This is a genomic window from Desulfocurvus thunnarius (genome assembly GCF_055390965.1).
In genome coordinates this window covers 1,861,409-1,975,493 of sequence record NZ_AP042411.1, presented here as the reverse complement: position 1 = coordinate 1,975,493, position 114,085 = coordinate 1,861,409, and the positions used below count along the sequence as shown (strand labels likewise).

Below are 114,085 nucleotides of genomic sequence, written 5' to 3'. Positions count from 1 at the left end.
GGCCATGGTGCCTCCTTGATTGCGTCGCGGCCCCGGCTACTGGACGTAGGCGCCGAGCCAGGGCGTCGTCTTGAGCAGGATTTCGACCCTGCGGTTCTGGGCCCGGCCCGCCTCGGTGGCGTTGTCGGCGATGGGCCAAGCCGGGCCGTAGCCCGCCACGGAGAAGCGCTCCGGCGGCAACCCGTGGGACAGAAAATACTCCAACACCGACAAGGCCCGCTCGCCGGACAGGACGTAGTTGGCCTCGCCGTCGCCGCCCACGTCGTCGGTGTAGCCCGCCACGTTCACCGGCGCGGGCATGAACAGCAGCACCTCGACCACCGGCGCGAGCAGCCTGCGCGCCGTCTCGGTAAGCTGCGAGCCGCCCGGAGGGAACAGCAGCGCGTCGGTAAGCACCAGGGCCACGCCCTCGGGCCGGGCCAGCACTTGCAGGTTCTGCTCCAAAGTGCTGCGGCTGATCTCCGGGGGCAATTCGTCGTCGGGAAAGAGCAGGTCCTTGATGCGCTTTTGCTTCTCCAGCACTTCCCAGGGCTTGTCCAGAGCCTCGATGACCAGCTTGACCCGCTGGGGGATGCGGCCCGCGCTGCGGTTCGTCAGAAATCCGACATCATCCGCGAAGAAGGTGATCCGCGTCAGCACGCTGCGGTCCATGGACGACATACTGAGCAGCAGCACGAAAAACGTCAACAACAGGGTCACCAGGTCGCCGAAGGTGACCAGCCAGCCGTCTCCGGCGGGAGCGGGGCTGGATTTGCGCTTGCGGGCCATGGCCTAGGGCCCCCCGGGCGCGGCGGGCGCGGCGGGTGCCCCGCGATTCTCGAAGCGGAAGATGAAGTCCTTGTACTCGAAAACCCCGTCGGACCCGGGCTGGCGCAACAGGCCCATGTGGTCCTGCCACTGGACGTTGCGCTTGTCCATGATGATGTCCACCCGGCGGTTCTTGCGCCGCCCTTCGGCGGTAAGGTTCGTGTTGCGGGGATGGAAGCGCCCGAAGGCCTCCACGCGCAGCAGCTCCGGGTCCATGCCCGCCGCGGTCAAAAAGCGGTAGACCGTCATCACCCGCAGGAAGGACAGCCGCCAGGACATGTCCATGGTCTGGCCCAGGTCCTCCACGCGGAAGGACTCCTCCTCCTCGTCGCGCAGGGTCGAGGAGTGCCCGGCCAGCAGCAGCGGCACGCGCACCTGAAGGAACACCGGCAGGGCCGCCTCCAGAATCTGCCGCCCCCGGGGCCGCAGCGTCGCGCCTCCGGGCTCGAAAAGCACGTCGTCGGGGATGGAGAAGACCTGCACGAACTTGCTGGAGGCGAAATCCAGGTCGTCCCCGATGTCCTCCCAGACCATCTCGCGCAGGGGTTCGAGGTCGTTGATGCTGTCCATCTCCATGGGCCCGGGCTCCACGGAGGTCCGCCGGTCGCGCTGGGAGAGCACGTCGTGCCCCTGGCGGCCCACGCCGAAGGTGCCGATGATCGACCCCAGGACCACGAGCTTGCGCCGCTCGTCGAGCACCGCCATGCTCACCAGAAGGACGAAGAAGGTCAGCATGAGGGTCATCATGTCCGAAAAAGTGATCAGCCAGCCGGGCTGCCCCTGGGGTTTTTCCTGCTTCTCCTTGCGGGCCATGGGTCGCTCCGGGGTTAGACCGGCTCCTGCTTGCGCGTCTTGGGCGGCAGGAAGCTGGACAGCTTCTCCTCGATGATGCGCGGGTTCTCGCCCTTGGAGATGGACAGGATGCCCAGCAGGATCATCTCCTTGAGCAGCACCTCCTCCTTGCTCCTGGCCTTGAGCTTGCCCGCCATGGGGTTGAAGACCAGGTTGGCCAGCAGCGCGCCGTAGAACGTGGTGATCAGCGCCACGGCCATGGCCGGGCCGATGGTCGAGGGGTCGCTCATGGTCTGGAGCATCTGCACCAGGCCGATGACGGTGCCGATCATACCCATGGCCGGGGCGTAGGTGCCCAGGGTGATCAGCAGTTCGGCGCCGACTTCGTGGCGCTCCTCCAGGTATTGGATCTCGGTTTCAAGGACCTCCTGGATGGTCTGGGGCTCCAGGCCGTCCACGGTGAGCTGCAGGCCCTTGCGCAGATAGAAATCGTTGATCTCCTTGATGATCGGCTCCAGGGACAGGATGCCCTCGCGCCGGGCGCGGTTGGCGTAGTCCATGAACTTCTCGATGATCTCGGCGGGGCTCTCCAGGGAGGAGAAGAACGTGTGCCGGGTCACGGCGATGACCGTGAGCATCTTGGGCAGGGGGAAGGTGACCATGGTGGCGCCGATGGTGCCGCCGAAGACGATGAGCATGGACGGCACGTCGATGAAGATGAGCGGCGTGCCGCCGGTGATGATGGCCGCGGCCACCAGGCCGAAGGAGATGACCAGCCCGATTACGGTTGCGAGATCCATGAAGCCCTCTGGCCTGCCCGGCCCCTTGCGGTTTGCCTACTTTCGCGGTCGCGCGCCGAAAATGCGCGTGCCCACCCGGACCACCGTGGCCCCCTCCAGGATCGCCTGGCGGAAATCGTCCGTCATGCCCATGGACAAGATGGGCAGACTGCGGCCCAGGCGCCGCTCCAGGCCGTCGCGCAGGGCGCGCAGCCGGGCGAACAGCGGCCGCCGGGCCTCGGGGTCCAGATCAAAGGGCGGGAGGGCCATGAGCCCGGTCAGGCGCATGGTCTCCAGGCCGGCCAGCGCATCGGCCAGCCCGGGAAGTTCGGCTTCGGCAACACCTGCTTTCTGACTCTCCCGCGCCAGATTGACCTCTATGAGCACGTCCTGTACCGGGGCGCAGACTGCCGCGATGCGGTCATGCAATGTCCGGGCCAGCTTTTCGGAATCGATGGTGTGCACCAGCACGAACCGCCCCGGGAGGAACTTGGCCTTGTTGCTTTGCAGCCCGCCGGTGAAATGCCAGCGCAGGCCCAGATCGGCCAGTTCGTCCTGCTTGGCCAGGGCCTCCTGCACGTAATTCTCGCCGAAATCGCGCTGCCCGGCCAGGGCCGCCGCGCGCACGGCCGCCGCCGGGTGCCACTTGGACACCGCCACCAGGGTCACGTCCTCGGGGCGCCGCCCCGACTCGCGCGCCGCCGCGCCGATCTCCTCGCGCAGTTCACCCAGCCGCCGGGCGATGCCCGCTTGCATGTCGTCGTCGTACATTGTCGTTTCCTTGCGTCGGTCCTGGTGAGGCATCATCCCGACATCTCTCTTATCGCCCGAACTTCACCAGGGAATATCCGTAAACCCGCCATGAATTACCGGACTGCCTTTGTGAGGGTAATTATTATCCCTCTGGGCCGGTAATTATTATTCCAGTAATACACGCGGTTATATAATTTTTTTGCCTAGGAATTACCCTCCTTTTGCCCTTTCTTGATTAGAGCGCGCCCCGTCATGGTGCTCCGGCTTTTCATTCGCCACCGGGGCGCCCGGCAAACCAGCGGGCCCCTTTGGTCTTCCCGGAAACAAAAATCTCCTCGCGCAGCTTGAGAGTGCCCAAGAGTCCCTGGATATACTTGGGCGACTGTGCGGGCAGCACCTGCTGCAACTCGGCAAGCGTTGTCCCCCGGTCACGGCAGGCGCGCACATGCTTGAGCACCAGGGCAAGGTTCGTCTCCCGGTCCAGGCCGACCCGCCGCGTGTGTGCCCCCGGGCGCCCTTGCAGGATATAGTACTTCCTGGCCAGGATGAAACGCTTGCCCACACGCTCGACCACTCCCTTGCGGACCAGCCGGGCCGCAGCATCCCGAAAACCGGGAGGCATTTCCACATCCCTGCTGATATAATGCAAGGCCGCCATTTCCGTAGCCCCGAACTGCGCCGCATCGCGCTCGCCGACCTGTTCCAGAAACCGAAGCAGCGCTTCATCGACCACGGCGCCATAAAGCGAAAGCGCCACATGCTCTCCGTCCGTCCGCGAATAATCCGGCGGCAGCTTGCCGTCACGGATGGAGGAACGCCACATGCGGTCGATCCCCTGGCCGGAGCGCTCCACCAAGTCGCTCTTCTCCAGCGCTTCGGCAATCCGCCTGTTCCGCCACGACGATTTGAACATCAGGGTTTCCACCGTCAGGCCCTGGGGCAAGCCGCCGGGGCTGTCGATGTCGATCCGGTGGGGATACTGGCGCACGAACACCGATTCCGTCCTCTGGTAATCGCGGTGGCAAACGGCATTGAGCAGCCCTTCGCGGAAGACCTCTTCCCTGAAGGCCGGAATATCCCGGCGCACCAGCCCGACCTGGAAGGCCTGGGTTTCCACACGCAGGCGGACGGTCTCCCACAGCCGGTCCATGAACAACAGCAGGCCTTCGCGGAAGGCAATCCGCTGCTGATGATCTATGGACGCCTCCGAGGAGCGATATTCAAAAATCACTTCCGCATCGGGGAGAAGACGGGACAGGCTCCGGCTCTTGCCCAGCAGGACCAGCGCCGCATTGGTCACCCCGCCATCGACCAGCAGCTCCGCGCTTTCCAGAAGCTGTTCCATGGGCCACGAAGCCACCTCCGCGTCGGAGTCGTCGCCGACCCACAGCTCCCGGAACCGCTGAACCGCCTGCGGGTCGAGGTCATCGAGACCGGCTTCGGGGCAAATTCGGGCGGAGTAGTCACCGTCCGTCTCACGGAAAATGTCCCGCAGCCGCTCCGGCCCCATACCCACCAAGCTGCTCCCCCGGCGGCACCAGAACGCACTGTCGTAGCTCCTGACACTCCCGGCGGGACGCCCAGGGATGGACAAGACAAGGACGCGCCGTCCCTGCGGATCGCATTCCTCCCGAACCTGCACCTCAAACCGCAGCGCGTTGTAAATGGCGTTGCGCAGTTCGTCGAGGTCGCCAAAGGCGCGGGTGCCGACAATCTGGCGCGGCAGTCGGTCGGTGACGCCCAGGACAAGATGCCCCCCGCCCTCGTTGGCCAAGGCCACGCAGTACTTGAAAAGCTGATGCTTCTCGAAGCCGCGCTTGGCCTCCTTGAACTCGATCCGCTCAGATTCCCGGCAATCCAGCATCCGGGCCAGGGCAGGGCTGATTTCCGTCATGCGCTCTCCACTCCGGGGCCTCGTTCCCCTACTCCCCCAGCCCCAGGCCGCGCAGGAAGTGCGGGTCCTCGGTCCAGTCGCGGCGGACCTTGACCCACAACTCCAGGTGGACCTTGCCGCCCACCAGGGCCTTGAGTTCCTGGCGCGCGGCCTGGCCCACGGCCTTGAGGGTCAGCCCGCCCTTGCCGATGACCATGGCCTTGTGGCTGTCGCGCCCGACCCAGATCAGCCCGCCGATGCGCGTCAGGCCGTCGATCTCCTCCCACTGCTCGATTTCCACGGCCACGGAGTACGGCAGCTCCTGGCGCAGGGCCAGGAACAACTGCTCGCGGATGGCCTCGGCGGCCAGGAAACGCAGCGGCAGGGTGGAGAGCTGGTCTTCGGGGAACAGGGCCTCGCCCTCGGGCAGCACGGCGCGCACGGCGTCCAGCAGCTCGGGCACGCCCTGGCCCGCGGCGGCGGACACCGGAAACAGCTCCGCCCGGGGCCACAGCTCGCCCAGGGCCCGCAGCACGGGCAAAAGCGCCGCCTTGTCGCGTACCAGATCGGTCTTGTTCACGGCCACGAACAGCGGCTGGGCCAGGCGGCGCACGCCCTCCACCAGGGGCGCCAGTTCCTTGTCCAGCAGGGCCGGTTTCCTGGCGTACAGGTCCGCATCGGCCAGAACCACCACCGCGTCGGCCCGCTCCACGGCCTGCCAGGCCGCGAGGTTCAAAAAGCGGTTCATGCGGCCCTTCATGCGGTGCACGCCCGGGGTGTCGAGAAAGACGATCTGGGCCCGGGGCTCGGTGAGGATGCCGGTGATCTGGTTGCGCGTGGTCTGGGGCTTGGGGGTGACGATGGCCACCTTCTGCCCGAGCACGGTGTTCAGCAGGGTGGACTTGCCCGCGTTGGGCGGCCCGAGCAGGGCCACCGTTCCGAACCGGAAGGGGGTTTCGCTTGTGGTCATGGCTGGTTGCAGCTCCCTGGGGGCGGCCCGGCGCGCCCCCGCGCGGGGGCCGGGCCCGGGCCGGTTGACTCCGCGCGGCGATGATATACCCTATACACTTGCGCGCGGGATTGCGAAAGTCCATCAAATCATCTGGAAATGCAAGGCTTGCCTTGAGTCAGGCCTTCGGCTATCGGAACCCACATCTATGAGCAAAAGCCTGATCATCGTCGAGTCCCCGGCCAAGGTGAAGACCATCAAGAAGTTCCTGGGGCGCAATTACGCCGTGGAGGCCTCCGTGGGCCACGTGCGCGACCTGCCGCCCAAGGCCCTCGGCGTGGACGAGGACACCTTCGAGCCCGAGTACCGCATCATCGGCGGCAAGGAAAAGGTCGTGGAGCGGCTGACCAGCGCCGCCGCCAAGGCCGACAACGTCTACCTCGCGCCGGACCCCGACCGCGAGGGCGAGGCCATCGCCTGGCACGTGGCCGAGCTCATCAAGGACAAGAGCAAGGCCATAAGCCGCATCCAGTTCAACGAGATCACCGCCCGGGCCGTGCGCGAGGCCCTGGAGCACCCCCGCGAGCTGAACAAGGACCTGTTCAACTCCCAGCAGGCCCGGCGCGTGCTGGACCGGCTGGTGGGCTACAAGGTCTCGCCGCTGCTGTGGAAGAAGGTCAAGAGCGGCATCTCCGCCGGGCGCGTGCAATCCGTGGCCCTCAAGCTCATCGTGGACCGCGAGAAGGAGCGCCTGGCCTTCGTGCCCGAGGAATACTGGGTGCTGCGCGCCACCCTGGCCGGGCCCGAGCCGCCCGCCTTCGTGGCCGATCTGGCCAAGGTCGGCGGAAAGAAGGCCGAGGTCGGCAACGCCGAGGCCGCCCAGGCCGTGGAGGACGAAGCCCGCAAGGGGCCCTTCACGGTGGCCGAGGTCGCCCAGAAGGAGCGCACCCGCCAGCCCGCCCCGCCCTACATCACCTCCACCCTGCAACAGGACGCCAACCGCCGCCTGGGCTACTCGGCCAAGAAGACCATGGGCGCGGCCCAGCGCCTGTACGAAGGCGTGGAACTTGGCGGCGACCGGGGCCTGACGGCGCTCATCACCTACATGCGCACCGACTCGGTGCGCATCGCCGACGACGCCCGCGACGCGGCCCGCGAGTTCATCGTCGAGCGCTTCGGCGCCGAATTCTACCCGCCCAAGGCCCGGCATTTCAAAACCAAGGCCTCGGCTCAGGACGCCCACGAGGCCATCCGCCCCGTGGATGTGGCCATCACCCCCGAGGACGTGCAGGCCGCCCTGCCCGCCGAGCAGTTCCAGCTCTACAAGCTCATCTGGCGGCGCTTCGTGGCCTCGCAGATGGCCGCCGCCCGCTTCTGGGACACCACGGTGGACATCGCCGCCGGGCAGACCCTGTGGCGCGCCAAGGGCGAGCGGATGCTCTTTCCGGGCTTCCTCAAGGTGCTGGGCGGGCAGGACGACGAGCAGGGCCCGGACAACGAGCTGCCGCGCCTGGAGGCCGGGCAGGAGCTGACCCTGGCCGATTTCTCCAAGGAACAGAAGTTCACCCAGCCCCCGCCGCGCTACAACGAGGCCTCCCTGGTGCGCGAGCTGGAGGAGCGCGGCATCGGCCGCCCCTCGACCTACGCGGCGATCATCTCGACCATCCTGGGCCGCGAGTACGTGGAGCAGGTCAACAAGCGCTTCGCGCCGACGGACCTGGGCGTGGTGGTCAGCGACCTGCTGAGCGAGCATTTCCCCCAGCTCATGGACGTGGGCTTCACGGCGGGCATGGAAGAGGGCCTGGACAAGGTGGCCGACGGCCAGCAGGACTGGATCGGCCTGCTCAAGGACTTCACCGCCGACTTCTACCCCGCCCTGGATCAGGCCCGCAAGGACATGCGCCGGGTCAAGGCCGGGCTGGACACGGGCGTGACCTGCGAGATCTGCGGCAAACCCATGGTCATCAAGTTCGGCCGCGCGGGCACCTTCCTGGCCTGCACGGGCTACCCCGACTGCCGCAACACCAAGAACTTCACGCGCAACGAGGAAGGGCGCATCGAGATCGTGGAGGCCGCGCGGGTGGAGCCCGAGAAGGTCGGGCGCGCCTGCCCCGACTGCGGCGGCGATCTGGTGATCAAAAGCGCGCGCACGGGCAGCCGCTTCATCGCCTGCAACAACTACCCCGACTGCACCTACGCCGAGCCGTTCTCCACGGGCGTGCCCTGCCCGCAGTGCGGCAAGGGCGAGCTGGTGGAGAAGTCCTCGCGCCGGGGCAAGCTGTTCTTCTCGTGCAGCCGCTACCCCGAGTGCGACTACGCCCTGTGGAACAAGCCGGTGCAGATACCCTGCCCGGCATGCGGGTCGCCCATTCTCGAAGAGAAGACCACCAAGGCCCGCGGGCGGCACCTGGGTTGCCCCAACAAGGCCTGCCGCCACACCCAGGACCTGGACGAATAGCCCGCACCGGCGGGGGGCCCAGCACGCATGTCCAAGAAGTGGATCACGGCCAAGCTGCCCGAGTTCGTACGCGACGTGCTGCGCGATTTCTGCCTCGTCAGCCGCGAGCTGGAGTCGGGCTTCCGCCTGCTGGACCGCAGCGGCCACGTGGACTTCGTCCTGCTCTCCCACCTGCTGGGCCAGGAGATGAACAAGGGCCTTTTGTGGCACCTCAAGGACACCGCGCACGTGCTCTTCAAGCACGACGACCGCCCCGGGGCCCGGCGCCTGGGCCAGTTCCTGGACTGGAGCGTGGGCTACATCTTCCACGACGCCATGAAGCTGCGCGAGGACGCCTACCAGCAGCAGAACTACGCGCCCTGGTTCCGCAAGCTGCGCGACCAGGACCGCAACGGGCGCGGCGCGGGCATCGGCGACGACCTCTTCGGCGTGCTCGACCAGACCAACGAGAGCATCCAGCGCGAGGTCAACCGCATCCGTTTCCTGCTGTCCATCTGCCGACGGCTGTTTTGCGAATACCTGCCCCTGCACGCGGACAACGAACTGCTGGCGCGCTTCCTCTTCGCCCAGAACGACCTGGTGCGCGAGGTGTTCGGCGAGGGCTACGCCCGCCTCGTGGGCCGCATCTACGGCCCCCGACCCCAGCGCATGTACGTGCTGGCCGCGCGCAGCCTGCGCCGGGGCGGCTGGGCCGACGAGGCCGCCCGTGCCCTGGACCAGGCCGAAGCCCTGGCGCAGGACTGCATTGAGGTCCGTGAGGAACGCCAGCTCCTGGCCCCCCGGCCCCAGTAGCCGCCCCGCGCGGCGGCCCCGTTCTCCCGCCTTGCCCCCGGGAGCGTTCTGAGAGATGATGGCGTGGCGAGTGCCCCCGCTCCCCGCGCCCGCCCCCCCATGCCCCACGAGGAGGAACCGCCCCCATGCCCTTTTTGCATTTCAACCGCTGGAAAACGCAGTACTCCCTCCAGAATCTGGACAACCCCGAGCTGTACCGCGAGAATTTCCCCTACACCAAGATCGGTCGCGTCAACTTCGACGACAGCTTCCTGGTGCCGCGCCCGGCGGACCCGATGTTCATCACCGACACCACCTTCCGCGACGGCCAGCAGGCCCGCCCGCCCTACACCGTGAAGCAGATCGAAACCATCTTCGACATGCTCCACCGCCTGGGCGGCACCTCGGGGCTCATCCGCCAGAGCGAGTTCTTCCTTTATTCCGAGAAGGACCGCCGCGCCGTGGAACGCTGCATGGAGAAGGGCTACAAGTTCCCCGAGATCACCGGCTGGATCCGCGCCAACGCGGCGGACCTGAAGCTCGTGAAGGACATGGGCCTCAAGGAGACCGGGATGCTGACCTCGGTCTCGGACTACCACGTCTACCTGAAGCTCAAGAAGGACCGCCGCCAGGCCATGGAGGACTATCTGAAGATCGTCTCCACGGCCCTGGAGTGGGGCATCACCCCGCGCTGCCATTTCGAGGACGTGACCCGCGCCGACATCTACGGCTTCTGCATCCCCTTCGCGCGCAAGCTCATGGAGCTGTCCGAGGAAAGCGGCCTGCCGGTGAAGATCCGCCTGTGCGACACCCTGGGCTTCGGCGTGCCCTACCCCGGGGCGGCCCTGCCGCGCTCGGTGGCCAAGATCGTGCGCGCCTTCACCGACGAGGCCGGGGTGCCCGGGCCGTGGCTGGAATGGCACGGGCACAACGACTTCCACAAGGTGCTCGTCAACGCCTCCACGGCCTGGCTCTACGGCTGCTCCGGGGCCAACGGCACCCTGCTCGGCTTCGGCGAGCGCACGGGCAACGCGCCCATCGAGGCGCTGGTCATCGAATACATCTCGCTCACCGGCGAGGACGACGCGGCCCACCCCGAGGTCATCGCCGAAATCGCCGACTACTTCGCCCGCGAGCTGGACTACCGCATCCCGGACAACTACCCCTTCGTGGGCCGCGACTTCAACGCCACCAGCGCGGGCATCCACGTGGACGGGCTGATCAAGAACGAGGAAATCTACAACATCTTCGACACCGGGCGCATCCTGGGCCGCCCGGTGCCCATCATCATCACCGACAAGTCCGGCCGCGCGGGCGTGGCCTACTGGATCAACCAGAGCATGCAACTGCGCGGGGCCGACGCCATCGACAAGCGCCACCCCGCCGTGGGCAAGATCGCCGAGCGCATCAACGAGGCCTACGAAAAGGGCCGCACCACGTCCTTCTCCAACAAGGAGATGAAGATGCTGGTCAAGCGCTACCTGCCCGAGCTGTTCGTGTCCGAGTTCGACCACCTGAAGAAGGTCGCCCACCAACTGGCCGCCAAGATCATCACCAAGCTCTCCCAGGACTGCGAGATCAGGAGCCTGGACTCGGGCAAGGTCGAGCGCTGCATGGACGACTTCCTGGGCGACTACTCCTTCATCCAGTACATCTACCTCATCGACACCACGGGGCATCTGGTGGCCAGCTCCGTCTGCCATCCCGAGGACGAACCCAAGTACAAGACCTTCGACCACCAGACGGACTTCTCGACCCGCGACTGGTTCGTCGAGCCCATGCGCACGGGCAAGATGCACGTCACGGACTTCTACAAGTCGCACTTCACCGGCAAGTTGTGCCTGACCGTGGCCACCCCGGTGGACGACGAGGACCTGAACATCAAGGGCGTGCTCGGCGCGGACATCCGCTTCGAGGAACTGCTCAAGCGCCAGGACGACCTGGAGCTGGACGCCGAGGACGAGGACACCCTGCCGCCCCTGCCTCCGGACGACGACGGGGACGACGAATAGGGCCGGGCAGTCGGCCACCCTGCACCCGGGGCCGGTCGTCGCGACCGGCCCCGGCCGTTTTTCCCCCTCCACCGCCCTCTTCCCCTGGGCGGAATCTTCCGTTACCATACCGCTATGCGCGCCATCCGAGCCCGGGAGATCATCGTCCACCCCCGCCGTCCGCCCGTGGACGACGGGGCCGTGGTTTTCGACGCCGGGCGGGTGGTGGCCTCGGGCGCGGCGCACGACGTGCTGCGCGACTTTTCCGGGCCTGTGGAGGACCTGGGGCCCGTCACCGTGACCCCCGGGCTCATCAACGCCCACGTGCATCTGGAGCTGTCCCACGTGGCCGGGGGCACCGCGCGCGGCCAGGGCTTCACCGCCTGGCTGCGCAGCCTCATCGGCAACTCCCTGGGCAAACTCTCGCAACTGGCCCTGGACAAGGCCATCGCCCAGATGCGCGCCTGCGGCACCGTGGCCGTCATCGATGTCACCTCGCGCAACACGGCCCTGGTGGCCGAGGCGCTGGAAGCCGCGGACATCGGCGGGCTGCTGGCCGTGGAGTTCTTCGGCTTCGCCGACGCCGGAGCCCTGCGCTGGCCCGTGGACCTGGACGCCCTGTCCGCCACGGCCCGCGAACACGTGGCCGCAGCCGGGCACGCCCTGTACTCCACCCACCCCGAGACCCTGCGCGCGGCCAAGGCCTGGTGCGTCCGCCACGGGCGACCCTTCGTCATGCACCTGGCCGAGCATCCCGACGAAACCGAGCAACTGCTCACCGGCAAGGGCGAATTCGCCCGGCTGCTGCGCAAGGCGGGCGTGCTGCCCGAGGACTGGGCCGCCCCCGGCTGCCGCCCCGTGGCCTATGCCGACCGCCTGGGCCTGCTGGACAAGCAGACCATGGCCGTACATTGCGTGCAGCTCGACCAGGGCGACATCGCCACCCTGGCCGCCCGGGGCTGCGCGGTCTGCCTGTGCCCGCGCAGCAACGAGTACATCGCCGTGGGCCGCGCGCCCTGGCGGGCGCTGGACGAGGCCGGGGTGCCGCTGTGCCTGGGCACCGACGGCCTGTCGTCCAACCAGGACCTCAGCCTGTGGAACGAGGCCGCCGCCCTGCTGCGCGCGCCCGGCGGGCCGGGATTTTTCCAGGTTCTGGAGTGGATGACCCTGAACCCCGCGCGGCTGTTGGGCGCCGAGCACCTGTACGGAACACTTGAACCCGGCGCGGTTGCAGGGTACAGCATAGTTCCGGACGGAGCGATCCGTGCGGCGTAAACGGGGGGCCGGAGGCCTTTCCGACTCAAGACGCGCGAGCCGCCCGCCAGAGGCGGCATTTTTTTGGCCGTTGCCCGGGCACTCCGGGCAGGCCGCGCCCGGCACCGGGCCCCACGCCGCCCGCCCCGCGCCCGCCCCGGGCGCCCCACCTTCCAGCAGCGAGGACTGCCCATGCACTGGACCCACAAGGACTTGCTGGATGTCTGCGACCTCTCCACGGGAGACGTGGAGCGGATATTCGAGACGGCGGACTCCTTCATGGAGATCAACCGCCGCCCGGTGAAGAAGGTCCCGACCCTCAAGGGCAGAAGCGTGGTGCTCTTCTTCGCCGAGCCCAGCACGCGCACCAAGACCAGCTTCGACGTGGCCGCCAAGCGCCTCTCGGCGGACAGCTTTTCCCTGGCCAAGTCCGGCTCCAGCCTGAGCAAGGGCGAAAGCCTCAAGGACACGGCCTGGACCCTGCAGGCCATGAACCCCGACGCCATCGTCCTGCGCGACTCGCGCTCGGGCGCGGCGCGCTTCATCGCCGAGCGGCTGGACTGCTCGGTCATCAACGCGGGCGACGGCTGGCACGCCCACCCCACCCAGGCCCTGCTCGACGCCTTCACCCTGCGCCGGGCCTGGGGCGGCGAGTTCTCCGGGCGCACGGTGACCATCCTGGGCGACATCGCCCACAGCCGCGTGGCCCGCTCCAACGTCAACCTGCTGACCCGCCTGGGGGCCGAGGTCCGCGTCTGCGGCCCGCGCACGCTGCTGCCCCCGCGCCTGGACACCTGGCCGGTGACCGTCTGCCACGACCTGGAAAGCGGCGTGGACGGCGCCGACGCCGTGATGTGCCTGCGGCTGCAACTGGAGCGCCAGCAGGACGGCCTGCTGCCCAGCCTGCGCGAATACGCGCGCACCTGGGGCCTGTCGCGCCGCACCCTGCGCAAGGCCAAGGGCGGGGCCAAGGTGCTGCACCCCGGGCCCATCAACCGCGGCGTGGAAATCGCCTCGGACCTGGCCGACGACGCCGACAGCCTGATCCTGGATCAGGTCGCCTCGGGCGTGGCCGTGCGCATGGCCCTGTTGTTCCTGTTCCTGACCCGCAAAGATTGAGGGAGGCCCCCGTGTCCAATCCCGAATTCGTCGTCAAGGGCGCCCGCTGGCGGGGCGAGAGCGTGGACGTGCTTGTGGCCGAAGGCCGCATCCTGGAGCTGCGGCCCACGGGCAACTTCATGTACCCCGGCGCCCAGAAGATTCCCGCCGGGGGCGCGCTGCTGCTGCCCGCCTTCACCGACTGCCACGTGCACCTGCGCGAGCCCGGCTTCGAATACAAGGAAGACATCGCCTCCGGCCTGGGCGCCGCGGCCCAGGGCGGGTTCGCCAACATCATGTGCATGGCCAACACCCGCCCGGTGAACGACGAGGCCGCCGTGACGGAGATGATGCTCGACAAGGCGCGCCGGGCGTGGAAGAACGGCCCGCGCCTGTTCCCCGTGGCCGCCCTGACGCGCGGCCTTGCCGGGGCCGAGCTGGCCGAGCTGGCCGAGCTGCGCCGCGCGGGCTGCGTGGCGGCCTCCAACGACGGGCTGCCCGTGCGCAGCGCCGAAATGTTCCGCCGCGCCGTGGAATACGCCGCCGACGCGGGCATGATCGTCATCGACCACTGCGAGGACCCGGACATGGCCCCCGGCGCGGGGATCAACGAGGGCGAGGTCAGCTCGCGCCTGGGCCTCAAGGGCCAGCCCGCGGCCGCCGAGGCCATGCAGGTCGCCCGCGACATCCTGCTGGCCGAATACCTGGGCCTGCCCATCCACATCGCCCACGTCTCCTGCCGTCAGGCCGTGGAACTGCTGGCCTGGGCCAAGGGCCGGGGCGTGCCCGTCACCGCCGAAACCTGCCCGCACTACCTGCTGCTCACCGACGAGGCCGTGGAACACTACGACACCGCCGCCAAGGTCAGCCCGCCCCTGCGGACCATGGACGACGTGCTGGCCGTGCGCCAGGCCCTGCGCGAGGGCGTCATCGACATCCTGGTCACCGACCACGCGCCCCACGCGGCCCACGAAAAGGAAGTGCCCTTCGCCGAGGCGCCCAACGGCATCTCCGGGCTCGACACCGCCCTGCCCCTGACCATGCGCATGATCGACGAAGGCATCCTGGACATGGACACCGCCCTGCGCGCGTGGTGCCACCGCCCGGCGGAGATTTTCGGCCTGCCCGCCTGCGCCTTCGCGCGCGACGACCCGGCGGACTTCGTGCTCTACGACCCCGGCGCGCCCTGGGAGCTGACCCCCGCGCGCATGAACTCCAAGGGCAAGAACACGCCCTTCATGGGCCAGACCCTGCCCGGGCGCGTCAACGCCCTGTTCGTGGACGGGGTGCGAATCGTTTGACGGACGGCCATCCCTGTCATTATAGTGCACCTCCCCCGAAAAGACGCCGCCAAACCGGAGACGAGCATGAGCGACCCCTATAAAGACGCCATATCCATCTGCAAAACCATCATGCGCAACGGCTACGACGCCTACGTGGTCAACGCCAGGATGCAGCGGCTGGTGCAGGACAAGGACGGACGCATCGAACTGGACATCGCCACGGACATCGACTTCAAGGGGCTCGACCGCCTCTTCCCGACCATCGAACGCTCGGACTCGGCCCTGGCCTTCGCCAAACTGCACGAAGACGGCATCCTCTACCGCTTCTACCCCACGGACATCGAGGACGGCTCGCACCCCGAGGAATGCGTGGCCCGCGTCACGCCCCGGCTGCTGCAAAAGCTCCAGGAGCAGGGCGAGGTTTCGCCCAGCATGGCCTGCCCCTACATCCCCGAAACCGACGCCCACACCCAGGGCTTCGAGGACCTGGACGGCGGCGAGGTGAAATTCTCGGGCATCCCCGACGAAACCCTCAAGCGCGACTACCTGCGCGCCGTGCGCGCCATGCGCTTTGCCGCCAACTACCACCTGCCCATCGAGAACAACACCTGGATGGCCATCCTGCGCGGCGCGCGCCGCGTGCTCGACTACGTGTCCGTGTCGGACATCATGGACGAATGGCGCAAGGTCGAGGCCGAAAACATGGCCGACTTCGTGCGCCTGCTCTCCGATTCCATGATCCTGCACGGGCTGGTGCCCGAGGTGGCCGCCCTGTCGCGCGTCAGCCAGCGCCGCAGCGACACCGAATGGGAAACCGTCTTCGAGCGCACCCTGGCCGTCATGCGCCACTACCCCGAAGAGCTGCCCTTCGACTGGCTGGGCACCCTGTCCTGCCTGTTCCACGACGTGGGCAAGCTCTACACCGCCGAATACTTCGACGGCGAGTGGACCTTTTACCAGCACCACCGCGTGGGCGCCAAGGTCACGCGCAAGATACTGAACCGGCTGCGCTTCTCCCCCGGCGACATCGACCTCATCTGCCACCTGGTGCGCCACCACAGGCGCTTCAGCTACATGCTGACCGACCGGGGCATCCGCCGCTTCAAGGCCCTGGACGAATACCCCCGGCTCATGGAAATCGAACGGGCCAAGGTCAAGGCGCGCGGCGGCAACTACACGGAATTCAACCATAACATGAAAATGCTGGAGCGCACGGACACCCCCGAGGAAATGCTCGAACCGCTGCTGAACGGCAACGAGATCATGGACTTCGCCGGGCTCCAGCCCGGCCCGGCGGTGGGCGTCATCCGCGAGGCCCTGCTCAAGGCCCAGGTGGCCGGGGAGGTGACCTCCATCCCCGACGCCGTGGAATTCGTCATCCGCTACCAGGAGCGCGAGGCCCTGGCCTAGCACGACTCCGCGCGGGCCCGGTCCGCCGCCCCGGAGGCCCTGGCGGCTTCCGGGGCGGCGCGCGCCCCGGGCCCGGGAAACACCATGGTGAACCTCATCGAACTGACCCTGGCCGAACTGGGGGCCCTGCTCGCGGACCTCGGCCAGCCCGCCTACCGGGCCGAGCAGGTCTGGCAATGGCTGTGGCAGAAGCGCTGCCGCGACGTGGCCGAGATGACCAACCTCTCCAAGGAGCTGCGCACCGCCCTGGCCGACCGCGCAACGATCTCCTGGCCCGAGGTGGCCGAGGTCCAGGTCAGCGCCGACACCACGGTCAAACTGCTGCTGCGTCTGGCCGACGGCGCCCTGGTGGAGACCGTGCTCATCCCCGAGCGCACCCACGTGACCCAGTGCCTGTCGTCCCAGGTGGGCTGCCCCATGGCCTGCACCTTCTGCTCCACCGGGCAGATGGGCCTTGTGCGCAACATGACCATGGGCGAAATTTTGGCCCAGATTCTCGTGGCCCAGCAGTATCTGGCCGACCAGGGGCAGGATCCGGACGAACTGAAGAACCTCGTGTTCATGGGCATGGGCGAGCCCCTGCTGAACCTGGACGAACTGATGAAGAGCCTCGCCGCCCTGGGCCACGACAAGGGCCTCAACTTTTCCCCGCGCAGGATCACCGTGTCCACGTGCGGCGTGCCCAAGGGACTGGAGGTGCTCGGAGACAGCGGCCTGGCCATGCTCGCCGTCTCGTTGCATGCGCCGACCCAGGAACTGCGCGCGCGCCTCATGCCCCGAGCCGCGGCCCTGGCGCCCCTGGACGAACTCATGGCCGCCCTGGACCGCTACCCCCTGCGGCCCCGCCAGCGCATCACCTACGAGTACATCATGCTGCGCGGCGTCAACGATCAGCCCGAGCACGCGCGCCAGCTCGTGCGCCTGCTGGGCCAGCGCAAGGCCAAGGTCAACCTCATCGCCTTCAACGCGTCACCGGGGGCGCGGTACGACAGCCCGGAGCGCATGGACATCCTGGCCTTCGAAAAGATGCTGCACATCAAGGGCCTGACCGCGACCATCCGCGGCAGCAAGGGCCAGGACATCGCCGCCGCCTGCGGCCAGCTCAAGGCGGAACACGACCGCCGCACAACCCGTTGCGACAAGGACAACGCACAATGACCAGACCGGATTTCTCCCCTGATTTCAAAAAAATGAACGGGCTCGTGCCCGCCATCGCCCAGGACGCCGACACCGGCGAAGTGCTCATGCTGGCCTACATGAACCAGCAGGCCTGGGACCAGACCCTGGCCACCGGCGAGGCGCACTACTGGTCGCGCAGCCGCCAGGAACTGTGGCACAAGGGCGGCACCAGCGGCCACGTCCAGAAGGTCAAGGCCATCCGCCTGGACTGCGACGACGACACCGTGGTCCTGCTCATCGAACAGGTCGGCGGGGCGGCATGCCACAAGGGCTACCGTTCCTGCTTCTTTCGTGAACTGCGCGACGGTGACGTGAACACCTGCTCGCCCCTGGTCTTCGACCCCAAGGAGGTCTACAAATAATGGCCGCTCCCCAGAACAACGGCACCCTGATCAAATTCGGCATCCCCAAAGGCTCCCTGCAGGACGCCACCATCGCCCTGCTCGCCCGCGCGGGCTGGAAGATCAGCCAGCACCACCGCAACTACTTCCCCGAGATCAACGACCCCGAGCTGCGCTGCTCCATGTGCCGCGCCCAGGAGATGTCGCGCTACGTGGCCAGCGGCACCCTGGACCTGGGCCTGACCGGCAAGGACTGGGTCCTGGAAAACAATTCCGACGTGGTCGTCGTCTCCGACCTGATCTACTCCAAGGTCTCCAACCGCCCGGCGCGCTGGGTGCTGGCCGTGGCCGGCGACTCGCCCTACAAGCGCCCCGAGGACCTGGCGGGCAAGAAAATCGCCACCGAGTTGTGCAACTTCACCCGCAGCTACTTCGCCAGCGCGGGCATCCCCGTGGAGGTCGAATACTCCTGGGGCGCCACCGAGGCCAAGGTCGTCGAAGGGCTGGCCGACGCCATCGTCGAGGTCACCGAGACCGGCACGACCATCAAGGCCCACGGCCTGCGCATCATCGCCGAGCTGATGCAGACCAACACCCAGCTCATCGCCAACAAGGCCGCCTGGAACGACCCGGCCAAGCGCAGGAAGATCGAGCAGATCGACATGCTGCTGCACGGCGCCCTGGACGCCGAGTCCCTGGTGGGCCTGAAGATGAACGTGCCCAAGGACCGCATGAACGATATCCTCGACCACCTGCCCGCCGCCAACTCGCCCACCGTGGCCAACCTCATGGACGACGCCTGGCTGTCCGTGGAAATCGTCGTGGCCTCCTCCACCGTGCGCGACCTGATCCCCGCCCTGCGCGAAAAAGGCGCCGAGGCCATCATCGAATACGCCCTGAACAAGGTCATCTAAGGCGCACGGCCCGGGCGGGAAACCGGGAGAGGGGGGCTCGGAAGGAAGACCGGGAGAGGGGGGAGCGGGGGCCTTTTTCCAGCGCCAAAAGCCCCCCGCTCCCCCCTCTCCCGGACCCACTCCCCCCTCACCCCCAAAATGCGCTCTCGGGGGAAAGGGTCGGGCTGCTCCGGGCGACGGAAACACCACCGCCGGGCGCCCCGGGCAAACCGCCCGGAAGAATCCGCAGCAGCACCAAGCCGCCCACAACATCCGGGCCGGATTCCCTTGCGGGAGTCCGGCCCGGAGTTTTTCTCCGGCCTCGATCCGGGCGTCCCCATCCCCCGCCCTGCCCCGCCCCGGTCGGCTGCGGCGGCGAAGCGCCGCAGCCGATCGGGGCGGCGTGCGGGGTGCAGGGGCCGTTGGCCCCTGCCGGGGGTCCAGGGGGCGGCGCCCCCTGGCGGGCTCTCCTCGGGAAGGGGGCAGCGCCCCGGCGGGCCCTCCGCCCTCCGCCGAACCTTGGGCCTTGCGGGCGGGGGCGGGGGGCCGTATAGTCGCCGGGTCATGGATCTTTTCCGCGCGGATTTACACATCCACTCGCGGTTTTCGCGGGCCACGAGCAAGGCGCTTTCGCTGCGTCTGCTGGCCGCCTGGGCGCGCATCAAGGGCCTAGACGTGCTGGCCACGGGCGATTTCACGCATCCGGGCTGGCGGGCGGAGATCGGCGAGCAGCTTGCGCCCGACGATTCGGGCCTTCTGACGCTCAAGGACACCCGGCGGCTGGAGCGCGAAGTGCCGTTTCTGGACGGCTACCCCCTGCGCGGCCAGACGCGCTTCATGCTCGGCACGGAAATCAGCTCCATCTACAAGCGCGGCGGCAAGACGCGCAAGGTCCACAACCTGGTCTTCATGCCCACGCTGGACATGGCCGACGCCTTCACGCGCAAGCTGGCGCAGGTCGGCAACCTGGAAAGCGACGGGCGGCCGATCCTGGGCCTGGACTCGCACGACCTGCTGGAAATGGTGCTGGAGATGGGCCCGCAGGCGTTCCTGGTGCCCGCGCACATCTGGACGCCGTGGTTCTCGCTGTTCGGCTCCAAGAGCGGCTTCGACACGGTGGAGGAGTGCTACGGCGACCTGGCGGGCGAGATTTTCGCCATGGAGACGGGCCTGTCGTCGGACCCGGAAATGAACTGGATGTGGTCGGCCCTGGACCGCTACCGGATGATTTCCAACTCCGACGCGCATTCGGGGGAGAAGCTGGCCCGCGAGGCCAGCCTGTTCAGCGGCGAGGAGTCCTACGAAGGCATCTACCGGGCCCTGCGCGGCGAGGCGCTGGGCCACAAATTCCTGGGGACGTTGGAGTTTTTCCCGGAGGAAGGCAAATACCACCTGGACGGGCACCGGGCCTGCGGGGTGGTCATGGAGCCGCGCGAGACGGCCTCGCGCGGGGGCGTGTGCCCGGTGTGCGGCAAGCCGCTGACCGTGGGCGTGCTGCACCGGGTCACGGAGCTGGCCGACCGCGAGACGCCGATGCGCCCGCCGGACGCGCCGGGGTTCACGTCGCTGGTGCCCCTGGCGGAGGTGCTGGGCGAGGTGCTGGGCGCCGGGCCGGGCACCAAAAAGGTCCAGGCCTTCTACGGGCGGCTCATCGCGCGCTTCGGCTCCGAACTGGCGGTGTTGCAGGACGTGCCGGTGGAGGAACTGGCCCGCGTGTCCGCGCCGCTGGGCGAGGGCATCGGGCGCATGCGCCGGGGGCAGGTGTTCAAGCGCCCGGGGTTCGACGGCGAATACGGCGTCATCAGCGTGTTCTCGCCCCAGGAACAGGCCGAGCTGAAGCACGGCAAGGCGCTGTTCAAGCTGCCGGGGACGCGCGGCCCGGCGCCGCGCCCGGTGCCCAAGGCTCCGGCGGGGCCCGTGGCGGCAGCGGCCTCCGGCCCCGAGGAGACGGCTGCCGCCGCCCCCGCGCCCGCGGCGCCGCTGCCCCCGCTATCGCTGCTGCTGCGGGCCACGGCCCCGGGGCCGGATTACAACCCCGCCCAGCTCCGGGCCATGGAGGCCGGGCCCGGGCCGGTGCTGGTGCTTGCCGGGCCGGGCACGGGCAAGACGGCCACGCTCATGGGCCGCATCCGCCGCCTGCTGGACGGCGGAGAGACCCCGCGCCACATTCTGGCCCTGACCTTCACGCGCCGCGCGGCGGGCGAGCTGTCGCGCCGCCTGCTGGAGCTTCGCGGCGAGTCCCAGGCCCTGCCGCGCGCCGACACCATGCACGCCCTGGCCTACGAATGCTGGACGCAGAGCTACGGCGAGGCGCCGGTGGTGCTCACCGAAGACGGCGCCCGGCGCGTGTTCGCCGAAGCCAACCCGCAGCTCGACGCGCGCGAGATGCGCACCCTGTGGCGGCGGCTGAACCTGGACCGCGAGCGCATGACCGAGCCCGGGCCGGACCTGGCCGCGGCCGCCCACGCCTACGCCAAGACCAAGGAATCCTGGAACCTCGCGGACTACACGGACCTGCTGCATTTCTGGCTCGAACAGATCGAGGCCGACATCTGGCCCAACCCGTACACCCACGTGCTGGTGGACGAAGTGCAGGACCTTTCGGCGCTGCAACTGGCGCTGGTCAAGGCCCTGGCCTGCACCGGGGGCAAGGGCGTGTTCGCCATCGGCGACCCCAACCAGGGCATCTACGGCTTCCGCGGCGCGGCGGGCGACGCCCTGGAGCGCATGCGCGGCTGGTGGCCGGACCTGGAAGTCGTCGGCCTGGAGGACAACTACCGCTCGGCCCAGGCCGTGCTCGACGCCGCCGGAGCCCTGACGCCCGGCGCTCCGCGCCTGACGGCCCGCAACGACCGCCCCGCCGAGGTCCGCCTGTTCAGCGCACCCACGGCCACCCGCGAGGCGAGCTGGATCGGCGAGCACATCCGCACCCTGCTCGGTGCCACCAGCCACTCCCTGGCCGACGGCGGCGAGGCGGGCGCAGATCTCTCGCCCGGCGACATCGCCGTGCTGGTACGCGTCAAGGCCCTGGTTCCGGTGCTCAAATCGACCCTGACCCGCCTGGGGCTGCCCTGCTCGGTGCCCGAGGCCGAAGCCTTCTGGGTCGAGCCGCGCGTGGCGGCCATTCTCGACGCCGCCGGGCACACCTTCGGCATCATCCCGCCCGGCGCGGGCACCGTGGACGACGCCACCGGCTCCGCCAAGGCCGACGCGCGCCTGGAACTGCCCGAGCGCGTGCTCGTGCGCGGGCCCATGGCCCTGCAAGCCTACCTCCAGGGCAACGCGCCCTTCGACCGCATGTTCTGGCAGAGCCCGGAGTTCCTGCAACTCAAGCGCTCCTTCGCCGAACTCGGCGGCTGGCAGGCGCTGCTGAACTGGGTCCACCTGCAAAGCGAGCTGGACATGGTCCGCGACCGGGCCGAAAAGGTCCAGATCATGACCCTGCACGCGGCCAAGGGCCTGGAGTTCGAGGCCGTGTTCCTGCCCGCCCTGGAAGACGGGCTGCTGCCCCTTGCGGGCACCGGCTTCCTGCTGGGGCAGACCGAAACCAGCCTCGACGACGCCCAGCTCGCCGAGGAGCGCCGCCTGCTCTACGTGGGCCTGACCCGCGCCAAATCGCGGCTCTACCTGAGCCACAGCGCAGCCCGCACCTTGCACGGCCGCGAGCTGCGCCTGCCGCCCTCGCGCTTCCTGGCCGAACTGCCCCCGGACGCCCTGGCCCGCACCCGCCTCGTAGGCCGCACCGTGCAGCAGGCGCACCAGTTGGGGCTGCTGGGCGAGTAGGCGCGGCGCGCATGCGGTAAAGAAATGCCGGGAGAGGGGGGAGCAGGGGGGCTTTTCCAGCGCCAAAGCCCCCCTGCTCCCCCCTCTCCCGGACCCTCTCCCCCTCATCCCCCAAATGCGCTCTCGTGGGGAGCGGCCGGACCGGCACGGCCATGCGCAAGCGCGGGTGCGGGTGCGGTTCCCAAGTGGTTTGGGCACGGACTGTCCGACGCGAGGCTCCGGCCCTGTGCCAGGAAGGGGCCGAAGTGCCTGCGTATGGTGGGGCCGGAGGTCGTCCGGCCCTGAACGAGTGGAGGACGGGCCGGGTTGGGGCAGGGGCCGTTTTTTTTGGGGGATGATTTTGGAGGAAAGCGTGTGGGATGAAGGGCAAAGGCAAGCGTTCCGGCAGGCCGGGGAGCGGCTGACGCGGGCCGGGCGGCCCTGGGCCGCGCCGTCCTTCGTCGTGCCGGGCACGGCGGGGGAGAACTGCCGCTTCCTGGCCGGGCTGGCCCCGGAGGTCGGACTGCTGTTTTTCGAGGCCCGGGCCTGCATGGAGTACGGCACGCGGGACCTGCCCCCGGAGCTGGCGGAGCTGGACCTGCGGTACCACGTGCACCTGCCCCTGGACCTGCCCTGGGAGCGCGGGGTCGCGGCGGTGTGGGCCGTGATCCGCGCGCTGGTGGACAAGGCCGCGTTCCTGAAGCCCTGGGGCTACGTGCTGCACCCGCCGGACACGGCACGGGAGCTGGAAGCCCTGGCCAGCTTGTGGGCCGGGCATGGCCTGGACCCGGCGGCCCTGCTGCTGGAAAACGTGCGCGGCAACGATCTGGGCGCGCTGCTCGCGCCCTCGGCGGCCCTGGGCCTGTCCCTGTGCCTGGACTTGGGCCACCTCATGGCTTACAACCAGCCTATGCCCACCCTGGCGCGCGACTGGGCACGGGTGCGCATGCTGCACCTCTGCGCGCCGGGCCCGGGCGGGCGGCACAGGCCGCTGGACGGGCTGGACGACGCAGGGCGCGCGCTGCTCGCGCGGCTTGTGGCCGAAGCCGGGCCAGACGCGGTGCTGATGCTCGAAATCTTCGACGCGCCCGGGCTGTTCGCCTCGGCGGCGCTGCTGGCGGACTGGATGAAGCAATGGAACGCGGCCCCCTGACCCTGATCCTCGGCGGCGAAAAATCGGGCAAGTCGGACTACGCCCTGCGGCTTTTGGCGCGCGCGCCGGGGCCGGGGCTGTTCGTGGCCACGGGCCGCGCCCTGGACGCGGGCTTCCGCGCGCAGATCCAGGCTCACCGCGCCGGGCGCGGGCCGGAAATCCCCGTGCGCGAGGTCGGCACCGACCTGCCCGAGGCCCTGGCCCAGGCCGCCGGGCGCTGCGGCGCCGTGCTGGTGGACAGCCTGGACTTCTGGCTCTTCGCCTGCCGCGCCGCAGGGGACGAACCCGCGCGCGTGGCCGCCCTGCTGGCCGCCCTGGACGCCATGGGGCCCACGGAGGTCATCGTGGTGTCCTGCGAAATCGGCCTGGGGCCCGTGGCGCCCACGGCCGGGGTCCGGGCCTTCGTGCGCGCCCTGGGGGCCCTGAACCGACAACTGGCGCAGCGCAGCGCCCGGGCCGTGCTCGTGGTGGCCGGGCGCGCCCTGACCCTGCCCGAGGACTAGAGGACTAGACGTGGCCTACTTCCGCACCCTGCCCAGGATCGAAGACCTGCTGGCCCTGTTCAAAAAACAGGACCGCTGGCTCATCGCCATCAACGCCGACCCCGACGCCCTGGCCTCGGCCATGGCCCTCAAGCGGATCATGGTCCACCGCGTGCAGGACGTGGGCATCGCCCACGTCAACGAAATCTCCCGGCCCGACAACCTGGAAATGATCGCCAGCCTGCGCATCCCCACCCGGCGCATGAACCCCAACTACACGGCCCAGTTCGACCGCTTCGCCCTGGTGGACTCCCAGCCCCATCATCATGAGGACTTCCGGAAGCTGCGCTTCTCCATCGTCATCGACCACCACCCCCGCCACGACGAACACCCCGTGGAGGCCGATTTCGTCCACATCCAGCCCGACTACGGCTCCAACTCGACCCTGCTTACGGAATACCTCTACAACCTGGACATCCGGCCCGGAAAATTCCTGGCCACGGCCCTGCAATACGGCATCAAGACCGACACCTCCTCCTTCGAGCGCGCCTTCTGCGAGGCCGACCTGCGGGCCTTCCAGTACCTGAACAAATTCGCGGACTCCCTGCTGCTGCGCAAGATCTACCGCTCGGAGTTCCAGCTCGAATGGCTGCGCTATTTCTGCCAGGCCTATTTCAAGATGCGCGTCATGGGCGACGGGCTGTTCGCCTTCCTGGACCACGTGGAGAGCCCGGACATCCTGGTCCTGCTGGCGGACCTGTTCCTGCGCGTGCAGGGCCGCTCGTGGACGGCCATCTCGGGCATCGTGGACGACAAGGCCGTGGTCATCTTCCGCGGCGACGGCCTGCGCCGCGACATGGGCAAATTCGCCCAGCGCTGCTTTGCCGACGTGGGGTCCGCCGGAGGCCGCGTCAACGCCGCGCGGGCCGAGATTCCCGTTTCCGCCGCCCAGGACGAACCCTCGGTGGAGGCCTTCGTCTGGAAGCGCCTGCACACCAAGCGCAAGCGCCCCGCAAAGGCCGCCCCGGCACCCGCCCCGACCCCGGCGCCCGACGCCCCCGCCCGGAACCAGTAACCCGCCCTGGAGCCCCCATGTCCCTCAAGGAACGCCTTGGGCTGGAGCAGGACCCCGTCTTCCTCGTGGACGGGCACGCCTTCCTCTACCGCTTCTTCTACGCCAACCCGGGCATCTCGCGCGCCGACGGCTTCCCCACCAACGCGGTGTTCATGTTCGTGCGCATGCTCTTCGGGCTGCTGCGCACCGAATCCGTGCGCTACGCGGGGTTCTTTTTCGACGGCAAGGGCCCGACCTTCCGCCACGAGCTGTTCACGGCCTACAAGGCCCAGCGTCCGCCCATGCCCGACGACCTGCGCGTGCAGGTGGACCACGTGCTGCGCGCCATCGGCCTCATGGGCTTCAAGACCATCACCAGCCAGGGCGTGGAGGCCGACGACTGCATCGCCGCCCTGGCCGCGCGCCTGGGTGCCCGGCGCCCCGTGGTCATCGTCGGGGCCGACAAGGACCTGCGCCAGTGCCTGACCCCGCGCGTGGTCATGTGGGACCCCGGGGCCAGGAAGGACAGCGTGCTGACCCTGGAGGCCTTCCAGGCCGACACGGGCCTGACCCCGGCCCAGTGGCCCGACTTCCAGGCGCTCATCGGCGACAGCGCCGACAACATCCCCGGCGTGCCCAAGGTCGGGCCCAAGACGGCGCTGCGCCTGATGCAGGACCACCCGACCCTGGAGGCCCTGCGCGAGGCCGTGACCTCGGGCGCGGGCGAGTTCACCCCCGCCCTGCGCCAGCGTCTGGCCGAGCACATGGACGAGGCCTTCCTCTACCGCAAGCTGACCACCCTGGACACCACGGCCTGCCCGGAGCTGGACCTGGACGACCTGGCCTGCGCCGCGCCCGACGCCACGGGCATGGCCGATTTCCTGGCCGAGTTCGAGCTGCGCTCCCTGGGCCGCGAGCTGCCCGCCGTGCTGGCCCTGGCGGCCAAGGCCGCGCCCGGGGCGTCCGGGGCGCCGGGCGCCCCCAAAGCCAGGGCCAAGGCCGCACCCGAAGCGGGCCAGCAACAGGGCACCCTGTTCGACATGGCCCCGGCCCGGCCCCAGGCCGAGGCCGACATCCAGGAGGCCAACGCCCCCACGGCCCTGCCCGACGCCGCCGGGCAGGTGGCCGGGCTGTTGCCCGAGCCCGGCGCCGCCCCGGGCGACGACACCTTCCTGGTCGGCCTGGGCGGCGAGGAACTGCGCACCCCCGGGCCCGTGGCGGCCCTGGCCGCGCACCTGACCCCGGCCCGCGCCGTGGCCACGCCCGACGTAAAGGCCCTGCTGACCCGCGACCCGGCCTGGGCAGCCCTGCCCGAAGACCGCTGGTTCGACCTCGGGCTGGCCGCCTACCTGCTTTCCCCCGAGGACCGCAACTACTCCTGGGAGCGTCTGACCGGGCGCCTGGCTCCGGAGCTGCTGCCCGCGCCCGCAGCCGGGCAGGCCTGCACCGCCGCCGCCCTGGCCCGGGCCCTGGAGGGCCGCCTCGCCGCCGCCGGGCTCGACGCGCTCATGCGCGACGTGGAAACCCCGCTCATCGGCGTGCTGGCGCGCATGGAGCGCCGGGGCGTGCTGGTGGACAAGGCGGCCCTGGCGGCCTTCCTGGCCGAGGTCAGCACCGAGCTGGACGCCCTGGAGGCGCGCATCAAGGAGCGCGCGGGCGTGGATTTCAACCTGCGCTCCAGCCAGCAGATGGCCGATGTGCTCTTCACCCGCCTGGGCCTCAAGCCGCGCGGCAAGACCCCCGGCGGCCTGCCCTCCACCTCCTTCGACGTGCTCGAAAAGCTGCGCCACGAGCATCCCGTGGTGGCCGACATCCAGGCCTGGCGCAAGCTGGAGAAGATGCGCTCCACCTACCTGGAGCCCCTGCCCAGGGCCGCCGGGCCCGACGGGCGCATCCGCACCACCTTCAACCAGTTGGCCACGGCCACGGGCCGCCTGTCCAGTTCCAGCCCCAATTTGCAGAACATCCCCATCCGGGGCGACATGGGCCGCAGGATGCGCGCCTGCTTCGTGGCCCCGGCCGGGCGCCTGCTGGTGGCGGCGGACTATTCGCAGGTCGAACTGCGCGTGCTGGCCCACCTGTCCCAGGAGCCCGCCCTGCTGGAGGCCTTCCGCCACGGCCAGGACATCCACGCCCGCACGGCGGCCATCCTCTTCGACACCGAGCCCGCCCGCGTGACCCCCGACCAGCGCCGCAACGCCAAGACCATCAACTTCGGGCTGATCTACGGCATGGGCCCGCAAAAGCTCTCGGGCGAGCTGGAAATCCCCCTCTCCGAGGCCAAGGCCTTCATCGAGCGCTACTTCGAGCGCCTGCCCGGCCTGCGCGACTTCTATCAGGCCGTGGAGGACGACGCCCGCAACCACGGCTTCGTGACCACCATGGCCGGGCGCCGCCGCCTGCTGCCGCACATCGACACCCAGAACCAGCAGGACCGTGCCCTGGCCCGGCGTCAGGCCATCAACACCCGCGTCCAGGGCTCGGCGGCGGACATCATCAAGCTCGCCATGCTCGCCGTGGACCGTGACCCCGAACTGGCCGCCCTGGACGCGCGCCTGTTGCTCCAGGTCCACGACGAGCTGCTCCTGGAATGCCCCGAGGCCAATGCCGCCGCCGCAGGCCGGCGCATGGCGGACATCATGAGCGGCGTCATGCCCCTGGACGTGCCCCTGGCAGTGGACTGGGGCCAGGGCCCCACCTGGGCCGAGGCCCACTAGCAACCGGGGGGCCGCCCCCCCGCCCCCGGCAGGGCCGAAGGCTCCCGGCGTCCGTCGCGTTTCCTGCGATGAAGCCGCAGGTGCGGTTTTCCGCGCGCGCCCGCCCCGCGGAGAAAACCGCGGGGCCGCCCGTTGACAGCCTCCCCGCGCGGTATTAGTTCCCTCCTCAACTGTTGATTGGTAAACAAACGGAGGGCCCATGGACCATCACGCGCGCAGAATGACCTCGGGGGGCTATCGCATCGGCATGATGAGCCGCCTGCAAGGGGCGTTGCTGGAACGGCGCCTGCGCAGCTATGGCGTGGCCGCCGGGCAGTTGCCCTACCTCATGGAAGCCCTGTGCAAACCGGGGCAGACCCAGGACGAGATGGCCGCCCGCGTGGGCGTGAGCCGCGCGGCCACGGCCCGGGCCCTGCGCACCCTGGAGCAGGACGGGCTGGTCACCCGCGCCGAAAACCCCGACAACCGCCGCCAGAAGCTCGTCTCCCCCACCGAACGCGCCCGGGCACTGGAAGTGCCCCTGCGCGCCGTGCTCGACGGGCACAACCAGATGCTGTTCAAGGATTTCTCCCCGCAGGAGCGGACCCTGGCCCTGGGCCTCATGGACCGCATCGTGCAGAACCTCAAGACCTCTCTGGACAACTGGGACAATTCGTGAAGACTCCCCTCGCCCCGGACCAGCGCGCGGGGCTGTTCACCATAACGGTCACGCAGTTCGTGCTGGTGTTCATGCTTTCGTCGGTGGCCGTGGCCGTGCCCGCCCTGGGCCGCGAGTTCGGCGCCAAGGCCTCGGAGCTGGGCCTTGTGGAATCGGGCTACATCGCCGCCGTGTCCATGCTGCTGTTCCCCGTCACCCGGCTGGCCGACATGGTCGGACGCGGCGCGGTGTTCCTCTCCGGCATCGTCGTGTTCACCGTGGTCAGCCTGCTCCTGCCGCTGACCACGAGCATCGGCGCCTTCATCGTCCTGCGCGTGTTCCAGGGCGCGGGCGGGGCCATGATGGTCACCACCGGACTGGTCATCCTGGCCGAGCTGTTCCCGGCCCAGGGCCGGGGCCGGGCCCTGGGCATCTCCTCGGCGGGCGTCTACCTGGGCATGTCCGGCGGGCCCATGATCGGCGGGCTGATCACCACCCACCTGGGCTGGCGCTGGATCTTCTACATCTGCGCCGTGCCCTGCGTGGCCTGCGCCGTGCTGGCCCTGCGCCATCTGCCCGTGCGCCCCAAGGTCACGCGCGGGCTGCGCTTCGACTGGGGCGGCGCCGTGCTCATGGGCCTGGGCATGATGCTGCTGACCCAGGGCGGCACGCACTTCGACACCGCCTTGGGCAAAACCATGCTCGGCGCGGCCCTGCTGGCCCTGGCGGCCTTCGTGGTCTGGGAGGCCCGGGCCGACGCGCCCCTGCTCGACCTGCGCCTGTTCGCGGGCAACAAGCCCTTCGCCTTCGCCAGCGCCGTGCAGTTCATCAACTACGCCGCCGTGTTCGGCATCACCTTCCTCATGAGCCTGTATCTGCAGATCGCGCGCGGCATGACCGCCGGGGACGCGGGCCTCGTGCTCATGGCCCAGCCGCTGACCCAGGCCGTACTCTCGCCCCTGTCCGGCACCGTGGTCGACCGCGTGCCCCCGCACCGCGTGGCCACCATGGGCATGGGCCTCGGCAGCCTGGCCATGGCCATGGCCGCCCTGCTGGGGCCCGGCTCGCCCCTGCCCGTGGTCGTCGGCATCCTGCTCCTGTGCGGCGCGGGCATGGCCATCTTCGCCACGGCCAACGTCAGCGTCATCATGGGCAGCGTCGCGCCCACGCATTACGGCGTGGCCTCGGCCATGACCGCCGCCATGCGCACCACGGGCATGACCTTCTGCCTCGTGGTGGCCAGCATCGCCCTGTCCGTCGCCCTGGGGCCGCACCCGGCCACGGCGGAAAACGCCCCGCAATTCCTGGGCGCCATGCGCGTCGTGCTTCTGGGCTTCGCCGCTCTGGGCGCCGTGGGCACGGTGCTCAGCCTGTATGCGCCCATGCGCCGCCCCGACGCGCCCTGACGGACCCGGGCGCCCCGGGGAGCGCGAGGGAGATTGAAGGTTTGCGGGATACGCGGTACACCTTCCCCGCAACCCGTGCGCAACCCCGAACCCGCCGCAAAGGACCGCCGCCCATGACGCCCAAGACGCGACTGCTGACCCCCGGGCCCACGCCCCTGCCCGAAACCGTGCGCCTGACCCTGGCCATGGACATGGTCCACCACCGCAAGCCCGGCTTCACGGCCCTGCTCGGCGAAGTCCAGGCCGACCTGCGCTGGCTCTTCGGCACGGCCCAGCCCGTCATCGCCATGGGCTGCTCGGGCACCGGGGCCATGACCGCCGCCGTGGGCAATCTCTTCGCCCCCGGCGAGCAGGTGCTGGTCGTCGAGGGCGGCAAGTTCGGCGAGCGCTGGACGGAAATCGCCGGGGCCCACGGCCTGGACGCGGTGATCCTCTCCGTGCCCTGGGGCCGGGCGGTGACCGTGGAGCACATCCAAAAGGCCCTGGCCCAGCACCCGGACATCAAGGGCATCCTGGTCCAGGCCTCGGAAACCTCCACCGGCGTGCTGCACCCCGTGCGCGAGCTGGCCGCCTTCACCCGCGAGCGCGACCTGATGCTCGTGGTCGACGGCATCTCCGCCGTGGGCATCTCGCCCTGCCCCATGGACGAATGGGGCATCGACTGCCTGCTCACGGGCTCGCAAAAGGGCCTGATGCTGCCCCCGGGGCTGGCCTTCGTGGCCCTGTCGGCCCGGGCCTGGGAGCGCGTGGAGCGCGTGAACCCGCGCCACTACTATTTCAACCTGCGCGGCGAGCGCGACAAGATCACCGGCTCCAGCCAGACCCTGTTCACCCCGCCCATCAACCTGCTCATGGGCCTGCACACCTGCCTGGGCATGTTCCGCGAAACGACCCTGGAGGGCGTGTTCCGCCACCAGTGGGCGCTGACGCGGATGGCCCGCGCCGGGGCCGATGGCCTGGGCCTGGAACTGCTGGCCAAGGACCACTACACCTGGGGCCTGACCAGCATCCTGCTGCCCGCCGGAGTGGACGGCGCACGCCTGCTCCAGGCCGCCGCCGAGCGCTACGGGGTGGTCATGGCCGGGGGCCAGGGGCAGCTCAAGGGCCGCATGGTCCGCATGGGCCACATGGGCCACGTGGATTTCGGCGACGTGCTGGCCGGGCTGGCGGCCCTTGCGGGCTCCCTGGCCCTCACGGGCGGGCACAGCGGCTCGCGCGACTTCCTGGAGCGGGCCATGGCCGCCTACGAGCAGGCCCTCGTGGACGGGCCGCCCGCCTGCTAGGCCACCCGCACGGCAATGGACAGCGCCAACAAGACACAGGAGGAAAAGGCCATGAGCAACGAACAGCCTGACGGCCGGCGCCCCGACCACGGCGACGGGCCGAGCAACGAGCAGCAACGCGCGGCCGAGCGCGCGGCCGACGCCGCCGCCGCCCACACCCCCCTGCCCGAGGTGACCTTCTCCACCTTCGTCATGTCCCTGGCGTCGTCGGCGCTGGTGCACCTGGGCGAGGTGCCCGAGCCGGAATCGGGCCGGACCATGGCCAACCTGCCGGTGGCCAAGCACACCATCGACATCCTGGCCATGCTCCAGGAAAAAACCGGCAACTGCCTTGCGCCCGACGAGCGCAGGCTGCTGGAAGGCCTGCTCTACGAACTGCGCATGCAATACGTCATGAAGATGAAGTGAGGCTCTGGCGATGACGATCTTCAAGGCCGGTCTGGTAGGCGTCACCGGCTACACCGGCATGGAACTGGCGCGCCTGCTGTGCGGCCACGGCGGCCTGGAACTGGTGCGCGCCACCTCGCGCTCCGACGCCGGGCGGACCCTGGCCCAGCTCTTTCCCGGGCTGGCGGGGCTGCCCGTGGGCGGGCTCACGGTCAGCGAGCCCGACGTGGACGACCTGGCCCGGGCCTGCGAGCTGGTGTTCCTGGCCGTGCCCCATGGCACGGCCATGGACATGGCCGCCGCCCTGGTCGAACGCGGGGTGCGCGTGGTGGACCTGTCCGCCGACTTCCGCATCAAGGACCCGGCGACCTACGCCCAGTGGTACGGCCTGGAGCACCGCCACCCCGGGCTCATCGCCGACGCCGTGTTCGGCCTGCCCGAGCTGTACGCCCCGGCCATCCGCACGGCCCGGCTGGTGGCCAACCCCGGCTGCTACCCGACCTCGGCCATCCTCGGCCTGCACCCGGCCCTGAGCCGGGGGCTGATGGAGCCCGACGGGCTGGTCATCGACTCCAAGTCGGGCGCCACCGGCGCCGGACGCAAGGCCGCCACGGGCTCGCTGTTCTGCGAGGTGTCCGACACCTTCCGGGCCTACAACCTCGGCCGCCACCGCCATACCCCCGAAATCGAGCAGGAGCTGTCGCGCGTGGCGGGCCGGGACATTCTCGTGTCCTTCAACACGCATCTTCTGCCCATCAACCGGGGCATCCTGTCCACCTGCTACGCGCGCCTGGCCCGCCCGGCGAGCCTGGCCGAGGTCCATGCCGCCTACGAGGCGGCCTACGCCGACGCGCCGTGGGTGCGCGTGCTGCCCCAGGGCGCCCTGCCCGAGACCAAAAACGTGCGCGGCACCATGTTCTGCGACATCGGTCTGGTGGTGGACCCGCGCACCGACCGGCTCATCGTGGTTTCGTGCATCGACAACCTCTGCCGGGGCGCCTCGGGTCAGGCCCTGGCCAACGCCAACCTCATGCTCGGCCTGGACGTGGCCGAAGGCCTGCGTCTGGCGCCGCTGGTGCCCTGACCCCTCCGCCCGGGCAAGCCCCGCGCAAACCGCCCAAGGCCGCCGGAACCCCTGGTTTCGGCGGCCTTGCGCGTTCGCCCGCCCCCAAAAAGCAAACCCCTTGCCCTTGCAAGCAAAATCATGGCATAGTGGCGATACTGTGGACTGCCGCCACAGCGTTCATCGTCACCTCAACCTCGTTTTGCACCGGAAAAAGCATGACTGACGCTTTTCAGACCGCTTCCGAGGCCGTCTTCGTGGCCCGGCAGCCCATCTTCAGCCCCAAGATGAGCGTCTGGGGCTATGAACTGCTCTTTCGCGCCACGGGCGACGCGCGCTCGGCCCAGGTGGCCGATGCGGACATGGCCACGGCCAAGGTCATCGCCGACGGCTTCCTGCTGGCGGCCCAGGGCCTGCTCCCCGGCCAGCGGACCCTGGTCAACTTCCCGCGCACGCTGCTGCTGGAACAGTTCGCCTTCGCCCTGCCTGCGGACATCGCCGTGGTGGAAATACTGGAGGACGTGACCCCCGACGAGGCCGTGCTGGCCGCCGTGCGCGAGATCAAGGCCGCGGGCTACACCCTGGCCATGGACGACTTCACCGGCGAGGCCGCCCTGGAACCCTTCCTGCCCCTGGTGGACATCATCAAGGTGGACGTGCTGGGCGTTCTCGGCCCCGACGGCCTGGAAGGCGCCCAGCGCCTGCGCGACGTGGTCGGGCGCCTGAAGCCCTACGGCTGCCGCCTGCTGGCCGAAAAGGTCGAGGACAACGCCGTGTTCTCCCTGTGCCGCGAGCTGGGCTTCACCCTGTTCCAGGGCTATTTCTTCGCCCGGCCCGAAATCATCCCCGGGCGCAAGATCGCCTCGGGCGAACTGACCAAGCTCCAGCTCCTCCAGGAGCTGGGCACGCCGGATTTCGACGTGAAGCGCCTGGCGGACATCATCCAGCGCGACCCCTCCCTGACCTACCGGCTGTTCCGCTACATCAACTCCGCCGGCATGGGCGTGCGCCAGAAGGTCGAGTCCGTGACCCGGGCCATCGCCCTGCTGGGCCAGCGCCAGCTCGCCCAGTGGCTGCGGGTGGTGATCATGTCCGACCTGGCTCCCGGCAACAAGGGCCGCGAGGTGACCTTCCTGTCGGTCCACCGGGGGCGCTTCCTGGAGCTCATGGCCGAAAACTGTCCGGCCGCCTATTCCCCGGAAACGCATTTCCTCATCGGCCTGTTCTCCCTGCTGGACGCCATGCTCGGCATGCCCATGGAACAGATCCTGGCAACCCTGCCCCTGGACGACGACATCAAGGCCGCCCTGGCCGACAAGGGCAACGCCAAGTACCGCTTCTGCATCGACCTGGCCCGGGCCTACGAGCGCCAGGACTGGCCCGTGGTGGACACGATGCTGGCCGTGCCGGGGCTGCCCCCGGAACAGGCCGACGTGCTCTACACCCAGGCCATGGAATGGACCCAGGCCATCCTGACCCCCCACGCCCAGGAACAGGACGGCTAGCGCCACCCGGCCCCGGCCGACCCTCCCACCCACCTCCGGCACGGCCCCGGGCGATCAGCCCGGGGCCGTGTGCGGCGGCCCGCCCCCCGACCCATGCCCCGCCCCGGAGCACCCTTTCTCCGGGCCGCCCCTCTGTGCGCGCGAAATAGCACAAGCTGAAATATGATAACACTTTCCTCTTGACCTTCTTCTTTTAGTTCTACTATCCACATCTTTGTTTCCGAATCATACACCTGAATTTCCCGTTTCAATATTCAGCGGGCGCTTGAATCGCATACCGTTTTCCGGTGTCACCGGGAGCGGCAACGGTGCAAGGGCGCTCGTGCCGCCCGCGCTTTTGCCGTTAACGGGGGCGGAAAACCCGGCACCAGGAGGCTGGCCAATGCGTAGCACGTTATCCATTTCCTTCCGCGTTCCATGCCTGTTCCCCGGAGTGTGCGCGGCACTCCTGCTTCTGGCGGCGGCTCCGGCTTTTGCTGCGGAAAACACCATCCGCCTCGACGAAATGGTCGTGAACGCCACGCGCATCATCGCCCCGACCATGCAAAGCGGCGACACCGTGTTCACCGGCACGCAGATCACTGCGGACGGCATCGGAATGCAGGGCGCCAAGGCCCAGACCAGCATCTACAACGCCCTGCAGATCCTGCCCGGGGTCAGCGTGGAGAGCGTGGACAGCCTGGGCCTGAGCCCCGAGCAGACCTCCATGCGCATGCGCGGCATCCGGGGCTCCATGGGCGCCATGAGCGTGGAGGGCGTGTCCAACTGGGGCGGCAACCCCATGGGCCCGCGCGAGTATCTCTACGACACGGAAAACTTCGAGAGCGTGACCCTCTACAAGGGCGCCGTGCCCACCGACATCGGCACCGGCGTGGGTGCGCGCGGCGGGGCCATCGAGCTGCGGCCCAAATGGCCCAAGGAGGAGCCCGGCCTGGAGTTCGAACAGGGCGTCGGCTCCAACGCCTACACCCGCACCTTCCTGCGCCTGGACAGCGGCCAGGTGACCGACTCGGGCACGGCGCTGTCCGGCTCCTTCTCCTACACCGAGGCCGACAAGTGGAAAGGCCCGGGCCAGAGCGGCCCGCGCACCAACGTGAACATGATGCTGCGCCAGCCCACCACGGGCAGCGACGACATCAAGATATTCTTCAACTCCAACTACGTCGAAAGCGACATGTACCGCTCCCTGAGCTATGCAGAGACAGAGTCGCTCTCGGACTATTACGACAAGGACTTCAACGACGAACGGACTGGAAATGCGGCAGACGACATCTACTACTATAAAAACAACCGTGGCATCTACGGCAACAACGACCTCATGGCCATCATCACCGCGAGCGTCGACGATACCTGGGGCTTCCGGTTCAAGCCGTTCTATTCCAAGGAGAACACGACCATCTACGAGGGTAATTCTGCCAACAACCGCCTGCAGCAGCGCAACCGCGACACCGAGCGCTTCGGCATGACCTCGGAGATGGAAAACCACTTCGGCGAGGTGACCACCGTCCTCGGCTACCTGTACGAGGCCGTGGACATGCGCATCGTCACCAAGAACTACAACCCGAGCACCGAGCAGTTCCTGGGCTACGGCATCTACACCACGAACCTGGACAAGGGTCACCTGCACACCCCGTTCCTGAAGGTCGGCGGCGACCACGGCGCCTTCAAGTGGCAGACGGGGCTCAAGTACTTCTACTACATCGACCCCGCCACCCGGGGCTACGTTTCGGCCACCGGCTCGCCCAACACCCTGGTCCACAAGCCGGACTTCGACCGCGAAACCAAGGAATACGACGCCCTGTTGCCGTCCCTGGCCCTGTCCTACGCCGTGAACGACACGGTGGAGCCCTTCCTCAGCTACGGGCGGACCCAGATCCGCCCCTACTCCTACGTGCCGCTGATCAACCTCTACAGCCAGAAAAATGCGGACTTCGTGGCCGCGGGCGTGACCCTGGACGACCTGTTCGAGACCCGCGACATGGAGACCACCGATACCGTGGAACTGGGCACGCGCCTGAGCCTGGGCCCGGCCGAGATCACCCCGTCGGTCTTCTTCTCCAAAAGCGACAACCTGCTGGTCACCGTCCACGACAGCCGCATCGGCACCTCGGGTGTGGACTACCAGCAGAACGCGGGCGAAGCCACGGGCTACGGCGCCGAGATCGAGGCCAACTTCCACCTGAGCGAGAACTTCACCTGGTTCCTGAGCCCGTCGTACACCGTGCTGACCTACGACGACGACCTGACCTACCAGGGCACGACCCTGGACAGCAAAGGCAACCAGGTGGTGGACACCCCGCGCTGGATGGCCAAGACCGGCTTCATCTTCCGCCACGGCGGGTTTGAAATCTCGCCCATGCTGCGCCTGATGGGCGAGCGTTACGGCGACCTGGAGCACGAGGAGAAGGTGGACGGCCACGCCGTGGTGGACCTCAGCGCCTCCTACACCTTCGACCAGGTGGACTGGGCCAAGCGCGTGCGCCTGAGCCTGGACCTCTACAACCTGCTGGACGCCGAGTACGTCTCGACCATCGATTCCAGCGACGACACCCGCGCCGGAAGCACCAGCTACCTGGTGGGCGGCCCATTCACGGCCCTGCTGCGCCTGGGCGTGGAATTCTAGGCACCCGGGTCCGCCGCTTTCGCCGCTTCCGCTGTCGGCACGGCACACACACCCCGCCCCCTCCGGCCCCGGCCGGAGGGGGCCTTTCTGTCCCGCGCGCCGCACGCCGCTTCCGGTGGAGCGTTTCTTGCTTCGCACCCCGGGCGGGAAATTTTTTCCCTCGACCCACAGCCATCGGGAGGAAGCATGCGCATCGACGAAAGCACCCGGAGCCCCTGGACGACGGCGGCCGCCGCCCGGGAACAGGAACCCCAGGACTACGCCGCCGCCGCCGGGCAGGCCGCCGAGACCGCCGACACCTGGACCGGAGACGAAGCCTTTTCGGCCTCGCGCGCCGCCGCACGGCTGGCCGAAGAAGCCGCCGCGTCGGCCCTGGCCGCCACGGTGGACCCGGCCCCGGTGGGCGGCTTGAGCTGGCTCGCCGAGCAGGGCGCGGCGCTCTTCGAGCAGGGCCGCCCCGTGCTGGGCATGAAGGACGGTCTGCCCATCGTGGCCGCAACCGAGGAGGAGCACGCCCAGGGCGTGGCCTACCTCAAGGAGCAGTTCGCCAAACGCGGGCAGGACACCGAAAACATCGAATGGATCACCATCCGCGTCCCCGTGTCCGACGGGGCCATGGGCCCGCAGGTGGGCTGGTTCCAGACCACGGCGGCCATGCTGGACACGAGCAACCTCAAGGTCCTCGGCCCGACCGAGCTGCCGGAAAACATCGCCAGCGCCCTGCGCTCCCTGGGCCGGAACTGATCCGGCCTCCCCTTGGCGCCGAGCCCCTCGCAGGCCACGAAAAAGGGGACCGCCCACAGGCGGTCCCCTTCTTTGCGCGCCGGGGCTCCGGCGCTAGCCCTTGCAGTTGGCCTTGAGGGCCTCGGCCATGTCCGTGGCTTCCCAGGTGAACTCGGGACGCTCGCGGCCGAAGTGGCCGTAGCACGCCGTGGACTTGTAGATGGGCCGACGCAGGTCGAGCTTCTTTTCGATGTAGTAGGGCCGCAGGTCGAAGGTCTGCTGCACGGCGTCGGTCAGGGCCTCGTCGCTGATCTGGCTGGTGCCGAGGCTGGACACGAGCACGGAAACCGGCTCGGCCACGCCGATGACGTAGGCGATCTGGACCTGGCACTTGGGGGCCAGCCCGGAGGCGACCACGTTCTTGGCGATGTAGCGGCCCATGTAGGCGCCGGAGCGGTCGACCTTGGACGGGTCCTTGCCGGAGAAGGCGCCGCCGCCGTGGGCGCCCATGCCGCCGTAGGTGTCCTGGATGATCTTGCGCCCGGTCAGGCCGCAGTCGCCCATGGGGCCGCCGATGACGAAGCGCCCGGTGGTGTTGATGAAGATGCGGGTCTTCTTGCGGTCCACGAACTCGCCGGGCAGGGTCTTGTAGATGACCTCCTCGCGGATGGCGTCCACCAGGTCCTGATAGGCGATGTTCTCGTCGTGCTGGGCGGCGATGACCACGGTGTCGATGAACTTGGGCTGGCCGTCCTCGTAGGTGAAGCTGACCTCGGTCTTGCCGTCGGGCCGCAGGAAGTCGAGGATGCCTTCCTTGCGCACGTAGGTCAGGCGGCGCGAGAGCTTGTGGGCCCAGAAGATCGGCGCGGGCATGAGGGTCGGGGTCTCGTCGCAGGCAAAGCCGAACATCATGCCCTGGTCGCCCGCGCCCTGCTCCTCGGGGGCCTTGCGGTCCACGCCCTGGGCGATGTCCGGCGACTGCTTGTCGATGGTGGACATGACGGCGCAGGTGTCGGCGTCGAAGCCCATGGCCGAACTGGTGTAGCCGATCTCGCGGATGGTTTCGCGCACGATGGCGGGCAGGTCGGCGTAGCCCTTGGTGGTGATCTCGCCGGCGATCATGGCCAGCCCGGTGGTGACCAGGGTCTCGCAGGCCACGCGGGACTCGGGGTCCTGGGCCAGCAGCGCGTCGAGCACGGCGTCGGAAATCTGGTCGGCGACCTTGTCGGGGTGGCCCTCGGTCACGGATTCGGACGTGAAGTGGAAACGGCCTTTGTTGCTGATCATGCGGTCTTTCCTCCTGAGTCGTTTCCCCGCCGGGTCGTGCCGCCGGGGGTGTGTTGCGGTTCTCCGGCGCGGGCGGAGCCCGGCCGGGCGGGGGTTACGGGTGCAGCAGCTCGTTGTCGATGAGCCGGGCGCGGCCCAGGCGCACGGCCACGGCGGCCAGGGCCGGGCCCTCCAGGGTCGCCACGGGCTGCACGTTTTCGGGGTCCACTATCTCGATATAGTCCACCTCGCCCGCGGGCACGTGCTCGGCGTAGTGCGCGGCGATGGCGGCCTTGAGGGCGGCGGCGTCGCGCTGCCCGGCCCGGGCCAGGGCCCCGGCGTGCAGCAGCCCGGCGTGCAGCTCCGGAGCCTGGGCCCGCTCGGCGGGGCCGAGGTAGACGTTGCGCGAACTGAGCGCCAGGCCGTCGGCCTCGCGCACGATGGGGCGGCCCTCGATGCGGCAGGGCAGGTGCAGGTCGCGGGCCATGCGCTTGAGCACGGCCAGTTGCTGCCAGTCCTTCCGGCCGAAGACCGCCACGTGGGGCAGGGCCAGGTGCAGCAGGATGCTGACCACCGTGGCCACGCCCCGGAAATGCACCGGGCGGCTCGCGCCGCACAGGTGGCGCGCCAGGGGCGGCACCTCGACCCAGGTGCAGTGGTCCGGCGCATAGATCGCCCCGGGATCGGGCATGAACACCGCCCGGGCCCCGCAGGCCTCGGCCAGGGCCACGTCGCGTTCGGGGTCGCGCGGGTAGGCTTCCAGGTCCTCCCCGGGGCCGAACTGGGTGGGGTTCACGAACACGCTGACGTACACCGTGTCGGCATTGGCCGCCGCCCAGCGGATGAGGCTGGCGTGGCCCTCGTGCAAAAAGCCCATGGTCGGCACCAGGGCCGTGACCCGACCCCGAGCGCGCTCGGCCAGGGCCTGGTCCTGGAACAGTTTCGGATCGCTGATGATCTCCATAAACCCTTGCATCCTCCCGGGCACGGCCCGAAAAAAAAGCCCCTCCGCAAGGGGGAGGGGCTGATGCGTTGCGCGTCACTCTCATGGTCCCTTGCGGGCCTGGCGTTAGCACCTTGCTCTCCGCTGACGGAGCAGGTTGCCGGGCGGTCGACGGGCCAGATCCCTCGCGCCTCTCTGCATGATATGTCAGGTGCGGGCGCCTTAGCTCCCGCGTGAACACAAGGTGTATCAAAACCCCGGGCCCGAGGCAAGCACTTTGTGAAAAACGCGGGGAACTCCACGCCGGAGGCTGCCTGCCCGGTGTATCCCACACGCCCGGCAGCGCCTGCGGCCCCGGGTCAGGCCGAGCCGCGCAGCAGCCCGGGGCCCAGCTCGGGGGCCGCGCCCGCCCGGGTTTCCGTGCGGGTCTGGGCGTGGGTCGAAGCGGCAGGGGTGCCCTCCTCGCTCGGCGCGGGCACCACGGGCGCGGCCTCGACCACGTCCAGCAGGGCCGAGCGCTCCAGGTTGGCGACCTCGACGCGGGCGGACGGGCCCAGGTCCTCCAATGCGGCGGGGTGGACCAGCCGCGAGTCCAGCCCCGGGGCGCGGATGGCCCCGGCCTCAGTCGCAAGCGCCGGGGCCAAGCCGTCGTCCACCCCGCCCAGCAGGGCGTCCACGCCTTCGGGGTCGCGGGCCAGGGCCGCCAGGAAGGCCGGACGGTCCAGGGTCCAGGCGCCGTCCGCGCCGTCGCGGGCGATGCCCACGGTCGCCAGCTCCGCGGCCCGGGCATCCAGGGGCCCGGCGGTGCGGGCCGCCAGCCCGGATTCCAGCAGGTCGGCGTGGTCGTCCAGGAAAGATTCGAGATCGTTGGCGGCGTCCAGCAGGGTACGCACCCCGGCGGCGCGTTCCAGCCCGGCGCTGCCCGAGGCCAGGGCCCCGCCGCCGGACTCCACGGCCCGGGCCGCGCGCTCCAGGCCCGTCAGCCGCAGGTCCATCCCGGCCTGGACAAGGGCCCCGAGACGGTCCCGCCGGGCGCGGCGTTCAGCGCCCTGGTAGCGCCACAGGGTCCGCGCGCGGAAGGCGTCGAACTCCAGGGCCAGGACCGTCCGGTCCAGGCCCTGGGCGTTCAGCCCACCCGGGGTGCCCAGGGAGCCGTTCGTCGAGGTGTCGAGTGCGATGCCGGTCATGAGTCCGCCACGCTGTGCTTGCGCCGGAGCGCGTTCAGGGCCAGGGCGGGTCGTAGTGCACGCGGGTCAGGCACAGGCCCCGGGCCGGAGCCGTAGCAAAGGCCACGGCCCGCTCGCGCCCGGCGATGATGGCCGCCACGTCGTCCGGGGCGAACCGCTCCTGCCCGACGGCCACCAGCAGCCCGATCATGTTGCGCACCATCTGCTTCAAAAAGCCGTCGGCGCAAAAGCGCCAGTCCGTTTCGCCCGGAAAGGCTCCCGGTGCGCGAAGCACGGAGGCCACGGTGCGCTCGGTGCTCTTCACGGGGGTGCCCGTGTTCTGGAAGCAGCGGAAGTCGCGCTGGCCGATCATGTGCCGCGCGGCGGCGTCCATGGCCGCCTCGTCCAGGGGCCCCGTGGCCCAGACGAAGTTGCGCCGTTGTGGAATATGGTATCGGCCTTCGGGCCATAAACTGTAGGTGTAGGTCTTGCCCAGGGCGCTGAAGCGGGCGTGGAAGCCCTCGTCCACCACCTCGGCGGCCAGCACGGACACGTCGGCGGGCAACCGCGCGCCCAGGGCCCGGACCCAGGACACCCCCGCGCGGGACTCGGGCACGTCGCAATGGGCCACCTGCCCCAGGGCGTGGACCCCCGAATCCGTGCGCCCGGCGCCATGCACGCGCACGGGCCGGGCGCAAATGTCGCACAGGGCCTGTTCCAGAACCTGCTGCACCGTGCGCTGGGAGCGGCCCTGCTGGATCTGCCAGCCGCAAAAGGCCGTGCCGTCGTAGGCCAGGGTCAGCTTGAGGCGAGGCACCGCTCCGCTCCGGCCTACTGGAAGGGAATCTGCAACCGCGTGAGCTGCTCGGCCAGCCGCGCGGCCTTCTCGGCGTTGACGAAGGTCAGGATCTCGCCCGCCTGACGCCCGCGCAGACCGGCGAGAATCTTCACCGCCTGGGCCTCGTCCATGGTTTCCAGCACCGTGGCGGCCTGCTTGGCCTTCATGTTGGCGAACACGTCTATGAGGTGGCGATCCTTCTTGTCCTTCACGGCCTGGGCCTCGTCGAGCATCTGCTGCATCTGGGCCCGGCGTTCTTCCAGGGCGGCCATGTCCTGGGCGATCTTCTGCTCCAGGGCCTTGAGTTCGCGCTCGCGGCGGTCCAGTTCCTCCTGGCGACGGGCCAGGCCCTGGCGGTCGCCCCCTTCACCCGCTGCGGCGTCGGCAGCCGGAGCGGCCTGGGGGGCCGCGGCCGGAGCGGGGGTGGGAGCCTGGGGCTGGGCAGGGGTCGGCGCCGGGGTCTGGGCCTGCGCCTGGGCCACGGCGACAACGGCCCCGCCGCCCCGGGCGGGCGCCATGATCTGCAACCCCAGCACGCCGAGCAGCACCAGCTTGACCAGCGCCAGGGCCATAAGCAGCTTGAGCAGCCTACACGGCTTCATGGCCGTAACGAAGCGTCGCCATCTCATCGGTTTCCCTCTGTTCCTTCTGGTTCTCGCGGGTGCGGAACTCGCGCTCCTTGCCCGCGCGCAGCCGTTCCAGGAGCTTCTTTTCCCGGGCGCGGGCCACGAGGTCCTGCCGGGCCTGGGTCAACTCGCGGCCGCGCTGCATGAGCACGCGCTCAGCCAGGGCCAGATCCTCTTCCAGGCGCACCCGGTAGCGCCGCCACAGCCACAGGTCGTTCTCGGTGACCTGCTCCCCCTCATACAACGAGGCCATATGCCGTTCCAGCCCGTGGCGCAAGTCGCCCACCGCCGCCTGCTGGGCGCGGTGAGCCGCCAGGGCCCGGGCCACGGCCATGCGCGCCTGGTCTTCCTGCTGGCGGCGGTAGTCGAGCACGCGCTCAAGGGAGAAACGAAAGCCTTTGGCCACACTGCCTCCGCTGAACAGGGGGTTGCGCCAAGATTCCGGCACGGGCCGGGCCCGCCCCGCAGGGGAAGCAAGAACCGGGCCGGACCCCGCCCCGTCCCGCCGGGCCACTCCCTCCGCCTAGCGCTCCCCGCCGGACCGACGCTCCGTTCCGGGCGTACCCTCCATGTCCGCCAGCAGAATGTTCATGGCGTTGACCGAGATGATGATCTCGCGCAGGGACTGGACCAGGGAAATCATGAGCAGGACCATGCTCAGGCCGAAGAGCGCGTGCCCGGTCACGGTCCAGCCGCTGAACAGGGTGAACATGCACAGCACGCAGGTGAACAGGCTGAACACGCCGAAGCCCTGCATGCTGCGGATGAGATAGAGCCGGGTGCGCAGGGCGTCGATCTGGCGGCGGTGCGAGTCGCCGCCCTCGGTGCAGTAGCGGTCGTGCAGCTCGCGGATGCGCGTGGTGATGGTCAGAAAGCGGTTCGTGTAGGCCAAGAGCAGCAGCGAGATGGCCGGGAACAGCAGGGCCGGAGTGGTCACGGTGATGTCCAGCAAGGGGATGTCTCCTGGGGCGGGGCAAAGGCCCCCGGCGCGGCGCAGTGCCTCGCCGGGGGCCTGGATGAATCCCGCCCGTGCCCGGTTGCGCCGGGCGGCGGTTAAAGGATGGGCAGGTAGCGCTTGATCTCGAACTCGGAGACGTGGGTCCGGTAGGCGTCCCACTCCTTGAGCTTGTTCTCCACGAGGTTGGCGTGGACGTGCTCGCCCAGGCATTCCTTCATCAGCGCCGAGCCCTTGAGGGCCATGGCCGCCTCGTACAGCGACCCGGGCAGGGCCTCGATACCGTGGGTGTCGAAGTCCTTTTCGGTGAAGGCGAAGATGTTCTTCTCCACGGCGGGGGTCAGCTCGTAGCCCTCCTCGATGCCCTTGAGCCCGGCGGCGAGCATCACGGCGAAGCACAGGTACGGGTTGGCCGCCGGGTCGGGGCAGCGCAGTTCGATGCGCGTGGCGGCTTCCTTGCCCGGCTTGTACATGGGCACGCGGATCAGCGCCGAGCGGTTGCGCTGGGCCCAGGCAATGTACACCGGAGCCTCGTAGCCGGGCACGAGGCGCTTGTAGGAGTTGACCCACTGGTTGGTGACGCAGACGAACTCCCGGGCATGGCGCAACAGGCCCGCGATGTACGACTTGCACTCCGCCGAAAGGGTGTGCGGGTCCTTGGGGTCGAAGAAGGCGTTGCGCCCGTTCTTGAACAATGACTGATGCACGTGCATGCCCGAGCCGTTCTGGCCGAAGACGGGCTTGGGCATGAAGGTCGCGTAGGCGCCGTGCTTGCGGGCGATTTCCTTGACCACGACCTTATAGGTGGTCGCCACGTCGGCCATGGCCAGCCCCTCGGCGTAGCGCAGGTCGATCTCGTGCTGCGAGGGGGCGACCTCGTGGTGCGAGTACTCCACCTGGATGCCCATGCGCTCCAGGGCGAAGATGATGTCGCGGCGGATGTCGTTGCCCAGGTCCAGAGGCGGGGCGTCAAAATAGCCGCCCGCGTCCAGGGCCTGGGGGCACTGGGAGTTGGCGAAGACGAAAAACTCCAACTCCGGGCCCACATAGTAGGTGTAGCCCTTCTCGGCGGCCTTGGCGAGCATGCGCTTGAGCACGTAGCGCGAGTCACCCTCATAGGGCGTGAGGTCGGGGTTCTTCACGTCGCAGAACATGCGCGCCACGGGCCGCTCCGAGGGCCGCCACGACACGAGCTGGAAGGTCGTCGGGTCGGGGATGGCCACCATGTCCGACTCCTCAATGCGCGTGAAGCCGAGGATGGAGGAGCCGTCGAAGCCCATGCCCTCCTCGAAGGAGGCCTCAAGCTCGTTGGGCGTGATCTGGAAGGATTTGAGAGTTCCCAGGATGTCGATGAACCAGAACTGGATGAAGCTCACATTGTGGTCGCGGACGGCCTTGAGCACGTCGTCCGCATTCTTGCAATTGAAAACGGGCGATGCTTCCATGATCCTTATTCCTCCGTGCTGATGGTGGACAAAGATGGCATCCGGCGCCGGGGGCGCGGCCAGCACCTTTAAAAGCGGTGCCAGCCGGGCGATACACCGGCGCGGCGGCGAGTTGCCGTGCCCCGGGGCGCGGCCCGGGCCGGGCGGGCTCCACAAAAACGCACACGCGCCCGCCTGGAACGCAGGGGACTTTGCAAAATTGTGAAACAGACTCTGGCAGAGGGTCCGGCCCCCGCATTGCCAACCCTACCCCCCGGGCGCGGCCGCTGTAAAGCGCCCGCGAAGCCGCGCCAGCCGCGCGCCCCCACGCCCTACGGCCGCACCCCGGTGACCACGAACAACGGATCCGATTCCAGCACCTCGGCGATGCGCGGGTCGTCCTGCGGGCGCGGCCAGTTGCGCCAGGACGCCGTGCGGCAGCCTCCGAAGCCCGCCGCCCGCATGCGCTCCAGCACGAGCCCCATGCGCTCGAAGTCGTGCAATTCGGCCCACAGGGCCGTGACCTTCCCGGGCAGGAAATGATTGGAAAACGCCACCGCCAGCGCCCCTCCGGGCCGCAGCACGCGCAGCGCCCCGGCCAGCACGGCTTCCGGAGCCGCCAGAGACTCGAACCCCAGGCGGCACAGCACCAGATCGAAGCTTTCGTCGGGCAGGGGCAGGCGCGGGTCCGCGTTCAGGTCGTGCTCCACGTGCCGGGCCGGACGCGCGCCGACTTCCAGGTCCGCCCGGCCCAGGCCCAGTCTCGTAACATGGACACCCCGGGCGTCCACATCCGGCGGCAGGCAGGCCGTGACGCCCGCCATAATATCCAGCACCCGGCAGCCCGGCGCGGCCAGGGCGGCGTACGCTCCCTCCAGGTGCCCGCGCGCCGTGGCGTCGAGATGCACCTCCGACCGGGGCCCGGCGGAGAACGCCGCGTCGTCCCCCGCGTCCGCGCGCTCCAGCGCATAGGGCGGGTCGAAGGCCGTGGGGCGACCTCCGGCCCGGGCCTGCATCCCCGGCCCGTCCTGGCAAATCTCCTCCACCCAGTCGGGCAGTCGCCCGCGCACGGCCCCCCGGCGCGGATACACGCGCTCCACCCGCGCGGCCACCTCCAGCTCCGCCCCGGCCAGGGGGTGGTTGAAGTCCACCGTCATGGCCGAACCCGCCACCTCCAGCACCCGGAAGGCCGGGCGCGCGTCGGCGCTGCGGATGCCCGGGTGCGCCGAAAGCAGCGAGTAGGGGTAGAACCGCCCCGCCTGCGGCTCCACCAGCCGCCCGCGCAGCCGCAGGCGCTTGAACAGGTCGCGCGGGATGGCCGCCACCTTGCGTGGACGCAGCCCCGGCACCAGCTTGCCCGGAGGAAAGCGCGCGCTCCAGGTGGCCCCGGCCCCGACGCCCGCCAGGGCCTCCGCCAGCCCCGGGGGCAGGATGTCGCGCTGGAGCGCCACCTTGCGCGCCAGGAAATGCTCCTCATGATCGGCCTCGGCGCTCGTCCAGCGCACGGTGAAGCGGACCTCGGCCAGATGGGCCGGGGTCAGCACGGGAGCGGGGTCGGTCATGCGTTCATTCTCCTTATCGTTCGGGTTGCGGCCCGCCCGGGGCGCGTATCGGCTCCGCTGGCAGGCCATGGGCGGCGGACAACCACCCAAAGCGCCGGGGCCGGGCCCACCATAGCCGCTGCCCACCCGGACGCACAAGGCCCGCGCGGCCCGCGGGGTTTGCCAACCGCCCGGCGATGGGCTAGATTGCGCCCCATCGCTCCCCGCGCGGTTCCCCGGCCCCCGGCGCTCTCGGCTTTCCCGGCTCCCCGGGCACCGCGCCTCTTCCGGTCGGCCCCGGCCGCCCCCTGCGGGCTCCGGACCGCGCCACCCGACGCAGCACCCCGGCCCCGGCCGGAACAAGGAGGACGCCTTGAGGATTCTCATCGTTGGTTCCGGCGGCCGCGAGCACGCCCTGGCCTGGAAGCTGGCCCAAAGCCCGCTGGTCACCCGGCTCTTTGTGGCCCCCGGCAACGGCGGCACCGCCCGCGTGGCCGAAAACGTGCCCATCGGCGACGCCGACCTGCCCGCCCTGGTGGCCTTCGCCCGGCACAAGCAGATCGACCTCGTGGTCGCCGGGCCGGAGTTGCCCCTGGTCCTCGGCCTGGCCGACACCCTGGCCCAGGAGGGCATCCCCTGCTTCGGGCCCAACGCCTTCGCCGCCCAGCTCGAAGGCTCCAAGGCCTTCGCCAAAACCGTCATGCGCGCCTCGGGCGTGCCTACCGCCGACTTCATGGTCTTCGACGAGTACGATCAGGCCCGGGCCCATATCCTTGAGCGGCCCATGCCCTGCGTGGTCAAGGCCGACGGGCTGGCTGCGGGCAAGGGCGTCGTGGTCTGCAAAACCCGCGAACAGGCCCTGGAAACCCTCGACGAGATGATGATCCGCGAGGTCTTCGGCGCCGCGGGCGAACGCGTGGTCGTCGAAGACGCCCTCACGGGCGAGGAGGCCTCTTTCCTGGCCTTTTGCGACGGCACCTCCTTCGCCCTCATGCCCTCCTCGCAGGACCACAAGGCCGCCCTCGACGGCGACCAGGGCCCCAACACCGGCGGCATGGGCGCCTACAGCCCCGCCCCCGTGCTGCCCGAAGCCGACTGGGAGCCCATGGCCGAACTGGTCATTCGGCCCATCCTCGACCATCTGGCCGCCTCGGGCCACCCCTTCAAGGGCATCCTCTACGCCGGGCTCATGTTCACCCCCGACGGCCCGCGCGTGCTCGAATACAACGTGCGCTTCGGCGACCCCGAATGCCAGCCGCTGCTCATGCGCCTGGACAGCGACCTGCTGGACATCATGCTCGCCTGCACCCGGGGCACCCTGGCCGAAACCCCCGTGCGCTGGAAGCCGCAAAGCGCCCTGTGCGTGGTCATGGCCGCCGGGGGCTACCCCAAAAGCTACCCCAAGGGCATGGAAATCACCGGCATCGACCGCGCCGAGGCCGAAACGGGCGTCACCGTCTTCCACGCGGGCACCCGCGCCGAAGACGGGCGCACCCTGTGCTCCGGCGGCCGCGTGCTCGGCGTCACCGCCCTGGGCGACACCCTGGCCCAGGCCCGAGACGCGGCCTACCGGGGCGTGGAGCTGATCCACTTCGACCCCTGCCACTACCGCCGCGACATCGGCGACAAGGGGCTGGGGCACAAGTAGGACGGGGGAGGGGAGGAACCCTTTTTCTCCTCAAGAAAAAGGGTTCCTCCCCTCCCCCGGACCCCCTCCCCTCTTCCGAAAAAGACCTTTTTCCTTGGGGCTGGAGGTGTTTTTCCGGGGGGGGCGGAAACTCCTGAGGGCGGGAGAGCCTTGCGCGGGGGCCGCGCAGGCATGGCAGTGGAAAAATTCTGAAGCGTGAGGAGAAGAATATGACCCGTGTCGCCATCTTCATGGGCAGCATTTCCGACGAACCCATGATCCGGCCTTGCGCCGACGTGCTGGACAGCCTGGGCATCGACTACGAATTCACCGTCACCAGCGCGCACCGCACCCCCGAGCGCACCGCCGCCCTGGTTGCCGAGCTGGAAGCCGGGGGCTGCCAGGTCTTCATCTGCGCGGCGGGCATGGCCGCCCACCTGGCCGGGGCCGTGGCCGCCAAAACCGTGCGGCCCGTGCTGGGTATCCCCGTCACCGCCTCGGCCCTGGGCGGCATGGACGCCCTGCTGGCCACCGTCATGATGCCCCCCGGCTTCCCCGTGGGCACCGTGGCCCTGGACAAGGCCGGGGCCCGCAACGCCGCATGGCTCGCCGCCCAGATCCTCGCCCTGGCGGACAAGGACCTGGAAGCCAGGCTGTACGCCGCCCGCGAGGGCTTTAAAGCCTCCGTGGACAAGGCGGCTGCCGAACTGGCGGCCAAAAAGTAAGGGCACAGGGGTCAGCCGACAGGGCGAAAAAACCCGCCCGGGCGCAGGAAAGCTGCGCCCGGGCGGGTTCTTTTGGCATCCATGGATGCCGGACGGGGCCAGAGGCCCCTCAGGCGCCGGGCAACTCGCGCTCCACGGCCAGGAAACGTGCCACGGCCTCGCTGGCCGGACCCTCATGGGGGCAGCTCACGCTGACCCCGGCCCCGCGCAGGGCCAGGGCCGCCTTGGGGCCCACGTTGCCTCCCAGCACCGCCCGCGCCCCGGCCTCGATGAGCATCCGGGCCACAAGCTGGCCGCTGCCCTGGCTCAGATCGCGGTGCGGGTTGGCCTCGGCGCGCACGAACGCGCCGCCCGCGTCGAAGAACAGAAAATAGTCCGCCCGGCCGATAACCGGCTCCACAAGGCTCCCGGGCGCCGCTCCGGCGGCGGCCACGACGATCAGTTCCGCCATGGGTTCCTCCCTGCCGCCCCGGGGCGGCGCTGGCTGTGGCGAACCGTACGCGCCCCGGGCCCCGGTGGCCCGGGCACGCGCGCGGCCACGTGCCGCTCGCCCCGAGCATACCCGAAGCGTGCGGCCAGGGCCAGCCCGCGCCCCGTGTTCCCCTGGGTCAGTCGTCGCTCCGTTCGTCGAGCACGCGCTTGGTCTTGCCGAAGGAGCGCGGCAGGGAGCCGAAATCCACGATCTCCACACTGGCCCGGGCCATGAGCTGGTGGTGCAGGGCCTCGGCCACGGCTTTGGCCAGCCCGGCGTCGTCCCCGCCCTGGGCCCCGCGCCCGCGCTCAATCCTGATGCGCATGGAATCACGCCCGCCTGTGCGCGTCAGCAGAATCTGGTACTCGCTGCCCGCCTCGGGGAACTTTTCCAGCACGGCGGCGATCTGCCCGGGGTAGATGTTCACGCCCCGGAAGATGATCATGTCGTCCGAGCGGCCCAGGATCTTGTCGTGGCGCGGCATGGTCGCCCCACAGGCGCACTGCCCGGGGATGAGCCGCGTCAGGTCGTGGGTCCGGTAGCGGATGAGCGGCGCGCCCTCCTTACACAGGGTGGTCACCACCATCTCCCCGGTCTGCCCCGGGGCCACGGGTTGCAGGGTCGCCGGGTCCAGAATCTCCAGGATGTACAGGTCCGCCCAGTAGTGGATGCCTTCATGGGCCGTGCATTCGAGCCCCGCGCCCGGGCCGTACAGCTCGGTCATGCCCGAAATGTCGAAGCTGTGTTCCAGCCCCAGCAGGGCCTCGAAACGCGCACGCATTTTGGGCGTATGCGCCTCGGAGCCGAAGATGCATTTCCGAAGCCCGAGCTTGTCGCGCAGGCCGTGCTTTTCGACCTCCTCGCCCAGCAGCAGGGCCATGGACGCCGTGGAGCACAGGCAGGTGGCGCCCATGTCCGTCAGCAATTGCATCTGGATTTCCAGGTTGCCCGGGCCCACGGGCAGGGCCGTGGCCCCGAAGTGCTCGCAACCGAGCTGGAAGCCCGCCCCGGCGGTCCACAGCCCGTAGCCCACGGCGATCTGCACCCGGTCCAGCGGGGTCAGTTCGGCCATCTCGAAGCAGCGGGCCATCATGGTTTTCCACGTATCCACATCGTGCTGGGTGTAGACCATGACCTTGCGCTTGCCCGTGGTGCCGCTGGAGGCGTGAATGCGCACCAACTGCTCTTCGGGCACGCAGCGCAGGGGCATGGGGTAGCCCGCGCGCAGGTCGTCCACGTCGGTAAAGGGCAGGCGGGTCAGGTCGTCCAGGGTGCGCACGTCCCCCGGGGCCAGGCCCGCAGCGTCGAACTTGGCGCGGTAGGCCGGGCTGTTGGCGTAGGCATGCTCCACGGTCCACCTCAGGCCTTTGAGCTGGATCTCGCGGAACTCTTCCTCGGACAGGCGGGGGATGAAACGGGGTTCGCGCTGCATGGGGCGTTCTCCTGGGCTGCGGGCCGGGGCGTCCGGCTTGTGGCCGGGCGGGAAATCCAGTACCCACATGGATTGACGAAGCGGGAAAGACCATGCCCGAAAACCCGGGCGCATTCAACAGCAAGGCAGCGCGCATGGATGAGACCCTTGTCTTCCGCATCCTGGCCACGGTGCTCGGCCTGATCCTCGGCAGCTTCTACAATGTCTGCATCCACCGGGGGCTCACAGGCGAGTCCATCGCCAATCCGCCGCGCTCCAAGTGCCCCAAGTGCGGGCATTTCCTGTCCTGGTGGGAGAACATCCCCCTGCTGTCGTGGCTCCTGCTGCGCGGGCGCTGCCGCAGTTGCCGCAAGCCCATTTCCGCGCGCTATCCGCTGGTGGAGGCCCTGTCGGGCGCCCTGGCCCTGGCCCTGGCCGTGAAGTTCGGCCCGGGCATGAAATTCGCCGTGTATCTGGCCTTCTCCGGGCTGCTTACGGTCCTGGCGTTCATCGATCTGGCGAGCTTCATGCTGCCCCTGTGGCCGATGATCATCGGCGCGGTGCTGGCCGTGATCTGCGCGCCGCTGTTCCTGGACATTCCGCTCATGGACGCCCTGCTGGCGGCGGGCCTGGGCGCGGGCACGTTCTGGCTGGTGCGCTGGGGCTACCGCAGGCTGCGCGGCATCGAAGGCCTGGGCGAGGGCGACATCTGGCTCATGCTGCTGCTCGGCCCGCTCACGGGCGTGCGCCACCTGCCCTTCGTGATCCTGGCCAGCGGCATTTCGCTCATCGCCTTCAACCTGCCCATGCTCCTTGGCGGCGACAAGGGCGGCGAGGGCCACCCCATGCGCACGCCCATTCCCTACGGACCCTTCCTGTGCCTGGGGGCCATGCTGGCCATTCTCGTTGGCGACGAGGTGCTGGGCTGGTACCTGGGCGTGCTGCGCTGAGCCGACCGGCACAGCGATTCCATTCGTGCCGCAACATTCCTGGAGGACGACGATGAGGCATCCGGCCCTGCTGGCCTGCGCAATGATCGCCACCCTGCTGCTCGCCGCCTGCGGCAAGCAGCACGTCGACACCGGCCCCGACCTGGGCTCCCGTCCCGGGCCCTCGGGCGCGCCGTCCGGCGCGCCGGGCCCGGCGCCCAAGGGCACCTTCAAGCCCTACACCATCGCCGGGCGGACCTACTATCCCCTGTCCACGGCCGACGGCTACCGCGAAACGGGCCTGGCCTCATGGTACGGCCCGACCTTCCACGGCAAGAAGACCGCCAACGGAGAGGTTTACGACATGCACGCCATGACGGCGGCGCACAAGATTTTGCCCATGAACACCTACGTGCGCATCACCCGGCAGGACAACGGCCGCCAGGTGACGCTGCGCGTCAACGACCGCGGGCCCTTCGTGGGCGACCGCATCGTGGACCTCTCGCGCGCCGGGGCCGAGCAGCTCGACATGCTCGGCCCCGGAACGGCGCGGGTGACGCTGGAGGTGGTGGGCGTGGCAGGGCAGACGGGCCCGAGTCTGGCCCAGGCCCTGGAGGCCGAGGTCTTCTACGTGCAGGTGGGCTCGTTTCGCGTGCGCGAAAACGCCGACCGGCTGCTCAGGCAGTTGCGGGCGGGCGGCTACCCCAAGAGCAGGGTGCAGCAGGCCGAAATTGCCGGGGCCACGTACTGGCGGGTGCAGGCGGGCGCGTTCCAGGGCATGGCCCGCGCCACGCGGGCCCATGCCGAGTTGACCCCGCGCTTCCCGTCGAGCTTCCTTATTGCGGATTGAGCTCGGCGCGGAACTTGCGCGACAGCCGGAAGACCACGACCTTGCGCGGCGGCAGGGTGATGGACTGGTTGGTCTGCGGGTTGCGGCCCTTGCGGGCGCGCTTGTCGTAGGCCTCGAACTTGCCGAACCCGCTGACGAGCAGCGCATGGTCCTTTTTCACGGACTGCTTCATGATCTCCAGCAGGGATTCGACCTGGGCCTTGACCTCGGCCCGGTTGCGGTCGGACTTTTCGTAGATGCTGTCGACAATGTCGGCCTTGGTGAGCGTCTTGCCCATGGGGGACCTCCTGATGCGTTGCCCGGTTGCGGTGGGCCACGTGCCCGGCGGGCGACGCCAATCCTCTTGGCGCCGTCGGGGCTCCGTCAAAAAGCCCGCCGCCAGCCCCCTTCCGGGCGGCACCTCCGCCCCGCGCACCTCGCGCGGGCCGGATGGCGGGCCGTGTCCATGAATTATTATCTAAGCTTTCTTTTTTTATCAAGGAATTAAAAATGGACGTGCCTTTTCGCGCAAGCCGCCCCCCCGAGGGCGCCGCAAGGCCCGCCACGCCTGGAATCAGGGCCTTCGCGCACCCCGAGCCGCCCCGGCAGCGCGCGCGTATCCATCCGGTGTTCCTGCCCTTCCTCGGATGCCCGGGCCGCTGCGTCTACTGCGCCCAGCCCGCCGCCACGGGCACGGCCCCGGCCACCCTGGCCGAGCACCTGCACGCCCTGGAAGCGGCCCTGGAAGCCGCCGAGCGCTCCGGCGCGGCGCCCATGGAACTGGGCTTCTACGGCGGCACGTTCACGGCCCTGCCCGAACCCTGGCCCCGGCGCTTCCTGGCCGTGGCCGCGCGCCACCGCGCCTCGGGCCTCGTGACCCGCGTGCGCTGCTCCACCCGGCCCGACGCCGTGAGCCCCGCGCTGCTGGCCCGCCTGGGAGGGCCGGAAGGGCTCGACATGGTCGAACTGGGCGTGCAGACCTTCCACGGCCCGGCCCTGGCGGCCTCGGGCCGGGGCTACGGCCCCGAGGCCGCCCACGCCGCCTGCCGCGCCGTGGCCGACGCCGGGCTGGCCCTGGGCGTGCAACTGCTGCCCGGGCTGCCCGGCCACGACCCCGCGCACCTGGTCCCCGACGTGCGCGCGGCGCTGGAGCATCGCCCCGAGGCCGTGCGCCTGTATCCCTGCGTGGTGTTGCGCGGCACGGCCCTGGCCGGGGCCCTGGCCCGGGGCGAGTATGCCCCCTGGCCCCTGGAGGCCACGGTCGGCGCCCTGGCCGACGCCCTGCTGGCCCTGTGGGCCCGGGGCGTTCCGGCCATCCGCACCGGCCTGGCCCCGGAGGCGGGCCTGGGCGAGCATATCCTGGCCGGGCCCTGGCACCCGGCCCTGGGCCAGCTCGCGCGCTCCCTGGCCCTGTTCCGCTTCGTCCGGAGCCAGGTGCGGGCCATGGCCGCGCCGCCCGCGGCCCTTGTGGCGCCCCGGCGCTGGCGCAGCGACGTGACCGGCCACCGGGGCGCCCTGCGCCCGCGCTACGCCGCCCTGGGCCTGACCCTGGCCTTCGAGGACCGGGCCGACTTCCTGCTGGCCTGACCCCCGCCGCACACCGGCCCGGGGCCCGGGACGGGCCTCAGCCGCGCCGCCTCGGCCCGCGCTGCTGCACCTCCTTGACGAGCCGCCCGAAGGCCTTGTCCCTCCTGCGCTTGTCCAGGGCGCTCAGTTCCTGGAACTCCGCCTCCTTCCTGAGCTTCAGGTAGCTCGCGTAGCGCTCCCCGCACAGTGCGCCGCTTTCCAGGGCGGCCCGGACGGCACAGCCCGGCTCGTGTTCGTGGCGGCAGTCCGCATAACGGCAGCGCTCCGCAAGGGCGGCGATCTCGTCGAAGCCCGTGGCGACCTCTTCACCGGCGCCCGCCATGCCCAGTTCGCGCATTCCGGGCGTGTCCACGAGCATGGCGCCCTGGGCGAGCACGACGAGCTGGCGGCGGGTGGTGGTGTGCGTGCCTTCCCCCGTGGCGCTGACGGCTCCGGTCCCGAAGGTTTCCCGGCCCAGGAGGCGGTTGACGAGGGTCGTTTTGCCCACGCCCGAGGAGCCGAGCAGGCAGTAGGTCCCGCTCGGGGCCAGGGCCCGCCGGAAGTCGTCGAACCCGGCCCCGGTCAGCGCGCTGAGGGCGATGACCCGGGCCCGGGTGGCGGCCTCCACGAGCGCGCGCTTGCGCGCAAGCTCCCGCGGGCCGGTCAGGTCGGTCTTGGCGAGCACGACCACCGGCTCCACCCCTCCCTGCACCGCCATGACCAGATAGCGGTCCAGCCGCGCCGGGTTGAAGTCGACGTGGCAGGACTGGACGATGAAGGCCGCATCGATGTTGGCGGCGATCATCTGCACCTGCGTGCCTCCGCCGGGGGCCTTGCGCCGCAGAAGCGTCCTGCGCGGAAAGACCCGGTGGACCAGGGCCGCCTCGCCGCCGTTGTGGAAACTGGCCGTAACCCAGTCCCCGACGCAGGGCAGGTCGGCGGGGCCCTCGGCCAGGAAGGCCAGCCGCCCCGAAAGCTCCGCGGGGATTTCCCCCGACCCGTTCCGGATCAGGCAGGCGCCGCGGTCGACCGCCACCACGCGCGCGAAGCCGCAGCCATCCAGGCCCGATTCGTCCGCGCGGGCCTGGAACCAGTCGTCGAAGCCGAGGGCCCGCAGCGGGCTGAAGTCCATGTCCGTTCTCCTTCGATGCAGGCGGCGACAACGGCGGCGGTGCGGCCGGAGCCGCGCGCTACATCCGCTGCCCGCACAGTTGCACCAACGAGAAATGCTTCCCTCCCTCGGCCTGCATCATGGACACGTCGCGCCGGGCGTAGGGGTGGGGGCTTTCCAGCCAGTCGGCCCAGGCCCGGCGCAGGCAGTCCATCTCGCGACAGGGGCCCAGGCGCAGGCCCGGGGCCTGCTCCCACAGCGCCCGCCACCAGGGCAGGGAGTGGAACTGCCCGTCCATCTCCTGCACCCAGTAAGGCTGCAACTCCGGGGGCACCTCAAGCCCGGACACCCCGACCCAGGGCTTACGGGCCGGGGGCAGTTCGCGCAGCAGCCCGGGCACGGCCACGGCAACCTCACCGCCCGGGCGCACCAGGGGCAGAAGCTTCGGCAGCATGGTCTCGTCGGCGCCGAAGTACTGGTAGGAATCCACCGAGAAAAGCACGTCGAAATAGCCCTCGGCAAAGGGCAGCGTCCCGGTGGCGTCCACATGCAGGGGGATGATCCGCGCCTCCAGGCCCAGGGCCGCGAAGCGCCGGAAGTTGTCCGTGGGGGGAATCCACAGATCGGCGGCGAACACCGTGACGCCGAACTTCTCGGCCAGCAGGATGGAGGAGATGCCCATGCCGCAGCCCAGGTCGAGCACGCGCATGCCCGGGCGCAGGGTCAGGAAGGAGGCCATCTCCTCGGCAACGCGCATGGCGTTGGGCCCCATCATGTTCTCCAGCAGAAAAGCCTTGTCGTAGCCGTCGGTGAACGGGGTGGGAATGGTCACGGTCGTCGTGTCCTCTTGTGTCGTGTTCCGGTCGTGTCCCGGTGGGGTTCGTTTGCCCCCTCATACCCCAGGCCCCGGCCGCGGGCACTCCACTTCTCGTTTGGCAAAGGAAAAGGCGCCCCGAAGAGTTCGGGGCGCCTTGGCGTCAACGGCCTTTCATGCCGGAGAGGATCTTGTAGACGGCCTTGGCGGACAGGCAGTAGTCCCGGGCCAGGTCGGCGACGGAACACCCCGCGCGGCGTCGCGCGGCGATCTCGTCGTTCCTGGCGCGGGTGCGCTGCCTGCTCTGGGTCGCCTCGCCCCACCGCTTCCTGTTTTCCTGCCTGCGGGGGATGTACAGCGCCTCGCCGTCGATATACTCCTGTATCGCCCGCAGCAGATGCCGGGGCAACACGTCGCTTGCCTTTCTGTAGCCCATCATGCTCCCTCCTAATGGTATTTTAGGATCGAGCAAGGGCTCTTGCCGCAAAACCTAGCGTGTCGTGCAACAGCCCTTGCTATGCATGACGCACGGAATCCAATGAAGAAAACATCCACTATCCTCTGTTGAATGTGCCTGTCTGCCTCGCGTGTATCCGCCCCGGGGGGCGCTGTCAATCGCCCGGGCCGTGCTTCGGGCTTGCGCGCGCCCGGAGGCGGCGCTAGAAGAAACCGTCGCCCCCCGCGCAACCAGCCGCAAGGAGCCCGCCCGTGGAAACCGGAACCGTCCTCTACGCCTTCGCCCTGACCCTCTTCGCCGGGCTGGCCACCGGCATCGGCGCCGCCGTGGCCTTCTTCGCCCGCCAGACGAACACCAAGGTCCTGTCCGTGGCCCTGGGCTTCTCCGCCGGGGTCATGCTCTACGTGTCCTTCGTGGAAATCTTCGCCAAGGCCAGGGACGCCCTGACCGCCGCCCTGGGCGACGCCACCGGCACCTGGGCCACCGTGGGCGCATTCTTCGGCGGCATGGCCCTCATCGCCCTCATCGACCGCCTCGTGCCCGACTACGAAAACCCCCACGAGCTGCACTCCATCGAGGAAATGGACGCCGGGCTGCGCAACCTGCCGCGCAACGAGGCCCACGATTTCGGCAAGCTCAAACGCACGGGCACGCTGGCCGCCGTGGCCATCGCCATCCACAACTTCCCCGAGGGCCTGGCCACCTTCACGGCCGCCCTGTCCGACCCGGCCCTGGGCCTGGCCATCGGCGTGGCCATCGCCATCCACAACATTCCCGAGGGCATCGCCGTGTCCGTGCCGCTGTTCTACGCCACGGGCGACCGCAAGAAGTCCTTCCTGCTGGCCTTCCTTTCGGGCGTGTCCGAGCCCGTGGGCGCCGCCGTGGGCTTTTTGCTGCTCATGCCCTTCTTCACGCCGACCCTCTTCGGCTGCCTCTTCGCCGCCGTGGGCGGGATCATGGTCTTCATCTCCCTGGACCAGCTCCTGCCCGCCGCCGAGGAATACGGCGAGCACCACCACTGCATCCTGGGCGCCGTGCTGGGCATGGGCGTCATGGCCCTGTCCCTGCTGCTGTTCCTGTAGCAGGCCGCACCGCGGCGCAAAAGAGCCGGGCCGTGCGGAATGCTCCGCGCGGCCCGGCCCTTTTGCGGCCCAGAAGGCGCCCGCCTCCTAGAACCCCGACTGGCGGTAGACCTTGCCCCGACGGTCGATGAGCTGCACGTAGCGGTAGCCGCCCTTGAGCTGGGCCTCCTCGAAAAGCTGGATTCCCCGGGCGTGGCAGCGGTCGCACGCGCGCTGGGGTATCTCCACGCCCACGGACAGCGGATGCGCCGTGGACCACGACTCGATGCGCACCACCCCCGGGCAGTCGCAGCAGAGCAGCACCGACTCCACCTGCGACTCGCTGATGCCGTCGGTGTCATAATAAATGTCCTTGTGGCGCACGCGGAAGCCGTCGCACTCCTCGCCCTGCATGCGCTCGCGCGGCGGGTTGAAATACAGCCCGCGCACGTCGTCGCACAGCCGCTTGATGTAGTCCGTGACCTTTTGCGGCTGGCGCAGGCGCTCGGGGTCGAAGCCCGGCTCCACCACGCCCCGGTAGTCCAGCCCGGCCATGGCCAGACACAACCCCAGGTTCACGTACGGCAGCGCGCCCTGGATGGCGTAGCCGCCTTCCAGCACGGCGATGTCCGGGTTCAGCCGCTCGCTGAGCATGGCGTAGCCCCGGGCCGAGAAGTTCATGTTCGTGATGGGGTCCGAGAAATGGTTGTCCTGCCCGGCTGAGTTGATGACCAGATCGGGCTTGAAGTCCTCCAGCAGCGGCAGCACCACGTGGTCGATGACGTGCAGGAAGCCCTCGTCGGAGGTCAGGGGCGGCAGGGGCACGTTGATGGTCTTGCCGTAGGCCCCGGGTCCGCCCAGTTCCAGCGGGAAGCCCGTGCCCGGATACAGGGTCCGCCCGTCCTGGTGCAGCGAGATGAACAGCGTGTCCGGGTCGTGCCAGTAGATGTCCTGAGTGCCGTCGCCGTGGTGGCAGTCCGTGTCCACGATGGCCACCCGCCGGGGGCCGTAGGTCTCGCGGATCCACTCGAGCATCACGGCCTCGATGTTCATGTTGCAGAAGCCCCGGCTGCCGTGGACGAACTTCATGGCGTGGTGCCCCGGGGGCCGCACCAGGGCGAAGGCCTTCTCCTCCTCGCGCTCCATGACCAGCCGCGCCGCCTTGATGGCCCCGCCCGCCGAGATCAGGTGCGACTGCGTGGCCACGCCGGCCACGTCCGGCAGGCAGAAATGGACCCGCTCCACGTCCTCCAGCGTGGCCACCTCCGGGCGGTGCTCCGTCACGCCGTCGATGTCGAACAGGCCCTCCTCCAGCAACTGGTCCCGCGTGTAGAGCAACCGCTCCTCCCGCTCGGGATGCGTGGGGCTGATGGACCAGTCGAAAGCCGGAAAAAAGACGATCCCCAGACGGTTCTTGGCCTCAAGCATAACCATGTCCCTCCCGCGCCGCGTGTCGGGCCAACCCCACGCCAATCCCCGCCCGATGTCAACCGCCCCGGCGGTGGATGGCGGCCAGCGGGTGGTGAACGGCCGGGGATGGACGCCTTCAGGGCCGCCTCCGCCCGAAAACGACGGGCCGACACGCCCGTGCGCCGGGTACGGCGCCGTCAGCGTTCGGCCCACAGGGCGCGGGAGCCCTTGACGGCCAGGCGGCACAGGGGGCGGCCCTGAAAATACAGCACGGCAAAGGGCGCGCGCGGCGCGGGCAGGGCCTGCCCGGCCAGCAGGCGGGCGACGGCGTCCACGGAATCGGCGTGAACGGCGCAGCCGGGATCGGCGGGCAGCAGGGCGCGCAGGCGCGGGTTGGGCCGGAACCGGTCGCCCCGGTCGCCCCGGTCGCCGTGGAAACGGCCCAGGGGCAGCCCCTGCCAGGGCAGGCCGGGCGGCAGCAAGGCCGAAGCCCGGCGATGGACGAGGAACAGCGCGTCGCCGAAGCGGCGGAGTTCGCCGGGAGGCAGCCCGGAGAAGTCGGCCCCGGCTTCGGCGCAGGCGGCGGCTTCGGCGGCGCCCAGGAGTGTTCCCCTGGCCGCCGGGGTTCCGGAAACGGACGCCGGGGCTCCGGGCGACGGCCCGGGGCGGCGCAGGCGGGCGAGGTAAAAGCCCTGGGCGCCCGAGGCGTCGCCATCCACGGGCAGCACACCGTCCAGCCCGGGCAGGGCGGGCGGACGGACGACGAAGCCCGGCGGCGGAGCCAGGGGGTCGAGTTCCAGGCCCAGGCGGTCCATGGCCCAGGCGGTCTGGGCCTCGTTCTCGGCGGGGCTTGTGGTGCAGGTGGAATACAGCAGCGCGCCGCCGGGAGCCAGCAGGGCCGCCGCGCGGGCCAGCAGTTCGCGTTGCAGGCGCTCCAGGGGCTCGGCGCGCGCGCCCTGCCAGCGCCGGGCCTCGGGATGCTTGTCCAGTGTGCCCAGGCCGGAGCAGGGCGGGTCGAGCAGGATAAACGGCCAGGAACCGTCCTCCAGGGGGATGGCCTGCCCGGGGAAGGAGCAGGTGCCGCAGGCCAGGGCGTTGGTGCGCTCCAGCGTCCGGCGCAGGGTTTCCAGGCGCGCGCCGTTCGGCTCGTTGCCCAGGACGAAGCCCCCCGGGCCCACAAGCCGGGCCAGCAGCCCGGTCTTGCTGCCGGGGCTGGCGCACAGATCGAGGACGGCGGCGCCGGGTGGCGGCGCCAGCAGCAGGGGCGGCAGCATGGACGACTTGTCCTGCACATGGATGAGCCCGAAGAAGTTGGCCACGCTGGAACCCAGGGGCCGGGGCTCGGCGGTCAGCCGGGCGGCCAGGGGCCAGAAGGGCTCGGGCTCGAAGGCGTAGCCCTGGCCGGCGAGCAGGGCCCGGGCCAGGGGCAGGTCGGCCCCGGGGCAGGCGAAACGGAAGGTGCGCCCCGCGGGCGGGCTGGGTGCGGTCATGTGTCCTCACTGGCGGGCGCCGGGGTGGCGGCGCGGGTGGCTCGGGGCCGCGAAGGCGGCGCCGGGGCAGGATAGCCCGGCGCGGCGCGCGGCACAATGCCCGGGGCGGCCCATGAACCTTTTGCGTCCGGGAAAAGAAGGTGCTACAGGGAGGTTTCCCAAGCGCCCGCCGCGGCGCCTCCCCCGCCTTTCGGGGCGGGCCGGAACAGCAACCTCACCCGGGCCCCGGCCCGGACAAGACCTTTCCCAAGGAGCGCACAGATGGGTTCTCTCCGCATGCTGGCGACCTGCGTCCTGGCCCTGACCCTCCTGCTGCCCGGCCTGGCCGGGGCCCAGGAGCCCGCCAAGACCTTCGCCGTTCTGCCGTTCACCATCAACGGCCCCGACAAGTACCAGTATCTCGCCCGGGGCATTCAGGACATGCTCGTCTCGCGCCTGAGCTGGCCGAACAAGCTCGTGGCCCTGGACAAGGACAAGCTCGCGGGCGCCGCCGCCCCCACCAGCGAGGCCGAGGCCTCGGCCCTGCTGCCCTCCCTGGGCGCGGACTACGTGGTCTGGGGCAGCGTGACCATGCTCGGCGAGCAGTGCAGCATCGACGTGCGCACCACCAGCGCCGAGGGCACCAGCCCCGAAAGCGCCCAGGCCGAGTTGAGCGGCCTGATCCCCGCCCTGGAAGGCATCGCCAAGGGCATCAACGCCGGCGTGTTCCAGCGCGAGGAGCCCCAGGCCGCCCAGGCCGCGGCCAAGAAGCGCCCGCAGGTCCTGAACCCCGACCTCGTGGTCAACGAACGCGACGCCGCCGTTCAGGACTACTACATCAACCCCGAGTTCCGGTATCAGGGCTCCGAGGACACCCCGGGCCGCTGGCGCAGCCCCTCGCTGCCGTTCATCTCCGTGGGCATGGTCTGCGGCGACGCCGACGGCGACGGCAAGGTCGAGATGTTCTTCCTGAGCGAGACCAAGATTTACGTCTACCGCCTGGAAGGCGACTCGTTCACGCCCGTGGGCGAAATCGCCCCCGGCGGACGGACCGACATGCTCAACATCAACCTCATCGACCTGAACAACGACGGGCTCATGGAGATCGTCGTCTCCGGCTTCTTCCGCGAGGAGCCCAACTCCTTTATTTACAACTTCAAGGACGGCCACTTCGTGCCCGTGGCCGAGCGCGTCAAGCTGTTCTTCAACGTCGTCAGGATGCCGCCGACCTACCAGCCGATTCTGGTGGGCCAGCGCCCGGGCCGCAACAACGTGCTCAACGAGACCCCCGTGCACGAAGTGGTCAAGATGGACGGCGAGTACACCCTGGGCAAGCGCGTCTCCCTGCCGCCGTCGGCCAACGTCTTCAACTTCACCTACCTGCCCCAGGAAGGGAACGACTACAAACTGCTCATCATCGACGGCTCGGACCATATCAACGTCTACACGCCCCGCTTCGACCTGCTGGCCACCACCATGGAGCAGTACGGCGGCTCGGCCCTGGGCTTCGAAGTGCCCGACACCATGCCCGGCTTCGGCACCTACCGCGACCAGTTCGTGAACATCTACTACCTGCCGTTGCGCATGCTCGTGACCGACCTGAACCGCGACGGCCAGTTCGAGGTCCTGGTCAACAAGGACATCTCGGTGGCCGCCCAGTTCTTCCAGCGCTACCGCTTCTTCCCCAACGGCGAGATCCACTCCATGTTCTGGGACGGCGTGGGCCTCTCCCTGGCCTGGAAGACCCGGCGCATCAAGGGCACCGTCACCGACTACGGCCTGGCCGACATCAACAACGACGGAACCACCGACCTCTACGTGTGCCTGAACACCTACCCCGGCGCCTCGGGCATCGCCCAGCGCAAGACCGTGGTCTTCTCCTACTCCCTGGACCTGGACAGCACCGACGGCCCCGTGGACAGACAGGGCGAATAGACAGGATACCCCCCGCGGCGAGCCGCCGCGGCCACGAACCCGGCCCCGGCACCCCGGGGCCGCAACGCAGCCCAAAGGGAGATGCGCAGATGAAGGCTCACACCCGACAGGCCACGCCCGCCCGCAAGGCCGCCCGCTTCCTGGCCGCGGCGCTGCTGGCCGCCGCCTGCCTACTGCCCGGCGTGGCCCGGGCCCAGGCCCTTACGCTGTCCTACGCCAACTTCCCGCCCGCACCCACCTTTCCCTGCGTCCAGATGGAACGCTGGGCCGAGGAAGTGCGCGCCCGGACCCAGGGCAAGGTCGAAATCCAGACCTACCCCGGCTCCACCCTGCTCGGCGCCAAAAACATGTGGAGCGGCGTCATCCAGGGCCAGGCCGACATCGGCTGCATCTCCATGGCCTACCAGCCCGGCGTGTTCCCGATGATGAACGTCTTCGAGCAGCCCCTGGGCTTCTCCAGCGCCACCGCCGCCAGCCAGGCCCTGTGGGCGCTCTACGCCGCCCACAAGCCCGAGGAGTTCAGCCGAGTCAAGGTGCTGACCCTGTTCGCCAGCGCGCCGTCCAACATCATGTGCAAGGAGCCCGTCACCAGCCTCGACCAGTTGAAGGGCATGGAACTGCGCGGCTCGGGCGGCGCCTCCCAGGTGCTGGAGCTTTTGGGCGCCACCCCGGTGTCCATGCCCGCTTCCGACACCCCCGAGGCCCTGCAAAAGGGGCTCATCAAGGGCGTGCTCTCCTCCTTCGACTGGCTGAAGGATTTCAATTTCGCCGAGTACCTCAAGTACCAGACCGTGACCAACTTCGTGGTCTATCCCTTTGCCGTCATCATGAACCTGGACAAGTGGAACGCCCTGCCCGACGACGTGAAGGCCGTGTTCGACGGCCTGTCCGCCGAGCAGGCCGAGTGGACCGGCCGCTACCTCGACGCCCACGTTCAGGAGTCCCTCGACTGGTCGCGTGAAAAGTACGGCATCGAGGTCATCGAGCTGCCCCAGGCCGAACTGGACAAGGCCGAGGCCGCCCTGGCCGTGATGATCGACGCCTGGAAGAAATCCGCCGAGGCCAAGGGCGTCCCCGCCGACCAGATCCTGGCCGAAGTCAAGGCCCTGCGCCAGAAGTACGACAAGTAACCGCGCCCGCGCGGTCCCGGACGCCGGGGAGCCCGCCGCTCCCCGGCTCCCTTTTTGCCCACACCGACCCGACCCCTGCCCATGAAAGCCATCGCCCTGCTCGACGCCCTCTGCGAACGCCTCTCGCGCCTGCTGCTCGCCCTGGGCGGGCTGTTCCTCGTGGGCATGATCGCCCTGGCCTGCGCCAACATGTTCATGCGCGGCGCCATGAACGCGCCCCTGCGCGGAACCTACGAGATGATGGGCTTTCTGGGCGCCCTGGTCTGCGCCCTGGCCCTGGCGCCGACCCAGCTTCGCGGCGGGCACATCGCCCTGACCATGTTCCAGGGCATGCTCCCGCGCCGCGCCGAACGACTCGTGGACGCCTTCTCGCATCTCGCCTGCGGGCTGTTCTTCCTGCTGGCCGCCTGGCGCACCGCCCTCTTCGGCTTCTCGCTCATCGAGTTCGGCGAGCTCTCCGAAGACCTGCACATCATCTACCACCCCTTCGTCTTCGCCGTGGCCCTGGGCTGCGCCACCCTGGCCCTGACCCTGCTGCGCGACCTGCTCCACGCCCTGGCCGGCGAAAGGAAACGCCCATGAGCCTCGCCACCGTCGGCATCCTGGGCGTCGCGGCCCTCATGGCCATGCTCTTCTTCCTGCGCATGCCCGTGGGCTTCGCCATGGCCATCGTCGGCTTCCTCGGCTTCGCCCACGTCATCAACATGAACGCCGCCCTGGGCATGCTCGGCACCGAGTTCTGGGGCGTCTTCTCCTCCTACGGGCTGACCGTCATCCCGCTGTTCATCTTCATGGGTCAGATCTGCTTCCACTGCGGGGTCAACAAGCGCCTGTACAACACGGCCTACACCTGGACCGGGCAGGTGCGCGGCGGGCTGGCCATGTCCACCATCCTGGCCTGCGCCGGGTTCTCGGCCATCTCCGGCTCCAACACCGCCACGGCCGCGACCATGAGCACCGTGGCCCTGCCGGAAATGAAGAAATACGGCTACAACCCGATCCTTTCCACCGGCGCCGTGGCCGTGGGCTCCACCCTCGGCGTGGTCATCCCGCCCTCGGTGGTGCTGATCATCATCGGCCTGCAAACCGGCCAGTCCATCGCCAAGCTGTTCTGGGCCGGGCTCGTGCCCGGCGTGCTGCTGACCGTCCTGTTCCTGGCCACCGTCTGGCTCGTGTGCCTGCGCCACCCCTCCTGGGCCCCCGCCGGGCCCGCCACCTCCTGGGGCCAGAAGCTGCGCTCCCTGCCCGGGTCCGTGGAAATGCTGGTACTCTTCGCCCTGGTCATGGGCGGGCTCTTCGCCGGGCTGTTCACCCCCAGCGAGGCCGGGGCCGCCGGATCGGCCATCGCCCTGGGCATCAGCCTCCTCGGCCGCCAGTTGACCTGGAAGCGCTTCACCGCCGCCTGCGCCGACACCCTGCGCGTGTCCTGCATGATCTTCATGATCGTCGCCGGGGCCGTGCTTTTCGGGCGCTTCCTGGCCGTCACCCGCCTGCCCTTCGAGACCGCCCAGTGGGTCGCCGGGCTGGATATCCCCCACTGGGTCGTCATCTGCATCATCTGCGGCATCTACGTCATCGGCGGCGCCGTCATGGACGCCCTGGCCCTGCTGCTCATCACCATCCCCATCTTCTTCCCCGTGGCCGAAGCCATGGGCTACGACCCGACCTGGTTCGCCGTGGTCATCACCGTGGTCACCACCATGGGCGCCGTGACCCCGCCCGTGGGCGTGTCGGCCTTCATCGTCTCCAGCATGGCCACCGGCGTGCCCACCTCCAGCATCTTCCGGGGCATCAGCTACTTCCTGGCCGCCTACGCCGTATGCGTGGCCCTGCTCATGCTCTGGCCCGGCCTGGCCCTGTTCCTTCCGGGTCTCATCCGCTAGACTGCGCCCCATGCCCCCCGACAAGGCCGACACCACCCAGCGCAGCGGCGTCCGGCACCTGGAGGTCAGCCCCGAGGAAGACGGCCAGAAGCTGCTGCAATTCCTCTCCCGCAGGCTCGGCCCCGACGTGCCCGGCTCCCTGCTCATGCGCCTGATCCGCAGCGGCCAGGTGCGCGTGGACTCCGCGCGCAAGAAGCCCTTCGACCGCCTGCATGCGGGCCAACGCGTGCGCCTGCCCCCCCTGCGCGTTGCCGACCCCGCGCCCGTTGCCCCCGATGCCCCCGCCCTGGCCGTCCTCGCCCGGGGCCCGGGCTGGATCGCCGTGGCCAAGCCCGCCGGGCTGCCCTCGCAACCCGGCACGGGGCACACCGACGCCGCCAGCACCCGCCTGGCGGCCATGTTCCCCGCAGCCACCTTCACCCCCACCCCGGCCCACCGCCTGGACCGCGACACCTCGGGCATCCTGCTCGCCGGAACCTCCTACCAGGGCCTGCGCGGCCTCCAGCGGGCCTTTGCCGACCACTCCCTGCGCAAGTTCTATCTGGCCCGCGTCCACGGCCGCCTGACCCCGGGCCAGACCCTGGTCCTGAGCGACACCCTGGCCAAAACCGGAGGAGAACAACGTCAGCGCGTCAGCCCCACTCCGGCGGATGCCGGGGGCAAGCCCGCCCTGGCCCTGGCCCGCTGCCTGGAGTCCGGCCCCGAAACCGCACTCCTGGAACTCGACCTGCGCACCGGGCGCACCCACCAATTGCGCGTCCAGCTCGCCAGCCGGGGTCTGCCCATCGTGGGCGACCGCAAATACGGCCGACCCGACGCCGCGCCGCGCATGATGCTCCATGCCTGGAAGATCATCCTTCCCGACGGCGCCACGGTTTGCCTGGAGCCCGACTGGTAGGGCGGGCGAAGTCCCCGCTCCGGCATCCGTTTTTTGGAAAGCCCTTCCGAATTGCCCCCGGAACAGACAACCGGGCCGGATTCCCGTGGTTGGGAATCCGGCCCGGTTCTTTGTTTCGGCCTTGGCGCAGCCGCCGGGGCTCTGCGCCCCGCTCCCGCGGGACGGAGCGCGCGGTCCGTTTGCTACTCGGACAGGATCGGCTCCTGGGCTTCGGTAAGCAGGAAGGAGCCGTCGAGGATCCACTGCTTGAGCTTGTCGGCGATTTCCAGGGACATGGTATAGCTGGTCATGGGCACGGTCTTGACCTTTTGCCCGTTGAGCTCGATCTCGCCGGACTTGAGTTCGGCGAAGGTGGCGTGCTTGAGGATGCGCGGCATGCAGTTGGGGTAGTCGTAGCCGTAGTCGCGCACGGGCATCTGGATGTCGCTGTCGGCGACGCCGGTGAACCAGGCCATTTCCTCGTTGAGGATCGGGATGGGGATGCCCACGCCCACGGAGAGGGAGCAGCCGTAGCCGACCATGGAGACGCCGCGCAGGTAGCGCGCGTCCATGCCCTTGAGGTCGCCCTTGAGCATGAGGGTGCCGGCGGGGGTCAGGGGGATGCCGCGTTCGTTGCGCTGGGGGTTGGTAACGTGCTGGGTGCCCGCGCCGAGCACGTAGCCGATGCCGCCGCCGAGGAAGATGCGCGTGCCCAGGCCGATGGTCTTGAGGAACGGATCGTTGAACAACGGCGAGAGCTGGCCCGCGGTGGCGTAGTTGGCGTTGCGCGCGTTGGGCTTGAGCGGGCCCATGTAGGTGTAGATGAGCCTGCTGGTCAGGTTCACGGCGCAATTGTAGTTCTGGTAGCAGTTGCGCGGGTTGAGCAGGTGCGCGTAGGGCAGGTCGGCCAGGGTCACGTCCTTGTCGATGTCGCGGCGCGGGTAGCAGTCCGTGCCGTAGCCGTTGGCCTTCAGATGCACGGCCTTGCCGCGCACGAGGTCTTCGATGACGTGGCCGCCGCCGTACTTGAACTGGCCGGGGTAGACCTTGTTCAGGGGGTCGTCCACCGTGGGTTCGGTGGCGCCGAGGTAGGAGTCCACGGCGGCGAGGCCGCCATAGCAGGGCACGCCGCCCAGCCAGACGTTGGAGCACTTGATGGTCGGCGGGTTCTTCTGGCCGATGTTGAAGAGCAGACCGGAGGAGCACATGGGCGAGAAAGTGCCGGTGGTGACGACGTCCACTTCCTTGGCGGCTTTTTCCCTGCCGCTTTTTCTGACGACCTCGATCATCTCTTCGGCGTTGAGCACGACGGCCTTGCCGGAGCGGATGCGCGCGTTGATCTCGGCGATGGTCTTGTTCACCTTGAAGCTGCCCATGACTGTCTCCTGTGGTCTGTTTTCCCGGGCCGGAGCCCCGGGGCCGTCCATGCTGGCCGAAAACATGGGTGAAGGCAACGGCTTTTTTCCACACCCCGGCGGGGTGGTGGCTGTGGCCGAAGGGCGGCAAAGCGCTTGGCTTGCGGGGCCTTTTGGGGTATAAATCACCAGTTGTCTGGCGCCGGTTTTGGCCTTTTTCAACACGCTGGTTTTCCAGCATCTTCGCTCACCTGAACGCGGACCCGGAGCCGAGTGGCCGGGCATGGAATCCATGAGTTCCCAACTAAAGGAAACACTGCGCCAGCATTTGCAGAAGGCCTATTCCGGGCAGGAGCTCACGCGCTGGTTCGACCCGTTGCGCCTGGAGATCAGCGAGCCGGACAAACGCCTGGACATCGGCTTTCCGCACGCCTTTTTCGCCCAGTGGTTCCAGGGGGCGGTGCAGGAACGTTTCGAGCAGGAACTGCACACGTTCTTCGGGCCCGGATACGTGTTGCACTACCAGAGCGCGGCTCCGGCGGCCGAGGCGGCCGAGGCCCGCATGGCCGGGGCCAAGTCCATCGACTTCCCTTTCGGCCACCAGTTCACCTTCGACAGCTTCCTGACCAACAAGAAGAACTTCTTCCCGCTGACCACGGCCCGCGAGGTCGCCAAACAGAACGACATCATCTTCAACCCGTTCATCGTCAGCGGCGAGGCGGGCTCGGGCAAGACACACCTCATCAAGGCCATCGCCAACGAGATCAGCAAGAAATTCAGCCCTGAAAGCGTGTTTTTCGGCACGGTGGAAGACCTCTACAACCTCTACAACGGCGACTTCGACAACGACCGCTTCAAGGCCCGCGGCCACGTCTACAAATACCGCTTCCTGTTCATCGACGAATTCCAGCTTATTAAAAAATACAAGGGCTTCCAGACTGAACTTATCAATCTTTTCAATTATTTCTACGACAACAAGAAACAGATGATCTTCTGCTGCTCCGACAAGCTGCCGTCCTACGAATTCCTGGACCCCAAGCTGAAGAGCCGCCTGGAGTGGGGACTCATCGTCAACCTCAAGCGGCCGGACCTGGACATCCGCGTGCGCTATATCGAACAGTATTGCCGCCTGAAGCGCATCAACCTGACCCGCGAGCAGGTTCTCAGCCTGGCCCAGCGCTTCACGGACCTGCGCTTCCTGCAGGGAATTCTCCTTAAATTTTACGCTTATAAGGAGTTTGTGAACAAGACGTTCACCGACCGGGATTTCGAGCAGATCCTCTCGCAGACGGCGGGCACCGCGCGCAAGCAGATCCGCCCCGAGGTCATCATCGAAACCGTGGCCGAGCATTTCGAGGTCGACCGCAAGGACCTGACCGGCAACCGCCGCCACAACCGCGTGGTTCGCGCACGGCAGTTGGCCATGTTCCTATGCCGCGAACTCATCGGCAGCTCCTACCCGGCCCTGGGGCGGCTGTTCGGTGGGCGCGACCACTCCACCGCCCTGTACGCAATCAAGAAAGTCAAAAAAATGCAGGATGATAACGCGGAAATGAAAAACATAGTGACACTGCTCAAACGCAAGTGCCTCTCCCGGGGCTAGGCCGCCGGGGCCGTGTGCGCAAGGCCGGACCAGGCGCCCGGGAGCGAACAACGAGATTCCATAAAAAAGTTATTTGAACCAAATGGTTGCCAGAGAAAGGAACACGGGTGACAGCCCTACTTCCACAACCAGTTTTCATTCATAATCAAGAAGAGCAGAAGAGCAAGGAGAGCGCGATGTACCTCAAGGTCTTCAGGGACGACATCATCGAGGGGCTCCAGAAGTCAGCCGCCATCATCCCCGCCAAGACCGGGGCGGCCGTGCTGCGCACCATCTGGCTCAAGGTGGAGAACGATACCCTGCGCATCATGTCCACCGACTCCAATCTCGAATTCTGTGGCTGGTACAACGCCGAGATCGTGGAACAAGGGCTGGTGGGCGTTCAGGGCCGTTCGTTCTATGATCTGATCCGCAAGCTGCCCCCCGGGCAGATCACCCTGCGCGTGGACCAGGACGCCCAGCAATTGTCCATCCAGCAGAACAGCCGCAAGTACAAGCTGCCGACCAACGAGGCGAGCTGGTTCACCGACTTCTCGGAGTTCCCCGAGGCCGGGTCGGTGTTCTGGTCCGGCGATTTCCTCCAGGAGCTCATCGACCGCACCGCCTATTGCATCAGCGAGGAGGACACCATGGAGGCCATCGCCTGCATGAACCTGACCCCCTCCAAGACCACCGATCACATCGAGGCCTGCGGCCTGAACGGCCACCAGTTCGCCATGACCCGCTTCCTGCAGGACGACCTGCGCGCCCTGTTGCCCGAAGGCGGGGTGCTCATTCAGCGCAAGTTCCTGGCCGAACTGAAGAAGTGGCTCTCCGCCGATGAAATCGAAATGAACATCGACAACAAGCGGCTGTTCTTCCGCACGGCGGACAAGAAGGAGCAGTTCAGCCTGCCGCTGTCGTTCTACCAGTACCCGGACTACAACGCCTTCCTGTCCAAGATCCGCGAGGACGGCGTGTGCCAGCTCACGGTGGACCGCCTGGAGATGGTCGACACCCTGGAGCGCATCATGATCTTCAACACCGACAACAACCGCTGCACCTACTTCCAGTTCGCGGGCAACGAGCTGACCCTGTACAGCCAGGGCCAGGACGTGGGCACCGCGTCGGAATCCCTGGAAGTGGAGTTCTCCGGCGACCTGAAGAAGATCGCCTTCCCCACGCGCAACCTCATCGAAATCCTGAATCATTTTCAGTCCGAAAAGGTCACCTTCCGCCTGACCGGGGCCGAGGGCCCCTGCGGCGTCATCGGCGCCGACGATTCCGACTACCAGGTCATCATCATGCCGATGAAGATCGTCGAGGAGACCTACTACAGCGAAGAGGACGGCAACTAGCCCTGGCCGCCAGAGCATACCAACGAGGTAGACACACTCAATGACCCAGAACGGAACCAAGAACAGCTATACCGCCGACAGCATCACGGTGCTGGAGGGCCTTTCCGCCGTGCGCAAACGCCCGGCCATGTATATCGGCTCCACCGACATCCGCGGCCTGCACCACCTGGTCTACGAAGTGGTGGACAACGCCATCGACGAGGCCATGGCCGGCTACTGCGACAAGATCGTGGTCAACCTGCACCTGGACAACTCCGTCACCGTCATGGACAACGGCCGCGGCATCCCCGTGGACATGCACCCCAAGGAGCACCGTCCCGCCGTCGAAGTCGTCATGACCGTGCTGCACGCGGGCGGCAAGTTCGACAACGAGTCCTACAAGGTTTCCGGCGGCCTGCACGGCGTGGGCGTGTCCGTGGTCAACGCCCTGTCCGAATACCTGGAGGTCACCGTTCAGCGCGACGGCCGCAAGTACTATCAGAAGTACGAACGCGGCGTGCCCGTGACCCAGCTCAAGGACATCGATTCCTCCATGGATACCGGGACCATCGTCCGCTTCCGGCCCGACGAGGAAATCTTCGAGGTCAACCAGTTCGTCTACGACATCCTGCGCAAACGCTTCCAGGAGCTGGCCTACCTCAACTCCGGCCTGGAGATCGACTTCCGCGACGAGCGCACCCAGCGCCGCGAAAGCTTCAAGTACGAAGGCGGTATCGTCCAGTTCGTCAAGGACCTGAACACCGGCTCCGGGCTCGTCCACGAGATGATATCCGCCTCCGGCGAGCAGGACAGCGTGACCATCGACTTCGCCCTGCAATACAACCAGACCTACAAGGAAAACGTCCTCACCTTCGCCAACAACATTCGCACCAAGGAAGGCGGCACGCACCTTGTCGGCTTCAAGACGGCGCTGACCCGCGCCATCAACAACTACATCGAAAAATCCGACCTGCCCAAGAAGCTCAAGACCAAGCTCACGGGCGACGACGTGCGCGAAGGGCTCACCTCCGTGGTCAGCGTCAAGCTGCCCCGCCCGCAGTTCGAAGGGCAGACCAAGACCAAACTCGGCAACTCCGAGATCGCCGGTCTGGTGTCCACCATCGTCTACGATAGGCTGAACACCTTCTTTGCCGAAAACCCCAAGGACGTGAAAAGCATCGTCGAGAAGGTCGTGGACGCCGCCCGCGCCCGCGAGGCCGCGCGCAAGGCCAAGGACCTCGTGCGCCGCAAGGGCGCCCTGTCCGACAACGCCCTGCCCGGCAAGCTCGCCGACTGCCAGACCAAGCGCCCCGAGGAATCCGAGCTGTTCATCGTCGAGGGCGACTCCGCAGGCGGTTCGGCCAAGCAGGGCCGCGACCCGCGCATCCAGGCCATCCTGCCCCTGCGCGGCAAGATTCTGAACGTCGAGAAGACCCGCTTCGACAAGATGCTGGGCAACAAGGAAATCAAGGCCCTCATCACCGCCATGGGCGCCGGCGTGGGCGAAGAGGACACCGACTACGAACGCCTGCGCTACCACAAGATCATCATCATGACCGACGCCGACGTGGACGGCGCGCACATCCGCACCCTGCTGCTGACCTTCTTCTTCCGCCAGTACCCGGGGCTCATCGAGCGCGGCAACCTCTACATCGCCCAGCCGCCCCTGTTCCGAATCCACAAGGGCAAATGGGAGCAGTACATCTCCGACGAAGACGAGTTCGTGGGCTACCTGCTGGGCCGCGTGGCCGGCGACATGGAAATCAAGGCCGAAAACGGCGCGACCTTCCGCAGCGAAACCCTCGTGGACCTCGTCGACAAGATAGGCACCATCCAGGACAAGACCCGCGAGGCTGAAAACGTGGCCATCTCCAAGGCGCTGTTCAAGGCCATCATCGGCTTCCAGACCCGGCTGACGCCGACCTCCCTGACCAACGGCGAATGGATCGACTTCGAAAAATACATCGTCGCCCAGGGCTGGGACCTGGAGCTGGAAGTCTCCGACGACGACGTGGAAACCCGGCGCTACGTGGTCTTCGACGACCGCAAGGGCCACCGCACGCGCATCGGCGTGGAGTTCTTCAATTCCAAGCTCTATCGCCATGCTCATGAAACCCTGACCGCCATCGCCACGGCCTGCGGCGGCCAGCGCTTCACCCTCGTCAAAAAGGACGAAAGCCTGGAACTCGGCGACATCTTCGCCCTGCAGAGCGCCGTACTCGAGGAAGCCAACAAGGGCATCGGCATCCAGCGCTACAAAGGCCTGGGCGAAATGAACCCCGAGCAGCTCTGGGAAACGACCATGAACCCCGAAAAACGCACCCTGCTCAAGGTTACCGTCGAAGACGCCGCCGAGGCCGACGACCTGTTCTCCGACCTCATGGGCGACCAGGTGGAGCCGCGCCGCGAGTTCATCGAGCGCAACGCCCTCATGGTTGGCGATCTGGACATCTAAGGCGGGAGTTGCCGGGGCGCTGCCCCGGACCCCGGCCGGGGGGCTCCGCCCCCCGGCACCCTCCGCCAGGGGCCGTCGGCCCCTGGACCCCGCACGCCGCCCCGCAACCGCGAGGCGGTTTCGGCGAGGCCGGCAAGACTTCGGGCCGGATTTCCAGATGGAAATCCGGCCCGGATGTTTTCGGGGGGATGTTTTCCCAGGGGAAGCGGCGCAAATTGTTCGTAACGCCCCTGGTCAGTCCCGGAAACCGCTTTCACGATGTTTCGTGGCAACGGCGTCCGCCAGCCTGTCGAGGGCTTCGAGGGTCTCCTTTTTGGGCAGCCCTTTGCACAGCACCGGCTCCAGCACCTCGACCTTGAGGTTCGGGATCATCCCGGCCAGGGTCTCGACTGTTTTGCCGCCCCACCCGTAGGAGCCGATGACGGAGAGATACTGCGCCTTGGGTCGCAGGGCGTTGGCCAGGAAGGCGGCATATGCTGCCAGGGGGTGCGGTCCGGCCAGAACGGTGGGCGCGCCGATGATGATGGAACCGGCATCCACCAGGGCCATGGCCAGCTTGCCGATATCGGTCACCGCCAGATTGAAGAGTTCGACCTGCACTCCCCTTTCGGCCAGCGCCGCGGTCAGATGATCGACCATGCGCCCCGTGCTGCCGTGCATGGACACGTACGGCAGGGCCGCGAGATTGCGCGGCGGAGCCGAAACCCACTCGCGGTAGGCCTTCATGATCCATTCCGGGTCGGCGTATATCTGCCCGTGGCTCGGCGCCACCATGGCGATATCGTATTCCGCGAGTTTGTCCAGATTCTTGGCGAGAATGCTCCGGAAAGGCATCATGATCTCGGCAAAGTACCGTTTGGCGGCCTCATGCACGCGGCACTGATCCGTGACGAAAAGGTCGCTGCTCGCGATATGCGATCCCAGGAAGTCGCAACTGAAGAGTATCCTGTCCTCGACCAGATAGGTGGACATGGTCTCCGGCCAGTGCGCCCAGGGCGTATGAATGAATTTGAGGGTCTTGTCGCCCAGGGACAGGGTCTCCCCGTCAGCCACGACCACAAATACGTCTTCGGGAATGTGCAGCAGGTCCATGAGCATGGGCTTGGCCTTGGCGGTGACCAGGACCTTGGCTTCGGGGAAACGTTCCAGCACTTGGGGGATGGAGCCCGAATGGTCCTGCTCCGCATGCTGGGACACGACATAGTCGATGCGTTCGATGCCATCCAGGGATGCCATGAGCGTCTGGGCAAACTCCGGATCGACGGCGTCAAGAAGAACAGTCTTTTCGCGACCATGAACCAGATAGGCGTTGTATGAGGTTCCGTCCGGCAGCGGGACAAGCGAATCGAACAGTCTTCTGTCCCAATGCACTGCTCCGACCCAAGACACTGACGCGGCAACTTTTCTCATTGTTCACTCCGTTGACGAATTTTCCCGCCCCAAACGGCAGATGTGTGTTTCCCGTTTCCTCGCTTCATGAAAAGTTTTGTCGGCTGTACCTTGCTGCCATGAATAAGCGATATTTATTGTTGTGGATTGAATCCATTTTCAACCGGCCGCTCTGCGCGTCCAGGCACGATGGCTCCTGCAGCCGCCAGCGCGGCCGATGCTGCCGGGCTGGAGCATGCGCTCGACGATGGGCATGGGCGTGTCGGTCCGGGAGTTGGGATACTCACCGCGCGGCATTGCGATGCGACCCCGCAAGGGTGGTCGCCGCGCATGCAGGGAGGGCTCGATGAGCCGGACCTGCTGCCGCCAGCCTGTTTTTCCAAGAGGACACGGGGTCAGCCTACAGCGAAACGCGGCGCTTAGCCAGGGCAGGGTCTTCTTTTCTTCTGCTCTCGTCGGATGCCTGGGCGGGCAGGCGGAGGAGGCTGCGGCGTCTTCCCGTGTCGTTTGCGCGTCGTTGCGCCGCGGGGCGGGTTCGCCGGGGGCCGGGTGCCGCACACGGCAGCCGGAAACGCCCTGTCTCCGTCTTTCCCCCGGGAACGGATTTTTGGGGAGGGAAGAATCTGGGCCCGGGAGAAGGGGAAGCGGGGGTCTTTCGGGGCCGGGAAAAGGCCCCCGCTCCCCCTGCTCCCGGTTTTATTTGCTCTCGCCGGGTGCCTGGGCGGGCAGGCGGATGAGGAAGGTCGTGCCTTTGCCGGGCTCGCTGGAGACGGTGATGGTGCCGCCGAGTTTCTGGATGATGCCGTGGCAGATGGACAGGCCCAGGCCGGTGCCCTTGCCGGGCAGTTTCGTGGTGAAGAAGGGGTCGAAGATTTTCTCGATGTTCTCCCTGGGGATGCCGATGCCGGTATCGGCGACGGAAAAGGCCACGCCGCCGTCGTCGGCACCGCTTTTCTCGGTGTGCACGGTGATGGTGCCGCCGTGAGGGATGGCGTCGATGGCGTTGTTGACGAGGTTGAGGAGCACCTGGCGCAGTTGCGAGGGCTCGCTGTGGATGATCGGCAGGTTCGCTTCGAGGTCCTTGACGATCTGGATGTTGTCGAGGCTCGCGTCGCGTTCGCGCATGCCGACCACGTCGTCCACGAGGGAGTTCATGTCCACGTCGCGGATGGTGGCGTCCATCTTGCGGGCGAAGCTCAGAAGCTTGTGGGTTATTTCCTTGCAGCGCCCGGCCTGGACGACGATTTCGCGCAGCGAATCGCGGATTTCGGACATTTCGGCCAGTTGGCTCAGGGCTTCGCGTTTGAGCAGGTCCTGTATCCATCCGGCCTCCTCGCCGATGATGGCCAGGGGGTTGTTGATCTCGTGGGCGATGCCCGCGGAGAGTTGGCCGATGGCGGCGAGCTTCTGGGACTGGATCATCTGGTCGTCGAAGGTGCGTTTTTCGGCGTCCAGGCGCTCCAGGCGACGCAAGAGGGAGCGCAGGGCCCAGAGGGCGCCCAGGCCGATGGCCACCAGCCCCAGGGCGAAAGCCAGGCCGAGGGTGCGCAGCTTGTCGGCCCAGGCCTGCCGGGCCTCACGGGCTTCCTGCTGCACGACCAGGGCCCAGCCGGGCTTGGCCTTGAGCGGGGTTGCGGCCAGGAGCAGCTCTTCGCCCTGGCGGGTGAGGCTGGTGACGCCCTGGCCGGAGTCGGCCACGGCCTGGGCCACGGCGGGGTCCACGGCCTGGAGCATGTTGCCGTAGGTCGCGGAGCGTGTTTGCAGGGCGCCGCCCGGGCCGAGGAGGAAGACTTCGCCGGTGCGCCCGAAGCGTTCGCCGTCGAGCAGCGTGCTGAACTGGAAGGCGTTGACCGAGGCGCGCAGGACCCAGGTCCGGCCGCCGGTTTCGCGGCGCACGGCGATGGCGAAGTGCGGGGAGTTGCGGTAGCCGAGGAACACGTCGCTGATGACCTGGCCTTTGGTCATGACTTCGCGGAACCAGGGTTCGTTGGCGTAGTCGCGGTCCTGGAGGTCGTGAGGGCCGGAGTAGGCCAGATGGCGGCCGTTCCGGTCGAGCACGCCCAGGTCCTCGAACAGGTGCAGGGCGTTGCGGTTGACCGTGCCCAGGGTCGAATCCAGGGCGCCGGGGCGCAGCAGGTCGTCCAGGGGGGTCATGTCGGCGGTGAGCGCCACGGTGCGGGCCAGATCGGCCAGGGAGAGATCCATGCGCGTGGAGTAGTTGCGCGAGAGCAGGCGGAAGGACTCGGCCGAGCGGGCCTGCATTTCGCGGTCCATGTCGCGCAGGGCGAAGGCGAAGGCGACCAGCCCCACGAGCATGGCGGGCAGGGTGGCGTAGAGCAGCACGGAGAGCAGGAAGAGCTTTCTTTTGCGGTTCAGGACGCGTTCGGACATGGGCGGACCTCCTGCGCGGGGCGGCGGCCCGGCGCGGCGGTTGCGAAGGGGCCGTGCAGCGCACGCGGCCCGGGCGGGGTCGGGGGGGAGAGGGGTGGGCGCCTTGCGCTGCGCCGCGCCCCGGGGGCCGGAGGGAAGCCAATATCCGTCATGCGGACTCCGCGGCGTTCCGGCCGGGGGCGGTCGGCGCCGGGAAGGGTCAGCCCAGGAGGCCGTACATCAGGCTGGCCAGTCCGTTCAGCGCGGCCAGGGCGCCGATGCAGGCGGGCCAGAACCACCATTTCTTCATGAACGGCGGGTTCCAGGCGTTTCTGCCCCGGGGCAGGTGATGCAGGGCCCGGATGGGCTTCGGGGCGGAGCGCGCGGTTTCGCCGTCGTGGGGGGTCGTGCTCACGGCACCCTCCGTGTTCTGGTCTAGCGGGCCGGGCCGGGCTTGTCCATGGCCTTTGCGGCCCGGTTTTTCCGGCGGCCGGGAAGCCGTCCCGGCCGCCGGGGTACGTCTAGAAGCGGATGCTTTTTTCCAGCCGGTCGAGCTGGGCCCGTTCCTCGGCCTGACGCAGGCGTTCCTCGCGCTGGCGTTTGAGGTCCACGGCCTGGCGCAGCTTTTCCAGCAGGCTTTCGAACTCGTGGGGCTTCATCAGGTAGTCGAAGGCGCCCAGGCGCATGCCTTCGATGGCGCTGGGCACGTCGGCGTCGCCGGTGAGCAGGATGACTTCCACGCCGATGTGCTTCTTGCGGATTTCGGCCAGGGTCTCGATGCCCGAGAGCCCGGGCATGCGGATGTCCAGGACCACGGCGTCGCAGGGATGTTTGGCCAGCAGGTCCAGGGCGTCCAGGCCGCTGCCCGCGGTCCGGACCTCGAAGCCGCTTTCGGCCAGGCGCTTGCCCAGGGTGGTGCGGAAGCGTTCCTCGTCGTCCACCAGCAGCAGGTTCGGTTTGTCTTGGCTCATGGCGTTCTCCTTGCGTTGGCTCCTGCGGGCCCGCGGGCCCGCAGGGCGTTGCGCGCTTGCATGTGGTGGCGGGCGCATCGCTTGCCCGCGCGGGGTCAATAGAACCCTATAAGCGGCCAATAGAGCATAACCCCGATGACGGCAACCAGCAGCAGGGCCAGGCACCAGGGCACGGCGACCTTGATGAAGTCCATCTGGCTGAAGTAGCCGGTGCTGTATGCGATGATGGTCGGCGGGCAGCCGATGACCAGCATGATGAAGGACGTGGTGATGGGCGCCAGCAGGGCCACGGCCTTGGGCGACATGGCCAGCATCTCGGCCATGGGCAGGGTCACGGGCAGGGTCAGGGCCACGGCGGCGGAGTTGCTCATCACGCTGGAGAGCATGGAGCCGAACAGGCCCATGCCGTAGTAGACCACGAAGGCGCTCTGGCCGTCGAGCAGGGGCAGCAGGGTTTCGGCGAGGTACTGCCCGGCGCCGGTGTTCAGCATGGCCGCGCCCAGGGACACGCCCGCGCCGAACACGATCCACGACTCCCAGGGGAACTTGTCGCAGATGGTCTTGAAGGAGATGAACTTGGGCCCGCAGAAGCCCGCCAGGGCCAGGGCGGCCACGACGCTGACGTGCCAGCCCGTGAGGTCCGAGCAGGTCCACAGCACGAAGGTGGCCACGAAGATGATGGTCACACCCAGTTCCTTGCCGCGCATGGGCGGCAGCTTGTCCATCTTCACCGAGGCGGGCAGTTCCTTCTCCTTGGGTCGGAAGATGAGATAGACGATGGCCCAGGTGACCACGGCCACGGGAAGGGTCAGCGGGAACTGGATGAGCAGGTATTCCATGAAGCCGATCTTCACGGCGCCCTGGGTGAAGCTTTGCAGCACCTCCACGGCCAGGGGGTTGCGGCCGCCGCCGAGCAGCGTGCCGAAACCGCCAGCGGAGGACGCCAGGGGGATGAGGATAATGAAGAACTTCGCCAGATTGCTCGATTTGCCCGGGGTCAGGCCCATGGCTCGCAGCACCGGGACCATGGCGAAGATCATGATGACCGTCACCGTGGCGTCGTGGAAGATGGTCGCCAGCATGGTGCAGCCCATGGCCATGAAGAAGCTCAGGCGTTTGACCCCGGTACCGGCGACCTTGAAGATGTAGTACATCAGGCGGTTGGCCAGGCCGACTTCGTTGAGCACCACGCCGAACATGATGATCATGAGCACGAACATGACCGCCGGGCTGGCGAAGGGCGCCCAGGCGGCGCCGGGCTTCTCGATGCCGAAGAGGATGAGCCCGGCGGCGGCGCACAGGGCCGTGACGCCGATGGGAATGGCCTCGCTGACCCACAGGACGATGATCGCCGCCACCAGGGCCAGGAGTTTGTGTCCGGCGTCGGGCAGGTTGGCGGGGGTGGGCAGCAGGTAGATGCCCAGGCCCACGGCCAGGGCGAAGAGGATTTTGGCGAGGATGAGTTTTCCGGGCTGCTCGGGGCCGGGCGGGTCGTGGTCGTCCAGCAGCAGCTCGGCGTCCCTGTCTTCACGGTAGTCGGGCCGGTAGTCGGGGTGTTCGTCGTGCTCGCGGGTCGCGGTCATGGGGAACCTCCGGTCATGGTCTCAGGGTGTCGGGGCGCATGGCCTGGGGCCGGGAGCCTCTAGGAAACGCAGATCTCTTTGATCCTGCGCGCGATCTCCCGGTAAACATCGGAGAAGCGCAGCAGACCCGCGAGCTTCTGGCCGTCCATGACGAAGAGCGAGTCGTGGCGGAAGAGCACGAAACGGTGGAAGGCGGCGTTGAGGGTCTGGTCGAGCCCGATGCGCTGCGAGGGCTCCGGGGCGCGCAGAAAGTCCCGGATGTGCAGGGTCTGGGCCTTGGCGCAGAGGTCGTTCAGAGGCGAGGACCACAGCAGGGCGAGGTCCTTCATGGACTCGATGACGTAGGCGCTGTCCACGAAGCCGCTGGCGTGGGGGTCCACGATTTTGTCGTAGTCGGGCTCCAGGCCGCGCACCACGTCGATGGGCGAGAGTTTTCCGGCAATTTTCCCGCTTGCGCCGCGCACCAGCAGGATGCGCTGTTCGCATTTGCCGCTGGCGTAGTCCCGCTGGGCCTTTTCCAGGGCCAGAACGGCCTGGGCAAAGGTGGCCGAGTCGTCGATTTGCGGGAATTTTGCGCTGGGGACCACGAATTCCTTGATCGAATCGTGCATCTTTTCGCTCCTTTCCGGGAACGGCCCGGGGGCGGTTCCGGTTGGGGGTGAAGGGGCCTGCCCGCCCCGCTCTGGGTTCCTTCGTTGTCGCTTCAGGTTTTGCGCGGCCCGGGGCCGCGCGGATGAACCGGATTGTAATCCGGATGGCGCGACGGACACCGACCGAATGGGCGCATCGCGCCGCGCAACCGTGTGCCCGCGTGCGGAGGCCGTCCGGGCGGGGGTCGCGCGCGCCGCAGGGCTGTGCCTGGCGGCGGTATGGTGTTGTCTGCGTTTGGCCGGAAAAGGGCGGCTGTAGAAGCGCCCGGCCCGGGCCTGAAATTCCGCTTTTAAGGGGAAGGCCCCTTCTCTGTGCGCTTTTTCTCACATATGTTGCGAGAGCGCGTCAACAGAAAACGGAAAAATCATGCAAAAAACGGCTTGCATCTTTGCACATTGCGTAATTTCTGGATGCCTCGACAGGAAACGCCAAGGCCCGGCCATGCAGAACATGGCCGGGTTTCATGGCGTTGCAATCATGCTTCAGTTTGTATCAGCCGATGATTCAGCTCATTCGGTTTCGTTTCGTCGCTTTTCCCCTGGCCTCCTAGAGGCGGAGGTTTCTGGACAGCCTGTCGCGCTCGGCGCGCTCCTCGGCCTGGCGCAGGCGCTCTTCGCGCTGGCGCTTGAGGGCCACGGCCTGGCGCAGCTTTTCCTGGAGGCTTTCAAAGTCGTGGGGCTTCATCAGGTAGTCGAAGGCGCCCAGACGCATGCCTTCGATGGCGCTGGGCACGTCGGCGTCGCCGGTGAGCAGAATGACTTCGACGCCGATGTGGCTCTTGCGGATCTCGGCCAGGGTCTCGATGCCCGAGAGCCCGGGCATGCGGATGTCGAGCAGCACCGCGTCGCAGGGGCTCTTGGCCAGCAGGTCCAGGGCGTCCCTGCCGTTGCCCGCGGTCTGGACCTCGAAGCCGTTTTCGGCCAGGCGCTTGCCAAGGGTGGTGCGGAAGCGCTCCTCGTCGTCCACCAGCAGCAGTCTCGGCTTGATGTCGCTCATGTGCGTTCCTCTTGGTTTTCCCGTCGGCCGGCCGGGGCCGGCCGACGGGAGTTGGGGTTCGGTTATGCGCTTGCCGTTCGCGTCAGCTCAAGCCGAGCAGCGGCCAGTAGAACAGGGCGCCCAGCACGCAGATGGTCAGCAGCAGCAGGCACCAGGGCACGGCGACCTTGACGAACTCCACCTGGTTGAAATAGCCGGTGCTGTAGGCGATGATGGTGGGGGGGCAGCCGATGACGAGCATGATGAACGAGGTGGACATGGGCGAGAGAAGGCCCACGGTCTCCACGCTCATGTTCATCATCTCGGCCATGGGCAGGGTGATGGGCAGGCTCAGGGCCACGGCGGCCGAGTTGCTCATCATGCTGGAGAGCATGGAGCCGAACAGGCCCATGCCGTAGTAGGTCACGAAGGAGCTCTGGCCCTGGAGCAGGGGCAGGAGCATCTCGGCCAGGAACTTGCCCAGGCCGCTGGCGAGCATGGCCGCGCCCAGGGACACGCCCGAACCGAACACGATCCACGACTCCCAGGGGAACTTGTCGCAGATGGTCTTGAAGGACACCCAGCCCGGCGTGCAGAAGCCCGCCAGGGCCATGGCGGCGACGACGCTCACGTGCCAGCCGGTCAGGTCGCCGGCGAACCACAGCGCGAAGGCGCACACGAAGATGGAGAGCACGCCGACCTCGGCGGAACTCATCTTGGGCATGGACTCGATCTTCACCGAAGCGGGCAGTTCCTTCTCCTTGGGCCGGAAGATGGCGTAGACGATGGCCCAGGTGGCGACGGCGGTCAGGATGCAGATCGGGAACTCGATGATGGCGTACTTGAGGAAGCCGATCTTGACGGCCACGCCGGTGGTCTCGAGGATGAACCGCTGGGTGATGTCCACGGCCAGGGGGCAGCGGCCGCCGCCGAGCAGCGTGCCGAAGCCGCCGGCCGAGGCGGCCAGGGGGATGAGGATGACGAAGAACTTGCTCAGGTTGTTGCTCTTGTTGGGAGTGATGCCCATGCTCTTGAACAGCGGCAGGATGGCGAAGAGCATGATGATTGTGATGGTCGCATCGTGGAAGATCGACGACAGCAGCGTGCTGCTGAAGGCGATGAAGAAGCTCAGGCGCTTCACGTTGGTTCCCGCGAAGCGCAGGATCCAGAACAGCAGGCGCTTGGCCAGGCCGACCTCGTTGAGCACCACGCCGAACATGATGATCATCATCACGAACATGACCGCCTGGTTGGCGTATGGCGCCCAGGCCGCGCTGCTCTTGGTCACCTTGAAGACGATCATCAGCGCCGTGGCCAGAAGCGCGGTGATGCCGATGGGAATGGCTTCGGACACCCACAGGAAGACGATGGGCACCAGGATGGCGGCCAGGCGGTGGCCTTCCACGGGCAGGTTGTCGGGCCGGGGCAGCGCGATGATCAGCATGCCCAGGCCGAGGGCGACGAGCAGCTTGATGATGATGGCCTTGGGGGATTGCGTGGGGCCCTGGGGCTCCTGCTCTTCCACCGCCAGTTCGTCCGGGGTTCTGTAGTCCGGGTTGGGCGCTTGGGTCGCGGTGTTGCTCATATCAAAATCTCCTTTCTGGTTCCTTGCTGGGGGCGGCGGCGGACGTGCCGGTGCCGCGTCGGTTTCAAGGCCCGGGCGGCCTACACGCCGCAGACGGTTTTGATTCTGTGCGCGATCTCCCGGTACACGTCGGAGAAGCGCAGCATGCCCACGAGCTTCTGGTGATCGGTGACGAACAGCGAGTCGTGGCGGAAGAGCACGAAGCGGTGGAAGGCGACGTTCAGGGTTTCACCGGCTTCGATGATCTGCGAGGGGCCGGGCTTGCGGATGAAGTCCTTGACCTTGATGCTCTTGGCGGTGTTGCACAGGTCGTCCAGCGGGGTGGACCAGAGCAGGGCCTGGCTTTTCATGGCGTCGATGACGTAGGCGCTGCTGACGAAGCTGCTGGCCTGGGCATCCACCAGGGAATCGAAGTCGGGCTCCAGCCCGCGCACCACGTCGAGGGGCGAGAGCTTGCCGACGATCTTGTTCGCGTCGTCGGCGACCAGCATGATGCGCTGCTCCCGCTTGCCGCTGGCGAATTCCTCCTGGGCCTTGTCCAAGGCCATCACGGCCTCGGCGAAGGTGGCCGAATCCGAAATCCTGGGGAACTTCTCGACGGGGACGGTATAGTCTTTCACGAGACCGTTCATGCCTGTTCTCCCTTGGGTTGAGCCTCACGTGCCCTCAGGCTGTGGGCCGGGTTGGCGATGTCCGTTTCCTTGCCGTTGCTGCACTTTTCCGGTTCGGGTCCATCACGCAGAAAGCAGGCTCTGTGCCGAAAATCCTTGCGCGATGTGCCGTGCATATAAAAGGTGCTGAATTTAATTGCGATAATATTGATATTCTGTTCACAATCCTCGCTTGTCTCTGCGCTTTTCCTTGTTTATTGCGCGTTTTTGCGCTGTGGGGCGGGTTTGCCGGGATGCGGAGCGGTGGCGCGCTGCGCGATGGCTGCGGCCTGCGCGCTCGGGGCTGTCGGCAAAAGAGCCCGGTGGCCAAGCTTCGCACGGGGCCTGCCCGGGGCGCGGGCAGGCGGCTCCGGGCGATCGCGCAAGGCGAGGCCGGGAGCCGCGCGTCGCAGGCCGCCGCCGTTCGCCGCCGCATGTGCCTTCGGGGGGGAACTTTCGGGGGAAAGCGGCTTGCGTGGGCGTATGGGCTGAGGTAAGCGTAAGACTCGCTCCCGCGTCGCCGGATGGCGGACGGCCCGAACCGATGGGTTCGGGCCGTCCGGCACCGCGGCGCCGGGACGCGCAGCGCTTCTCTTCCTGCCGGTGCGCGCCGGCAGCGTCGCCCAGGGCCCACCGGGCGCGGCCGCGCGGCCGCCCCGGGACGAGCACACACGACACAAGGAGGACCAGCGATGTTGTTCAAGAAGATTCTGGTGGGCGTGGACGGGTCGCGGCACGCGGACAAGGCGGCGCAGTACGCCAAGGGCGTGGCCAGGACCCAGGGCGCGGAGCTGGTGCTGCTCGCCTGCCCGGGGCATATCCCCGGGCTTGTGGGCGGCGCGGCCCGCGAGCAGCTCGCCCGCGACCTGGAGGCCGAGGGCCGCCGGGTCGTCGAAGGCTACAAGAACCTCTGCGCGGGAACCGAGGTGCGCTACGCCATGGAAGTGCGCCTGGGCGACCCCGCCAACGCCATCGTGCGCTACGCCGAGGAAAACGGCGTGGACCTCATCGTCATGGGCAGCCGGGGCCTGACGGAAATAGAAGGCCTGCTCCTGGGCAGCGTGACGCACCACGTGCTGCACCGCTGCAAGGTTCCGGTGCTCATCGTCCGCTGATTACCGTGCACAGGCGCGAGGGCCGGGCGACCCCTCGCGCAACGGAGGAATTCACGCGCCGGACGCCGTATCCGGCGCGCCATGACGGGGGCTTGGAGCCCCCGTCGCGTCGAGTCCCGTGTCGCCAGGGCCAAGCGGCGCCGTCCGCTTCGGCAGCCCTTTGCGGAAGGGCTACCCCAACAAACCGGAGGAAAAGAACGTGTCCCATTCCCTTGGCAAGCTTTGCGTCTTTCTGCTCATGCCGCTGGCCGCGTGCCTGCTGCTGCCCCAGGCGGGGCTGGCGGCGGGCGGCGACCTGCACCACCTGGCCGAGACCATCGGCACGGAGCTGGGGGTGCCCTGGGTCATCCCCTTTGTCTGCATGCTGTTGTCCATCGCCATCTTCCCCCTGGCGGCACCGCATTTCTGGCACCACCACTTCGGCAAGATCGCGGCCTTCTGGGCCCTGGCCTTCCTGGTGCCCTTCGCCCTGGTTTACGGCTTCAGCCTGGCCCTGTACGAGGTCGTCCACGTCCTGCTTCTGGAATACATCCCCTTCATCGTGCTGCTCTTCGCCCTGTTCACCGTTGCGGGCGGCGTGCGCCTGACCGGGCAACTCGTGGGCAAGCCCGTGGTCAACACCGGGGTGCTCCTGGTCGGCACGGTGCTGGCGAGCTGGATGGGCACCACCGGCGCGGCCATGCTGCTCATCCGCCCGCTGCTGCGCGCCAACGCCCACCGCAAATTCAAGGTCCACACCGTGGTCTTCTTCATCTTCCTGGTGGCCAACATCGGCGGCTCCCTGACCCCCCTGGGCGACCCGCCGCTGTTCCTGGGCTTCCTCAAGGGCGTGGACTTCTTCTGGACCACCACGCACATGTTCCTGCCCATGGTCTTCCTGGCCGCGGTGCTGCTGGGCATCTACTTCGTGGTCGACACCATGCTCTTCGGCAAGGAAGGCCGCCCGGCCATGCCCGACGCGGGTCCCGGGGCCGAGCGGCTCGGCCTGGACGGCAAGATCAACCTGCTCTTCCTGGCGGGCATCATCGGCGGCGTGCTCATGAGCGGCATGTGGAACCCCGGGGTGGAGTTCGACGTCTACGGCACCCACGTGGCCCTGCAGAACGTGCTGCGCGACCTGCTGCTGGTCGGCATGGCCCTGCTGTCCCTCAAGTTCACCACCGCCGAGAACCGCCGCAAGAACGACTTCGACTGGTTCCCCATCGTCGAGGTGGGCAAGCTGTTCATCGGCATCTTCCTGTCCATGATTCCGGCCATCGCCATCCTCAAGGCCGGAACCAGGGGCGCCCTGGCCGGGGTCATCAACATGGTCTCCGGCCCCGGCGGCGAACCCGTGGACGCCATGTACTTCTGGCTCACGGGCGTGCTTTCCAGCTTCCTGGACAACGCGCCGACCTATCTGGTGTTCTTCAACACCGCGGGCGGCGACGCCGGGGAGCTGATGACCACCATGGCCTCCACCCTGCTGGCCATCTCCTGCGGCGCGGTGTTCATGGGCGCCAACACCTATATCGGCAACGCGCCGAACTTCATGGTCCGCTCCATCGCCGAAACAAGCGGCGTGAAGATGCCCAGCTTCTTCGGCTACATGGCCTGGAGCGTGGGCATTCTCGTGCCGCTGTTCGTGCTCGTGCAGTTGCTGTTCATCTAGGCCGCCCGTCCGGGCGCGCCCGCAAGGCGTCAGGGGCCGCTCCCTTCGGGGGCGGCCTTTTTCGCGCCCGGGGGCCTGGGCGCGGGTGGAAAAGGGCCCGGGCCGGACCCGAAGCCCCGGGCGCGCTCCGGCGCGGGCGGCGCGCCCCGCAAAGGCCGCGCCCCGCCGCTTTGCTGGCGTCTGGACAAAATCGCTCCGCTCAAGCACCATTGGAGGCGTGGCCGCGCCCCCGCCCCGGCGGGCGCGGGCTGATGGCGGGACCAAACGACGCGAGTGCGGGAGGGACCTGTGCAGGACGTGGACGTTCTGGTCGTCGACGACGAACTGAAGATTTTGGAAATGTATGGCAAGCGCCTGGGCTGGCGGGGCATTCCCGTGCGGCTGGCTGGCGGGGCCGACGAGGCCCTGGCCGCCGTGGAGGAGCGCGAGCCCGACGTGGTGATCCTGGACGTGCGCATGCCCGGGCGCGACGGGCTGGAGGTGCTGGCCGAACTGCGCCGGCGCCACCCACGGGTGCAGGTCATCATGCTCACCGGCCACGCCAGCGTGGAATCCGCCAGGAAGGGCATGGAGCTTGGGGCTTTCGACTACCTCATCAAGCCCGTGGCCCTGGAGGATCTGCTGCTCAAAATAAACGAGGCCGCCAAGGCGGCCAGGGGCTAGACCCGGCGCCGCGCGCCCCGTCGCGCCGCCGCGGCAAACACCGTGGCGCGTGGTTTTGCGCGCCATGCGGCCGCGCCCCGCACCCGGCGGACGGGAAATCGGCCCGGGGCCGTTTCCGGATGCTGCGCCCGGCCGGGAAATGGGGTATGGAAACCGACGGACGGGCCGCAGCCCACGGCCCCACCCCGCACCCCGGAACAGAACGGAACACGCAACGCCATGGGCAGGCGGGGCCCGGCGCCCGTCCCGGCGCCACCCCGGCACACAGGCCATAACAGCGAGGAAGCTTCGTGGACAACCCGACCATCAGCATCGAAAAGGAAATCCAGAAATCCTACCTGGAATATTCGCTTTCCGTGATCATCGGCCGCGCCATCCCCGACGTGCGCGACGGCCTCAAGCCCGTGCACCGGCGCATCCTGTTCGCCCAGTACGAGTTGGGCAACACCTACACGCGGCCCTACAAGAAATCCGCCCGCGTGGTCGGCGACGTGATCGGCAAATACCATCCCCACGGCGACTCGGCGGTCTACGACGCCCTGGTGCGCATGGCCCAGAGCTTCTCCATGCGCGACCCGCTGGTGGACGGCCAGGGCAACTTCGGCTCCATCGACGGCGACGCCGCGGCGGCCATGCGTTACACCGAGGCGCGCATGTCGCGCCTGGCGGGCGAGTTCCTGGCCGACATCGACAAGAAGACGGTCGATTTCCGGCCCAACTACGACAGCTCCCTGCAGGAGCCCGTGGTCCTGCCGACCAAGGTGCCCAACCTGCTGCTCAACGGCTCCTCGGGCATCGCCGTGGGCATGGCCACCAACATCCCGCCGCACAACCTCGGCGAACTGGTGGACGCCCTGCTGGAGCAGTTGGAGAACCCCTCCTGCTCGGTGGACGACCTGTTGCGCCACGTCAAGGGGCCGGACTTCCCCACCGGGGGCTCGGTCTACGCCGGGCAGGGCCTGCTCGACGCCTACCGCACCGGACGCGGCACGGTGAAGATCCGCGGCAAGGTCGAGGTCGAAAAGCGCAAGCGCGAGATGGAAGCCATCGTCATCACCGAGATTCCCTACGCGCTGAACAAATCCTCCCTGGTGGAGAAGATCGCCCAGCTCGTGCAGGACAAGCGCATCGACGGCGTGTCCGACCTGCGCGACGAGTCCGACCGCAAGGGCATCCGCATCGTGCTCGATCTCAAGAAGGGCGCCATCCCCGAGATCATCATCAATTCGCTGTACAAGTACACGCCGCTGGAAACCTCCTTCGGCTACAACATGATGGCCGTCGTGAACAACCGGCCTCAGCTCCTGAACATCAAGGACATCCTGCGCCACTTCCTGGAACACAGGATCGAGGTCATCATCCGCCGCACGCGCTTCGACCTGGAAAAGTCCGAAGCCCGGGCGCATATCCTCGAAGGCCTGCGCATCGCCCTGGACAACATCGACGAGGTGGTGGCCATCATCCGGGGCTCCAAGACGCCCCAGGACGCCAAGGACGCCCTGCGCGAGCGCTTCGGCCTGTCCGACCCGCAAAGCCAGGCCATCCTGGACATGCGCCTGCAACGGCTGACCGGCCTGGAGCACGAAAAGCTCATCGAGGAATACACCGAGCTGCTCAAGACCATCGAGTACCTGAAGAGCATCCTGGAGCACGACGGCGTGCTGCGCGGGGTCATCCACGACGAGTTGGTGAGGCTCAAGGAGACCTTCGCCACCCCGCGCCAGACCGAGATCGTCCACGACGACCTGTGCGGCATCGATGTCGAGGATCTCATCCCCGACAAGGACGTGGTCATCACCCTGTCGCAGCGCGGCTACATCAAGCGCACCAACCTGGAGCACTACGCCCAGCAGAAGCGCGGCGGCAAGGGCGTCTTCGGCGTGCACACCTCCGACGGCGACTTCATTCTCAACTTCCTGACGACCTCCAACCACCAGCACCTGATCCTGTTCACCAACAACGGGCGCATGTACCGCATGAAGGTGCACCAGATTCCCGAGGGCAGCCGCACGGCCAAGGGCGTGCACATCAACAACCTGCTGCCCCTGGGCCGCGACGAGTTCGTCACCTGCGCCCTGGCCCTGCGCGACTTCACGCCCGATCGCTACTTCCTGTTCGTGACGCGCAAGGGCATGGTCAAGCGCACCGAGGTCGAGCAGTACGCCAACTGCCGCTCCACGGGCATCATCGCCGTGAACATCCGCGACGACGACGAACTGATGCGCGTCATCGAAATCGGCAAGGACAACGAGGTCGTTTTGGTCACGGCGGGGGGCTTCTCCATCCGCTTCTCCTGCCAGGACGTGCGGCCCATGGGCCGGGGCACGGCGGGGGTCAAGGGCATCGCCCTGCGCGGCGGCGACCGCGTTGTGGCCGTGGTCGTGGCCGATGCCCAGGAAACCCGCGACATCCTGTGCGTGTCCGGCGGGGGCTACGGCAAGCGCACGGCGTACGACCTCTACCGGCTCCAGTCGCGCGGCGGCAAGGGCATCATCACCATGCGCACCACGCCCAAGACCGGGCAGCTCCTGGGCGCGGTGATGGTCGAACCCAGCGACGAGATCATCCTCATGACCTCCGAGAACAAGGTCATCCGCATTCCCGTGAACGGCATCCGCAAGGTCGGCCGCGCCACCCAGGGCGTGCGGCTGGTGTCCATGGCCGAGGGCGCCCAGGTGGCCGACTTCGACCTGGTGCGCGAGAACCAGCTCGACGGCGACGTGCCGGTGGCCGGAGCCCTGCCGGAGCCCGAGGCGGACGATCTGTCCGACCTGCCCGACCTGCCTGAAATGGACGCCCTGCCCGACGGCGCGGACGAGGCCGACGGCCTCGACGAGCCCGATGATCTCGATGCGCCCGATGTCGAAGATTAGCTCCGGCGGCGCGCTGCTGCTTTGTCTGGCCCTGTGGGCCTGCTCTTCCGGCCTGGGCGAGGCGCCCCTCGCCCAGGCCGACCGGGAGTACGCCGAGGGCAACTTCCTCAAGGCCGAAAGCCTCTACGAAAGCTACCTCCAGGCCAACCCCCAGGGCGACGCGCGCTGGGAGGCCTGGCGGCAACTGGTGCGCATCAGCGTCAGCGTCACCGGCAACGACAAGAAGGCCGCGCGGCTGCTTGAGGCCATGCAGCTTGAGTACACCGACGACTCCCGGCGCTTCGTGGACCTCTCCTGGCAACTGGCCGAGGCCTACACCCGCCTGCACGACTGGGACAAGGCCAGTGAAACCTGGCAGGCCCTGCTGGACCAGGGCGACCTGACCCGGGCCCAGATGGCCGACATCCACTGGAACCTGGGCAAGATCCATCAGTACCAGGGCCGCTACGGCATGGCCAAGGACGCCATGCTCGCCTGCCTGGAGCAGGCCGACGAGCGGGAACCCCACGCCCGCTGCATGTACGAGCTGGCCCAGGCCTTCAACCTGCTCCAGAACCGCGCCCAGGCCAAAGCCTGGCTGGAGCGTCTGCTGGCCCTGCCCGGGCTGGATCCCGAGTTGCGCGCCCTGGGCACCTACATGCTGTGCGAAATCCTCGAAGCCGAGGGCCAGAAGGCCCGGGCCCGCGAGTTGCTGGAATCCATCCGCGACACCTACCCCAATCCCCTGGTCATCGACACCCGCCTGCGCCAGTTGGCCAACTAAGCCCGCCCGCGTCCGCTCCGATCTCACCGCGTTTTCGCCCCGCCGCCCCGTGGCCGGTTGCCCGCTCCACCCGCCTCATATCGGTAATATCTATTAGGGATATATGCGGGGGCCGGAACTATCGATTTGCGACCCTGGCGCCGCTGTTCTACAGAATGTCCGATGGACAAGGGCCCGGCCCCGGGAGGCCGGTGTGGGTATCGTCAACAAGGAGGGGGGAATGAAAAACTTCTTTGCGTCCAGAGCGGGCATCATTGCCGTGGGGCTGGCCATCGGCATCCTGGCCCCGCTGCTGCAATTCTGGGGCAACCCGGGGAACATGGGCGTGTGCGTGGCCTGCTTCGAGCGCGACATGGCCGGGGCCCTGGGCCTGCACCGCGCCGCCGTGGTCCAGTACATGCGCCCCGAGATCATCGGTTTCGTGCTCGGCTCCCTGGGCGCGGCGCTGCTGTTTCGCGACTTCCGGCCCCGGGGCGGCTCCTCGCCCATCGTGCGTTTCGTGCTCGGCGCTTTCGCCATGATCGGGGCCCTGGTCTTTCTGGGCTGCCCGTGGCGGGCCATCCTGCGCCTGGCGGGCGGCGACCTGAGCGCCGTTTTCGGGCTTGCGGGCCTGATCTGCGGCATCTGGGTCGGCACGCTGTTTTTCCGCGGCGGCTACTCTCTGGGCCGCAGCCAGCAGGCCCGGCCCGCCGCCGGGTTGGTCATGCCCCTGCTCATGGCCGGGGCCCTGGCGCTCATGCTGCTGTTCCCCCAGGTGCCCGAGGAGCCCCAGAGCGGAGTGCTGTTCTACAGCGTCAAGGGCCCGGGGGCCATGCACGCGCCCCTGGCGATCTCCCTGGTGGTGGGCCTGTTCGTGGGGTTCGTGGCCCAGCGCAGCCGGTTTTGCACCATGGGCGCCTTCCGCGACGTGATCCTGTTCCGCCAGGGGCACCTGCTGTCCGGCGTGCTGGCGCTGTTCGTGGCCGCCGCGGTGGTCAACGCCCTGCTGGGCCAGGTGACCATCGGCTTCGAGGGCCAGCCCGTGGCCCACACCCAGCAGGTCTGGAACTTCGCGGGCATGTTGCTGGCCGGGCTGTGCTTCGCCCTGGCGGGCGGCTGCCCCGGGCGCCAGCTCTTCCTGTCCGGCGAGGGCGACGGCGACGCCGCCGTGTTCGTGCTGGGCATGATCGTCGGCGCGGCCTTCGCCCACAACTTCGGGCTGGCCAGCTCCCCGGCGGGCGTGGGCCCGCACGGCGTGGCCGCCGTGGTCGTCGGGCTGGCGGTGTGCGTGTACTTCGGGCTGACCTTGCGGGCCAAGGCGTAGGAGGATCGAGATCATGAGCGATATCGTGGACGCGCGCGGGCTGTCCTGCCCGCAGCCGGTTTTGGACACCCTGGCGGCCATGGCCGCCAAGGGCTCGGGGCGCCTGGAAGTGCTGGTGGACACCGAGGCTTCCAAGGAAAACGTGGCCCGGGCCGCTCAAGCCAAGGGGTGGAGCGTGGACTCCATTACCGAGGAGGCCGGGGAGTACCGCCTGGCCATCGCCAAGGGATGATTCGCGGGCTGCTGCGCCGCCTGGGCGCCGCGGGGGCGGGCCCGGCGCCCGCCCCCGGCGCCCCGCCCGGCCCCCAGGCTCCGCCCCCCGAAGGCGCCGACCGGGGCCTTGCGGTCTTCGAGAACACCAGCGAGGTCATCCGCGCCGAGCGGGCCCTCAAGGACGCGGGCGTCCTGGTGGCGGTCATGGGCCCGCCGCCGGGCATCCGCCGGGGCTGCGATCTGGTGGTCACCTTCCCGCTGGTGGAGGAGTTGCGCGTGCGGCGCCTGTTGGCCGACGCCGGGCTGGCTCCCCTGGACGTGCTGCCTGTGAGCGGCCCGCTGCTGGCCCCGGTGGACATCTTCCAGGTCAAGGATTTCGGTACGCATCTCATGGTCCGCGCCGCGAACATGAAGCTGACGGTGGACAAGGCCACGGGCGTGCTGGTCAACGTGTCCGGCGGCGGCTGCCCGGACGTGCCCTACCTCGCGGCGCTGCTTGTCGGCCGCCGCCTGGGCGAGGGCCCTGCCCCGCGCGAGATCGGCCACACCCTGTGCGGCTACGCCCTGGGGCTGGCCTACGAGGAGTTGCAGCGGCGATGCTTGCCGTCGTAGGCACCCTGCCCGACCCGGCGGCGCCCGTGTTCGAGGGCCCGGCGCGGTGGGCGGGCGGCGCCCTGGCCGTGGCCGGGCGGCCCGTGCCCACGGACCGGGGCACCCCGGCCCTTTTGGCCGCGGCCTGCGCGGCCTGCGCCGTGCTCGGCCTGCCGGAACCCCACGCCTTCCTGGCCGGGGACGAAGGCCTGGGCCACGGCAGCCGCGCGCTCTACGCCCATCTGGTGGACGTGCTGCCCGGGCGGACCTACTCCACCCTGGCCTTCCACTACCTCATGCCCGACACCATGTGGCACGACAAGGTGCTCTTCGCCGTGCAGGCCATGGCCCGCCGCCCCCGGCTGGTGGCCGACGCGGGCTTCATGTACGCCGCCAAGATGAGCGGGCAGGCCCCGGCCTACGACCTGTTCACCCCCGACGCCGGGGAACTGGCCTTTCTGGCCGACGAGGCCGCGCCGCACCCCTTCTACACCCGGGGCTTCCTGCTGCACGAGGAGGGCGCCGCCCCGGAGCATGCCCGCCGGGCCTATGCCGGGGGCAACGCGGCGACCTGTCTGCTGATCAAGGGTGCGGTCGATCTGGTGGCCGATGCCGGAGGGGTGCTGTTCCGCGTGGACGGGCCGAGCGAGGAGGCCATGGAGGCCATGGGCGGCACCGGGGACACCGTGACCGGGCTGGCCGCCGCCCTGGTGGAGAGCGGGCGGCCCGTGCCCGAGGCGGCGCGGCTGGCCGCGCGGGCCAATCGGCTGGCCGGGCGGATGGCTCGGCCCAATCCCGGCTCGGCCATCGCCGAGCTTGTGCCGCACATCGCGCCCGCCCTGGAGGCCGCCCTGGCCGAGGCGCCCGGGGAGGCCGGGCCGTGAGCGCCCCGCGCTTCGCCCCGGGCATGACCCTGCTGGACGCCGTATGCGCCAGCCGGGCCGCCGAGGCCGTGCTGCGCGCCCGGGGCGAGGCCGTGGGCGTGTGCCTGCTGTGCCGGGAACTGTTTGAGACGCTGGAGGCCGTGGCCGCGCGTCACGGCTTCGACCTCGCGGACCTGCTGGCCGAATTGGAAGCCGCCGCCGGTGCGGCCGATACCGCCCCGCCTTCCGGCTCCGGCCCGGCTGGGACCTGAGCCGCCCGCCTCTGCCCCGCCCTGCTAGAGGGCGCCCAGCACCACGGCCATGGCCTTGAAGCGGAACTGGACGAGATCGCCCGGGGCCAGGGGCGCGTCCTCCAGGGCGCCCGCGCTGATCAGCGCGCACAGCCGCGCGCCGTCGGCGGCCTCGCCGGTGATTTCGGCCACCACGGCGGTGGCGCGCACGCCGGTGACCACGGCGCCCACGGTGTTGCGCGCGCAGCCCCGGGCCCCGTCGGCCTGGACGACCTCCACCAGCGGCGCCTTGACCGTGGCCATGACCGGCACCCCGGGCTCCAGGCCCAGGTTGCGCACGCTTTCCACGGTGATCACCGAATACAGCGGCATGCCGGAATAGCTGCGCAGGGCGATTTCGGCCAGCACGCCGTCACGCGTCACGCTCTCCACGCGGCAGGGGAAGCTGTTGCGCGCACTGGTGCGCAGGGGCTGGTCGTCGGGGGCCAGGCGGCGCACGATGTGCCGCGCGTCTTCGCTGGAATAAGCCTGATACACGGCGGACAGGTCCGCCGAGGACTGGCCGAGGGTGTCGCGGACCACGGCCAGGGGCACTCCGCTACGCAGCAGCTCCACCGCGCGCGAGGCGCGCAGCACGCGCGGGGAGCACAGCTCGCGGGGCAGCCCGCAGGCCTCGGCCCGGGCGTAGAGCACCCGGCGCACGTAGCCGTGGTCCTGGTCGAAAATCCGTCCGGTCAGCCCGGTGGCCATGGGGCCGTCCAGAAAGGCGGCCAGCTCGCGGCACAGCAGGTGCGGCAGGGGCACCTTGCGCCGGGCCGCGCCCGTGCCCAGGGTGGCGCTGGCGTCGTCCAGGTCCAGTTCGCCCGCGTCGTCCAGGCGGGTGGCCTCGCCCAGGCGCGCCCCGGTGTAACGCAGCAGCAGGAAGAGCAGGCGCATGCGTTCGCGGGCCTGCCGGGCCTGGGCCCCGCGCGCGGCCTCCACCCAGGCCCGGAAGGACGCCTCCAGGCGCGCGAGTTGGGCTTCGTCCAGGTGGCGGACTCCGGCAGGCACGGTGAAGATGCTGTTGAGGTCCAGGCGTCCCGGAGCGGAACCTGTTGTATTGGCAGTATTTTTTTCCGTCATTCGCGGCTCCTGGCGTGACTGGGTGCGGGCGTTGCGGTCACGCATTTCCCTGCGAGCGTGACCGCGTTGCCGTGGTTCGGTCCCCGAACGTATAGGTACCATGTCAGCGTTCCTCCGGACCATGGTGGAAATCCGCAACAACCGCAACCATCGGAGTGTCTTTGCCATGAAACGTATCGCCCCGCTTCTCGTCGTCATGCTGCTGCTCGCGGCCCCCGCCATGGCGGCGGACCTGCTGCTGGCCCAGGCGGCCAACTTCACCCCGGCCATGCAGGAGATCATTCCGCTCTTCGAAAAGGCCACCGGCCTCAAGGCCGAAGCCACCTATACCTCCACCGGCAAGCTCTACGGCCAGATCGTCAACGGCGCGCCCTTCGACATGCTGCTGGCCGCCGACGAGAAAACCCCGGCCAAGCTCCAGGCCGAGGGCCGCGCCGAGGCGCCTTTCGTTTACGCCACGGGCCGCGTGGTGCTGTGGACCCTCAAGAAGGAACTGTGCGCCATGCCCTGGCCCGAGGCCGTGAAGGCCTCCGCCAAGGTCGCCATCGCCAACGTGGAGACCGCGCCCTACGGCACCTCGTCCATGAAGGCCATGCAGGCCGTGGGTATCTGGGACGCGGTGCAGCCCGCCCTGGTCTTCGGCCAGAACATCAGCCAGCCCTTCCAGTTCGCCTCCACGGGCGCTGCGGACGTGGGCTTCTGCGCCCTGTCGTCCACCTTCACCCCCGAGGGGGGGAAGGGCTGCTTCCTCGAGGTGCCCGAGGCGCCCAAGGTCGTCCAGGCCGCCTGCATCCTCAAGAGCGCCCCGAACCCCGAGGCCGCCCGCAAGTTCGTCGAGTTCCTGAACACGCCGGAAGTGGCGGCCATCAAGGCGAAGTACGGTTACGAATAGATGCTTGAGCCGCTCGTTCTCTCGGCCAAGCTGGCCCTGATCACGACGTTGCTCATTCCGTTGGCGGCGGCGCCGTTGGCCTATGTCCTGGCCTTCCGACGCTTCCCCGGCAAGAGCCTGCTGGACGCCCTGGTGTCCCTGCCCATGGTGCTGCCGCCAACGGTTCTGGGCTTCGCCCTGCTGCTGGTCATGAGCCCGCAAAGCCCCCTGGGCGCCGCCTGGGAGTCGCTCACCGGGCACCGCCTGGTGTTCAGTTTCACGGGTATCCTCCTGGCCTCGCTGGTCTACAACCTGCCCTTCGCCGTCCAGCCCCTGCGCACGGCCTTCGAGAAGCTCGATCCGCGCCTGCTGGAGGCCTGCGCCGTGCTGGGCATGTCGCCCATTGCCGCGTTTTTCCGCGTGGTGCTGCCGTGCAGCCTGCCCGGGCTGGCGGCGGCCTCGGTGCTGGTCTTCGCCCACAGCCTGGGCGAATTCGGCGTCATCCTCATGGTCGGCGGGAGCATTCCCGGCAGCACGCGGGTGGCGGCCATCGCCATCTACGAGGCCGTGGAGGCCCTGCGCTACGACGACGCCTTCAAGCTCTGCCTGGCCCTGGTGCCCATGAGCTTCGTCGCCCTTTTGGCCATCAACCGCATGAACAGGGGGCGCTAGCCATGCCGCTGACCATGAACGTGCGCAAGCGCCTGCCGCACTTCGAGTTGCGCGCCGAGCTGCGCTGCGAGCCCGGCTCGCTGACGGCCCTGGTGGGCCCCTCGGGCGCGGGCAAGACCACCCTCATGCGCATCGCCGCCGGGCTGGAGCAGCCCGACCAGGGCCGCGTGGCCCTGGGGTCCACCGTGTGGGTGGACACGGGCGCCGGGATTTTCGTGCTCCCGCGCCACCGGGGGCTGGGCTTCGTGTTCCAGGATTATCCGCTGTTCCCGCATCTCACGGTGCGCGCCAACGTGGCCATCGCGGCGCGGCGCAAGGGGCGCGTGGACGAACTGCTGGAGATGTTCGGCATCGCCCGGCTGGCGGGCAAGCGCCCCGGGGCCATTTCCGGCGGCGAGCGCCAGCGGGCGGCCTTCTGCCAGGCCCTGGCCCGCGACCCGGTGCTGCTGCTGCTCGACGAGCCCTTCTCGGCTCTGGACGCCGCCACCCGCCGGGCCCTGCGTCAGGAACTCGTGGCCCTCAAGACCGAACTGGCCGTGCCCATCCTGCACGTGACCCACGACCTGGAGGAGGCCCGGGAACTGGGCGATACCATCGTGGCCGTGGAGGAAGGTTGCGTGTCCGCCGACTGGCTGGCGCGCAACTCCCCGGCCCCGGCGCCGGGCGCGGTCCAAAACACCGCAGCTGCCTGCAAGGCTCCGCCGACGCAGTAGCCGGGCGGCCCGGGCCGCGGGTGTCGCCGTTTTCGCTGCGACACCGTGGCGGGCCCCGTCGCCCGGGGGGCGGCCCTGGGGGCGCACCGAAAGCCCAAACAGAAAGACGGCCCGCTCCGGCGGGCCGTCTTTCCGTTTTCGCCGCTGCGCGCGGCCTCCGGCGGGGCCGGGTTATTTCTTCTTGAAGTCGCGCAGCATCTTCACCGCGCAGTACTCGCCGCACATGGCGCATTCCTCGCGGTCGGCGTGGTCCTGGCGGCGGTGGCGGACCATGGGCGGGTCCAGGGCCAGATCGGCCATGGCCTTCCAGTCCAGGTCGGCCCGGGCGCGCGAGATGGCCAGATCGCGGCGCACGGCCAGGGGGCGGCCCAGGGCGTTCTCCGCGCTCTGGGCGGCGATGCGCGAGGCCAGCACGCCCTGGCGCACGTCTTCGCCGTCGGGCAGGGTCAGGTGCTCGGCCGGGGTCAGGTAGCACAGGAAGTCCGCCCCGAAGTAGGCGGCCATGGCCCCGCCGATGGCCCCGGCGATGTGGTCGTAGCCCGGGGAGCTGTCGGTGGTCAGCGGGCCGAGGACGTAGAGCGGCGCGCCGTGGCACAGGCGCTTGATGCCCTGGATCTGGGCCTGCACCTGGTGCATGGGCACGTGCCCGGGGCCCTCGATCATCACCTGCACCCCGCGCTCCCAGGCGCGGCGGGTCAGTTCGGCCAGGACCACGACCTCCTCCCACTGCGCGGGGTCGCCCGCGTCGCAGCCCGCGCCCGGGCGCATGCCGTCGCCCAGGGACAGGGTCACGTTGTGGCGCACGGCAATGTCCAGCAGCTTGTCGTAGTGCGTGAGCAGCGGGTTTTCCTGGTTGTTGGTCTTCATCCAGCGCACGGTGATGGACCCGCCGCGCGACACCACGCCCAGCACGCGCCCGGCTTCCTCGACCAGGGCCGCGGCCCGGCGGGTCACGCCGCAATGCACGGTCATGAAGTCCACACCCTGCTCGGCCTGACGCTCGATTTCCTCCAGCAGCTCCTGGGCGCTGAAGTTCGCGGGGTCTTCCTTGGCGCGGATGTACTTCTGCACGCAGCCGTAGAGCGGCACCGTGCCCAGGGGCAGGGGGCTTGCGGCCAGCATTTCGGCGCGGATGGCGTCCAGGTCGCCGCCGGTGGACAGGTCCATGACCGTGTGCGCGCCGCTGGCCTCGGCGATCCTGAGTTTCAGGATTTCCTTGTCCGGGGCTTCCACGAAGGGCGAGGTGCCGATGTTGGCGTTGACCTTCACCGTGGCCGGCTGGCCGACCAGGGTCGGCAGGACTCCGGCGTGCCTCGGGTTGGCCAGCAGGACCATGGTGCCGTCGGCAATGGCCTTGCGGATGAGGTCGGGTTCCAGGGCCTCGCGCTGGGCCAGCGCGGGCAGATGCTCGTCCAGAAGCCGGGAGAGAGTGGGATTGTTTGGCATGGCCTCGAAATTATGTTGCGGGTTGGCGCGGGCCTCGGGAATAGGCCCGCCAGAGCAGGAAGACCCCGTAGAGCGCCAGGGGCAGGGACAGGAGCTGGCCCATGGTCAGCCCGCCCGTCAGGAAGCCCAGATGGGCGTCCGGCTCGCGGAAGAATTCCACCACGAAACGAAACGTCCCGTATCCGGCGGCAAAGAGCCCCGACACGGCCCCTTCGGGGCGCTTGCGCGCGGAGAACCACCAGCACAGGGCGAAAAGCACGACGCCCTCGAGGGCGAATTCATAAAGCTGGGACGGGTGGCGCGGATAGGGCCCGGCCTCCCAGCCCGGGAAGATCATGGCCCAGGGCGCGTCGCTCACGCGGCCCCACAGCTCGCCGTTGATGAAATTGCCGATGCGCCCGGCCCCCAGGCCCAGGGGCACCAGCGGGGCGATGAAGTCCGATACGGCGAAGAAGGACTTGCCCGCGCGCCGGGCAAAGAGCCAGAAGCAGACGAGCACCCCCAGCAGCCCGCCGTGGAAGGACATGCCGCCCTCCCACAGGCGCACGATGCGCACGGGGTCGGCCAGATAGCCCATGGGCTCGTAGAACAGCACGTAGCCCAGCCGCCCGCCGAGGATGACCCCGAGCATGAGCAGGGCCACGAGGTCGTCCACCTGGGTGGCGGCCCAGCCCGACCCGGGGCGCGAGGCGCGCCAGCGCCCGAGCCCCCAGCCGCCCAGAAAGCCGATCATGTACATGAGCCCGTACCAGCGCACGGCCAGCGGGCCGACGGATACGGCTACAGGATCGAAATGGGGGAAGGTCAGGGCGAGCATGGTGTTTCCGGTACTTCGGGGGTCTGGGCGGCACTCCGGGCGAAACGGCGGGCGGCGCGCCGGGGCTAGGCGTCCTGGGCCATCCAGCGGCCCACGTCCGCCGCTTCCTCTTTCCAGCCCGAGGAGAAACGCAGGGCCAGAAACTCCGCGAACACCGCGTCCAGGAAGGCCAGTCCGCGCTCCAGGAGGTACATCTTTTCCAGAAAGGCCGAGTCGGGGTCTTCACCCTCCTCGCGCTTGGTTTCCACCTTGGGGGTTTTGAAGGACGACAGGCTCATGTCCTCGGCCTTGAGGGTCGCGGACCATTGTTCGGCGTCGGCCTCGATGCGCACCAGCGCCTTGGAGACCTTCTTGCCCATGGCCAGCCCGGTCTTGGCCTCGCGCAGTTCGCTCAGGAGCCCGCTGACCGAGGTCGTCTCCTTGGCGTCGCCCTCTCCGCCGGTGACGGACACGCGCTGCTCCATGAACAGGGCGAAGGGTTCGTTCGCGTCGGTCTTGAAGCGCCCGGCCTGGGATTCGCTCTTGTACCACAGCCAGGTCAGGAACTCCTGGCCCAGCACGATGTCCGTGGCTTCTCCGAGATATGCGTGATCCATGAGGGGGGTCTCCGGCTTAGACGAAAACGGTGGGTTCGAGGTCGTCCAGGACGCTTGCGCGCTCCTCGCCCATGCGGGCCAGGGCCTGGTAGTACGGGGTCATGGGCTCCAGGTGCAGGTCGAAGGTCATGGTGAACATGTCTTCGAACAGCGCGCGCAGCTTGCTCTGGATGGAGGCCAGATAGACCACGCCGCTGGTCACGTTCCAGACCACGTCGAACTGGGCGGGGATGGGCAGGGTCCGGGCCATGAGCCGCAGCTTGGTCTGCTCCTTGAGTTCGTTCTTGCGGTCGCGCGAGACGTAGGCCTTGCCCTTGGTCTGCTCCATGCGCTCCATCTCGTCCGCCAGGGCCAGGGCCAGATGCTTCTTGAATACCGCCGGAGGGATGCGCCGGGTGTCCAGGCGCAGGCCCATGGTGATGAACTCGCCCTTCTGGGGCGGGGCGCTACGCCAGTCGGCGTCGAGCATGTCGTCGAAGGCCACCCAGCCGAAAGAGCGTTCGTCGGCGGTGTGGTCGATGTCCTTGAATGCGTTGCGGCGCAGCCTGTCGGCGATTTCGGGCCACAGGGTGTCCGGGATTTCCTCGATGATGCGGTAGCGCGTGAAGCTTGCGCTGGCGGAAAGAAAGCCCACGGTGGATTCTCCTTGGTTCTTCCGGGCGGGGGGGACGGGGCGGCCCGGGGGAGGGTGCGACCCTTGGGGGGTCCGGTTCCTTCCTTACCCTGCGCCGGGCCCGCGGGCAAGCCCCCCGGCGGGGCCTTGGGGCGGACACGGCCGGGGCGCGTTGCCGTGCCCCGCGATTTGCCGTAGCCTGCGGGAAAAACCCGCGCTGGGCCCGGCTCCCTCCGGGTCCAAGGAGGCGCCATGCCCCGCTACAACGGAATCAACCACTTGGCCATGGTCACCGGCGACATGGACGCCACGGTACGCTTCTGGCGCGACCTGCTGGGCATGCGCCTGGTGGCGGGCCTGGGCCGCCCGGGCTATCGCCATTATTTTTTCCAGATCGACGGGCGGGACATGATCGCCTTTTTCGAGTGGCCCGGGGTGGAGCCCCTGGCCATGAAGGACCACGGCTTTCCCGTGCGCGGTCCGGTGGGGTTCGACCACGTGTCCATCGGCGTGGCCGGGGAGGAGGACCTATGGGCGGTGCGCGGGCGTCTGGAGGCGGCGGGCTGCGAGCCCTCGCCGGTCATCGACCATGGGTTCATCCACTCGGTCTATTGCTTCGACCCGAACATGATCCCCATCGAATTCTCCTGGGCCGTGCCGGGGGCGGACCCGCGCGCGCATCCGGCCATGGCCGACCTGGCCCCGGGCGGCCCGGCCCTGGAGGGCCCGGAGCCCCGGCCCGGGCACTGGCCCCCGCCCGTGCCCCAGCCCGCAGCCGAGCGCGAGGTCTACCCCGGCGAGGGCCGCGAAGTGCTCGACCCCGCCCGCGACGCCTGGAAGCGCTGAAGGCCGATCTCTTGAGAGATGTGAAGACTTGGCGTCGGTAGGGGCAATGCTTGAAGTGGGGTTATCAGTGCAGGGCACGGTGGGAGAGGGGATGAGGTCCGGCAGGTCTTCGTTTCGTTGACCCGTGCCAGCTTTTCCGGCAGTCTTTTGCTTTCGATGGAAACCCTAGCATCTGGAAGGTATAATGCCGCGATTGACGTCCGTTGAGATTTGTTCGGGAGCTGGGGGCCAAGCACTGGGCCTTGAACAAGCGGGATTTGCTCATGCGGCTCTCGTGGAAATTGACTCCGCAGCCTGTGACACTCTGAAGCAGAATCGCCCAAACTGGAACGTGGTTCCAGATGGTGACGTGTGCCATTTTGATGGTCGCCCATTTAAGGGAGTCGATCTTTTGGCTGGCGGAGTACCTTGCCCTCCGTTCTCGCGGGCAGGCAGACAACTTGGTGCCGACGACGAACGTGACATGTTCCCTCAGGCAATCCGTCTTGTGGACGAGTGCCGCCCAAAGGCCGTAATGTTCGAGAACGTCCGGGGTCTCTTGGACGCCGTATTCGAAGACTACCGCACCAAGGTGGAGAAGCAGCTCAAGAAGCTGGGCTACAAGCCCGGCTGGAAGCTCTTAAACGCATCAGACCACGGGGTGTCGCAACTCCGCCCCCGCGTTGTCTTCGTGGCCCTCCGCAGGGAGTTGGCCGATCACTTCGAGTGGCCGAATCCGCTCCAGGCCGTGCCGCCGACTGTGGGGGAGTTACTCTACGACCTCATGCAAGCGAACGGCTGGCTTGGTGCTGACCGCTGGCGGGAGCAAGCCAACGGCATCGCCCCCACTCTCGTGGGAGGCTCCAAAAAACATGGAGGCGCCGACCTGGGCCCAACCCGGGCCAAGCGAGCCTGGGCTTCGCTGGGAGTCGATGGGCATGGTGTCTGGGACGAGGCTCCACCCCGTGACTTCGTGGGGGCGCCGCGTCTGACAACGCGCATGGCGGCCCGCATTCAGGGGTTTCCCGATGAGTGGATTTTCGTTGGACGCAAGACCCCGGTCTACCGCCAGATAGGCAACGCTTTCCCCCCCCCGGTTGCAGCCGCCGTTGGCAGGCAAATAATCGCGGCGCTAACGGCGCGGCGCATCTTTAAGGTGGCATCATGAGTCTTTCAGCTCACTTTGCAGAGGCTAGGCAGGCATTCCACACGGCTCTGCTGGCAAGTATTCTTACCATTGATGGGAGGGGTATTGTCAGCAACGCTGATGGCAGTAGCAAGCCAAGCAGGAATATTGCCAATGGTATTGCGGAACAGCTTGCTACGGCGACAAAAGGAGAACGTTGCGCAGGGCAGACCTCGGGGAACAAGTTCGAGGGCATCTGCGCCGAGTTCGTGAAGGCCACATTCCTGACCCTGGGACATTTACGCCCAGGCAACTGGGACGTTCGTCAGGTCACAGGCCGGAACAGGCTCGAAATTGCCGCGTATGAGCAGTACGCACATCTCGTTGCCCTCGACGAGGCAGCCAAAAGTAGCCCTGAGCTTGCTGCCGCACTTGGCAGTGACTATACCATCACCCCGGACATTGTCGTTACGCGCCAGCTTGAGGAAGATGCCGCCATCAACACGCCGTCGGTGCTTATAGACGACAAGGTGACCACACTCGCCAGTCTGCGCAAAAGCAACGGAGGCAAGCCGCTTCTCCATGCCAGCATCTCCTGTAAGTGGACAATCAGGAGTGATCGGGCACAGAACGCGAGATCCGAGGCGTTGAATCTTGTTCGCAACCGTAAAGGGCGTTTACCCCATGTTGTCGTGGTCACCGCAGAGCCGACCCCCAGCCGCCTCGCGTCCATTGCCCTCGGCACAGGCGATATTGATTGTGTCTACCATTTCGCCTTGTACGAATTGCAAAAAACTGTTGAAGCGCTCGGGATGGAGGATGCCGCCGAGATGTTGGCCATTATGGTCAACGGCAAACGCTTGAAGGACATCTCGGATTTGCCCCTGGACCTCGCTGTGTAGCTCCTTCCTCCGCTGTACCCCTTCTCCGTTCTGTCGAGGATTGCCCGCTCCCGGAGCCCCCTGCCCCGGGTGCGTCCGCGCCCTTCCCTTTCCGCCGCCCGCGCCGTATCCTCGGGGGCGTGACGGACATCATGGACATGACAGGCCTGACCGGCGTGACGGACCCGATGGACCCGGCAGCCTCGACGGGCCTGCCGGGCAGGGCGGACATCCGCGAATACATCGCGGCCCTCAAGGCGTCGCAGCGCCTGGGGCATCTGGTGGCGCACCACGAGGTGCTGCCCCCGGGCCCGGCCCGCGAGGCCGCCTGTCGCAGGCCCTGGCCGGTGACGGTGGAACGCCTGCTGGCCGGGCGGGGCATCCCCGCGCTCTATGAGCACCAGGCCCGGGCCATGGACCTGCTGCGCGCCGGGCGCAACGTGGTGGTCGCCACGCCCACGGCCAGCGGCAAGACCCTGATCTACACCCTGCCCGTGCTGGAACAGCAGCTCATGAACCCCGACAGCCGGGCGCTGTACCTCTTCCCCCTGAAGGCCCTGGCCCAGGACCAGTTGCGCTCCTTCGAGGCAATGGTCGCCCCCTGGCCCGAGGACACCCGGCCCCGGGCGGCCATCTACGACGGCGACACCTCGGACTGGTTCCGGCGCAAGATCCGCGACACTCCGCCCGGGGTGCTGCTGACCAACCCCGAGATGCTGCATCTGGCACTGCTGGCCCACCACGAGAAGTGGGCGGCCTTCTTCGCCGGGCTGACCCACGTTGTGGTGGACGAGGTGCATACCTACCGGGGGGTCATGGGCTCGCACATGGCCCAGGTCTTCCGGCGGCTTTCACGCGTGTGCCGTCGTTACGGCTCGGCCCCGAGCTTCGCCTTCCTCTCGGCCACGGTGGGCAACCCCGGCGAATTGGCCCGCCAGCTTTCTGGCCGGGAGGTCACCGAGGTCACCGAAAGCGGCGCACCCCGGGGCGGGCGGCATTTCCTGTTCCTGAACCCGGCCCTGACCATGGCCGACAGCCCGGCCCAGGTGGCCATCCTGCTGCTCAAGGCGGCCCTGGCGCGCGGGCTGCGGACCATCGTCTACACCCAGTCGCGGCGCATGACCGAACTCATCGCCCTGTGGGCCGCCGAGCGCTCGGGGCAATACCGCGGGCGCATCAGTGCCTACCGCGCGGGCTTTCTGCCCGAGGAGCGCCGCGACATCGAGGCGCGCATGGCCTCGGGGGAGCTGCTGGCCGTCATCTCCACCAGCGCCCTGGAGCTGGGCATCGACATCGGCAGCCTGGACCTGTGCATCCTGGTCGGCTACCCGGGCACGGTGATGCAGACCCTGCAACGCGGGGGCCGCGTGGGCCGGGCGCAGCAGGAGTCCGCCGTGGCGCTCATCGCCGGGGAGGACCAGTTGGACCAGTATTTCATGCGCAACCCGCGCGACTTCTTCGCCCGACCCCCCGAGCGCGCCGTGCTCAACCCGGCCAACCCGCGCATCGTGGAGCGCCATCTGGTCTGCGCGGCGGCGGAGATGCCCCTGGTTCCGGGCGAGCCCTGGCTGGCCGAGCCCGGGGTGGCGCCCGTGCTGGACGCCATGCTGGCCGACGGGCGGCTCCTGGCCAGCTCCGACGGCGCGGAAATCCACTCCCCGCGCCGCCGCCCGCACCATAACGTGGACCTGCGCGGCGCCGGAGGCCAGTTGCGCATCATCGCCGTCGGCGGCGCCGGGGGCGAGCGCAGCGTGGGCCAGGTGGACGAGCACCGGGCCTGCAAGGAGACGCACCCCGGCGCGGTCTACCTGCACCTGGGGCAGACTTACGTGGTCCAGGAGCTGGACCTGCCCGGGCGTACCGTGACCGTTGCCCCCGCGCGGGTGGACCACCACACCCGCGTGCGCGTGGACAAATCCACGCGCATCCTGTCCGTGGACGGGGTGCGCACGGCGTGGGGCATGCGCGTGTTCCGGGGCCGCCTGCGCGTCACCGAGCGCATCACGGGCTACGAGCGGCGCAGGAACAAGGGCGGCGCCCTGCTGACCGTCGTGCCCCTGGACCTGCCGCCCATGAGCTTCGAGACCGAGGGCCTGTGGCTGGAAATCCCGCGCGAGGCCCAGCACCGCGCCGAGGACGGTTTCATGCACTTCATGGGCGGCATCCACGCCATGGAACACGCGGCCATCGGCATCCTGCCGCTGCTGGTCATGACCGACCGCAACGACCTGGGCGGCATTTCCACGCCCTTCCACCCCCAGGTGGGCGGGGCGGCGGTGTTCGTGTACGACGGGCTGCCCGGCGGGGTGGGGCTTTCCTGGCAGGCCTTCGAGCAGGCCGGGGAACTGCTGGAACGGACCCTGGACGTGGTGGCCTCGTGCCCCTGCGAAACGGGCTGCCCTTCGTGCGTGCATTCGCCCAAATGCGGCTCGGGCAACCGGCCCATCGACAAGGGCGCGGCGCGCTTCCTGCTGGAGGCCATCCGCGACACACCGGCTCCGGCGCTGGACGTGGACGCGGCCCTGGCCGAGGCCCGGGCGGCCCTGGACCCCGAGGCGCCCGCGCCCCCGTTCACGTTCGAGGCCGCGGACGGCCCCCGGGAGCCCGCTTTCACTCCGCAAGCCGCACAACAAACGGCGCCGCAGCCCCGGCGCCAGGAGGAGCCCATGACCGACCGGCAGACCTCTCCCCCGCCCGCCCCCGAAGGCGCGGGCCACTTCGGCGTGTTCGACCTGGAAACCCGGCGCTCCGCCGCCGAGGTCGGCGGCTGGCACCGCGCCGGGCGCATGGGCGTGTCCTGCGCCTGCCTGTACGACTCGCGCACGGGCCAGACCCGGGCCTACGTGCAGGAGGAGTTGGGCGAGCTGGTGGCCGCCCTGGCCGCCCTGCCCCTGGTGGTGGGCTTCAACGTCAAGCGCTTCGACTACGCCGTGCTGCGCGGGCAGGTGGATTTCGACCCGGCGGCCCTGAACACCTGCGACATGCTGGAGCACGTCTACAACCGCCTGGGCTACCGTTTGTCCCTGGACCATCTGGCCCAGGCCACCCTGGGCGCGCGGAAGTCCGCCGACGGGCTCCAGGCCCTGGAGTGGTGGAAGCAGGGCCGCCTGGACGACATCGTGGCCTACTGCACCCAGGACGTGGCCGTGACCCGCGATCTGTTCCTGTTCGGCCGCGAGCACGGGCACGTGCTGTTCACCAACAAGGCCAAACAGACCGTGCGCCTGCCCGTGAGCTGGTAGCGGGCGGGCCCGGCGCGGCGCCGACGGGAAACCCGGGCCGCCCGTGCAGGCGCACCCTGCCGCGCGCTTTGGGTTTTCCGGCAGGCAGGCGCCGGAGGGCTCAGACCGGGTTCTTGCTCAGCAGGTACAGGGGCGTCAGGGGTTTTTCGGCGGTGAAGTCGGCGCGCATGGCGCCGTAGGCGCCCACGCCCAGGGGATAGACCGGGCGGTTGATTACGTTCCAGGGCGCTCCGGGCTTCCAGGTCCACACCGGGCCGGGCAGCACCGAGCCGCACTGCCACTGCTTGGGCCCCAGGGTGCCCAGTACCAGACGGCGCATCTCCAGGCAGGAGAACCAGCGGGCTTCGATGGTCGCCCCCGGGCCGCGCCAGGGCCAGGCGAGGCCGTGGCTGTAGTGGTAGAACGAAAAGCGGTTCAGGAAGGAGACCAGCACCCCGTAGCGCGCCACGCGCCGGGCCTCGCGCAGGGCCAGCACCGGGTCTTCGCAGAATTCCAGCACCGTGAGCAGGGTCACGTAGTCGAACTCGTCGTCGGTGAAGGGCAGGTGCTCGGCGCGGCCGACGTGGTAGGCGCCGTGGGGCCCCAGCCTGCGCCGGGCGGCCCCGAGCATGTCCGGCGAACTGTCCAGTCCGGTCACGTCGAAGCCCGACTCCCAGAACAGCTTCATGAACACGCCCGGGCCGCAGCCCACGTCCAGCAGGGTGTGCCCGCGCCGGGGCCAGGCGGAAACCAGGCGCTCCAGCAGCGCGCGCTCCCGGCCCAGGGCGAAGGCGCCCGTGGGCGTCTCGAACCACGCCTCGTAGCGGTCCACCGCTTCGCCGTCCCAGCGCGCCATGCGTTTGTCCTTGTCCGTTGGTGGCGGGGTGCTTTCGGGGCGCCCCTGGGGCCTTGCCCGTCGCCGTTGTGCCCCCGGACGCGACGGCCCGGGGGGCGATTGCGGCCAGTATGGGCCGGAAACGCGCGCGAGGTCAACCGGGGCGGGGCGGAGCGGGGCGGCGCGGGCCCTTTGCGGGAAAGCGGGTCGCATCCGGCCCGCGAGGCGGGCGGCGCCCCGGGCGGCCTGCAGATGGGCCGCCCGGGGGCGGGGGAGGCTATTCGTCCTTGTAGCGCGCGCCCTGGGCCGCGCTTTGCACCAGGCGGCTGTAGCGCCGCAGCAGCGGCGAGGCGATTTCGCGCGCCGGGGGCACGTGGGCCTTGCGGCGGGCTTCCAGTTCGGCGGGCTCCACCAGCAGGTTCAGGGTCCGGCCCGGGATGTCGATCTCGATCAGGTCGCCCTCGCGGACCAGGGCCATGGGCCCGCCGTCGGCGGCCTCGGGCGAGACGTGGCCGATGGCCGCGCCGCGCGTGCCGCCCGAGAAGCGGCCGTCGGTGATGAGCGCCACGGATTCGCCGAGGCCCATGCCCGCGATGTTGGCCGTGGGCGAGAGCATTTCGCGCATGCCCGGGCCGCCGCGCGGGCCCTCGTAGCGGATGATGATCACGTCGCCGGGGTGGATGGCCCCGCCGAGGATGGCCTCGCTGGCCAGGGCCTCGGAGTCGAAGACCCGGGCCGGGCCCGTGCGGCGCATCATCTCGGGGGCCACGGCCGACTGCTTGACCACCGCGCCGTCGGGCGCCAGGGAGCCGTGCAGCACGGCGATGCCCCCGCGCGGGGAATAGGGCTTGTCGATGGGCCGGATGACCTCGGGGTCGCGCACCACGGCGGACAGGTCGCGCAGGTTTTCGCCCAGGCTCTGGCCGGTGACGGTCATGGCGTCCAGGTGCAGCAGGTCGCGCTTGGCCAGCTCGCTCATCACGGCGGGGATGCCCCCGGCGCGGTGGAGCTGGTCGATATGGTGCGGGCCCGCCGGGGAGAGCTTGCACAGGTTGGGCGTGCGCGAGCTGACCTCGTCGAAGATGTCCAGGGTCAGGGCCAGCCCGGCCTCGCCGAAGATGGCCGGGAGGTGCAGCACGGTGTTGGTCGAGCAGCCCAGGGCCATGTCCAGCGTCACGGCGTTGGCCACGCTCTTTTCGGTCACGATGTCGCGCGGGCGCAGGCCTTTTTCCAGCAGGTCCATGACGCGCATCCCGGCGGTCTTGGCCAGGCGCACGCGCTCGGCGGTGACGGCGGGGATGGTGCCGTTGCCGGGCAGGGCCAGACCGATGGTCTCGGCCAGGCAGTTCATGGAGTTGGCCGTGAACATGCCCGAGCAGGAGCCGCAACCCGGGCAGGCGCACTGCTCCAGGGCGTCCAGTTCGTCGGCGCTGATTTCCCCGCGCTTGGCGCGGCCCACGCTCTCGAACACGGTGATCAGGTCCGAATTGCCGCTGCCGGCCAGCATGGGCCCGCCGGAGACGACCACGGCGGGGATGTTCAGCCGCAGGGCGGCCATGAGCATGGCCGGGACGACCTTGTCGCAGTTGGGGATGAGCACCAGCGCGTCGAAAGGATGGGCGCTGGCCATGATCTCGATGGAGTCGGCGATGATTTCGCGCGAGGGCAGGGAGAAGTGCATGCCCTCGTGGTTCATGGCCAGCCCGTCGCATACGCCGATGACCGGGAACTCCAGGGGCGTGCCGCCCGCCATGCGCACGCCCTCTTTCACGGCCTTGGCGATGGTGTCCAGGTGGATGTGCCCGGGCACGATTTCGTTGGCCGAGTTGCACACGCCGACGATGGGTCGGCGCATTTCCTCACGGGTCAGGCCCAGGGCGTAGAGCAGCGAACGGTGGGGGGCTTTTTCCAGCCCGTGGGTCATTTGCTTGCTTCGCATGATTCGCTTCCTTGTTGAACAATCGATTATGGTGGCCCAGCCTAGAAGCCTTTGCCGGGCAGGGCAAGCCTTTTCGGCGCCGCGAGCCGGGCATGGCCGCGGCGCTGCCTGTTGTCATAGCCTCCCGGGCGCGCCTTGTCAGCACTGGGGTGCCCGGTTTCGCGGGCGGACGGGCCGGGCTTCGGCGCGGCCCGCCGCGAGGCGCGCGCGCTTTGACTTTTGGGCGGGTATGGTCTAACTCCTAGCGGCTTGGCCCTGGGTTTCCAGGTTTTTTTGCACCGCATAGCCCGGCGGCGCCCGCAATGCGCCCCGGCACGAGCCCCGAAATGAGCAAAATCCAGAAAATCAAAGGCGTGGCGGACATGTATCCGCCCGAGAGCACGACCTTCGCCCACCTGGAAGAAACCGCGCGCAAGGTCTTTTCGCGCTACGGCTACCAGGAGGTCCGTCTGCCGCTCATGGAGCCGACCCAGCTTTTCTCGCGCTCCATCGGCGAGGAGACCGACGTGGTCCAGAAGGAGATGTATACCTTCCCCGACCGCAAGGGCCGCTCCCTGACCCTGCGCCCCGAGGCCACGGCGGGCATGATGCGCGCCTACATCGAGAACGGGCTCTATTCCCCGGGCTCGGTGCACAAGATGTTCACCTTCGGGCCCATGTTCCGCTACGAACGGCCCCAGAAGGGCCGCATGCGCCAGTTCCACCAGCTCGACGTGGAGATGGTCGGGGCCACCGAGCCCCAGGCCGACGCCGAACTGGTGCTCATGCTCTCGACCTACCTGCGCACCCTGGGCATGCGCCAGCTCACCTTCGAGATCAACTCCCTGGGCTGCCGCACCTGCCGCCCCCGGCACCGCGCGGCGCTGGACGCCTTCTTCGCCGCCCTGCCCGGGTTCGACGAACTGTGCGACGACTGCAAGCGCCGTGCGGCCAGCAACCCGCTGCGCGTGCTCGACTGCAAGGTGCCCCGCTGCCGGGAGCTGACCGCGAACGCCCCCGTCATCGAAGAGCATCTCTGCGCGGACTGCGCCGGGGCTTACGCCGAGGTCCAGGCCATCCTGGCCGCGGCCGGGGTGGAGTACGTCAAGAACCCCCGGCTGGTGCGCGGGCTCGACTACTATGTGGGCCTGACCTTCGAGGTCACCTCCACGGACATCGGCGCCCAGACCGCCGTGGCCGGTGGCGGGCGCTACGACGGGCTCGTGGCCCAGCTCGGCGGGCCCGACGTGGCCGCCACGGGTTTTGCCATCGGCATGGAGCGCCTGGCGCTGCTGGTGCCGCCCGTGGGCCAGCCCGCCCCGGACTTTTTCATCGCCGTGCTCGACCCGGCGGCCCCCAGCCCGGCCCTGGCCCTGGCCCAGGAGCTGCGCGAGGCCGGGCTCATCGGCGAGACGGGCTTCGCCTCGGGCAGCATGAAGAGCCGCATGCGCGCGGCGGACCGCTCCGGGGCGCGCTGGTGCCTGCTGCTGGGCGGGCAGGAGCTGGCCGACGGCGGCGTGACCCTGCGCGACATGCACAGCGGCGAGCAGCGCACCCTGCCCCGGGCCGAGGCCGTGGCCCTGCTCGCGGGCCGCGGGTAGCCGGACATTTTTCGCCCGCCGCCCGCACCCCGGGCGGGGGGACGCACACCGAGAGGACGCATCATGGAAGAGACTTACGACGTTCAGCGCGAACACCAGAAATACATCACGCCCCTGGACGGCTGGCAGCGCACGCACACGTGCAGCGAGCTGACCGCCGCCGACGTGGGCGCCGGCGTCTGCCTCATGGGCTGGGCCCAGTACCGCCGCGACCACGGCGGGCTGATCTTCATCGACCTGCGCGACCGCCAGGGCCTGACCCAGGTGGTCTTCTCGCCCGAGCACAGCCCCGCCGCCCACGCCGACGCGCACATCCTGCGCACGGAATACGTGCTGGCCGTGCGCGGGCAGGTGCGCCCCCGGCCCGAGGGCATGACCAACCCGGGCCTCGCCACCGGGCAGATCGAGGTGGTGGTCGATGAGTGGAAGCTGCTGAACACCTCGCGCACCACGCCCTTCGCCATCGAGGACCGCGTGGACGCCGCCGAGACCCTGCGCCTGCAATACCGCTACCTCGACCTGCGCCGCCCCAAGCTGGCGCGCAACTTCCAGCTCCGCCACCGCGCGGTGCAGAGCGTGCGCCGCTATCTGGACGAGCAGGGCTTCCTGGAAATCGAGACGCCCATCCTGACCAAGAGCACCCCCGAGGGCGCGCGGGACTTCCTGGTGCCCAGCCGTCTGGCCGAGGGCAAGTTCTACGCCCTGCCCCAGTCGCCGCAGATTTTCAAGCAGTTGCTCATGGTCGCGGGCATGGAGCGCTACTATCAGGTGGTGCGCTGCTTCCGCGACGAGGACCTGCGCGCCGACCGCCAGCCCGAGTTCACCCAGATCGACTGCGAAATGAGCTTCGTGGACCAGGAGCAGGTCATGGCCATGGCCGAGGGCATGATTCGCCGCCTGTTCGCCGAAACGCTGGATGTGACCCTGCCCGAGCCCTTCCCGCGCATGACCTGGCACGAGGCCATGCGCGACTATGGCCTGGACAAGCCCGACACGCGCTTCGACCTGAAGCTCAAGGACGTGACCGACGTGGTGCGCGGCGGCGGGTTCAAGCTGTTCGCCTCGGCCGAACTGGTCAAGGGCCTGCGCGTGCCGGGCGGGGTGGACCTCTCGCGCAAGGAGATCGACGACCTCACCGAGTTCGTCAAAATCTACGGCGCCCAGGGGCTGGCCTGGATCAAGCTCAAGCCCGGCGGCGAGTGGCAGTCGCCCATCGCCAAGTTCCTTTCCGACGCCGAGCGCCAGGGCATCGCCGGGCGCCTCGAGGCCCGGGAGGGCGACATCCTCTTCTTCCAGGCCGGGCCCGCCGTGATGGTCAACACCGCCCTGGGCCAGTTGCGCAACGAGCTGGGCCGCCGCCTGGGGCTCATCGATGCCGCCGTTTTCAACCCCCTGTGGGTGACGGACTTCCCCCTGCTGGAATGGAGCCCCGAGGACAAGCGCTGGATGGCCCTGCACCATCCCTTCACCGCCCCGGCCCCCGGCCATGCGGAACTGCTGACCTCGGACCCCGGCGCCGTGCTGTCCCGGGCTTACGACATGGTGCTGAACGGCTCTGAAATCGGCGGCGGCTCCATCCGCATCCACGATCAGGCCACCCAGCAGGCCATGTTCGCCGCCCTGGGCATGGACGAGGAAACCGCCCGCTCCCGGTTCGGCTTCCTGCTCCAGGCTCTGGAGTTCGGCGCCCCGCCCCACGGCGGCATTGCCTTCGGGCTGGACCGACTTATCATGATCCTGTCGGGGTCCGCGTCCATCCGCGACGTGATCGCCTTCCCCAAGACCCAGAAGGCCACCTGCCTCATGACCGACGCCCCCGACACGGTGGACAACAAGCAACTGCGCGAGCTGCACATCCGCGTGCGCGAGACGGCCAAGGACTAGCACCGGCCGCCCCCGCGCGGAGCGCGGGCCACGCGTGGGAGACAGAGTGAGGACATGACACGACCCCTGGTTTACTACCCGGACCCCGTCCTGGCCCGGCGGGCCGAGGAGATCGCGGAGATCACGCCCGAACTGCGCGCCCTGGCCGACGACATGGCCCTGACCATGTATGCCAACGAGGGCATCGGCCTTGCCGCCCCGCAGGTGGGCGAGGGCGTGCGGCTTGTGGTGGTGGACGTTTCCGGCCCCCAGCTCCGTGAGGACCTGCGCGTGCTGGTCAACCCCGTGATCACCGCCCGCAGCGAGGAGACGGTGGAGTCCGAAGAGGGCTGCCTGTCGGTGCGCAACTACCGCGCCAACGTGGAGCGCGCGGCCCAGGTCACCGTGCGGGCCACGACCCTGGACGGCCAGGACCTGACCATCGAGGCCGACGAGTTGCTGGCCATCTGCCTGCAACACGAAATCGACCACCTGGACGGCACCCTGTTCATCGACCACATCAGCCGCCTCAAGCGCTCGCTGTACGACAAGAAGGTCCGCAAATGGGCGAAGCAGCAGGACAAGGCCCCCTCCGAGTAGTCTTCATGGGCACGCCGGAGTTCGCCCGGCGCGCCCTGGAGGCCCTGACGGGATGGGACGGCTGCGAGGTCGTGGCCGTCTATTGCCAGCCCGACCGGCCCAGCGGCCGGGGTCAGGCCGTGCGCCACGGCGAGGTCAAGGCCTTCGCCCTTTCGCACGGCCTGCCCGTGTTCCAGCCCGTGAACTTCCGCGAGCAGGCCACGGTGGACGAACTGGCGGCCCTGGCGCCCGAGGTGCTGGTGGTCGCCGCCTACGGGCTCATCCTGCCCCAGCGCGTGCTGGACATCCCGCCCCTGGGCGCCCTGAACATCCACGCATCGCTCCTGCCCAAATACCGCGGCGCCGCGCCCATCCAGCGCGCCATCCTGGACGGCGAGGCCGTCACGGGCATCACCATCATGCGCATGGATGCGGGCATGGACACCGGAGACATCCTCCTGGCCCGCTCGCTGGGCATCGACATCGACGAGACGGCCAGCGAGGTCCACGACCAGTTGGCCGACCTGGGCGGACGGCTGATCGTGGACGCCCTGGGCCGCCTGCGCGCCGGGCGGCTGGTGCGCATCCCTCAGGACACCGCCCTGGCCACCTACGCTCCCAAGCTCGAAAAGGACGAAGGCCGCCTCGACTTTTCGCGCCCGGCCCGCGAGGTCCACAACCGCGCCCGGGCCATGCATCCCTGGCCGGGCGCCTTTTGCCACTGGACCGGCCCGCGCGGGGGCGAACCCCTGCGGCTGGTGCTGACCCCGGGGTGCGTCGGCCCCGAGCTGGCCGAACCCCGGCCCGCCCCCGGCACCATCCTCGGCCTGCGCGAGGGCCTTTTGGCCTTCGCCTGTGCGGATTGCGAATACCTGGTGCCCTCCCTCAAGCCCGCCGGGAAGAAGCTGCAAAGCGCCGAGGAATTCGCCCGGGGCTACCTGCCCGGGGCCGCGCGGTTGGCCTAGGATGCATCTGTTTCGGCATCCGGTGGTTGACACGCTGCCCCACTGCTGGTGCAATATCTCCCTGCAAAAGGGCCTGCAGAAGGGCCCACGGAAGACTCGGCAAAACGGCTTGGGCGCGGGTGTCCGCGATTTGTATTCCACGGCGTATTACGAAACGGTTTGTCCATGACCGGAACCGACCCTTCCCTCGCCGCTTTCGACCGCGACGACCAGAGCGCGGGCGCCGCGCGCAAGCGGCTGTTCATCGGGCTGATCACCGGCGCCTCGGTGCTCGTTTCGCTGCTGCTGGTGGGGTTGTGGGTCGTGCCCTTCGTGGGGCTGGCGGCCATCCATCCCGCCGC

At 68.6% G+C, this 114,085-nt stretch carries 100 protein-coding genes and 1 riboswitch (2 of these 101 cut by a window edge); of the genes, 59 read left to right on the top strand and 41 right to left on the bottom strand.

Annotated features, from left to right (window positions below):
* From ACZ5KV_RS08560 to era, 7 genes are all read right to left on the bottom strand, one after another.
* Window positions 1-6, bottom strand: the 5' portion of a protein-coding gene (locus tag ACZ5KV_RS08560) for a flagellar basal body-associated FliL family protein (RefSeq protein WP_464238885.1). It extends 513 nt beyond the left edge of the window; only the first 6 of its 519 coding nucleotides appear in the window; it begins with the start codon at window positions 4-6; the stop codon falls past the left edge of the window.
* 30 nt (window positions 7-36) lie between these two features.
* On the bottom strand, window positions 37-768 hold the full coding sequence (locus tag ACZ5KV_RS08555; RefSeq protein WP_464238884.1) for an OmpA/MotB family protein: 732 nt from the start codon (window positions 766-768) through the stop codon (window positions 37-39).
* A 3-nt stretch (window positions 769-771) separates the two neighbouring features.
* Window positions 772-1,620: an OmpA/MotB family protein gene (locus tag ACZ5KV_RS08550; protein ID WP_464238883.1), complete on the bottom strand. Its 849-nt coding sequence runs from the start codon at window positions 1,618-1,620 to the stop codon at window positions 772-774.
* A 14-nt stretch (window positions 1,621-1,634) separates the two neighbouring features.
* Window positions 1,635-2,399 (bottom strand): motility protein A, encoded by a 765-nt coding sequence (locus ACZ5KV_RS08545; RefSeq protein ID WP_464238882.1) that lies wholly within the window; start codon window positions 2,397-2,399, stop codon window positions 1,635-1,637.
* A 36-nt stretch (window positions 2,400-2,435) separates the two neighbouring features.
* Window positions 2,436-3,149: a YggS family pyridoxal phosphate-dependent enzyme gene (locus ACZ5KV_RS08540; RefSeq protein ID WP_464238881.1), complete on the bottom strand. Its 714-nt coding sequence runs from the start codon at window positions 3,147-3,149 to the stop codon at window positions 2,436-2,438.
* Window positions 3,150-3,399: 250 nt separating this feature from the next.
* Window positions 3,400-5,025 (bottom strand): ATP-binding protein, encoded by a 1,626-nt coding sequence (locus tag ACZ5KV_RS08535; RefSeq protein WP_464238880.1) that lies wholly within the window; start codon window positions 5,023-5,025, stop codon window positions 3,400-3,402.
* Window positions 5,026-5,053: 28 nt separating this feature from the next.
* Window positions 5,054-5,974, bottom strand: coding sequence for a GTPase Era (gene era / locus ACZ5KV_RS08530; RefSeq protein WP_464238879.1), 921 nt, complete (start codon window positions 5,972-5,974; stop codon window positions 5,054-5,056).
* Between the two features lie 187 nt (window positions 5,975-6,161).
* Between era and topA the strand changes: the two genes are divergently transcribed.
* The 23 genes from topA to ACZ5KV_RS08415 all read left to right on the top strand — a co-directional run bounded on the left by topA (window position 6,162) and on the right by ACZ5KV_RS08415 (window position 37,447).
* Complete coding sequence (gene topA, locus ACZ5KV_RS08525; RefSeq protein WP_464238878.1) at window positions 6,162-8,411, top strand: type I DNA topoisomerase; 2,250 nt, start codon at window positions 6,162-6,164, stop codon at window positions 8,409-8,411.
* Between the two features lie 27 nt (window positions 8,412-8,438).
* Window positions 8,439-9,203 (top strand): hypothetical protein, encoded by a 765-nt coding sequence (locus ACZ5KV_RS08520; protein ID WP_464238877.1) that lies wholly within the window; start codon window positions 8,439-8,441, stop codon window positions 9,201-9,203.
* Between the two features lie 125 nt (window positions 9,204-9,328).
* A complete protein-coding gene (locus ACZ5KV_RS08515; protein WP_464238876.1) occupies window positions 9,329-11,194 on the top strand; it encodes a triose-phosphate isomerase in 1,866 nt (621 codons plus the stop codon).
* A gap of 114 nt (window positions 11,195-11,308) precedes the next feature.
* Window positions 11,309-12,448 (top strand): amidohydrolase family protein, encoded by a 1,140-nt coding sequence (locus tag ACZ5KV_RS08510; protein WP_464238875.1) that lies wholly within the window; start codon window positions 11,309-11,311, stop codon window positions 12,446-12,448.
* Between the two features lie 171 nt (window positions 12,449-12,619).
* Window positions 12,620-13,546, top strand: coding sequence for an aspartate carbamoyltransferase catalytic subunit (locus ACZ5KV_RS08505; protein ID WP_464238874.1), 927 nt, complete (start codon window positions 12,620-12,622; stop codon window positions 13,544-13,546).
* 11 nt (window positions 13,547-13,557) lie between these two features.
* Window positions 13,558-14,826: a dihydroorotase gene (locus ACZ5KV_RS08500; protein ID WP_464238873.1), complete on the top strand. Its 1,269-nt coding sequence runs from the start codon at window positions 13,558-13,560 to the stop codon at window positions 14,824-14,826.
* Window positions 14,827-14,892: 66 nt separating this feature from the next.
* The gene (locus ACZ5KV_RS08495; RefSeq protein WP_464238872.1) at window positions 14,893-16,218 is read left to right on the top strand and encodes an HD domain-containing protein; all 1,326 of its coding nucleotides are present in this window, start codon (window positions 14,893-14,895) and stop codon (window positions 16,216-16,218) included.
* 84 nt (window positions 16,219-16,302) lie between these two features.
* Window positions 16,303-17,376, top strand: a complete 1,074-nt coding sequence (rlmN, locus tag ACZ5KV_RS08490) for a dual-specificity RNA methyltransferase RlmN (protein WP_464238871.1) — start codon at window positions 16,303-16,305, stop codon at window positions 17,374-17,376.
* On the top strand, window positions 17,373-17,759 hold the full coding sequence (gene hisI / locus ACZ5KV_RS08485) for a phosphoribosyl-AMP cyclohydrolase (protein ID WP_464238870.1): 387 nt from the start codon (window positions 17,373-17,375) through the stop codon (window positions 17,757-17,759). Before rlmN ends, hisI begins: the two co-directional genes overlap by 4 nt.
* Window positions 17,759-18,652, top strand: a complete 894-nt coding sequence (gene hisG / locus ACZ5KV_RS08480; RefSeq protein WP_464238869.1) for an ATP phosphoribosyltransferase — start codon at window positions 17,759-17,761, stop codon at window positions 18,650-18,652. Before hisI ends, hisG begins: the two co-directional genes overlap by 1 nt.
* Window positions 18,653-19,195: 543 nt before the next feature.
* A complete protein-coding gene (locus ACZ5KV_RS08475) occupies window positions 19,196-22,414 on the top strand; it encodes a UvrD-helicase domain-containing protein (protein ID WP_464238868.1) in 3,219 nt (1,072 codons plus the stop codon).
* 352 nt (window positions 22,415-22,766) lie between these two features.
* Window positions 22,767-23,546 (top strand): cobamide remodeling phosphodiesterase CbiR, encoded by a 780-nt coding sequence (cbiR, locus tag ACZ5KV_RS08470; RefSeq protein WP_464238867.1) that lies wholly within the window; start codon window positions 22,767-22,769, stop codon window positions 23,544-23,546.
* Window positions 23,528-24,049, top strand: coding sequence for a bifunctional adenosylcobinamide kinase/adenosylcobinamide-phosphate guanylyltransferase (locus ACZ5KV_RS08465; protein ID WP_464238866.1), 522 nt, complete (start codon window positions 23,528-23,530; stop codon window positions 24,047-24,049). Before cbiR ends, ACZ5KV_RS08465 begins: the two co-directional genes overlap by 19 nt.
* 10 nt (window positions 24,050-24,059) lie before the next feature.
* Window positions 24,060-25,103 (top strand): DHH family phosphoesterase, encoded by a 1,044-nt coding sequence (locus tag ACZ5KV_RS08460; protein WP_464238865.1) that lies wholly within the window; start codon window positions 24,060-24,062, stop codon window positions 25,101-25,103.
* A 17-nt stretch (window positions 25,104-25,120) separates the two neighbouring features.
* Complete coding sequence (gene polA / locus ACZ5KV_RS08455; RefSeq protein WP_464238864.1) at window positions 25,121-27,799, top strand: DNA polymerase I; 2,679 nt, start codon at window positions 25,121-25,123, stop codon at window positions 27,797-27,799.
* A gap of 199 nt (window positions 27,800-27,998) precedes the next feature.
* Window positions 27,999-28,457: a MarR family winged helix-turn-helix transcriptional regulator gene (locus tag ACZ5KV_RS08450; protein ID WP_464238863.1), complete on the top strand. Its 459-nt coding sequence runs from the start codon at window positions 27,999-28,001 to the stop codon at window positions 28,455-28,457.
* Complete coding sequence (locus ACZ5KV_RS08445) at window positions 28,454-29,842, top strand: MFS transporter (protein WP_464238862.1); 1,389 nt, start codon at window positions 28,454-28,456, stop codon at window positions 29,840-29,842. Before ACZ5KV_RS08450 ends, ACZ5KV_RS08445 begins: the two co-directional genes overlap by 4 nt.
* A 113-nt stretch (window positions 29,843-29,955) precedes the next feature.
* The gene (locus ACZ5KV_RS08440; RefSeq protein WP_464238861.1) at window positions 29,956-31,125 is read left to right on the top strand and encodes a pyridoxal-phosphate-dependent aminotransferase family protein; all 1,170 of its coding nucleotides are present in this window, start codon (window positions 29,956-29,958) and stop codon (window positions 31,123-31,125) included.
* A 51-nt stretch (window positions 31,126-31,176) separates the two neighbouring features.
* On the top strand, window positions 31,177-31,533 hold the full coding sequence (locus ACZ5KV_RS08435; protein ID WP_464238860.1) for a DUF1844 domain-containing protein: 357 nt from the start codon (window positions 31,177-31,179) through the stop codon (window positions 31,531-31,533).
* A gap of 10 nt (window positions 31,534-31,543) precedes the next feature.
* Window positions 31,544-32,596 carry an N-acetyl-gamma-glutamyl-phosphate reductase gene (argC, locus tag ACZ5KV_RS08430; RefSeq protein WP_464238859.1) on the top strand — a complete coding sequence of 351 codons (1,053 nt, stop codon included), beginning with the start codon at window positions 31,544-31,546 and terminating at the stop codon, window positions 32,594-32,596.
* A 197-nt stretch (window positions 32,597-32,793) separates the two neighbouring features.
* Complete coding sequence (locus ACZ5KV_RS08425; RefSeq protein ID WP_464238858.1) at window positions 32,794-34,080, top strand: EAL and HDOD domain-containing protein; 1,287 nt, start codon at window positions 32,794-32,796, stop codon at window positions 34,078-34,080.
* A 382-nt stretch (window positions 34,081-34,462) separates the two neighbouring features.
* On the top strand, window positions 34,463-36,703 hold the full coding sequence (locus ACZ5KV_RS08420) for a TonB-dependent receptor (protein ID WP_464238857.1): 2,241 nt from the start codon (window positions 34,463-34,465) through the stop codon (window positions 36,701-36,703).
* Between the two features lie 186 nt (window positions 36,704-36,889).
* Entirely contained in the window at window positions 36,890-37,447 is a 558-nt protein-coding gene (locus ACZ5KV_RS08415; RefSeq protein ID WP_464238856.1) for a hypothetical protein, read from the top strand.
* 93 nt (window positions 37,448-37,540) lie between these two features.
* Here the strand turns inward: ACZ5KV_RS08415 and metK are convergent, their stop codons facing one another.
* The 9 genes from metK to ACZ5KV_RS08370 form a co-directional block, all read right to left on the bottom strand.
* Complete coding sequence (metK, locus tag ACZ5KV_RS08410; RefSeq protein ID WP_464238855.1) at window positions 37,541-38,713, bottom strand: methionine adenosyltransferase; 1,173 nt, start codon at window positions 38,711-38,713, stop codon at window positions 37,541-37,543.
* Window positions 38,714-38,807: 94 nt separating this feature from the next.
* Window positions 38,808-39,656: a pantoate--beta-alanine ligase gene (panC, locus tag ACZ5KV_RS08405; RefSeq protein WP_464238854.1), complete on the bottom strand. Its 849-nt coding sequence runs from the start codon at window positions 39,654-39,656 to the stop codon at window positions 38,808-38,810.
* Window positions 39,657-39,734: 78 nt separating this feature from the next.
* Window positions 39,735-39,841, bottom strand: a riboswitch (SAM riboswitch).
* Window positions 39,842-39,994: 153 nt separating this feature from the next.
* The gene (locus ACZ5KV_RS08400) at window positions 39,995-40,822 is read right to left on the bottom strand and encodes a hypothetical protein (RefSeq protein WP_464238853.1); all 828 of its coding nucleotides are present in this window, start codon (window positions 40,820-40,822) and stop codon (window positions 39,995-39,997) included.
* Window positions 40,823-40,856: 34 nt separating this feature from the next.
* On the bottom strand, window positions 40,857-41,618 hold the full coding sequence (gene truA, locus ACZ5KV_RS08395; RefSeq protein WP_464238852.1) for a tRNA pseudouridine(38-40) synthase TruA: 762 nt from the start codon (window positions 41,616-41,618) through the stop codon (window positions 40,857-40,859).
* 14 nt (window positions 41,619-41,632) lie between these two features.
* Window positions 41,633-42,241, bottom strand: coding sequence for a MotE family protein (locus tag ACZ5KV_RS08390; RefSeq protein ID WP_464238851.1), 609 nt, complete (start codon window positions 42,239-42,241; stop codon window positions 41,633-41,635).
* On the bottom strand, window positions 42,228-42,671 hold the full coding sequence (gene fliJ, locus ACZ5KV_RS08385) for a flagellar export protein FliJ (protein ID WP_464238850.1): 444 nt from the start codon (window positions 42,669-42,671) through the stop codon (window positions 42,228-42,230). Before fliJ ends, ACZ5KV_RS08390 begins: the two co-directional genes overlap by 14 nt.
* A 117-nt stretch (window positions 42,672-42,788) precedes the next feature.
* Window positions 42,789-43,217 (bottom strand): DUF2721 domain-containing protein, encoded by a 429-nt coding sequence (locus ACZ5KV_RS08380; RefSeq protein WP_464238849.1) that lies wholly within the window; start codon window positions 43,215-43,217, stop codon window positions 42,789-42,791.
* A 101-nt stretch (window positions 43,218-43,318) separates the two neighbouring features.
* Complete coding sequence (locus ACZ5KV_RS08375; RefSeq protein WP_464238848.1) at window positions 43,319-44,665, bottom strand: glutamine synthetase family protein; 1,347 nt, start codon at window positions 44,663-44,665, stop codon at window positions 43,319-43,321.
* Window positions 44,666-44,976: 311 nt separating this feature from the next.
* Window positions 44,977-46,206, bottom strand: coding sequence for a methyltransferase domain-containing protein (locus ACZ5KV_RS08370; protein WP_464238847.1), 1,230 nt, complete (start codon window positions 46,204-46,206; stop codon window positions 44,977-44,979).
* Between the two features lie 352 nt (window positions 46,207-46,558).
* Here ACZ5KV_RS08370 and purD point away from each other — a divergent pair, with 352 nt between their 5' ends.
* On the top strand, window positions 46,559-47,833 hold the full coding sequence (gene purD, locus ACZ5KV_RS08365; protein ID WP_464238846.1) for a phosphoribosylamine--glycine ligase: 1,275 nt from the start codon (window positions 46,559-46,561) through the stop codon (window positions 47,831-47,833).
* Between the two features lie 209 nt (window positions 47,834-48,042).
* Complete coding sequence (gene purE / locus ACZ5KV_RS08360) at window positions 48,043-48,537, top strand: 5-(carboxyamino)imidazole ribonucleotide mutase (protein WP_464238845.1); 495 nt, start codon at window positions 48,043-48,045, stop codon at window positions 48,535-48,537.
* Between the two features lie 109 nt (window positions 48,538-48,646).
* On the opposite strand, the gene ACZ5KV_RS08355 is transcribed toward purE, so the two are convergent.
* Window positions 48,647-48,988 (bottom strand): NifB/NifX family molybdenum-iron cluster-binding protein, encoded by a 342-nt coding sequence (locus ACZ5KV_RS08355; protein WP_464238844.1) that lies wholly within the window; start codon window positions 48,986-48,988, stop codon window positions 48,647-48,649.
* 157 nt (window positions 48,989-49,145) lie between these two features.
* The gene (locus ACZ5KV_RS08350; protein ID WP_464238843.1) at window positions 49,146-50,441 is read right to left on the bottom strand and encodes a phenylacetate--CoA ligase family protein; all 1,296 of its coding nucleotides are present in this window, start codon (window positions 50,439-50,441) and stop codon (window positions 49,146-49,148) included.
* A 134-nt stretch (window positions 50,442-50,575) separates the two neighbouring features.
* On the opposite strand from ACZ5KV_RS08350, the gene ACZ5KV_RS08345 reads away from it, so the two are divergent.
* Both ACZ5KV_RS08345 and ACZ5KV_RS08340 read left to right on the top strand, forming a co-directional pair.
* Complete coding sequence (locus ACZ5KV_RS08345; RefSeq protein WP_464238842.1) at window positions 50,576-51,370, top strand: prepilin peptidase; 795 nt, start codon at window positions 50,576-50,578, stop codon at window positions 51,368-51,370.
* Between the two features lie 52 nt (window positions 51,371-51,422).
* Window positions 51,423-52,199 (top strand): septal ring lytic transglycosylase RlpA family protein, encoded by a 777-nt coding sequence (locus ACZ5KV_RS08340; protein WP_464238841.1) that lies wholly within the window; start codon window positions 51,423-51,425, stop codon window positions 52,197-52,199.
* On the opposite strand, the gene ACZ5KV_RS08335 is transcribed toward ACZ5KV_RS08340, so the two are convergent.
* Entirely contained in the window at window positions 52,186-52,476 is a 291-nt protein-coding gene (locus ACZ5KV_RS08335) for an integration host factor subunit alpha (protein ID WP_156939669.1), read from the bottom strand. The two genes, ACZ5KV_RS08340 and ACZ5KV_RS08335, sit on opposite strands and share 14 nt — an antisense overlap.
* A gap of 212 nt (window positions 52,477-52,688) precedes the next feature.
* Between ACZ5KV_RS08335 and ACZ5KV_RS08330 the strand changes: the two genes are divergently transcribed.
* Window positions 52,689-53,765, top strand: a complete 1,077-nt coding sequence (locus tag ACZ5KV_RS08330) for a radical SAM protein (protein ID WP_464238840.1) — start codon at window positions 52,689-52,691, stop codon at window positions 53,763-53,765.
* 37 nt (window positions 53,766-53,802) lie between these two features.
* On the opposite strand, the gene rsgA is transcribed toward ACZ5KV_RS08330, so the two are convergent.
* The 3 genes from rsgA to ACZ5KV_RS08315 form a co-directional block, all read right to left on the bottom strand.
* Window positions 53,803-54,876: a ribosome small subunit-dependent GTPase A gene (gene rsgA / locus ACZ5KV_RS08325; RefSeq protein ID WP_464238839.1), complete on the bottom strand. Its 1,074-nt coding sequence runs from the start codon at window positions 54,874-54,876 to the stop codon at window positions 53,803-53,805.
* A 58-nt stretch (window positions 54,877-54,934) separates the two neighbouring features.
* Window positions 54,935-55,687, bottom strand: a complete 753-nt coding sequence (locus ACZ5KV_RS08320; RefSeq protein ID WP_464238838.1) for an SAM-dependent methyltransferase — start codon at window positions 55,685-55,687, stop codon at window positions 54,935-54,937.
* Between the two features lie 145 nt (window positions 55,688-55,832).
* Window positions 55,833-56,108 (bottom strand): CD3324 family protein, encoded by a 276-nt coding sequence (locus tag ACZ5KV_RS08315; RefSeq protein WP_464238837.1) that lies wholly within the window; start codon window positions 56,106-56,108, stop codon window positions 55,833-55,835.
* Between the two features lie 269 nt (window positions 56,109-56,377).
* Here ACZ5KV_RS08315 and zupT point away from each other — a divergent pair, with 269 nt between their 5' ends.
* Window positions 56,378-57,208, top strand: a complete 831-nt coding sequence (gene zupT / locus ACZ5KV_RS08310; protein WP_464238836.1) for a zinc transporter ZupT — start codon at window positions 56,378-56,380, stop codon at window positions 57,206-57,208.
* A gap of 87 nt (window positions 57,209-57,295) precedes the next feature.
* On the opposite strand, the gene ACZ5KV_RS08305 is transcribed toward zupT, so the two are convergent.
* Together ACZ5KV_RS08305 and ACZ5KV_RS08300 are read right to left on the bottom strand one after the other, a co-directional pair.
* The gene (locus tag ACZ5KV_RS08305) at window positions 57,296-58,615 is read right to left on the bottom strand and encodes a histone deacetylase family protein (RefSeq protein ID WP_464241825.1); all 1,320 of its coding nucleotides are present in this window, start codon (window positions 58,613-58,615) and stop codon (window positions 57,296-57,298) included.
* A gap of 179 nt (window positions 58,616-58,794) precedes the next feature.
* Window positions 58,795-60,087 (bottom strand): RsmB/NOP family class I SAM-dependent RNA methyltransferase, encoded by a 1,293-nt coding sequence (locus ACZ5KV_RS08300; RefSeq protein WP_464238835.1) that lies wholly within the window; start codon window positions 60,085-60,087, stop codon window positions 58,795-58,797.
* Between the two features lie 261 nt (window positions 60,088-60,348).
* On the opposite strand from ACZ5KV_RS08300, the gene ACZ5KV_RS08295 reads away from it, so the two are divergent.
* From ACZ5KV_RS08295 to ACZ5KV_RS08275, 5 genes are all read left to right on the top strand, one after another.
* The gene (locus ACZ5KV_RS08295) at window positions 60,349-62,001 is read left to right on the top strand and encodes an FG-GAP-like repeat-containing protein (RefSeq protein ID WP_464238834.1); all 1,653 of its coding nucleotides are present in this window, start codon (window positions 60,349-60,351) and stop codon (window positions 61,999-62,001) included.
* Window positions 62,002-62,090: 89 nt separating this feature from the next.
* Complete coding sequence (locus ACZ5KV_RS08290) at window positions 62,091-63,131, top strand: TRAP transporter substrate-binding protein (RefSeq protein WP_464238833.1); 1,041 nt, start codon at window positions 62,091-62,093, stop codon at window positions 63,129-63,131.
* A gap of 81 nt (window positions 63,132-63,212) precedes the next feature.
* Complete coding sequence (locus ACZ5KV_RS08285) at window positions 63,213-63,713, top strand: TRAP transporter small permease (RefSeq protein ID WP_464238832.1); 501 nt, start codon at window positions 63,213-63,215, stop codon at window positions 63,711-63,713.
* Window positions 63,710-65,014, top strand: coding sequence for a TRAP transporter large permease (locus tag ACZ5KV_RS08280; RefSeq protein WP_464238831.1), 1,305 nt, complete (start codon window positions 63,710-63,712; stop codon window positions 65,012-65,014). The genes ACZ5KV_RS08285 and ACZ5KV_RS08280 overlap by 4 nt, the downstream gene beginning before the upstream one ends.
* A 10-nt stretch (window positions 65,015-65,024) precedes the next feature.
* Window positions 65,025-65,912, top strand: coding sequence for a pseudouridine synthase family protein (locus tag ACZ5KV_RS08275; protein WP_464238830.1), 888 nt, complete (start codon window positions 65,025-65,027; stop codon window positions 65,910-65,912).
* Window positions 65,913-66,094: 182 nt separating this feature from the next.
* Here the strand turns inward: ACZ5KV_RS08275 and ACZ5KV_RS08270 are convergent, their stop codons facing one another.
* On the bottom strand, window positions 66,095-67,267 hold the full coding sequence (locus ACZ5KV_RS08270) for a homocysteine biosynthesis protein (RefSeq protein ID WP_464238829.1): 1,173 nt from the start codon (window positions 67,265-67,267) through the stop codon (window positions 66,095-66,097).
* 262 nt (window positions 67,268-67,529) lie between these two features.
* Between ACZ5KV_RS08270 and ACZ5KV_RS08265 the strand changes: the two genes are divergently transcribed.
* The 3 genes from ACZ5KV_RS08265 to gyrB all read left to right on the top strand — a co-directional run bounded on the left by ACZ5KV_RS08265 (window position 67,530) and on the right by gyrB (window position 72,620).
* Window positions 67,530-68,849, top strand: coding sequence for a DnaA ATPase domain-containing protein (locus tag ACZ5KV_RS08265; RefSeq protein WP_464238828.1), 1,320 nt, complete (start codon window positions 67,530-67,532; stop codon window positions 68,847-68,849).
* Between the two features lie 176 nt (window positions 68,850-69,025).
* Window positions 69,026-70,186: a DNA polymerase III subunit beta gene (gene dnaN / locus ACZ5KV_RS08260; RefSeq protein WP_464238827.1), complete on the top strand. Its 1,161-nt coding sequence runs from the start codon at window positions 69,026-69,028 to the stop codon at window positions 70,184-70,186.
* Between the two features lie 40 nt (window positions 70,187-70,226).
* Window positions 70,227-72,620: a DNA topoisomerase (ATP-hydrolyzing) subunit B gene (gene gyrB, locus ACZ5KV_RS08255; RefSeq protein WP_464238826.1), complete on the top strand. Its 2,394-nt coding sequence runs from the start codon at window positions 70,227-70,229 to the stop codon at window positions 72,618-72,620.
* 234 nt (window positions 72,621-72,854) lie between these two features.
* Here the strand turns inward: gyrB and ACZ5KV_RS08250 are convergent, their stop codons facing one another.
* The 9 genes from ACZ5KV_RS08250 to ACZ5KV_RS08210 form a co-directional block, all read right to left on the bottom strand.
* Window positions 72,855-74,030, bottom strand: a complete 1,176-nt coding sequence (locus ACZ5KV_RS08250) for an FprA family A-type flavoprotein (protein ID WP_464238825.1) — start codon at window positions 74,028-74,030, stop codon at window positions 72,855-72,857.
* Window positions 74,031-74,705: 675 nt separating this feature from the next.
* Complete coding sequence (locus tag ACZ5KV_RS08245) at window positions 74,706-76,400, bottom strand: sensor histidine kinase (RefSeq protein WP_464238824.1); 1,695 nt, start codon at window positions 76,398-76,400, stop codon at window positions 74,706-74,708.
* Window positions 76,401-76,599: 199 nt separating this feature from the next.
* Window positions 76,600-76,794: a hypothetical protein gene (locus ACZ5KV_RS08240; protein ID WP_464238823.1), complete on the bottom strand. Its 195-nt coding sequence runs from the start codon at window positions 76,792-76,794 to the stop codon at window positions 76,600-76,602.
* Between the two features lie 106 nt (window positions 76,795-76,900).
* Complete coding sequence (locus tag ACZ5KV_RS08235; RefSeq protein WP_464238822.1) at window positions 76,901-77,350, bottom strand: response regulator; 450 nt, start codon at window positions 77,348-77,350, stop codon at window positions 76,901-76,903.
* 95 nt (window positions 77,351-77,445) lie between these two features.
* Window positions 77,446-78,933: an SLC13 family permease gene (locus ACZ5KV_RS08230; protein ID WP_464238821.1), complete on the bottom strand. Its 1,488-nt coding sequence runs from the start codon at window positions 78,931-78,933 to the stop codon at window positions 77,446-77,448.
* Between the two features lie 59 nt (window positions 78,934-78,992).
* On the bottom strand, window positions 78,993-79,544 hold the full coding sequence (locus tag ACZ5KV_RS08225; RefSeq protein ID WP_464238820.1) for a CBS domain-containing protein: 552 nt from the start codon (window positions 79,542-79,544) through the stop codon (window positions 78,993-78,995).
* Between the two features lie 586 nt (window positions 79,545-80,130).
* Entirely contained in the window at window positions 80,131-80,580 is a 450-nt protein-coding gene (locus tag ACZ5KV_RS08220) for a response regulator (RefSeq protein ID WP_464238819.1), read from the bottom strand.
* A gap of 82 nt (window positions 80,581-80,662) precedes the next feature.
* Entirely contained in the window at window positions 80,663-82,144 is a 1,482-nt protein-coding gene (locus ACZ5KV_RS08215) for an SLC13 family permease (RefSeq protein ID WP_464238818.1), read from the bottom strand.
* 80 nt (window positions 82,145-82,224) lie between these two features.
* Window positions 82,225-82,776: a CBS domain-containing protein gene (locus ACZ5KV_RS08210; protein ID WP_464238817.1), complete on the bottom strand. Its 552-nt coding sequence runs from the start codon at window positions 82,774-82,776 to the stop codon at window positions 82,225-82,227.
* A 710-nt stretch (window positions 82,777-83,486) separates the two neighbouring features.
* Between ACZ5KV_RS08210 and ACZ5KV_RS08205 the strand changes: the two genes are divergently transcribed.
* The 10 genes from ACZ5KV_RS08205 (at window position 83,487) to ACZ5KV_RS08160 (ending at window position 93,101) form a co-directional block, all read left to right on the top strand.
* Window positions 83,487-83,909 carry a universal stress protein gene (locus ACZ5KV_RS08205; protein WP_464238816.1) on the top strand — a complete coding sequence of 141 codons (423 nt, stop codon included), beginning with the start codon at window positions 83,487-83,489 and terminating at the stop codon, window positions 83,907-83,909.
* A 238-nt stretch (window positions 83,910-84,147) separates the two neighbouring features.
* Window positions 84,148-85,560 carry a sodium:proton antiporter gene (locus ACZ5KV_RS08200; protein WP_464241824.1) on the top strand — a complete coding sequence of 471 codons (1,413 nt, stop codon included), beginning with the start codon at window positions 84,148-84,150 and terminating at the stop codon, window positions 85,558-85,560.
* A gap of 288 nt (window positions 85,561-85,848) precedes the next feature.
* On the top strand, window positions 85,849-86,223 hold the full coding sequence (locus tag ACZ5KV_RS08195) for a response regulator (protein WP_464238815.1): 375 nt from the start codon (window positions 85,849-85,851) through the stop codon (window positions 86,221-86,223).
* A gap of 290 nt (window positions 86,224-86,513) precedes the next feature.
* Window positions 86,514-89,096 (top strand): DNA gyrase subunit A, encoded by a 2,583-nt coding sequence (gyrA, locus tag ACZ5KV_RS08190; protein WP_464238814.1) that lies wholly within the window; start codon window positions 86,514-86,516, stop codon window positions 89,094-89,096.
* Window positions 89,083-89,859, top strand: coding sequence for a tetratricopeptide repeat protein (locus ACZ5KV_RS08185; RefSeq protein WP_464238813.1), 777 nt, complete (start codon window positions 89,083-89,085; stop codon window positions 89,857-89,859). The genes gyrA and ACZ5KV_RS08185 overlap by 14 nt, the downstream gene beginning before the upstream one ends.
* Window positions 89,860-90,079: 220 nt before the next feature.
* Window positions 90,080-91,162 carry a YedE family putative selenium transporter gene (gene yedE / locus ACZ5KV_RS08180; RefSeq protein WP_464238812.1) on the top strand — a complete coding sequence of 361 codons (1,083 nt, stop codon included), beginning with the start codon at window positions 90,080-90,082 and terminating at the stop codon, window positions 91,160-91,162.
* Between the two features lie 13 nt (window positions 91,163-91,175).
* Window positions 91,176-91,394: a sulfurtransferase TusA family protein gene (locus ACZ5KV_RS08175; protein ID WP_464238811.1), complete on the top strand. Its 219-nt coding sequence runs from the start codon at window positions 91,176-91,178 to the stop codon at window positions 91,392-91,394.
* Window positions 91,394-91,987 (top strand): putative Se/S carrier protein, encoded by a 594-nt coding sequence (locus tag ACZ5KV_RS08170; RefSeq protein WP_464241823.1) that lies wholly within the window; start codon window positions 91,394-91,396, stop codon window positions 91,985-91,987. The genes ACZ5KV_RS08175 and ACZ5KV_RS08170 overlap by 1 nt, the downstream gene beginning before the upstream one ends.
* Window positions 91,972-92,850 (top strand): NAD(P)H-hydrate dehydratase, encoded by an 879-nt coding sequence (locus ACZ5KV_RS08165; protein WP_464238810.1) that lies wholly within the window; start codon window positions 91,972-91,974, stop codon window positions 92,848-92,850. Before ACZ5KV_RS08170 ends, ACZ5KV_RS08165 begins: the two co-directional genes overlap by 16 nt.
* Window positions 92,847-93,101 carry a hypothetical protein gene (locus tag ACZ5KV_RS08160; protein WP_464238809.1) on the top strand — a complete coding sequence of 85 codons (255 nt, stop codon included), beginning with the start codon at window positions 92,847-92,849 and terminating at the stop codon, window positions 93,099-93,101. Before ACZ5KV_RS08165 ends, ACZ5KV_RS08160 begins: the two co-directional genes overlap by 4 nt.
* Before the next feature lie 24 nt (window positions 93,102-93,125).
* Here ACZ5KV_RS08160 and ACZ5KV_RS08155 read toward each other — a convergent pair whose 3' ends face one another.
* Window positions 93,126-94,202: a TOBE domain-containing protein gene (locus ACZ5KV_RS08155; protein ID WP_464238808.1), complete on the bottom strand. Its 1,077-nt coding sequence runs from the start codon at window positions 94,200-94,202 to the stop codon at window positions 93,126-93,128.
* Window positions 94,203-94,368: 166 nt separating this feature from the next.
* Here ACZ5KV_RS08155 and modA point away from each other — a divergent pair, with 166 nt between their 5' ends.
* Genes modA through ACZ5KV_RS08140 form a run of 3 tightly spaced genes read left to right on the top strand, consistent with a single transcriptional unit; the run spans window position 94,369 to window position 96,458 of the window.
* Window positions 94,369-95,094 carry a molybdate ABC transporter substrate-binding protein gene (gene modA / locus ACZ5KV_RS08150; protein ID WP_464238807.1) on the top strand — a complete coding sequence of 242 codons (726 nt, stop codon included), beginning with the start codon at window positions 94,369-94,371 and terminating at the stop codon, window positions 95,092-95,094.
* Complete coding sequence (gene modB / locus ACZ5KV_RS08145) at window positions 95,095-95,745, top strand: molybdate ABC transporter permease subunit (RefSeq protein ID WP_464238806.1); 651 nt, start codon at window positions 95,095-95,097, stop codon at window positions 95,743-95,745. It abuts the gene before it with no gap.
* A gap of 2 nt (window positions 95,746-95,747) precedes the next feature.
* Window positions 95,748-96,458: an ATP-binding cassette domain-containing protein gene (locus ACZ5KV_RS08140; protein WP_464238805.1), complete on the top strand. Its 711-nt coding sequence runs from the start codon at window positions 95,748-95,750 to the stop codon at window positions 96,456-96,458.
* A gap of 171 nt (window positions 96,459-96,629) precedes the next feature.
* On the opposite strand, the gene thiC is transcribed toward ACZ5KV_RS08140, so the two are convergent.
* The 4 genes from thiC to rdgC all read right to left on the bottom strand — a co-directional run bounded on the left by thiC (window position 96,630) and on the right by rdgC (window position 99,951).
* Window positions 96,630-97,904 carry a phosphomethylpyrimidine synthase ThiC gene (gene thiC, locus ACZ5KV_RS08135; protein WP_464238804.1) on the bottom strand — a complete coding sequence of 425 codons (1,275 nt, stop codon included), beginning with the start codon at window positions 97,902-97,904 and terminating at the stop codon, window positions 96,630-96,632.
* Window positions 97,905-97,914: 10 nt separating this feature from the next.
* Window positions 97,915-98,721 carry a prolipoprotein diacylglyceryl transferase gene (lgt, locus tag ACZ5KV_RS08130; protein WP_464238803.1) on the bottom strand — a complete coding sequence of 269 codons (807 nt, stop codon included), beginning with the start codon at window positions 98,719-98,721 and terminating at the stop codon, window positions 97,915-97,917.
* Window positions 98,722-98,786: 65 nt separating this feature from the next.
* Window positions 98,787-99,317, bottom strand: a complete 531-nt coding sequence (locus tag ACZ5KV_RS08125) for a hypothetical protein (RefSeq protein ID WP_464238802.1) — start codon at window positions 99,315-99,317, stop codon at window positions 98,787-98,789.
* A 16-nt stretch (window positions 99,318-99,333) separates the two neighbouring features.
* Entirely contained in the window at window positions 99,334-99,951 is a 618-nt protein-coding gene (rdgC, locus tag ACZ5KV_RS08120) for a recombination-associated protein RdgC (protein WP_464238801.1), read from the bottom strand.
* A 231-nt stretch (window positions 99,952-100,182) separates the two neighbouring features.
* Here rdgC and ACZ5KV_RS08115 point away from each other — a divergent pair, with 231 nt between their 5' ends.
* The 4 genes from ACZ5KV_RS08115 (at window position 100,183) to ACZ5KV_RS08100 (ending at window position 106,004) form a co-directional block, all read left to right on the top strand.
* Complete coding sequence (locus tag ACZ5KV_RS08115) at window positions 100,183-100,776, top strand: VOC family protein (protein WP_464238800.1); 594 nt, start codon at window positions 100,183-100,185, stop codon at window positions 100,774-100,776.
* Between the two features lie 184 nt (window positions 100,777-100,960).
* A complete protein-coding gene (locus ACZ5KV_RS08110) occupies window positions 100,961-101,923 on the top strand; it encodes a DNA cytosine methyltransferase (RefSeq protein WP_464238799.1) in 963 nt (320 codons plus the stop codon).
* Entirely contained in the window at window positions 101,920-102,783 is an 864-nt protein-coding gene (locus ACZ5KV_RS08105; protein WP_464238798.1) for an NgoMIV family type II restriction endonuclease, read from the top strand. The genes ACZ5KV_RS08110 and ACZ5KV_RS08105 overlap by 4 nt, the downstream gene beginning before the upstream one ends.
* 167 nt (window positions 102,784-102,950) lie before the next feature.
* On the top strand, window positions 102,951-106,004 hold the full coding sequence (locus ACZ5KV_RS08100; RefSeq protein ID WP_464241822.1) for a DEAD/DEAH box helicase: 3,054 nt from the start codon (window positions 102,951-102,953) through the stop codon (window positions 106,002-106,004).
* Window positions 106,005-106,104: 100 nt separating this feature from the next.
* Here the strand turns inward: ACZ5KV_RS08100 and ACZ5KV_RS08095 are convergent, their stop codons facing one another.
* Complete coding sequence (locus ACZ5KV_RS08095; protein WP_464238797.1) at window positions 106,105-106,839, bottom strand: class I SAM-dependent methyltransferase; 735 nt, start codon at window positions 106,837-106,839, stop codon at window positions 106,105-106,107.
* Between the two features lie 256 nt (window positions 106,840-107,095).
* Window positions 107,096-108,757, bottom strand: a complete 1,662-nt coding sequence (ilvD, locus tag ACZ5KV_RS08090; RefSeq protein WP_464238796.1) for a dihydroxy-acid dehydratase — start codon at window positions 108,755-108,757, stop codon at window positions 107,096-107,098.
* Between the two features lie 326 nt (window positions 108,758-109,083).
* Here ilvD and hisS point away from each other — a divergent pair, with 326 nt between their 5' ends.
* The 5 genes from hisS to ACZ5KV_RS08065 form a co-directional block, all read left to right on the top strand.
* Complete coding sequence (gene hisS, locus ACZ5KV_RS08085) at window positions 109,084-110,337, top strand: histidine--tRNA ligase (protein ID WP_464238795.1); 1,254 nt, start codon at window positions 109,084-109,086, stop codon at window positions 110,335-110,337.
* A gap of 63 nt (window positions 110,338-110,400) precedes the next feature.
* Window positions 110,401-112,221 (top strand): aspartate--tRNA ligase, encoded by a 1,821-nt coding sequence (gene aspS / locus ACZ5KV_RS08080; protein WP_464238794.1) that lies wholly within the window; start codon window positions 110,401-110,403, stop codon window positions 112,219-112,221.
* 54 nt (window positions 112,222-112,275) lie between these two features.
* Entirely contained in the window at window positions 112,276-112,800 is a 525-nt protein-coding gene (gene def / locus ACZ5KV_RS08075) for a peptide deformylase (RefSeq protein WP_464238793.1), read from the top strand.
* Entirely contained in the window at window positions 112,764-113,744 is a 981-nt protein-coding gene (fmt, locus tag ACZ5KV_RS08070) for a methionyl-tRNA formyltransferase (protein WP_464238792.1), read from the top strand. The genes def and fmt overlap by 37 nt, the downstream gene beginning before the upstream one ends.
* Before the next feature lie 165 nt (window positions 113,745-113,909).
* On the top strand, window positions 113,910-114,085 hold the beginning of the coding sequence (locus ACZ5KV_RS08065) for a DUF116 domain-containing protein (RefSeq protein ID WP_464238791.1). Its footprint extends 721 nt past the window's final position; only the first 176 of its 897 coding nucleotides appear in the window; the start codon lies at window positions 113,910-113,912; its stop codon lies beyond the right edge, outside the window.

Bases quoted from the DNA above. Each gene is read 5' to 3' on its own strand.
- aspS (WP_464238794.1), top strand. From the start codon at position 110,401: ATGGAAGAGACTTACGACGTTCAGCGCGAACACCAGAAATACATCACG.
- ACZ5KV_RS08465 (WP_464238866.1), top strand. From the start codon at position 23,528: ATGGAACGCGGCCCCCTGACCCTGATCCTCGGCGGCGAAAAATCGGGC.
- ACZ5KV_RS08275 (WP_464238830.1), top strand. From the start codon at position 65,025: ATGCCCCCCGACAAGGCCGACACCACCCAGCGCAGCGGCGTCCGGCAC.
- ACZ5KV_RS08110 (WP_464238799.1), top strand. From the start codon at position 100,961: ATGCCGCGATTGACGTCCGTTGAGATTTGTTCGGGAGCTGGGGGCCAA.
- ACZ5KV_RS08420 (WP_464238857.1), top strand. From the start codon at position 34,463: ATGCGTAGCACGTTATCCATTTCCTTCCGCGTTCCATGCCTGTTCCCC.
- ACZ5KV_RS08315 (WP_464238837.1), bottom strand. From the start codon at position 56,108: ATGATGGGCTACAGAAAGGCAAGCGACGTGTTGCCCCGGCATCTGCTG.
- ACZ5KV_RS08285 (WP_464238832.1), top strand. From the start codon at position 63,213: ATGAAAGCCATCGCCCTGCTCGACGCCCTCTGCGAACGCCTCTCGCGC.
- ACZ5KV_RS08105 (WP_464238798.1), top strand. From the start codon at position 101,920: ATGAGTCTTTCAGCTCACTTTGCAGAGGCTAGGCAGGCATTCCACACG.
- ACZ5KV_RS08115 (WP_464238800.1), top strand. From the start codon at position 100,183: ATGCCCCGCTACAACGGAATCAACCACTTGGCCATGGTCACCGGCGAC.
- ACZ5KV_RS08440 (WP_464238861.1), top strand. From the start codon at position 29,956: ATGACGCCCAAGACGCGACTGCTGACCCCCGGGCCCACGCCCCTGCCC.
- rlmN (WP_464238871.1), top strand. From the start codon at position 16,303: ATGGTGAACCTCATCGAACTGACCCTGGCCGAACTGGGGGCCCTGCTC.
- fmt (WP_464238792.1), top strand. From the start codon at position 112,764: ATGGGCGAAGCAGCAGGACAAGGCCCCCTCCGAGTAGTCTTCATGGGC.
- ACZ5KV_RS08205 (WP_464238816.1), top strand. From the start codon at position 83,487: ATGTTGTTCAAGAAGATTCTGGTGGGCGTGGACGGGTCGCGGCACGCG.
- ACZ5KV_RS08415 (WP_464238856.1), top strand. From the start codon at position 36,890: ATGCGCATCGACGAAAGCACCCGGAGCCCCTGGACGACGGCGGCCGCC.
- ACZ5KV_RS08350 (WP_464238843.1), bottom strand. From the start codon at position 50,441: ATGCAGCGCGAACCCCGTTTCATCCCCCGCCTGTCCGAGGAAGAGTTC.
- ACZ5KV_RS08140 (WP_464238805.1), top strand. From the start codon at position 95,748: ATGCCGCTGACCATGAACGTGCGCAAGCGCCTGCCGCACTTCGAGTTG.
- ACZ5KV_RS08250 (WP_464238825.1), bottom strand. From the start codon at position 74,030: ATGAGAAAAGTTGCCGCGTCAGTGTCTTGGGTCGGAGCAGTGCATTGG.
- ACZ5KV_RS08335 (WP_156939669.1), bottom strand. From the start codon at position 52,476: ATGGGCAAGACGCTCACCAAGGCCGACATTGTCGACAGCATCTACGAA.
- ACZ5KV_RS08185 (WP_464238813.1), top strand. From the start codon at position 89,083: ATGTCGAAGATTAGCTCCGGCGGCGCGCTGCTGCTTTGTCTGGCCCTG.
- topA (WP_464238878.1), top strand. From the start codon at position 6,162: ATGAGCAAAAGCCTGATCATCGTCGAGTCCCCGGCCAAGGTGAAGACC.
- ACZ5KV_RS08245 (WP_464238824.1), bottom strand. From the start codon at position 76,400: ATGTCCGAACGCGTCCTGAACCGCAAAAGAAAGCTCTTCCTGCTCTCC.
- argC (WP_464238859.1), top strand. From the start codon at position 31,544: ATGACGATCTTCAAGGCCGGTCTGGTAGGCGTCACCGGCTACACCGGC.
- ACZ5KV_RS08535 (WP_464238880.1), bottom strand. From the start codon at position 5,025: ATGACGGAAATCAGCCCTGCCCTGGCCCGGATGCTGGATTGCCGGGAA.
- hisS (WP_464238795.1), top strand. From the start codon at position 109,084: ATGAGCAAAATCCAGAAAATCAAAGGCGTGGCGGACATGTATCCGCCC.
- modB (WP_464238806.1), top strand. From the start codon at position 95,095: ATGCTTGAGCCGCTCGTTCTCTCGGCCAAGCTGGCCCTGATCACGACG.
- lgt (WP_464238803.1), bottom strand. From the start codon at position 98,721: ATGCTCGCCCTGACCTTCCCCCATTTCGATCCTGTAGCCGTATCCGTC.
- ACZ5KV_RS08290 (WP_464238833.1), top strand. From the start codon at position 62,091: ATGAAGGCTCACACCCGACAGGCCACGCCCGCCCGCAAGGCCGCCCGC.
- hisG (WP_464238869.1), top strand. From the start codon at position 17,759: ATGGCCGCTCCCCAGAACAACGGCACCCTGATCAAATTCGGCATCCCC.
- ACZ5KV_RS08220 (WP_464238819.1), bottom strand. From the start codon at position 80,580: ATGAGCGACATCAAGCCGAGACTGCTGCTGGTGGACGACGAGGAGCGC.
- ACZ5KV_RS08295 (WP_464238834.1), top strand. From the start codon at position 60,349: ATGGGTTCTCTCCGCATGCTGGCGACCTGCGTCCTGGCCCTGACCCTC.
- ACZ5KV_RS08270 (WP_464238829.1), bottom strand. From the start codon at position 67,267: ATGGGCAGCTTCAAGGTGAACAAGACCATCGCCGAGATCAACGCGCGC.
- ACZ5KV_RS08355 (WP_464238844.1), bottom strand. From the start codon at position 48,988: ATGGCGGAACTGATCGTCGTGGCCGCCGCCGGAGCGGCGCCCGGGAGC.
- ACZ5KV_RS08375 (WP_464238848.1), bottom strand. From the start codon at position 44,665: ATGGAAGCATCGCCCGTTTTCAATTGCAAGAATGCGGACGACGTGCTC.
- ACZ5KV_RS08555 (WP_464238884.1), bottom strand. From the start codon at position 768: ATGGCCCGCAAGCGCAAATCCAGCCCCGCTCCCGCCGGAGACGGCTGG.
- purE (WP_464238845.1), top strand. From the start codon at position 48,043: ATGACCCGTGTCGCCATCTTCATGGGCAGCATTTCCGACGAACCCATG.
- ACZ5KV_RS08435 (WP_464238860.1), top strand. From the start codon at position 31,177: ATGAGCAACGAACAGCCTGACGGCCGGCGCCCCGACCACGGCGACGGG.
- ACZ5KV_RS08265 (WP_464238828.1), top strand. From the start codon at position 67,530: ATGGAATCCATGAGTTCCCAACTAAAGGAAACACTGCGCCAGCATTTG.
- rsgA (WP_464238839.1), bottom strand. From the start codon at position 54,876: ATGGACTTCAGCCCGCTGCGGGCCCTCGGCTTCGACGACTGGTTCCAG.
- ACZ5KV_RS08390 (WP_464238851.1), bottom strand. From the start codon at position 42,241: ATGAAGCCGTGTAGGCTGCTCAAGCTGCTTATGGCCCTGGCGCTGGTC.
- ACZ5KV_RS08370 (WP_464238847.1), bottom strand. From the start codon at position 46,206: ATGACCGACCCCGCTCCCGTGCTGACCCCGGCCCATCTGGCCGAGGTC.
- era (WP_464238879.1), bottom strand. From the start codon at position 5,974: ATGACCACAAGCGAAACCCCCTTCCGGTTCGGAACGGTGGCCCTGCTC.
- ACZ5KV_RS08330 (WP_464238840.1), top strand. From the start codon at position 52,689: ATGGACGTGCCTTTTCGCGCAAGCCGCCCCCCCGAGGGCGCCGCAAGG.
- ACZ5KV_RS08210 (WP_464238817.1), bottom strand. From the start codon at position 82,776: ATGAACGGTCTCGTGAAAGACTATACCGTCCCCGTCGAGAAGTTCCCC.
- ACZ5KV_RS08100 (WP_464241822.1), top strand. From the start codon at position 102,951: ATGGACCCGGCAGCCTCGACGGGCCTGCCGGGCAGGGCGGACATCCGC.
- ACZ5KV_RS08165 (WP_464238810.1), top strand. From the start codon at position 91,972: ATGCTTGCCGTCGTAGGCACCCTGCCCGACCCGGCGGCGCCCGTGTTC.
- dnaN (WP_464238827.1), top strand. From the start codon at position 69,026: ATGTACCTCAAGGTCTTCAGGGACGACATCATCGAGGGGCTCCAGAAG.
- ACZ5KV_RS08300 (WP_464238835.1), bottom strand. From the start codon at position 60,087: ATGACCGCACCCAGCCCGCCCGCGGGGCGCACCTTCCGTTTCGCCTGC.
- ACZ5KV_RS08545 (WP_464238882.1), bottom strand. From the start codon at position 2,399: ATGGATCTCGCAACCGTAATCGGGCTGGTCATCTCCTTCGGCCTGGTG.
- ACZ5KV_RS08515 (WP_464238876.1), top strand. From the start codon at position 9,329: ATGCCCTTTTTGCATTTCAACCGCTGGAAAACGCAGTACTCCCTCCAG.
- ACZ5KV_RS08450 (WP_464238863.1), top strand. From the start codon at position 27,999: ATGGACCATCACGCGCGCAGAATGACCTCGGGGGGCTATCGCATCGGC.
- ACZ5KV_RS08280 (WP_464238831.1), top strand. From the start codon at position 63,710: ATGAGCCTCGCCACCGTCGGCATCCTGGGCGTCGCGGCCCTCATGGCC.
- ACZ5KV_RS08125 (WP_464238802.1), bottom strand. From the start codon at position 99,317: ATGGATCACGCATATCTCGGAGAAGCCACGGACATCGTGCTGGGCCAG.
- ACZ5KV_RS08425 (WP_464238858.1), top strand. From the start codon at position 32,794: ATGACTGACGCTTTTCAGACCGCTTCCGAGGCCGTCTTCGTGGCCCGG.
- ACZ5KV_RS08550 (WP_464238883.1), bottom strand. From the start codon at position 1,620: ATGGCCCGCAAGGAGAAGCAGGAAAAACCCCAGGGGCAGCCCGGCTGG.
- ACZ5KV_RS08215 (WP_464238818.1), bottom strand. From the start codon at position 82,144: ATGAGCAACACCGCGACCCAAGCGCCCAACCCGGACTACAGAACCCCG.
- ACZ5KV_RS08340 (WP_464238841.1), top strand. From the start codon at position 51,423: ATGAGGCATCCGGCCCTGCTGGCCTGCGCAATGATCGCCACCCTGCTG.
- ACZ5KV_RS08510 (WP_464238875.1), top strand. From the start codon at position 11,309: ATGCGCGCCATCCGAGCCCGGGAGATCATCGTCCACCCCCGCCGTCCG.
- ACZ5KV_RS08305 (WP_464241825.1), bottom strand. From the start codon at position 58,615: ATGCTTGAGGCCAAGAACCGTCTGGGGATCGTCTTTTTTCCGGCTTTC.
- yedE (WP_464238812.1), top strand. From the start codon at position 90,080: ATGAAAAACTTCTTTGCGTCCAGAGCGGGCATCATTGCCGTGGGGCTG.
- ACZ5KV_RS08495 (WP_464238872.1), top strand. From the start codon at position 14,893: ATGAGCGACCCCTATAAAGACGCCATATCCATCTGCAAAACCATCATG.
- ACZ5KV_RS08235 (WP_464238822.1), bottom strand. From the start codon at position 77,350: ATGAGCCAAGACAAACCGAACCTGCTGCTGGTGGACGACGAGGAACGC.
- ACZ5KV_RS08175 (WP_464238811.1), top strand. From the start codon at position 91,176: ATGAGCGATATCGTGGACGCGCGCGGGCTGTCCTGCCCGCAGCCGGTT.
- hisI (WP_464238870.1), top strand. From the start codon at position 17,373: ATGACCAGACCGGATTTCTCCCCTGATTTCAAAAAAATGAACGGGCTC.
- panC (WP_464238854.1), bottom strand. From the start codon at position 39,656: ATGGAGATCATCAGCGATCCGAAACTGTTCCAGGACCAGGCCCTGGCC.
- ACZ5KV_RS08520 (WP_464238877.1), top strand. From the start codon at position 8,439: ATGTCCAAGAAGTGGATCACGGCCAAGCTGCCCGAGTTCGTACGCGAC.
- ACZ5KV_RS08225 (WP_464238820.1), bottom strand. From the start codon at position 79,544: ATGCACGATTCGATCAAGGAATTCGTGGTCCCCAGCGCAAAATTCCCG.
- ACZ5KV_RS08155 (WP_464238808.1), bottom strand. From the start codon at position 94,202: ATGACGGAAAAAAATACTGCCAATACAACAGGTTCCGCTCCGGGACGC.
- ilvD (WP_464238796.1), bottom strand. From the start codon at position 108,757: ATGCGAAGCAAGCAAATGACCCACGGGCTGGAAAAAGCCCCCCACCGT.
- ACZ5KV_RS08540 (WP_464238881.1), bottom strand. From the start codon at position 3,149: ATGTACGACGACGACATGCAAGCGGGCATCGCCCGGCGGCTGGGTGAA.
- polA (WP_464238864.1), top strand. From the start codon at position 25,121: ATGTCCCTCAAGGAACGCCTTGGGCTGGAGCAGGACCCCGTCTTCCTC.
- ACZ5KV_RS08095 (WP_464238797.1), bottom strand. From the start codon at position 106,839: ATGGCGCGCTGGGACGGCGAAGCGGTGGACCGCTACGAGGCGTGGTTC.
- modA (WP_464238807.1), top strand. From the start codon at position 94,369: ATGAAACGTATCGCCCCGCTTCTCGTCGTCATGCTGCTGCTCGCGGCC.
- def (WP_464238793.1), top strand. From the start codon at position 112,276: ATGACACGACCCCTGGTTTACTACCCGGACCCCGTCCTGGCCCGGCGG.
- ACZ5KV_RS08230 (WP_464238821.1), bottom strand. From the start codon at position 78,933: ATGACCGCGACCCGCGAGCACGACGAACACCCCGACTACCGGCCCGAC.
- gyrB (WP_464238826.1), top strand. From the start codon at position 70,227: ATGACCCAGAACGGAACCAAGAACAGCTATACCGCCGACAGCATCACG.
- ACZ5KV_RS08505 (WP_464238874.1), top strand. From the start codon at position 12,620: ATGCACTGGACCCACAAGGACTTGCTGGATGTCTGCGACCTCTCCACG.
- ACZ5KV_RS08345 (WP_464238842.1), top strand. From the start codon at position 50,576: ATGGATGAGACCCTTGTCTTCCGCATCCTGGCCACGGTGCTCGGCCTG.
- thiC (WP_464238804.1), bottom strand. From the start codon at position 97,904: ATGCCAAACAATCCCACTCTCTCCCGGCTTCTGGACGAGCATCTGCCC.
- ACZ5KV_RS08400 (WP_464238853.1), bottom strand. From the start codon at position 40,822: ATGACCGGCATCGCACTCGACACCTCGACGAACGGCTCCCTGGGCACC.
- ACZ5KV_RS08200 (WP_464241824.1), top strand. From the start codon at position 84,148: ATGCCGCTGGCCGCGTGCCTGCTGCTGCCCCAGGCGGGGCTGGCGGCG.
- metK (WP_464238855.1), bottom strand. From the start codon at position 38,713: ATGATCAGCAACAAAGGCCGTTTCCACTTCACGTCCGAATCCGTGACC.
- ACZ5KV_RS08475 (WP_464238868.1), top strand. From the start codon at position 19,196: ATGGATCTTTTCCGCGCGGATTTACACATCCACTCGCGGTTTTCGCGG.